At 70.5% G+C, this 112161-nt stretch carries 109 protein-coding genes and 3 pseudogenes (2 of these 112 cut by a window edge); 25 read left to right on the top strand and 87 right to left on the bottom strand.

The genetic code is table 11. From position 1 onward, the window contains the following. Positions 1 to 1414: the 5' portion of a glycerol-3-phosphate dehydrogenase/oxidase gene (locus tag GSY65_RS22885; RefSeq protein WP_159771845.1), read on the bottom strand. The gene continues 293 nt to the left of window position 1, outside the view; the window shows 1414 of its 1707 coding nt (coding positions 1–1414); the start codon lies at positions 1412 to 1414; its stop codon lies beyond the left edge, outside the window. 280 nt (positions 1415 to 1694) lie between these two features. Between GSY65_RS22885 and GSY65_RS22880 the strand changes: the two genes are divergently transcribed. Continuing rightward, positions 1695 to 2903, top strand: coding sequence for a nucleotide sugar dehydrogenase (locus GSY65_RS22880; RefSeq protein ID WP_159771842.1), 1209 nt, complete (start codon positions 1695 to 1697; stop codon positions 2901 to 2903). Between the two features lie 558 nt (positions 2904 to 3461). Here the strand turns inward: GSY65_RS22880 and GSY65_RS22875 are convergent. The 4 genes from GSY65_RS22875 to GSY65_RS22860 form a co-directional block, all read right to left on the bottom strand. Beyond that, the gene (locus tag GSY65_RS22875; RefSeq protein ID WP_159771839.1) at positions 3462 to 4586 is read right to left on the bottom strand and encodes a GuaB3 family IMP dehydrogenase-related protein; all 1125 of its coding nucleotides are present in this window, start codon (positions 4584 to 4586) and stop codon (positions 3462 to 3464) included. Positions 4587 to 4704: 118 nt separating this feature from the next. Then, complete coding sequence (guaB, locus tag GSY65_RS22870) at positions 4705 to 6210, bottom strand: IMP dehydrogenase (RefSeq protein ID WP_159771836.1); 1506 nt, start codon at positions 6208 to 6210, stop codon at positions 4705 to 4707. Positions 6211 to 6459: 249 nt separating this feature from the next. Continuing rightward, positions 6460 to 7035: a sigma-70 family RNA polymerase sigma factor gene (locus tag GSY65_RS22865; RefSeq protein ID WP_005481141.1), complete on the bottom strand. Its 576-nt coding sequence runs from the start codon at positions 7033 to 7035 to the stop codon at positions 6460 to 6462. A gap of 257 nt (positions 7036 to 7292) precedes the next feature. After that, the gene (locus GSY65_RS22860) at positions 7293 to 7904 is read right to left on the bottom strand and encodes a response regulator transcription factor (RefSeq protein WP_003948568.1); all 612 of its coding nucleotides are present in this window, start codon (positions 7902 to 7904) and stop codon (positions 7293 to 7295) included. 391 nt (positions 7905 to 8295) lie between these two features. Here GSY65_RS22860 and GSY65_RS22855 point away from each other — a divergent pair, with 391 nt between their 5' ends. Next, complete coding sequence (locus GSY65_RS22855) at positions 8296 to 8625, top strand: WhiB family transcriptional regulator (protein ID WP_159771834.1); 330 nt, start codon at positions 8296 to 8298, stop codon at positions 8623 to 8625. Between the two features lie 268 nt (positions 8626 to 8893). On the opposite strand, the gene GSY65_RS22850 is transcribed toward GSY65_RS22855, so the two are convergent. The 7 genes from GSY65_RS22850 to GSY65_RS22820 form a co-directional block, all read right to left on the bottom strand. Beyond that, positions 8894 to 10144: an MFS transporter gene (locus tag GSY65_RS22850; RefSeq protein ID WP_159771832.1), complete on the bottom strand. Its 1251-nt coding sequence runs from the start codon at positions 10142 to 10144 to the stop codon at positions 8894 to 8896. Continuing rightward, complete coding sequence (locus GSY65_RS22845) at positions 10141 to 12033, bottom strand: outer membrane protein assembly factor BamB family protein (RefSeq protein WP_159771830.1); 1893 nt, start codon at positions 12031 to 12033, stop codon at positions 10141 to 10143. The genes GSY65_RS22850 and GSY65_RS22845 overlap by 4 nt, the downstream gene beginning before the upstream one ends. 46 nt (positions 12034 to 12079) lie before the next feature. After that, positions 12080 to 12898, bottom strand: a complete 819-nt coding sequence (locus tag GSY65_RS34340; protein WP_159771828.1) for a flavin reductase family protein — start codon at positions 12896 to 12898, stop codon at positions 12080 to 12082. Continuing rightward, on the bottom strand, positions 12888 to 13916 hold the full coding sequence (locus GSY65_RS22835; protein ID WP_159771826.1) for a formylglycine-generating enzyme family protein: 1029 nt from the start codon (positions 13914 to 13916) through the stop codon (positions 12888 to 12890). Before GSY65_RS22835 ends, GSY65_RS34340 begins: the two co-directional genes overlap by 11 nt. Next, entirely contained in the window at positions 13913 to 15775 is a 1863-nt protein-coding gene (locus GSY65_RS22830) for a WD40 repeat domain-containing protein (protein ID WP_236579985.1), read from the bottom strand. Before GSY65_RS22830 ends, GSY65_RS22835 begins: the two co-directional genes overlap by 4 nt. 197 nt (positions 15776 to 15972) lie before the next feature. Further along, positions 15973 to 16677, bottom strand: coding sequence for a GTP cyclohydrolase II (locus GSY65_RS22825; RefSeq protein WP_236579984.1), 705 nt, complete (start codon positions 16675 to 16677; stop codon positions 15973 to 15975). Positions 16678 to 17298: 621 nt separating this feature from the next. Then, positions 17299 to 18219, bottom strand: coding sequence for a helix-turn-helix domain-containing protein (locus GSY65_RS22820; RefSeq protein ID WP_159771808.1), 921 nt, complete (start codon positions 18217 to 18219; stop codon positions 17299 to 17301). A gap of 243 nt (positions 18220 to 18462) precedes the next feature. Between GSY65_RS22820 and GSY65_RS22815 the strand changes: the two genes are divergently transcribed. Next, positions 18463 to 18753: a hypothetical protein gene (locus tag GSY65_RS22815; protein WP_236579983.1), complete on the top strand. Its 291-nt coding sequence runs from the start codon at positions 18463 to 18465 to the stop codon at positions 18751 to 18753. A gap of 74 nt (positions 18754 to 18827) precedes the next feature. On the opposite strand, the gene GSY65_RS22810 is transcribed toward GSY65_RS22815, so the two are convergent. Both GSY65_RS22810 and GSY65_RS22805 read right to left on the bottom strand, forming a co-directional pair. Continuing rightward, on the bottom strand, positions 18828 to 20192 hold the full coding sequence (locus GSY65_RS22810) for a family 43 glycosylhydrolase (protein ID WP_159771806.1): 1365 nt from the start codon (positions 20190 to 20192) through the stop codon (positions 18828 to 18830). A 149-nt stretch (positions 20193 to 20341) separates the two neighbouring features. Then, positions 20342 to 21241, bottom strand: a complete 900-nt coding sequence (locus GSY65_RS22805; protein WP_159771804.1) for a LysR family transcriptional regulator — start codon at positions 21239 to 21241, stop codon at positions 20342 to 20344. Between the two features lie 79 nt (positions 21242 to 21320). Here GSY65_RS22805 and GSY65_RS22800 point away from each other — a divergent pair, with 79 nt between their 5' ends. From GSY65_RS22800 to GSY65_RS22790, 3 genes are all read left to right on the top strand, one after another. After that, positions 21321 to 22007: an MOSC domain-containing protein gene (locus tag GSY65_RS22800; RefSeq protein WP_159771802.1), complete on the top strand. Its 687-nt coding sequence runs from the start codon at positions 21321 to 21323 to the stop codon at positions 22005 to 22007. Positions 22008 to 22119: 112 nt separating this feature from the next. Continuing rightward, positions 22120 to 22893 carry an SDR family NAD(P)-dependent oxidoreductase gene (locus GSY65_RS22795; RefSeq protein WP_159771800.1) on the top strand — a complete coding sequence of 258 codons (774 nt, stop codon included), beginning with the start codon at positions 22120 to 22122 and terminating at the stop codon, positions 22891 to 22893. A gap of 104 nt (positions 22894 to 22997) precedes the next feature. Continuing rightward, complete coding sequence (locus GSY65_RS22790; protein WP_159771798.1) at positions 22998 to 23705, top strand: ester cyclase; 708 nt, start codon at positions 22998 to 23000, stop codon at positions 23703 to 23705. A gap of 198 nt (positions 23706 to 23903) precedes the next feature. On the opposite strand, the gene groL is transcribed toward GSY65_RS22790, so the two are convergent. The 3 genes and pseudogenes from groL to GSY65_RS22775 form a co-directional block, all read right to left on the bottom strand. Continuing rightward, a complete protein-coding gene (groL, locus tag GSY65_RS22785; RefSeq protein WP_159771796.1) occupies positions 23904 to 25532 on the bottom strand; it encodes a chaperonin GroEL in 1629 nt (542 codons plus the stop codon). A gap of 158 nt (positions 25533 to 25690) precedes the next feature. After that, positions 25691 to 25999 carry a co-chaperone GroES gene (groES, locus tag GSY65_RS22780; RefSeq protein WP_159771794.1) on the bottom strand — a complete coding sequence of 103 codons (309 nt, stop codon included), beginning with the start codon at positions 25997 to 25999 and terminating at the stop codon, positions 25691 to 25693. A gap of 239 nt (positions 26000 to 26238) precedes the next feature. After that, a pseudogene (locus GSY65_RS22775) lies at positions 26239 to 26946 on the bottom strand (polysaccharide deacetylase family protein); the annotation flags it as partial. A gap of 525 nt (positions 26947 to 27471) precedes the next feature. On the opposite strand from GSY65_RS22775, the gene GSY65_RS22770 reads away from it, so the two are divergent. Next, a complete protein-coding gene (locus tag GSY65_RS22770) occupies positions 27472 to 28800 on the top strand; it encodes a class I SAM-dependent methyltransferase (RefSeq protein ID WP_159776278.1) in 1329 nt (442 codons plus the stop codon). Between the two features lie 54 nt (positions 28801 to 28854). Here GSY65_RS22770 and GSY65_RS22765 read toward each other — a convergent pair whose 3' ends face one another. From GSY65_RS22765 to GSY65_RS22745, 5 genes are all read right to left on the bottom strand, one after another. Further along, positions 28855 to 30171, bottom strand: coding sequence for a sigma-70 family RNA polymerase sigma factor (locus GSY65_RS22765; protein ID WP_159771790.1), 1317 nt, complete (start codon positions 30169 to 30171; stop codon positions 28855 to 28857). 43 nt (positions 30172 to 30214) lie between these two features. Further along, positions 30215 to 30571 (bottom strand): YciI family protein, encoded by a 357-nt coding sequence (locus tag GSY65_RS22760; protein WP_159771787.1) that lies wholly within the window; start codon positions 30569 to 30571, stop codon positions 30215 to 30217. 157 nt (positions 30572 to 30728) lie between these two features. Then, positions 30729 to 31781, bottom strand: coding sequence for an LCP family protein (locus GSY65_RS22755; protein WP_201452632.1), 1053 nt, complete (start codon positions 31779 to 31781; stop codon positions 30729 to 30731). Between the two features lie 97 nt (positions 31782 to 31878). Continuing rightward, positions 31879 to 33195 (bottom strand): endo-1,4-beta-xylanase, encoded by a 1317-nt coding sequence (locus GSY65_RS22750; RefSeq protein ID WP_236579981.1) that lies wholly within the window; start codon positions 33193 to 33195, stop codon positions 31879 to 31881. 238 nt (positions 33196 to 33433) lie between these two features. Further along, entirely contained in the window at positions 33434 to 34495 is a 1062-nt protein-coding gene (locus GSY65_RS22745) for a LacI family DNA-binding transcriptional regulator (protein WP_159771781.1), read from the bottom strand. Positions 34496 to 34707: 212 nt separating this feature from the next. On the opposite strand from GSY65_RS22745, the gene GSY65_RS22740 reads away from it, so the two are divergent. The 4 genes from GSY65_RS22740 to GSY65_RS22725 all read left to right on the top strand — a co-directional run bounded on the left by GSY65_RS22740 (position 34708) and on the right by GSY65_RS22725 (position 40274). Continuing rightward, positions 34708 to 36042, top strand: coding sequence for an ABC transporter substrate-binding protein (locus GSY65_RS22740; RefSeq protein ID WP_159771778.1), 1335 nt, complete (start codon positions 34708 to 34710; stop codon positions 36040 to 36042). Then, a complete protein-coding gene (locus GSY65_RS22735; protein ID WP_159771775.1) occupies positions 36039 to 36941 on the top strand; it encodes a carbohydrate ABC transporter permease in 903 nt (300 codons plus the stop codon). Before GSY65_RS22740 ends, GSY65_RS22735 begins: the two co-directional genes overlap by 4 nt. 4 nt (positions 36942 to 36945) lie before the next feature. Beyond that, positions 36946 to 37851, top strand: a complete 906-nt coding sequence (locus GSY65_RS22730; protein WP_159771772.1) for a carbohydrate ABC transporter permease — start codon at positions 36946 to 36948, stop codon at positions 37849 to 37851. A 101-nt stretch (positions 37852 to 37952) separates the two neighbouring features. Then, complete coding sequence (locus tag GSY65_RS22725; RefSeq protein WP_159771769.1) at positions 37953 to 40274, top strand: glycoside hydrolase family 3 N-terminal domain-containing protein; 2322 nt, start codon at positions 37953 to 37955, stop codon at positions 40272 to 40274. Between the two features lie 7 nt (positions 40275 to 40281). Here the strand turns inward: GSY65_RS22725 and GSY65_RS22720 are convergent, their stop codons facing one another. The 3 genes from GSY65_RS22720 to GSY65_RS22710 form a co-directional block, all read right to left on the bottom strand. Further along, positions 40282 to 40533, bottom strand: coding sequence for a DUF397 domain-containing protein (locus GSY65_RS22720; protein WP_159771767.1), 252 nt, complete (start codon positions 40531 to 40533; stop codon positions 40282 to 40284). Then, the gene (locus tag GSY65_RS22715) at positions 40530 to 41378 is read right to left on the bottom strand and encodes a helix-turn-helix domain-containing protein (protein WP_159771765.1); all 849 of its coding nucleotides are present in this window, start codon (positions 41376 to 41378) and stop codon (positions 40530 to 40532) included. Before GSY65_RS22715 ends, GSY65_RS22720 begins: the two co-directional genes overlap by 4 nt. Positions 41379 to 41454: 76 nt before the next feature. Continuing rightward, a complete protein-coding gene (locus GSY65_RS22710) occupies positions 41455 to 41745 on the bottom strand; it encodes a hypothetical protein (RefSeq protein WP_236579979.1) in 291 nt (96 codons plus the stop codon). 236 nt (positions 41746 to 41981) lie between these two features. Between GSY65_RS22710 and GSY65_RS22705 the strand changes: the two genes are divergently transcribed. Further along, entirely contained in the window at positions 41982 to 42818 is an 837-nt protein-coding gene (locus tag GSY65_RS22705; protein ID WP_201452820.1) for an alpha/beta hydrolase, read from the top strand. Between the two features lie 78 nt (positions 42819 to 42896). Here the strand turns inward: GSY65_RS22705 and GSY65_RS22700 are convergent, their stop codons facing one another. From GSY65_RS22700 to tsaB, 4 genes are read right to left on the bottom strand one after another with little or no spacing between them, the layout of a single operon-like run. Further along, positions 42897 to 43151 carry a hypothetical protein gene (locus GSY65_RS22700; protein WP_159771762.1) on the bottom strand — a complete coding sequence of 85 codons (255 nt, stop codon included), beginning with the start codon at positions 43149 to 43151 and terminating at the stop codon, positions 42897 to 42899. After that, complete coding sequence (tsaD, locus tag GSY65_RS22695) at positions 43148 to 44245, bottom strand: tRNA (adenosine(37)-N6)-threonylcarbamoyltransferase complex transferase subunit TsaD (protein WP_159771759.1); 1098 nt, start codon at positions 44243 to 44245, stop codon at positions 43148 to 43150. Before tsaD ends, GSY65_RS22700 begins: the two co-directional genes overlap by 4 nt. Further along, positions 44238 to 44717, bottom strand: coding sequence for a ribosomal protein S18-alanine N-acetyltransferase (gene rimI / locus GSY65_RS22690; protein ID WP_185093908.1), 480 nt, complete (start codon positions 44715 to 44717; stop codon positions 44238 to 44240). The genes tsaD and rimI overlap by 8 nt, the downstream gene beginning before the upstream one ends. Before the next feature lie 20 nt (positions 44718 to 44737). After that, positions 44738 to 45391: a tRNA (adenosine(37)-N6)-threonylcarbamoyltransferase complex dimerization subunit type 1 TsaB gene (tsaB, locus tag GSY65_RS22685; RefSeq protein WP_159771756.1), complete on the bottom strand. Its 654-nt coding sequence runs from the start codon at positions 45389 to 45391 to the stop codon at positions 44738 to 44740. A gap of 124 nt (positions 45392 to 45515) precedes the next feature. On the opposite strand from tsaB, the gene GSY65_RS22680 reads away from it, so the two are divergent. Beyond that, positions 45516 to 46076, top strand: coding sequence for a hypothetical protein (locus GSY65_RS22680; RefSeq protein ID WP_201452631.1), 561 nt, complete (start codon positions 45516 to 45518; stop codon positions 46074 to 46076). A 108-nt stretch (positions 46077 to 46184) separates the two neighbouring features. Here GSY65_RS22680 and GSY65_RS34755 read toward each other — a convergent pair whose 3' ends face one another. The 5 genes from GSY65_RS34755 to GSY65_RS22660 all read right to left on the bottom strand — a co-directional run bounded on the left by GSY65_RS34755 (position 46185) and on the right by GSY65_RS22660 (position 50663). After that, the gene (locus tag GSY65_RS34755; protein WP_380966996.1) at positions 46185 to 46379 is read right to left on the bottom strand and encodes a hypothetical protein; all 195 of its coding nucleotides are present in this window, start codon (positions 46377 to 46379) and stop codon (positions 46185 to 46187) included. 198 nt (positions 46380 to 46577) lie between these two features. Further along, positions 46578 to 47168, bottom strand: a complete 591-nt coding sequence (gene tsaE, locus GSY65_RS22675) for a tRNA (adenosine(37)-N6)-threonylcarbamoyltransferase complex ATPase subunit type 1 TsaE (protein ID WP_201452630.1) — start codon at positions 47166 to 47168, stop codon at positions 46578 to 46580. Beyond that, positions 47134 to 48375 (bottom strand): alpha/beta fold hydrolase, encoded by a 1242-nt coding sequence (locus GSY65_RS22670; RefSeq protein ID WP_159771748.1) that lies wholly within the window; start codon positions 48373 to 48375, stop codon positions 47134 to 47136. Before GSY65_RS22670 ends, tsaE begins: the two co-directional genes overlap by 35 nt. Before the next feature lie 199 nt (positions 48376 to 48574). Further along, the gene (alr, locus tag GSY65_RS22665) at positions 48575 to 49741 is read right to left on the bottom strand and encodes an alanine racemase (protein ID WP_159771745.1); all 1167 of its coding nucleotides are present in this window, start codon (positions 49739 to 49741) and stop codon (positions 48575 to 48577) included. A 58-nt stretch (positions 49742 to 49799) separates the two neighbouring features. Continuing rightward, on the bottom strand, positions 49800 to 50663 hold the full coding sequence (locus GSY65_RS22660) for a L,D-transpeptidase (RefSeq protein WP_443043303.1): 864 nt from the start codon (positions 50661 to 50663) through the stop codon (positions 49800 to 49802). Between the two features lie 273 nt (positions 50664 to 50936). On the opposite strand from GSY65_RS22660, the gene glmS reads away from it, so the two are divergent. The 3 genes from glmS (at position 50937) to GSY65_RS22645 (ending at position 56013) form a co-directional block, all read left to right on the top strand. Continuing rightward, positions 50937 to 52784, top strand: a complete 1848-nt coding sequence (glmS, locus tag GSY65_RS22655; protein WP_159771739.1) for a glutamine--fructose-6-phosphate transaminase (isomerizing) — start codon at positions 50937 to 50939, stop codon at positions 52782 to 52784. 99 nt (positions 52785 to 52883) lie between these two features. Next, positions 52884 to 53255, top strand: a complete 372-nt coding sequence (locus GSY65_RS22650) for a holo-ACP synthase (protein ID WP_159771736.1) — start codon at positions 52884 to 52886, stop codon at positions 53253 to 53255. A gap of 1318 nt (positions 53256 to 54573) precedes the next feature. Further along, entirely contained in the window at positions 54574 to 56013 is a 1440-nt protein-coding gene (locus GSY65_RS22645; protein ID WP_201452629.1) for an NAD(P)H-hydrate dehydratase, read from the top strand. Positions 56014 to 56073: 60 nt separating this feature from the next. On the opposite strand, the gene GSY65_RS22640 is transcribed toward GSY65_RS22645, so the two are convergent. Next, positions 56074 to 56283 (bottom strand): hypothetical protein, encoded by a 210-nt coding sequence (locus GSY65_RS22640; RefSeq protein ID WP_159771733.1) that lies wholly within the window; start codon positions 56281 to 56283, stop codon positions 56074 to 56076. Between the two features lie 190 nt (positions 56284 to 56473). On the opposite strand from GSY65_RS22640, the gene coaA reads away from it, so the two are divergent. Together coaA and GSY65_RS22630 are read left to right on the top strand one after the other, a co-directional pair. Continuing rightward, positions 56474 to 57463, top strand: coding sequence for a type I pantothenate kinase (gene coaA / locus GSY65_RS22635; RefSeq protein WP_159771730.1), 990 nt, complete (start codon positions 56474 to 56476; stop codon positions 57461 to 57463). A 64-nt stretch (positions 57464 to 57527) separates the two neighbouring features. Then, complete coding sequence (locus GSY65_RS22630) at positions 57528 to 58469, top strand: DUF389 domain-containing protein (protein WP_159771727.1); 942 nt, start codon at positions 57528 to 57530, stop codon at positions 58467 to 58469. 159 nt (positions 58470 to 58628) lie between these two features. Here GSY65_RS22630 and glmM read toward each other — a convergent pair whose 3' ends face one another. The 3 genes from glmM to rplM form a co-directional block, all read right to left on the bottom strand. Further along, positions 58629 to 59987: a phosphoglucosamine mutase gene (gene glmM / locus GSY65_RS22625; RefSeq protein WP_159771724.1), complete on the bottom strand. Its 1359-nt coding sequence runs from the start codon at positions 59985 to 59987 to the stop codon at positions 58629 to 58631. A gap of 259 nt (positions 59988 to 60246) precedes the next feature. Beyond that, positions 60247 to 60759 (bottom strand): 30S ribosomal protein S9, encoded by a 513-nt coding sequence (rpsI, locus tag GSY65_RS22620; protein ID WP_055517251.1) that lies wholly within the window; start codon positions 60757 to 60759, stop codon positions 60247 to 60249. Positions 60760 to 60801: 42 nt separating this feature from the next. After that, complete coding sequence (gene rplM / locus GSY65_RS22615; RefSeq protein WP_099969698.1) at positions 60802 to 61245, bottom strand: 50S ribosomal protein L13; 444 nt, start codon at positions 61243 to 61245, stop codon at positions 60802 to 60804. 366 nt (positions 61246 to 61611) lie between these two features. On the opposite strand from rplM, the gene GSY65_RS22610 reads away from it, so the two are divergent. Next, positions 61612 to 62499 carry a hypothetical protein gene (locus GSY65_RS22610; RefSeq protein ID WP_159771721.1) on the top strand — a complete coding sequence of 296 codons (888 nt, stop codon included), beginning with the start codon at positions 61612 to 61614 and terminating at the stop codon, positions 62497 to 62499. Between the two features lie 27 nt (positions 62500 to 62526). Here the strand turns inward: GSY65_RS22610 and truA are convergent, their stop codons facing one another. The 31 genes from truA to rpsJ form a co-directional block, all read right to left on the bottom strand. Further along, positions 62527 to 63390, bottom strand: coding sequence for a tRNA pseudouridine(38-40) synthase TruA (gene truA / locus GSY65_RS22605; RefSeq protein WP_159771719.1), 864 nt, complete (start codon positions 63388 to 63390; stop codon positions 62527 to 62529). A gap of 148 nt (positions 63391 to 63538) precedes the next feature. Then, entirely contained in the window at positions 63539 to 64045 is a 507-nt protein-coding gene (rplQ, locus tag GSY65_RS22600) for a 50S ribosomal protein L17 (protein ID WP_159771716.1), read from the bottom strand. A gap of 96 nt (positions 64046 to 64141) precedes the next feature. Beyond that, complete coding sequence (locus GSY65_RS22595; protein ID WP_003966937.1) at positions 64142 to 65164, bottom strand: DNA-directed RNA polymerase subunit alpha; 1023 nt, start codon at positions 65162 to 65164, stop codon at positions 64142 to 64144. A gap of 149 nt (positions 65165 to 65313) precedes the next feature. Continuing rightward, entirely contained in the window at positions 65314 to 65718 is a 405-nt protein-coding gene (gene rpsK, locus GSY65_RS22590; RefSeq protein WP_003956432.1) for a 30S ribosomal protein S11, read from the bottom strand. A gap of 66 nt (positions 65719 to 65784) precedes the next feature. Next, positions 65785 to 66165, bottom strand: a complete 381-nt coding sequence (rpsM, locus tag GSY65_RS22585) for a 30S ribosomal protein S13 (RefSeq protein ID WP_030571236.1) — start codon at positions 66163 to 66165, stop codon at positions 65785 to 65787. 196 nt (positions 66166 to 66361) lie between these two features. Further along, positions 66362 to 66475 carry a 50S ribosomal protein L36 gene (gene rpmJ, locus GSY65_RS22580; protein ID WP_003998809.1) on the bottom strand — a complete coding sequence of 38 codons (114 nt, stop codon included), beginning with the start codon at positions 66473 to 66475 and terminating at the stop codon, positions 66362 to 66364. A 70-nt stretch (positions 66476 to 66545) separates the two neighbouring features. Then, positions 66546 to 66767, bottom strand: coding sequence for a translation initiation factor IF-1 (gene infA, locus GSY65_RS22575; RefSeq protein WP_003948620.1), 222 nt, complete (start codon positions 66765 to 66767; stop codon positions 66546 to 66548). Between the two features lie 324 nt (positions 66768 to 67091). Further along, complete coding sequence (map, locus tag GSY65_RS22570) at positions 67092 to 67928, bottom strand: type I methionyl aminopeptidase (protein ID WP_159771713.1); 837 nt, start codon at positions 67926 to 67928, stop codon at positions 67092 to 67094. A gap of 163 nt (positions 67929 to 68091) precedes the next feature. Then, positions 68092 to 68754, bottom strand: coding sequence for an adenylate kinase (locus GSY65_RS22565; protein WP_159771710.1), 663 nt, complete (start codon positions 68752 to 68754; stop codon positions 68092 to 68094). Next, positions 68754 to 70067 (bottom strand): preprotein translocase subunit SecY, encoded by a 1314-nt coding sequence (secY, locus tag GSY65_RS22560; RefSeq protein WP_159771708.1) that lies wholly within the window; start codon positions 70065 to 70067, stop codon positions 68754 to 68756. Before secY ends, GSY65_RS22565 begins: the two co-directional genes overlap by 1 nt. A gap of 527 nt (positions 70068 to 70594) precedes the next feature. Continuing rightward, a complete protein-coding gene (gene rplO, locus GSY65_RS22555) occupies positions 70595 to 71050 on the bottom strand; it encodes a 50S ribosomal protein L15 (RefSeq protein ID WP_159771706.1) in 456 nt (151 codons plus the stop codon). Positions 71051 to 71052: 2 nt separating this feature from the next. Next, entirely contained in the window at positions 71053 to 71235 is a 183-nt protein-coding gene (rpmD, locus tag GSY65_RS22550; RefSeq protein WP_003974250.1) for a 50S ribosomal protein L30, read from the bottom strand. 2 nt (positions 71236 to 71237) lie between these two features. Continuing rightward, positions 71238 to 71843, bottom strand: coding sequence for a 30S ribosomal protein S5 (gene rpsE / locus GSY65_RS22545; RefSeq protein ID WP_004984517.1), 606 nt, complete (start codon positions 71841 to 71843; stop codon positions 71238 to 71240). A 39-nt stretch (positions 71844 to 71882) separates the two neighbouring features. Next, entirely contained in the window at positions 71883 to 72266 is a 384-nt protein-coding gene (gene rplR / locus GSY65_RS22540; RefSeq protein ID WP_159771704.1) for a 50S ribosomal protein L18, read from the bottom strand. Between the two features lie 3 nt (positions 72267 to 72269). Further along, a complete protein-coding gene (rplF, locus tag GSY65_RS22535) occupies positions 72270 to 72809 on the bottom strand; it encodes a 50S ribosomal protein L6 (RefSeq protein ID WP_159771701.1) in 540 nt (179 codons plus the stop codon). 24 nt (positions 72810 to 72833) lie between these two features. Continuing rightward, positions 72834 to 73232: a 30S ribosomal protein S8 gene (gene rpsH, locus GSY65_RS22530; protein ID WP_007384075.1), complete on the bottom strand. Its 399-nt coding sequence runs from the start codon at positions 73230 to 73232 to the stop codon at positions 72834 to 72836. 214 nt (positions 73233 to 73446) lie between these two features. After that, positions 73447 to 73632: a type Z 30S ribosomal protein S14 gene (locus GSY65_RS22520; protein WP_049567381.1), complete on the bottom strand. Its 186-nt coding sequence runs from the start codon at positions 73630 to 73632 to the stop codon at positions 73447 to 73449. A 5-nt stretch (positions 73633 to 73637) separates the two neighbouring features. Beyond that, the gene (gene rplE / locus GSY65_RS22515; RefSeq protein WP_007494758.1) at positions 73638 to 74195 is read right to left on the bottom strand and encodes a 50S ribosomal protein L5; all 558 of its coding nucleotides are present in this window, start codon (positions 74193 to 74195) and stop codon (positions 73638 to 73640) included. Further along, entirely contained in the window at positions 74195 to 74518 is a 324-nt protein-coding gene (gene rplX, locus GSY65_RS22510; RefSeq protein ID WP_010036713.1) for a 50S ribosomal protein L24, read from the bottom strand. The genes rplE and rplX overlap by 1 nt, the downstream gene beginning before the upstream one ends. 2 nt (positions 74519 to 74520) lie before the next feature. Further along, complete coding sequence (rplN, locus tag GSY65_RS22505) at positions 74521 to 74889, bottom strand: 50S ribosomal protein L14 (RefSeq protein ID WP_003998823.1); 369 nt, start codon at positions 74887 to 74889, stop codon at positions 74521 to 74523. Positions 74890 to 75217: 328 nt separating this feature from the next. Continuing rightward, entirely contained in the window at positions 75218 to 75505 is a 288-nt protein-coding gene (rpsQ, locus tag GSY65_RS22500) for a 30S ribosomal protein S17 (protein WP_006130775.1), read from the bottom strand. After that, entirely contained in the window at positions 75505 to 75729 is a 225-nt protein-coding gene (gene rpmC / locus GSY65_RS22495; RefSeq protein ID WP_007494763.1) for a 50S ribosomal protein L29, read from the bottom strand. The genes rpsQ and rpmC overlap by 1 nt, the downstream gene beginning before the upstream one ends. Further along, positions 75729 to 76148: a 50S ribosomal protein L16 gene (rplP, locus tag GSY65_RS22490; RefSeq protein WP_055536777.1), complete on the bottom strand. Its 420-nt coding sequence runs from the start codon at positions 76146 to 76148 to the stop codon at positions 75729 to 75731. Before rplP ends, rpmC begins: the two co-directional genes overlap by 1 nt. Before the next feature lie 5 nt (positions 76149 to 76153). Next, positions 76154 to 76972, bottom strand: coding sequence for a 30S ribosomal protein S3 (gene rpsC, locus GSY65_RS22485; protein WP_055536778.1), 819 nt, complete (start codon positions 76970 to 76972; stop codon positions 76154 to 76156). After that, complete coding sequence (gene rplV / locus GSY65_RS22480) at positions 76972 to 77319, bottom strand: 50S ribosomal protein L22 (protein ID WP_009327087.1); 348 nt, start codon at positions 77317 to 77319, stop codon at positions 76972 to 76974. The genes rpsC and rplV overlap by 1 nt, the downstream gene beginning before the upstream one ends. A gap of 43 nt (positions 77320 to 77362) precedes the next feature. After that, positions 77363 to 77644, bottom strand: coding sequence for a 30S ribosomal protein S19 (gene rpsS, locus GSY65_RS22475; protein WP_004984529.1), 282 nt, complete (start codon positions 77642 to 77644; stop codon positions 77363 to 77365). Between the two features lie 12 nt (positions 77645 to 77656). Next, complete coding sequence (gene rplB / locus GSY65_RS22470; protein ID WP_055517283.1) at positions 77657 to 78493, bottom strand: 50S ribosomal protein L2; 837 nt, start codon at positions 78491 to 78493, stop codon at positions 77657 to 77659. A gap of 38 nt (positions 78494 to 78531) precedes the next feature. Continuing rightward, positions 78532 to 78951, bottom strand: a complete 420-nt coding sequence (rplW, locus tag GSY65_RS22465) for a 50S ribosomal protein L23 (RefSeq protein ID WP_055517285.1) — start codon at positions 78949 to 78951, stop codon at positions 78532 to 78534. Continuing rightward, entirely contained in the window at positions 78951 to 79607 is a 657-nt protein-coding gene (rplD, locus tag GSY65_RS22460; RefSeq protein ID WP_159771698.1) for a 50S ribosomal protein L4, read from the bottom strand. The genes rplW and rplD overlap by 1 nt, the downstream gene beginning before the upstream one ends. 7 nt (positions 79608 to 79614) lie before the next feature. Next, positions 79615 to 80259, bottom strand: coding sequence for a 50S ribosomal protein L3 (gene rplC / locus GSY65_RS22455; protein WP_014674369.1), 645 nt, complete (start codon positions 80257 to 80259; stop codon positions 79615 to 79617). A 16-nt stretch (positions 80260 to 80275) separates the two neighbouring features. Beyond that, the gene (rpsJ, locus tag GSY65_RS22450; protein WP_003948644.1) at positions 80276 to 80584 is read right to left on the bottom strand and encodes a 30S ribosomal protein S10; all 309 of its coding nucleotides are present in this window, start codon (positions 80582 to 80584) and stop codon (positions 80276 to 80278) included. A gap of 607 nt (positions 80585 to 81191) precedes the next feature. Between rpsJ and GSY65_RS33965 the strand changes: the two are divergent. Then, positions 81192 to 81728 (top strand): annotated as a pseudogene (locus GSY65_RS33965) (RNA ligase family protein); the annotation flags it as partial. Next, a pseudogene (locus GSY65_RS22440) lies at positions 81727 to 84185 on the top strand (poly(A) polymerase); the annotation flags it as partial. The pseudogenes GSY65_RS33965 and GSY65_RS22440, both read left to right, overlap by 2 nt. 53 nt (positions 84186 to 84238) lie before the next feature. On the opposite strand, the gene GSY65_RS22435 reads toward GSY65_RS22440, so the two are convergent. Continuing rightward, a complete protein-coding gene (locus GSY65_RS22435; protein WP_159771695.1) occupies positions 84239 to 85066 on the bottom strand; it encodes a hypothetical protein in 828 nt (275 codons plus the stop codon). A gap of 54 nt (positions 85067 to 85120) precedes the next feature. Between GSY65_RS22435 and GSY65_RS22430 the strand changes: the two genes are divergently transcribed. After that, the gene (locus GSY65_RS22430; protein WP_236580238.1) at positions 85121 to 85651 is read left to right on the top strand and encodes a PIN domain-containing protein; all 531 of its coding nucleotides are present in this window, start codon (positions 85121 to 85123) and stop codon (positions 85649 to 85651) included. Positions 85652 to 85665: 14 nt separating this feature from the next. Here the strand turns inward: GSY65_RS22430 and GSY65_RS22425 are convergent, their stop codons facing one another. Next, positions 85666 to 85875, bottom strand: coding sequence for a DUF397 domain-containing protein (locus GSY65_RS22425; RefSeq protein ID WP_159771689.1), 210 nt, complete (start codon positions 85873 to 85875; stop codon positions 85666 to 85668). Further along, positions 85872 to 86747, bottom strand: coding sequence for a helix-turn-helix domain-containing protein (locus tag GSY65_RS22420; protein ID WP_159776267.1), 876 nt, complete (start codon positions 86745 to 86747; stop codon positions 85872 to 85874). The genes GSY65_RS22425 and GSY65_RS22420 overlap by 4 nt, the downstream gene beginning before the upstream one ends. A 154-nt stretch (positions 86748 to 86901) precedes the next feature. On the opposite strand from GSY65_RS22420, the gene GSY65_RS22415 reads away from it, so the two are divergent. The 3 genes from GSY65_RS22415 (at position 86902) to GSY65_RS22405 (ending at position 89176) form a co-directional block, all read left to right on the top strand. Then, entirely contained in the window at positions 86902 to 87411 is a 510-nt protein-coding gene (locus GSY65_RS22415) for an ATP-binding protein (RefSeq protein WP_159771686.1), read from the top strand. A gap of 210 nt (positions 87412 to 87621) precedes the next feature. Further along, positions 87622 to 88518, top strand: a complete 897-nt coding sequence (locus tag GSY65_RS22410) for a helix-turn-helix domain-containing protein (RefSeq protein ID WP_159771684.1) — start codon at positions 87622 to 87624, stop codon at positions 88516 to 88518. Positions 88519 to 88570: 52 nt separating this feature from the next. Further along, a complete protein-coding gene (locus tag GSY65_RS22405) occupies positions 88571 to 89176 on the top strand; it encodes a Uma2 family endonuclease (protein ID WP_159771681.1) in 606 nt (201 codons plus the stop codon). Positions 89177 to 89188: 12 nt separating this feature from the next. On the opposite strand, the gene GSY65_RS22400 is transcribed toward GSY65_RS22405, so the two are convergent. From GSY65_RS22400 to nusG, 15 genes are all read right to left on the bottom strand, one after another. Then, on the bottom strand, positions 89189 to 90268 hold the full coding sequence (locus GSY65_RS22400) for an endo-1,4-beta-xylanase (RefSeq protein ID WP_159771678.1): 1080 nt from the start codon (positions 90266 to 90268) through the stop codon (positions 89189 to 89191). 88 nt (positions 90269 to 90356) lie between these two features. Next, positions 90357 to 93515: a glycosyl hydrolase 115 family protein gene (locus tag GSY65_RS22395; protein WP_201452627.1), complete on the bottom strand. Its 3159-nt coding sequence runs from the start codon at positions 93513 to 93515 to the stop codon at positions 90357 to 90359. Between the two features lie 305 nt (positions 93516 to 93820). Then, the gene (gene tuf, locus GSY65_RS22390) at positions 93821 to 95014 is read right to left on the bottom strand and encodes an elongation factor Tu (protein WP_055537301.1); all 1194 of its coding nucleotides are present in this window, start codon (positions 95012 to 95014) and stop codon (positions 93821 to 93823) included. 156 nt (positions 95015 to 95170) lie between these two features. Continuing rightward, positions 95171 to 97297, bottom strand: a complete 2127-nt coding sequence (gene fusA / locus GSY65_RS22385; protein ID WP_159771675.1) for an elongation factor G — start codon at positions 97295 to 97297, stop codon at positions 95171 to 95173. 39 nt (positions 97298 to 97336) lie between these two features. After that, positions 97337 to 97807 carry a 30S ribosomal protein S7 gene (gene rpsG, locus GSY65_RS22380; RefSeq protein ID WP_003992340.1) on the bottom strand — a complete coding sequence of 157 codons (471 nt, stop codon included), beginning with the start codon at positions 97805 to 97807 and terminating at the stop codon, positions 97337 to 97339. A 2-nt stretch (positions 97808 to 97809) separates the two neighbouring features. Then, positions 97810 to 98181, bottom strand: a complete 372-nt coding sequence (gene rpsL, locus GSY65_RS22375; RefSeq protein ID WP_003948652.1) for a 30S ribosomal protein S12 — start codon at positions 98179 to 98181, stop codon at positions 97810 to 97812. Positions 98182 to 98729: 548 nt separating this feature from the next. Continuing rightward, positions 98730 to 99281 (bottom strand): DUF1707 and DUF4190 domain-containing protein, encoded by a 552-nt coding sequence (locus GSY65_RS22370; RefSeq protein ID WP_380967030.1) that lies wholly within the window; start codon positions 99279 to 99281, stop codon positions 98730 to 98732. 178 nt (positions 99282 to 99459) lie between these two features. Further along, positions 99460 to 103359 (bottom strand): DNA-directed RNA polymerase subunit beta', encoded by a 3900-nt coding sequence (locus tag GSY65_RS22365; protein WP_159771672.1) that lies wholly within the window; start codon positions 103357 to 103359, stop codon positions 99460 to 99462. A gap of 93 nt (positions 103360 to 103452) precedes the next feature. Further along, complete coding sequence (rpoB, locus tag GSY65_RS22360) at positions 103453 to 106938, bottom strand: DNA-directed RNA polymerase subunit beta (protein ID WP_159771669.1); 3486 nt, start codon at positions 106936 to 106938, stop codon at positions 103453 to 103455. Positions 106939 to 107585: 647 nt separating this feature from the next. Beyond that, positions 107586 to 107975 (bottom strand): 50S ribosomal protein L7/L12, encoded by a 390-nt coding sequence (rplL, locus tag GSY65_RS22355; RefSeq protein ID WP_159776262.1) that lies wholly within the window; start codon positions 107973 to 107975, stop codon positions 107586 to 107588. A 145-nt stretch (positions 107976 to 108120) separates the two neighbouring features. Continuing rightward, positions 108121 to 108651, bottom strand: coding sequence for a 50S ribosomal protein L10 (gene rplJ / locus GSY65_RS22350; RefSeq protein ID WP_159771666.1), 531 nt, complete (start codon positions 108649 to 108651; stop codon positions 108121 to 108123). Positions 108652 to 108945: 294 nt separating this feature from the next. Beyond that, a complete protein-coding gene (locus tag GSY65_RS22345; protein ID WP_236579978.1) occupies positions 108946 to 109854 on the bottom strand; it encodes a hypothetical protein in 909 nt (302 codons plus the stop codon). 203 nt (positions 109855 to 110057) lie between these two features. Next, positions 110058 to 110783 (bottom strand): 50S ribosomal protein L1, encoded by a 726-nt coding sequence (gene rplA / locus GSY65_RS22340; protein WP_159771663.1) that lies wholly within the window; start codon positions 110781 to 110783, stop codon positions 110058 to 110060. 104 nt (positions 110784 to 110887) lie between these two features. Further along, positions 110888 to 111322: a 50S ribosomal protein L11 gene (gene rplK / locus GSY65_RS22335; RefSeq protein ID WP_037858373.1), complete on the bottom strand. Its 435-nt coding sequence runs from the start codon at positions 111320 to 111322 to the stop codon at positions 110888 to 110890. Between the two features lie 176 nt (positions 111323 to 111498). Then, a protein-coding gene (gene nusG, locus GSY65_RS22330; protein WP_159771660.1) for a transcription termination/antitermination protein NusG crosses the window boundary here: on the bottom strand, positions 111499 to 112161 show its 3' portion. 153 nt of this gene lie beyond the right edge of the window; 663 of the gene's 816 nt are visible here — the last part of the coding sequence; its start codon lies off the right edge, out of view — the gene reads right to left on this strand; its stop codon occupies positions 111499 to 111501.

Below are 112161 nucleotides of genomic sequence, written 5' to 3'. Positions count from 1 at the left end.
AGTCGTCGGCGGCCTGGAGCGGCTCGGCCAGCGCGGGGTCCTCGGCGATGAGGTCGAGGACCTCCTCGGTCGCGGACCCGTAGCGGTTCAACAGGTGCTCCACGCGCACCACATGGAGTCCCGTGCCGGCCGCGATCCGCGCCCGCGCGTTCCACAGGGCCCGGTACCCCTCGGCGCCCAGCAGCGGCACGTCCTCGGTGACGCAGTCGGCGACCCGCTGGTCGAGTCCGTGCACGGCGGCGTCCACCGCGTCCTTCGCCATGACCCGGTACGTCGTGTACTTGCCGCCGGCCACGACCACCAGCCCCGGCACGGGGTGGGCGACGGTGTGTTCGCGCGAGAGCTTGCTGGTGGCTTCCGACTCACCGGCGAGCAGCGGCCGGAGCCCGGCGTACACACCCTGCACGTCGTCGCGGGTGAGCGGCACCGCGAGGACGGAGTTCACCTGCTCCAGCAGGTAGTCGATGTCCGCGCTGGACGCCGCCGGGTGGGCCTTGTCCAGGTCCCAGTCGGTGTCGGTGGTGCCCACGATCCAGTGCCGGCCCCAGGGGATGACGAACAGGACGGACTTCTCGGTCCGCAGGATCAGCCCGGTCGTGGAGTGGATCCGGTCCTTGGGTACGACCAGATGGATGCCCTTGGACGCCCGCACGTGGAACTGGCCGCGTTCCCCGACCATGGCCTGGGTGTCGTCGGTCCACACCCCGGTGGCGTTCACGACCTGCCGGGCGCGGATCTCGTACTCCCCGCCCCCTTCGACGTCCCGCACCCGGGCGCCGACGACCCGCTCGCCCTCGCGCAGGAACCCCGTCACGCGCGCGCGGTTGGCGGTCTTCGCGCCGTAGGAGGCGGCCGTGCGCACCAGGGTGGCCACGTAGCGGGCGTCGTCCATCTGGGCGTCGTAGTACTGGAGGGCTCCGACCAGCGCGTCCTTCTTGAGGCAGGGCGCGACGCGCAGGGCCCGGCGGCGGCTCAGATGGCGGTGCAGGGGCAGGCCCCGGCCGTGGCTGCGGGCCATCGACATCCCGTCGTACAGGGCGACGCCGGATCCCGCGTAGAACCGCTCCCAGCCCTTGTGCTGCAAGGGGTAGAGGAACGGTACGGGCTTCACCAGATGGGGTGCGAGGCGCTCCAGAAGGAGCCCGCGCTCCTTCAGTGCCTCCCGGACGAGGGCGAAGTCGAGCATCTCCAGATAGCGCAGGCCGCCGTGGATGAGCTTGCTCGACCTGCTCGACGTGCCCGACGCCCAGTCACGTGCCTCGACGAGGCCCGTGGACAGGCCGCGTGTCACGGCGTCCAGGGCCGTGCCCGCACCGACCACGCCACCACCCACGACCAGCACGTCCAGCTCACGCTCGGCCATACCCGCCAGTGACTCGGCGCGCTGTGCCGGTCCCAGTGCCGCTGTCCTCACCGCTGCCTCCCGCTGTTTGTCGCGCCGGTCCCACCTGTCGACGCCCGTCAGGCAAGACCCTGCTCACATCCCCCTGCCCAGAATTCTGACCGTGTTGCCCGACATCGGCCACCACCCGCCCCCAGCCTGTGGACAACCCTCCGGAACGTGCGGCGACATACCCCACCCAATCCAGCATATCGGTCATATTTACTCCTAGTCTGACATTGCGCTCGCTCATCCAGTCCACAGGGCTTGCGCGTCTGTCCCGCTTCGGTTACTGGGAAGGACGGCTCACGCCATGCCCGCAGATCTCGCCGTCATCGGACTCGGCCAGCTCGGCCTGCCGCTGGCACAGGCCGCCGTCGCCGCCGGCATCCCCACGCTCGGTTACCGCACCGGCCCCGAACGCGGCTCCCTCACCCCCGCGGAACTGCGCCGCATGCTCGCCCGCGGCTTCAAGCCCGGCACCAGCCCCGCGGAACTCGGCCGGGTCCGGACGGCGGTCATCTGCGTCCCCGTGCCCATGGGCGCCGACGGAGCGCCGGACCTCACCCAGGTGGAGGAGGCCGCCCGGGTCCTGGCCGCCCGGCTGCGCCCGCACACCACGGTCATCCTGGAGTCACCGGTCCACCCGGGCACGACCGAGCAGTTCCTGCGCCCGCTCCTCGAAGAGGGCTCGGGCCTGCGCGCGGGCCGCGACTTCCACCTCGCCTACTCGCCCGCCCGCGTCGACCCGGGCAACCGCGACTTCGGCCCCGCGAACATCCCCAAGGTGATCGGCGGCGTCACCCCCGCCTGCACCGAGTCGGCAGCCGCCTTCTACGGCCGGCTCACCGACAAGGTGGTACGCGCGCGGGGACCGCGCGAGGCCGAGACCGTGCAGCTGCTGGAGACCAACTACCGGCACGTGAACATCGCCCTCGTCAACGAGATGGCCGTCCTCTGCCACGACCTGGGCGTCGACCTGTGGGACGTCATCCGCTGCGCCGAGACCAAACCCTTCGGCTTCCAGGCGTTCCGCCCGGGCCCCGGCGTGGGCGGCCACGCCCTCGCGCAGGACCTGTCGGGCCGGACCCCGCACTCCCTGCGCATGGTCGAGCTGGCCCAGCGGGTCAACCACCGCATGCCGCAGTACGTCGTCCAGCGCGCCGCCACCCTCCTCAACGAGCACGGCAAGTCGGCCCGCGGCGCCCGTGTCCTCCTCCTCGGCGTCACGTACAAGCCCGACGTCCCGGACCTGCAGGGCACCCCCGCGGAGGAGATCGCCCGCCGGCTCGTCCAGCTCGGCGCGCACGTCAGCTACCACGACCCGCACGTCCCCACGTGGAGCGTCCTCGACCGCCCGGTCCCCCGCGCCGACTGCCTCTACGAGGCCACCGCCGACGCCGACCTGACGATCCTCCTCCAGCACCACCGCACCTACGACCTCCAGGGCCTGTCGGTGAAGGCCCAGCTCCTGCTGGACACCCGCGGAGCCACACCCACCGGGGCAGCGCACAGGTTGTGAACGGGGCGCACGCCTCCGCCCGACGCTCCGGGGCCAGTGGCAGCCGGGTCCCCACGCGGGTACCGTACGGACCCAGGTGGAGCCCACCGCAGCGGCTACTGCGGCAGGCTCCTGGATGGTTCACGGAGTGTCCGCCCCTAGTCCTTTTGGGGGCGGCCGCTCACCATCCGAATAGCCGCAAGATCCACCTCCTCCGGCACTGCACCATCCGAAGACGGAGTCGGTCCCAGCGGGTGGGCTTGCGGTGACGTCCCACGGGCGCCCCCTTCCACGACACCGCCCAGTAGCCCGGTGGACGGTTCGTCGGAATCGGGCCGGGCCCCGAGGGCGGGGTCCGGACCATGTCCTTGGAAGGGGGCCCCAGAAGAACTGGGGCGCCGATCACGAACGCTATCGACCCACTTCGCCCGTTCGGCCCACATTCGCCCCGAACGCAACCGTGCGCCCCCGCCCGCAACTCACGCCCCCACCAGCCCCTTTGGGCACACGAAGAGGGGCCCGGTCGCCCCCGTGGGTGACCGGGCCCCTCTCTCCGCTCAGGTCGAGCGCGGTGTCAGTTCACCGCTTGTGCTGCGAGTCCGCGATCGTGACCTCGACGCGCTGGAACTCCTTCAGCTCGCTGTACCCGGTGGTGGCCATGGCCCTGCGCAGCGCGCCGAAGAGGTTCATCGAGCCGTCGGGCGTGTGCGAGGGGCCGGTCAGGACCTCCTCGATCGTGCCGACGGTGCCGAGGTCGACCTTCTTGCCGCGCGGCAGCTCCTCGTTCACCGCCTCCATGCCCCAGTGGTGCCCCTTGCCGGGCGCGTCCGTGGCGCGGGCCAGCGGGGAGCCCATCATCACCGCGTCGGCGCCGCAGGCGATCGCCTTGGGGAGGTCGCCGGACCAGCCGACACCGCCGTCGGCGATGACGTGTACGTACCGGCCGCCGGACTCGTCCATGTAGTCCCGGCGGGCCGCGGCCACGTCGGCCACCGCCGTCGCCATCGGGACCTGGATGCCCAGCACGTTCCGCGTGGTGTGGGCGGCGCCGCCGCCGAAGCCGACGAGGACGCCTGCCGCGCCGGTCCGCATCAGGTGCAGGGCCGCCGTGTACGTGGCGCAGCCGCCGACGATCACCGGGACGTCCAGCTCGTAGATGAACTGCTTCAGGTTCAGCGGCTCGTGCGAGCCGGAGACGTGTTCCGCCGACACGGTCGTACCGCGGATGACGAAGATGTCGACGCCCGCGTCCACGACGGCCTTGGAGAACTGGGCCGTGCGCTGCGGGGAGAGCGCCGCCGCGGTGACCACTCCGGAGTCGCGCACCTCCTTGAGGCGCTGCCCGATCAGCTCCTCCTTGATGGGAGCCGCGTAGATCTCCTGGAGGCGGCGCGTCGCGGCCTCGTCGGGCAGGCCGGTGATCTCGTCCAGCAGCGGCTGCGGGTCCTCGTACCGCGTCCACAGACCTTCGAGGTTCAGTACGCCGAGGCCGCCCATCTCGCCGATGCGGATCGCGGTGGCCGGGGAGACGACCGAGTCCATGGGGGCGGCCAGGAAGGGCAGCTCGAAGCGGTAGGCGTCGATCTGCCAGGCGATCGAGACCTCCTTCGGGTCGCGCGTACGACGGCTGGGGACGACGGCGATGTCGTCGAAGGCGTACGCCCGGCGGCCGCGCTTGCCGCGCCCGATCTCGATCTCAGTCACGTGTGTGGCCTTTCCCTGAAGCGTTCAGCGTCTTCCAGTATCGCCGACGGGCACGACGAAGGCGGCCCCGGATGCACCGGGACCGCCCTCACCAGGTCCGTCGCCCGCCCGGGGCTGTCTACTTGCGGCTGTAGTTGGGTGCCTCGACGGTCATCTGGATGTCGTGCGGGTGGCTCTCCTTCAGACCGGCGGAGGTGATCCGCACGAAGCGTCCGCCCGCCTGGAGCTCCGGGACCGTCCGGCCGCCGACGTAGAACATCGACTGGCGCAGGCCGCCGACCAGCTGGTGGACGACCGAGGAGAGCGGGCCGCGGTAGGGAACCTGGCCCTCGATGCCCTCGGGGACGAGCTGCTCGTCGGAGGCGACGCCCTCCTGGAAGTAGCGGTCCTTGGAGAACGACTTGCGGTCGCCGCGGGACTGCATGGCGCCGAGGGAGCCCATGCCGCGGTACGACTTGAACTGCTTGCCGTTGATGAACATCAGCTCGCCCGGGGACTCCTCGCAGCCCGCGAGGAGCGAGCCGAGCATCACCGTGTCGGCACCCGCGACCAGGGCCTTGGCGATGTCGCCGGAGTACTGCAGGCCGCCGTCGCCGATGACCGGGATGCCGGCCTCCTTGGCGGCGAGGGACGCCTCGTAGATCGCGGTGACCTGCGGGACGCCGATGCCGGCGACGACACGGGTCGTGCAGATGGAGCCGGGGCCGACGCCGACCTTGATGCCGTCCACGCCGGAGTCGATGAGGGCCTGGGCGCCGTCCCTGGTGGCGATGTTGCCGCCGATGACGTCGACGCCGGCCGAGTTCGACTTGATCTTGGCGACCATGTCGCCGACCAGGCGGGAGTGGCCGTGCGCGGTGTCGACGACGATGAAGTCGACGCCCGCCTCGATGAGGGCCTGGGCGCGCTCGAAGGCGTCACCGGCGACACCGACGGCGGCACCGACGAGGAGGCGGCCCTCGCCGTCCTTGGCGGCGTTCGGGTACTTCTCGGCCTTGACGAAGTCCTTGACCGTGATGAGGCCCTTGAGGATGCCGGAGTCGTCGACCAGCGGCAGCTTCTCGATCTTGTGCTTGCGCAGCAGCTCCATGGCCTCGACGCCGGAGATACCGACCTTGCCGGTGACCAGCGGCATCGGCGTCATGACCTCGCGGACCTGGCGCGTGCGGTCGGTCTCGAAGGCCATGTCGCGGTTGGTGACGATGCCCAGCAGCTTCTTGTTGCCGTCGGTCACCGGGACGCCGCTGATGCGGAACTTGGCGCACAGCGCGTCGGCCTCGGCGAGCGTGGCGTCCGGGTGCACGGTGATCGGGTCGGCGACCATGCCGGACTCGGAGCGCTTCACCAGGTCGACCTGGTTGGCCTGGTCCTCGATGGACAGGTTGCGGTGCAGGACACCCACGCCGCCCTGGCGGGCCATGGCGATGGCCATGCGGGACTCGGTGACCTTGTCCATCGCGGCCGACAGCAGCGGGATGTTCACCCGCACGTTCTTGGAGACGTACGAGGCGGTGTCGATCTCGTCGGGAGCCATGTCCGACGGGCCCGGCAGCAGCAGCACGTCGTCGTAGGTCAGCCCGAGCGTCGCGAATTTCTCGGGCACTCCGTCGACGTTGGCAGTCATGACACCTTCCCCAAATGGCCTTGATCGGTGCGGATGTCCATGCTAACGGGAAGCGCGGAGCACACATTCCACGGTACGAAGTCTTCTCGGGCTTCGTATGTTCGTACGGACTCCATACGGAAAAGGCACCCCGCCTGTTCATACGGAGTGCCTGACCAGCAGAGTGCCGTGACAGCGGAGTGCGGTACGAGCGGAGTGCCTCGCGAGCCGGCCCCGGACGCCGGTCCTCGTGCCCGACCGGCGTGGTCCCTACTGTTCGGCCAGGGCCCTGAGCCTGCTCAGCGCCCGGTGCTGCGCCACGCGGACCGCGCCGGGCGACATGCCGAGCATCTGTCCCGTCTCCTCGGCCGTGAGTCCCACGGCGATCCTCAGCAGCAGCAGCTCCCGCTGGTTCTCGGGCAGGTTGGCGAGGAGTTTCTTGGCCCACTCGGCGTCGCTGCTGAGCAGGGCGCGTTCCTCCGGGCCGAGGGAGTCGTCGGGGCGCTCGGGCATCTCGTCCGAGGGGACGGCCGTCGAGCCGGGGTGGCGCATCGCGGCGCGCTGGAGGTCGGCGACCTTGTGGCCGGCGATGGCGAAGACAAAGGCTTCGAACGGTCGTCCGGTGTCCTTGTAGCGCGGAAGCGCCAGGAGGACGGCGACGCAGACCTCCTGCGCGAGGTCCTCCACGAAGTGCCGCGCGTCACCGGGCAGCCGGGACAGACGGGTGCGGCAGTAGCGCAGGGCCAGAGGGTGGACATGGGCGAGCAGATCATGGGTCGCCTGCTCGTCCCCGTCGACGGCGCGATGCACGAGCGCACCGATCACCGTCGTCTCGTCGTCGCGCATCGGTCCATGGTGCCTTGCGGCCGTCCGGTCCGTGGCGCCACGTCCATGGTTGTGCACCGAAGCGTTATGAGCAGGCGCGCCGGAAGTCATCTCCTGCGCCCTCCCCTCCCGCTCGTTCGACTGCTCCCCGAGGAACTCCACACCTCAAGGATGCGGCATCCGCGGCGAAACGAGCAGCGGGCATCCGGTGGACCGCTCGGCCACCCCCGCCCACCTGGTGGTGAGCGGGGATCCTCCTACCCCCGTCACGGCTCAACTCAGCGGACCAGACCCCAGCGGAAGCCGAGTGCGACGGCGTGCGCACGGTCCGAGGCGCCGAGCTTCTTGAACAGCCGCCGCGCGTGGGTCTTCACGGTGTCCTCGGAGAGGAACAGCTCGCGTCCGATCTCCGCGTTGGAACGGCCGTGGCTCATGCCCTCCAGCACCTGGATCTCGCGCGCGGTGAGCGTCGGAGCGGCACCCATCTCGGCGGACCGCAGCCGACGCGGGGCGAGCCGCCACGTCGGGTCGGCGAGCGCCTGTGTCACGGTGGCGCGCAGCTCCGCGCGGGAGGCGTCCTTGTGCAGATAACCCCGGGCGCCGGCGGCGACGGCGAGCGCCACACCGTCCAGGTCCTCGGCGACGGTGAGCATGATGATGCGCGCACCGGGGTCGGCGGACAGCAGCCGCCGCACCGTCTCGACGCCGCCCAGACCGGGCATGCGTACGTCCATCAGAATCAGGTCCGAGCGGTCGGCCCCCCAGCGGCGGAGGACTTCCTCGCCGTTGGCCGCCGTGGTCACGCGCTCGACGCCGGGCACGGTCGCCACCGCACGGCGCAGCGCCTCTCGGGCAAGCGGGGAGTCGTCGCAGACGAGAACGGATGTCATGGCCGTCCTCCGCAGCTGATGCGCGTCACCTTGAGCCTCCAGGCTGGTACGAAATCGTCACCTGTGCGGTCGACACTCACGAGCGGACACGAACGCCTGCCCGAGCGCTTAATCCTTCAACCGCCTCCGACCTCTCAACGACGGTCACTCGAAAGAGTTACGGGATGGCTGGCCGCCTTCGGCACTCTACGTGAGGGCACGGACACGGTGCAGACATGCGCAACAGACCCTCAATGTTTCATCACAACCTATGCCCCGTTCGGCCGTTTTTGTTTCTCTTTGCTGGTGTCTAGAGCTAGATTCGCAATGAGTCATATTTTCATCTCCTTAGATAGTCCATGTACGGTCATGGACACCATCTCCTTTCAGAACGGCATCAAGGGGACACGTAATGGCAGATTTCTCCCGCCTTCCCGGACCGAACGCTGATCTGTGGGACTGGCAGCTCCTCGCAGCCTGCCGTGGAGTGGACAGCTCGCTGTTCTTCCATCCCGAGGGAGAGCGCGGTGCGGCGCGGAGCGCTCGTGAGAACTCGGCCAAGGAGGTCTGCATGCGCTGCCCGGTACGCGCCCAGTGCGCGGCCCACGCCCTCGCGGTCCGTGAGCCGTACGGCGTGTGGGGCGGGCTGACCGAGGACGAGCGCGAGGAGCTCATGGGGCGCGCCCGGCACCGCCTGGTGTCGGCGTCCGCGTCCACCGGCGACAGCGGTTCGAACAACTGAAGGAACGTTTCGCCAGGCGCCGCACCGCGCGGACGCCGCGAGACGACAGCGCGTACGGCCGCTCCACGACCCGGGTGGTCGCTCGAAGGGGGCACCCGGCTCCGGGGAGGGGCGGGGGGACCATGCCACCGGCCACGCCGCGTGGGCACCGCATACACATGCACTCACGTACACATGCACTCGCACTCGCACTCGCACGATCGTCCCGTTCAGCAGGGGGGCGGAGCCCGGCCGGGGCACGGCCCGGCGCCCGTGGAGAGCGCGGCCCTCACCAGGCGTGGTGGAACGTGAGCCGCCGCAGACGAGCGACGGACAGCAGCCCGGCGAGGCCCAGGAGGAGGATCGCCGGGAAGGGGCCGATCAGGGCCACCAGCAGCGGAACGCACAGTTGGCCGGCCAGCACCGACGCGCTGGTCAGTGCGGCGACCATGCCGTTGACGCGCCCCAGCGCCCGGGCCGGCAGACAGGCGTAGGCGGTCATCTGGGCCACCAGGCCCAGGACGGTGGAGGCGAGAGTGAACCCGGCCCATGCCGTCACGAACACCGGCAGTACCGGCACGCTCATGGCGAGGACGCTCGCCACGACGCCCGTCACGCTCACCGCGGTCATCACACGGAGCCGCAGCACCCGTCGCTGGGACACGGCGAGTGAGCCCACGACAGCGCCGGCTCGGGCCACGGTCATCAGGGTGGCGACGTCCTGGGGCGCGAGCCGCCAGTGGTCCTGGAGAAGGAAGGCAGCCAGGGACCCCAGGGCGGTGGAGAACAGCAGCGGCATCCGGATCAGGGTCAGGTCGAGGACCGCCGGGGCGGCCCGCAGGACGCGCCAGCCCTCGGCCAGGCCCCAGCCCTTGTCCCCGACGGGTTCCTTGCGGGGCGCCGGCTCCGTGAGGGGGGCCGGGCGGATCCCGCACCACCACACCGCCATGGGGGCCAGCATGGTCGCCGCGTTGAACCAGAGCAGTCCGACGGCGCCCACCCAGGGCACGGCAGCGGCCACGACGAGCGCCCCGCCCGCCTGGGTGGCGAGGAAGAGTCCGCCCAGGGCGCCCCGCGCACGGGCCGGACTGCGCGGGAACATGGTGGTCAGGCCGGTCATCCAGCCGGTCTGGTAGAAACCGCCCGCCAGTTGACCGACAGCCGCCAGGCAGAACAGCGCCCACAGGGGCGTGGGGGCGAGGAGCAGGACAGCGATGAGCGCGAGCGCCGCGGCCAGTTGCGCGGTGAGACCGGGCATGACCAGGCGTCCGGGGCCGATCCGGTCGGCGAGGGCGCCGCGCCACGGCGCCAGCAACCAGGTGGCCGGGGAGAACGCGATGAGCAGGGACATCAGCGCGAGGCTGTGGGTGCGGTCGTAGACCACCAGGGGAAGGACCACCGTGTAGGCGCCCTCCCCCAGGTTGTTGACGGTGTTGCCCGCGGCGAAGGCCACGAAGCGGCGGTCCGCCCAGACCGAGGGCTCCGTGACCTCTCCGGCCGCCGGCCGGCCCGCCCGGTCCCCGGACGGGGCGGCGCTCATCGGGTGTCCCGGGTGGCACCGCGCGGGAGGAAGGTGCGCCGCACGCGGGCGAGGGCGCCCTTCGGGGAGCGGGCACGGAGGCGGTACAGATCCAGGTAACCGCCGCGTCCCCCCACGACCAGGAACGTCTCGTCGTCGACGCGGATGACCGCAACCCCCTTGGGTTCACCGGGAAGATCCTCCACCAGGCCGGTCAGTTCGCCCGTGTGCCGGTCGTAGGCGGCGATCTGGCAGCCGTAGGAGACCGCGCAGACCGTGCCTGCGTGCACCGCCCCGTTCTCCACGGTGTTGTCGAGGAGTTCGACGTACCGGCGTTCGATTCTGGCGCCGTGGTGCGGGATCTGCTTCAGCCCGTCGGAGCCGGTCACGTAGAGGTGGTGGGCGTCCGACCAGAGGCGTTTGACGTACTCGCCCAGGCGCAGGCGCAGACGCCACGTGACCGTCGTGTCGTGCGCGCCGAAGGCGCGGAGCTCTCCGGTGCGGGTGCCGACGACACGCTCGCCGGTGGGCAGGTAGGTGGTGGCCCACACAGGCAGGCCGTCGACGTCGAGGAGGCCGACGGTGCGGCCGGTGGCCGTGTCCAGTTCGACGGCGCCGGCGTTGGTGGCCACCAGGGCGCGCCGCCCGTCCGGGGAGACGGCGACCGTGTGGGAGAGGGCCGGCATGGCGCTGGTCCACAGGAGACCGCCGTCGCGGCCGGCCCGGACCACCTTGCCGTCCCAGGTGACGCCGATCCAGCCGTCCGGCACCGGCTGGATCCGGCGGGTAAAGCCCAGCCCGGTGACGTGGTGCGCGGTCACGGAGAGCAGGGGCGCCGCCGCCGTACCGCCGGCTCGCACCACGGCGACGCCGTCGTCCGTGGCGGCGTACAGGGTCCGCGGGTCGGCCGGGTCGGCCTGGAGGTCCCATACGCACTGGGGGCGGAAGGGGGCCCGGGCGGTCACCGTGGCGCGGGCCGGGTCGGTGCGGACCAGGTGTCCGTCCTGGGTGAGGACGACGAGGGCGTCGTCCTCGGTGACGGCGCAGTCGGACACCTGATGGCTGAAGCCGTCGAGGGTGCGGGTGATGCGTGGCTCGGGGCGGGTGTTGTCCAGTACGTGGATCACGCCGTCGAACCCGCCGACGTAGGCGCGGGTGTGGTCGCGGGAGAAGGCCAGGGCCTCCACGTCGTTGCGGGCGAAGGGCAGCTGGTGCACGACCTGCCCGTCCGGTGTCAGGACGACCAGGCCGTGCCGGACGTAGCGGTCGTCGCCGGTGCCGATGTCCTGGGTGGCCCAGAACAGGTCGTGCAGCCGGTCATGGACGAGCCGGTGGATGTTGCCGTGGTCGACCCGGACGACCGTGGGGAAGGTCAGGTCCTCCAGTGAGCCGAGGTGGACGCGCCCGGCACGGTCGCCGACCGCGTGGATCCCGGGCCGGTCGGTGCACACGGACTCCAGGGCCACATCCCCCGTGAAGGAGGGCACGATCCGTTCCACGGCGAAGGAGCCGAGGTCGATCACGGCCAGCTGCCGGAAGCCGTTGTTGACGTAGACGCGGCCTTTCCACACGGCGATGCCCCGACTGATCTCCGGTGAGGGTTCCTCGTCCTCGACAAGGTGGTCGTGGTCGGCGGTCGCCTTCGCGTCGAGGACGTCGACCGGGTCGAGCGTGTCCAGCGACCACTTGGTGATCGTGCCGTACTTGTCCTTGGTGACCACCCAGGGGCCGGCGACGGCGACCGTGTACACGGGCCGGCCGCAGGGCGGGACGGCGGTGGCCGGTACCGGTGCGGAGCGCAGCAGCCGGAGGCGGTCGTCGAGCAGGTGGATCCGGCCGGCCACGTCGGCGGCAAGGAGGCCGACGCCGTCGACGGGCAGGATTCGGGTGATGCGGTCGGTCAGTTCCATCGGTCTCCTAGTGCTGTGACCACCGGCTTCGGCCGGTGGGGAGCAGTCACGGCTCGCGCTGTCCCTGGGCGGGTGCGGGCGCGGGCGTTCGCGGTCCGCGGTGCGGAGCGAGGCGGGCGAATCCCGGGTGGGCACCGTCCCGTTCGACCCGCACCCGGGCGTCGTCGAGCGACACGGAAGGGGGCAGGTGGATGCGGACCTGGAGGTCGCCGTACGCGGTGGAGGGGTGGGACCCCAGCGGGATCTCGCCGGCCGTGTCGGGCAGCAGCGTGACGTGCCACGGGCCGCCGGTGCCGGGCGGCCCGGTGGCGGCGACGGTCAGGACGCCAGCCGGGTCCCGGCGGACCCCCACGACGACCCGGCCGGCCCGCAGGGCCGGGCCGAGGCCGTGCATGGGGCCGTGCTTCACCAGAGGCCGCGCGGGCGTGGTGGGCAGATGGGCCGCGACCACCTCGGCGACGAACAGCCGGTGCACCGGCAGCGCGAGAACGTGCCTCAGCTCGCACTCCAGGGCCACCACCCCGCCGCGCACCCAGGGGGTGTCCGTCACCGCCGGAGCGCCGAGGTCGAGGAGCTCGCTGGTGGTCTTGTCGACGTCCGCCAGGGAGAAGCTGCCCACGAAGTCGGCCAGTTCCGCCTGGTCCTGGGCGCACAGGGTCAGCGAGTAGCCGCCCGCCTGTGCGATCAGGTCACGGGTCACCGCCTGGGGGCCGAGGGCGACCGCCGCGTACAGCGGTGTCCTGTTGACGAAGTACGCCCATTCCGCCGCCATGACGTTGACCAGTTCCGCGTCGCGGCGGGCGACGACCAGGCCGACGGTGCCGGTGAGCCTCTTCCACAGGTCGGCGGGCAGGTCAGCGCCCATCGTCCGCCGCCTTCCGCTCGTGGCCGGCCGCAGAGGTCGCGTCGGTCACCTCGTCACAGGCGACACGGAACCCGATGGGGTACAGGGGCCCCGGATACGCGCCGTGGCGTCGCCGGGTGCGGGCGAGGTCACCGTGGCGGGTGAAGCTGCCGCCGCGGGTCACCCGATAGGAGCCCAGGGTCCTGCTCAGGTCGTCGGTGACGGGCTCGGCCCCGGGGTAGGGGGCGTAGCGGTCGGCCGTGAACTCCTCGACGTTGCCGCCCATGTCCCAGTGACCGAAGGGGGCCCGGCCCTGGGGGTAGATGCCGACCGGTGTGGTGGTGTGGACACCGGACTCGCGGGTGTTGGCCGCGTCGGCGCGGAAGGTGTCGCCCCACGGGAACTCCCGTCCCTCGAAACCCTTGGCGGCGTGCTCCCACTCGGCTTCGGTCGGCAGGCGGAAGGGGCGTCCCCCGGACGCCTGCCGCAGCCAGGCCAGGTACGCGTCCACGTCCTGCGGGGTCAGCCCGCACACGGGATGGTTGGCCGACTGCCACGGGTACGCCCCCAGCTGCCAGGTACCGGGCCGGTGCGGATACCCCGTCTCCCTCAGGAAGGCGAGGTACTGGTGGTTCGTCACGGGATAGGCGCCCAGCGCGAAGTCCCGCAGCACCACCGGGTGTTCCGGCGTCTCCTTGCGGATCCAGTCGTCCCGCACCCCGACATGGGCCCATGCCCGTGTCACGGTCGGCACGTCGTTCGGGTCCAGGCCGATCGCCGTACGTGCTCCGGGCACCGCCAGGACGACGGGGACGGCAGGGGTGCGGGGATCGCCCACCAGCCCCAGCAGCGCGCCCGCCGCGAGGCGTTCGGGCAGGGCGGCCCGCGTGTTCTCCACGGTGCGCAGCAGGCGGTCCACCCGTACCTCGTCGCCCAGCGCGGAGGTGTCGGCCAGTTCCGCGCACAGCGTGCTCAGCGGTGCTTCCCGCGCGAAGTGGGAGCGTCGCCCGTCCGTGTGCTCCTGGTGCGCCGCGCTCATGCCGGTGCCCCCAGGTCCGCGAGGGACTCGATGTCCAGTCGTGCGATCACCCGGTTCCGGTTGTGCTCCGCCCGCACCAGCAGCAGCCGACCGTCCCATCCGGCGACGGCCGCGGTGGTGCGGTCGATCCGGCAGACGCAGGAGACGGCCTGGTCGAACTCCGCGAGGATCTCGCCGTCGGTCAGGCTGTTGCCGTGCGGCCCCGGGCTCCAGGCGCGCAGCGTGAAGTCGTACGAGCCCGCCAGTACGGTGGGCGCGTCCGCGTGCCCGAGCAGTCCGACGGCCTTGACCGACTCGTCAGCGCCGAGGAGGGTCCACTCCCGCCCGACCCGCCATGCCCCGGAGCGGTGTTCGACGCGTCCGACCCGGACCGTGTGGTCACGCGAGGCGGTCGCGACCAGTTGCGCGTCCAGGGTCGCCACGGCGTTCACCAGGTTGCCGTGCCGCCACAGGTCGTCACGCCGACCGACCACGCCGGCCGTCAGCCGCTGGTCGGTGGCGGCCGAGACGAACGCGGTGGCGTCCAACGCGGCCAGCGCCTTGATCGATCCCCGGTGGGCGTGCGGCTGCCGCTCGACGGCCGTGGCGGAGCGGTCGATGCAGACGAGTTCACCACCGTAGGTACCCGCGACCGCGCCGCCGCCGTGGGCGGTCAGTGAGGTCACGGGCGCGTCCAGGGCGAGCACCCCGGTCCGGTCGGGCCGCCGCACGATCACGTCGCCGGCGTAGGTGCCGGCGTACAAATCGCGGCCGTGGGCCGCCAGGGAGAGCACCGGGCCCTGGGCGATCCGCGTGGCGCGGGCGCGCGGATCGCTGCTCGTCGCCGAGGCGAGGTCCAGTTCGAGCAGCAGTCCCGAGTCGCAGCCGAGGGCGAGGCGGTCCTCGAAGACGGTCATGGCGTTGACCCCGTGGGTGGCTGCCGGGGCAGCGCCGATCCTGCCGCCGTGCGCGGCGTCGAGGAGGAGGGGTGAGCCGCCGAACGAGCCGACCGCGACCGCGGAGGGTCCCGCGGCCACCGAGCGGGGCCAGGCGCGAGCGTCCTCGTAGCGGGTGACGCGGGTGCCGTCCAGCGCCCGCAGGAAGTGCACATGGCCGTCGTAGGCGCCCACCAGCAGCATCGAGTCGTCGCTGCTCCAGGCCACGCTGCGGGTCGCGGCGTGGCCGACCCACGCGGACAGCACGACCGAGAGGTCCTGGTCGAGGACGTCCACGAAACCGTCGTCCCGGGCGACCGCCAGCAGCCTTCCGGAGCGGGACCAGGCGCACCCCTCCACCGACGTGGCGTACCGTCTGCGGGCTCCCGCGGACGTCCCGGTGGCGTCCGGTGCCACCACACAGACCAGTCCGTCCTCCCCGGCCGTCGCCACCAGTCCGTCGGAGTTCACGTCCACCGCCATGCAGTGCGCCGTGTGCGAGACGAGCGTGCCCAGCAGCGTTCCGTCGCCGGTGTGCCACAGCGTGGCCGAGCCGTCCTGCGACACACAGACCAGGCGCTCGCCGTCCGGGAGCCAGGCCACCGAGTTGACGTCGTCGGTGTGCCGGGCGAGCACGCGCCAGGGTGCAGCGCCGTCGTCCGTGAGGTCCCAGACTGCGACGGTCTTGTCAGCGGACGCGGTGGCCAGCACATCGTGCCGGACCGGGTTCCAGGCCGTGCAGTTGACGAGCCGCCGGTGCCTGAGCCGCCGGGTCGGACGAAGGGCTCCGTCCGTCACCTCCCAGACCGCGGCCGTTCCGTCGTACGACGCCGTCGCCAGCCAGGGCCTGGTGCGGTGCCACGCCACGTGGGTGACGGGCGCCGCGTGCCCGGTCGTGCGCACGGGGAGGTTGATGCTGCGCATGTCCTTGTTCCGCCTCTCCATGGTGTCTCCCGCGCCGCGCGCCGATGTCGGGGGCGGGGTGGGGGCCGGGAGGGCCCGGAGCGTGGCCCCGGACCCTTCCGGCGTCGGGTACCTACAGCGGGTTCGAGATGTCGGCGCGCACATGGCGGCGAACGGGCTTGACGAACACAGGGATCACCTCCTTCCACCGGTGCGGTGGTACGACCGGGGACGGGCTGTCACTCGGCCGGGCTGTTGGGCCCCGTGTCCGCCGGGCCGCGGGGCCCGGGGTCCACCGGGGCGAGGAGCGCGGACCGGAAGCGGTGCCCTCCGATGTCCCGCTTGGCCTTCAGGTACGAGACGTTGTCGTTCGTGACGTGGGTCAGCGTCGGCACCCGTTCGGCGACCGTGACGCCGTGGGCGACGAGCCGGCGGACCTTGGCGGGGTTGTTGGTGAGCAGCCGGACACGCTGCACGTCGAGCGCGGCGAGCATCTGTGCCGCGGCCCGGTAGTCCCGCTCGTCCGCCTGACGGCCGATCATGAGATTGGCCTGGTAGGTGTCGACGTGCTGGTCCTGGAGGAGGTAGGCGTCCAGCTTGTTGTAGAGCCCGATGCCGCGTCCCTCCTGACGCAGGTACAGCAGGACGCCGCCCTCACCGCTGATCCGCCGGAGCGCCTCGTCCAGTTGCGGTCCGCAGTCACAGCGTGTCGAGCCGAGGACGTCGCCGGTGAAGCACTCGCTGTGCACGCGCACCAGCGGCGCCTCCGGCAGCGGGCCCGCCACGTACGCGATGTGCTCACGTCCGTCCGACAGCCCCCGGAAGCTGACCAGTTCGCTGTGACGGCTCTCCGCCCGCCGTCCGCCCCGGGGAGCGGACCGCGCCGCCGCCCGGGCACCGGGCTGGGTGGCGCGCTGCGACGTCAGGGGGACACGGGCGCGCACGGTGGCGGCACCCGGTCCGTGACGCGCCGGGCCGCTCCGGCTGGGATCGGCTGCTGGACCGGCCGGCGATCGGTGGACGTGTGGTGTCGTCATGGGGATGTCCTTGCTGGTGCGTCGGTGCCGGAGGCTGCGGCCGTCGGCACGGCTGGGGGGGTGGGGGTGGCCTCGGGACGGGCCCGCTCGGCCGGCGGGTGCCCGTGAAGCGGCGCGACTGACGGCTCGGGTCCGGTCGTCCGGCTCGGGTCCGGTCGTCCGGCTCAGATCAGGCTCGACCGCGTCGACACGGCCGCCGTGCCGACCGTGTCTCCGCGTCGGCGGCGGCGTCAGGAGCGGTGGAACCGAGTGATCCGACTGTGCGGGTGTCGCGGCGACCGCCGCAACCATGTCCCGCACGCTTCCCTGAGGACGGGACACCCAGGGCGCTGACCTGCGGGGACGCCGCCGTCCCGGGAGGAGGCGGGGCATACGGGCACGGGCGCGGGCACGCTCGGCTGGCAGCCTGACTGAGCTGAGGGGTACGCGATCGCCCCGGCCGGCGAGGTGCGTCGAACCGTGAGTCGGGCGGGCTCACCTCGGCCGGGGATCACCGCGCGCGGAGAACGCGCGCGCCGAGTACGGCGATCAGGCCCACTTCTGACGGGACGAACTCCGGCAGGGCACAGACCGCAGCTCCGCGCGGCCGTCGTCCAGGCACCGCTCGCTGGTCCCGTTCCGCAGGGCGACCGCCTCGTCCTCGCCCGGAACGAACGTCCACCGCTGTGCGGCGGAGTTCCCGCAGGGCCGGGTGCGCAGCTCCGCGCCGTCGCCGTCCAGGCACTTGCCCGTGGCGTGGTTGCGGAGCCTGCGGGTGCCGTCGGCGTAGGCGTGGATCGTCCACCACTGGTAGGACATGCCGTTGCACTGGTAGGTACGCAGGCCGAATTCGAGGCTGTCGTCCAGGCATCTGCCCGTGGTCCGGTTGACGAAGATGCGTGCCAGGCCGACCGGCTTCGGCGTGCCGGCGCGGGTACCGGGGCCACCAGGGGCTTCCCGCCGCGCCTCGGACGGGGCCCCGCCGGCGGAGGACGGTGTGCCGGAGGAGCCCGGCAGCGCCCAGGGCAGCAACAGACCGGCGGCCAGGCCGACGACGGCGCCCACGATCAGGTAGGCCCAGCGGCCGGTCGGCCAGGCACGGCGCGGGCGAGGTTCGCCGGTGCGCGGGGTGCTCTGGACGGGGGCCTCGGCCTGGGCTTCGGCGGGGAGGGGGGCTGTGGGGGGCTCGGCTCGGGCGGGGGGCTCGGGGTGCCCCTGGTAGGCCGCTTCCCACAGGGAACGGTAGGCGGTGGGGTCGGCGCCCAGCGCCCTGCACAGGTCCCGCACCACCGACCAGGGCGGCACGGTGTCGCCGCGGAAGTAGCGGGAGAGTGAGGAGTCGCTGATGCGGACCTGCTCCTCCAGGGCCCGCAGGGTCCGGCCCGACCGCTGCTGGAGCGCGCGGAGCGCGCTGCCGAGTTGCCGGGCCGGTGTGACCGCCCGGACGGGCTGCCTGGTCCCTTCGTTCATCGCGGACGCCCCCTGATCGGCCCCGGAAACGGTGCCCTGTCGGCTGCTTCGCATCCCGGGACATGTGCATCCCAGCAGGTCAGGAATGTAGTGATCCCGATATACCCGAAGCAAGCGGGATCTGGTTGCGATAGGACCTGAATTCATCTCAAGCTCTGCATACCGGGCAGCGAATCACTCCCGTAGGTGATGGCTGGTCAGCCGAGCCCGGTCCATCTCATCCGCATACGAAGGGACAACGTCATGACTCGCGCAGGCTCCATGTTCGTCACCGTGACGGCCGCGGCCGTCACCGCCCTCGGCCTGGCCTCCGCCGCCCCGGCGACGGCCGCCTCTGCCACCGCTCACACGGTCGCGGGACAGGTGACGGCCGTCGACCGGGCGGGCGCCGCCGCCCTCGACGTCTACCGGGGCAGGTACGTGACGCAGGGCGGCTGTGAGACGGCCGGCAGGCAGGGGGTCGAGCGGGGCCACTGGGACCAGTACCAGTGCGCGGAGGGCCGACTCTTCAGGCATCTGTGGACCAACCGCTGACCCTCCGTCCCCCCGGCCACCGACCGCCGCGGTGGCCGGGGGGCCCGCGCCGCCGTGGCGGGCGGAGCGCGGTGTCAGCCCACCTCCACAGCGTCCAGTTCGGCGAAGTACTCGCCCTTGCCGAGGCGGATGGTGTTCCAGCCGTCCCGCAGGGTGACGGTGGTCCGCTCCTCCCGCCAGTGGTCCCAGCCGGTGTGCGGGTAGCGGACGGCGCCCACGTCGGCGCCGTTGACCAACAGGCGGTGCGAGGCGGTCACCGCGTTCCCCGCCGGATCCAGGGAACCGTTGCCGAACCACACGGACAGCTGGTGCTCGCCCGCCGAGGCGGCGAAGACCGTGAACTCGACGTGGCTGTCGGCGTGATCGATCCTCCCGACGGCCTTGCCGCCGGAGGCGCTGGGGGCCTCACGTACGACGGCGTTCCGCACCCGCGCGTGCTCGGCCTGGTGGACGACCTTGCTGCCGCGTACGACGGGATAGCCGTCGGCGTAGCCCAGATCGGCGATGTACATGGGTCGGCTCCGGTGGTCGGCGCTCCAGCCGTGGAAGACGACGCGGTCCCGGCCGTCGGGGCCGGTGACCACGTCCTGGCCGCCGGGGCCGCGCACCGCGCCGGAGAAGGTCTGCGTCGTCATCAGCGGATTCGCCGCTTTGGTGTACGGGCCGGTCAGGTCGCGCGCCACCGCGTAGCTCGTCTTGTACCCGTCGCCGGCGTAGAAGTCGGCCGAGTAGAACAGGAGGTAGTGGCCGTGCCTCTTCACGAGGGTGGGCGCCTCGATCAGGGGGCCCTCCCACTCCCGGTCCTGCTTGATCAGGCGGACGGGTTCCCCGAGGGTGCGGGTGCCGTCCCACGAGACGGGCTGCAGGTGCAGCCAGGTGTCCTTGCGCAGGTCGCAGCAGTTGCCGTCGTTCTTCCACAGCACGTAGCGCCGCCCGGCCTCGGCGTAGCTGGAGGCGTCGATGGCACCACCCTCGGCCGCCGGGCAGATCAGCGGCCCCGCGCCGACCGGCCGGAACGGGCCGCCGGGTGTGGCGGACCGGGCGACACCGATGCACTGCCGGCCGCTCGCCCGGTCATGGGCCGTGTAGTGCATGGTGTAGCCGCCGCCGTGGCGGAACACCTCCGGCGCCCACACCCTCCTGGGATTCGGCACCGCCCACGCGCCGAGTTCGGGCAGGACGTCGCCTTCGTCGACGGTCCAGTGCCTCAGGTCGCGCGAGGTCGCGTGCTGGATGTTCTTGACGGAGTCGTTGGTGGCGTACGCGTGATACGTCCCGCCTGTCTCCACGATGTCAGGGTCCGGGAAGTCCCGGTCGATGACGGGAGCCTTGGCCGGGGGGTCGGCCGCGCCCGCGGAGGGGCCCGCGGCCACGCCGGCGACGGCGCCCAACAGAGCGAGTCCGCACACGAACCGGCGAACGATGTGATCGAGAGTCATGAGGCTTCCTGGCGCCCGCGTTCCGGCCACGCACCCGGCAGCAGGAACGCCCGCGCGGTTGAGGGGTGGACAGTCGCAGGGGTCAACGCCCGACCGCTCCCCCGGGTTGCGGGCCTCCCGCCGCCCCCTCTCTCGCCACAGCCGGACGGCTACGCGCGGGTCGCCGCCTTCGTCAGGTGGTCCAGGGTCGCGGCGACCGTGGGGACGCGGGCGAGGTCCGGGAGGGTGAGTGCGACGATCTCGCGGCGCACCACCGGCTCCACCGTGATCATCCGTACACCCTTGGGCCGCACGGACTCGATGGCCAGCTCCGGCAGGACCGCGACGCCGAGTCCCGCTCCCACCAGGCCCACCACCGCCGGGTAGTCGTCGGTGGCGAAGTCGATGCGCGGGGTGAAGCCCGCGCTCTCGCAGACCCGCACCAGCTGGCCCCGGCAGCGGGGACAGCCGGCGATCCAGGGCTCCCCCGCGAGTTCCCCGATGCCGATGGACCGCGTCCGGGCCAGCCGGTGCCCCTGGGGGACGAGGCCGACGAGACGGTCGGTGAGCAGGGGGCGCACCACCAGGTCCTCCCACTCCTCGGCGCCCGCCGCGCCCTCGTAGCGGAAGGCGAGCGCGATGTCGCAGTCGCCCTCGCGGAGCAGTTCGACGGAGCGGGGCGGTTCGGCCTCCTCCAGGGAGACCCGGGTGCCGGGGTGGGCGGCGCGGAGGGCGGCGAGGGCGGTGGGGACGAGGGTGGAGCTGCCGCTGGGGAAGGAGACCAGCCGGACCCGGCCGGCGCGCAGCCCCGCGATCGCGGCGACCTCCTCCTCGGCGGCCGTGAGACCGGCGAGGATTCCGGCCGCGTGCCGCACGAGCGCCTCGCCCGCCTGCGTCAGCCGCATCTCACGGCCGCCGCGGACCAGCAGGGGCGTGCCGACGGACGATTCGAGCGCCTTCATCTGCTGGCTCACGGCGGGCTGGGTGCAGCCGAGTTCACGGCCGGCCGCCGAGAAGGAGCCGGTGGCGGCGACGGCGCGCAGGACGCGGAGATGACGGGCCTCGATCACGGGTCGAGCATAAGGGCGGCTTGGACGCGGCAACGAATATTGCGTCGACGCTTTGATGACGCTCGCCTAGCGTGCCGGTATGAAGCTGTTGTCACTGAACCTCGGGCGGGCCACGGCGGTCGACGTCCCCGAGGAGTCGAAGAGCGCGACAGGGATCGACAAGCGGCCGGTGGCCGGGCCGGTGCGGGTGGCCGCGCCCGGTCCGAAGGGGGTGGGCGGCAGCGGGCTGGCCGGGGACGCGGTGTGCAACAGGCGGCATCACGGCGGGAACGACCAGGCGGTCTACGCGTTCGCCCGCGAGGACCTCGACGCGTGGGAGCACGAACTCGGCCGGGCCCTGCCCAACGGGTCCTTCGGGGAGAACCTGACGACCGAGGGCCTCGACATCTCCGGCGCGCTCATCGGGGAGCGCTGGCGGATCGGTGCGGAGGTCGTCCTGGAGATCACCGCAGCTCGCGTCCCCTGTCTCACTTTCCAGCGGCACCTCGGTGAGCGCGGCTGGGTCAGGCGCTTCACGGAGAAGGCCGAGCCGGGGGCGTATCTGCGGGTGGTGCGGCCGGGCGAGATCCGGGCGGGCGACCCGATCGAGATCGTCCACCGGCCGCACCACGACGTGACCGTCGCCCTCGCCTTCCGCGCCACGATGAACGAGCGCGAGCTGCTGCCGCGCCTGCTGGCCGCGGGCGAGGCACTCCACTCGGAACTCCTTCAGTCGGCCCGGACGTACGCGGCCCAGCAGGACGGAGGCACCGACTCCGCGACGTGACGGCGACGGTGGCGGCGACGCCGACCATGGGGACGAGGGGCGGGGACGACCGGGGAGGATCCGCAGCCGTGGGCAAGCGGATCAGCGCAGTCCGGGTCACTACCCTTGCGCCATGACAACGGCTCTGATTACGGGATCGACAGCGGGCATCGGCGCAGCCTTCGCGCGACGGCTGGCGGCGGACGGGCATGCCCTGGTGCTGGTGGCGCGTGACACGAAGCGGCTGCGGGAGCAGGCCACGGAGTTGCACGACCGGCATGGCATCGAGGCGGAGGTCCTGACGGCGGACCTGGCGGCGGACGACGGCATCGAGTCGGTGGCGCGGCGGCTGTCCGATCGCAAGAACCCGGTCGACCTGCTGGTCAACAACGCGGGATTCGGCAACAAGGGCCGCTTTCTCGACGTCTCGATGGCGGACGAGCTGAAGATGCTCAAGGTGCACTGCGAGGCGGTGCTCCGGCTGACCTCGGCGGCGGCCGAGGCCATGCGGGAGCGCGGCCGGGGCGGTGTCGTGAACGTGGCGTCGGTGGCGGCGTTCGTGCCGCGGGGGACGTACGGCGCGTCGAAGGCGTGGGTGGTGCAGTTCACGCAGGGCGCGGCGCGGGACCTGGCCGGCAGCGGGGTCCGGCTGATGGCGCTGTGCCCGGGTTTCGTCCGCACGGAGTTCCACGAGCGGGCGGGCATGGGCACGGACAACATCCCGGACTGGATGTGGCTCGACGCCGACAAGCTGGTCACGGCGGCCCTGGCCGACCTCGCGCGCGGCAAGACGGTCTCGGTCCCCGACCCGCGCTACAAGGCCCTGATGGGTGTGGTGAAGGTGATGCCGCGGGGGCTGCTGGGCGGGGTCAGCTCCCGGACCGGGCGGAAGTACGGCCCCCAGTAGCCGGGCGGGCCGGGGCTGCTGCCTCGCCCAGCGGGTGAGCGGGAGGCGGCGCGGGGCGAGAATGGAGCTGTCCGACCGGACCCAGGGGGGCCGGAGGTGGTCTTGTGACGTTTGTACAGCTCATCGACTGCAGGACGAGCCGGTTCGACGAGATGGACCGGCTGATGGACCGGTGGGTCGAGCAGACCAGGGGCAAACGGACGGCGACGCACAGCATGATCGGGAAGGACCGGTCCGACGAGGGGCACTTCGTCGAGATCGTGGAGTTCCCGTCGTACGAGGAGGCCGTGCGGAACTCCCGGCTGCCGGAGACGGACCGGATCTTCAACGAGATGGTGGCGCTCTGCGACGAGGTGCCGACCTTCACGGATCTGGACGTGGTGCGGGACGAGCAGCTGAACGCGGACACCGCGCGGAGGTTCTTCGAGACGCTGGGCACGCCGGGGGAGCTGCCGCCGCTGAACGATCTGCTGGTGGAGGACTATCACGACCACGACCCGTCGAACCCGCAGGACGTGATCGGCATGGACGCGGCCCGGCGTGAGTTCGCGATGTGGCGGTCGGGCTTCGACTTCTCGTTCACCGTCGAGGACCAGCTGGCCGAGGGCGACCGGGTGTGCACGCGGTGGACGTGGAACGGCACGCACACGGGCGAGTTCCTCGGTATCGCGCCCACCGGGCGGAAGGTCTCCATGACCGGGATGAGCATCCACCGCTGCTCGGCGGACGGGAAGCTCGCCGAGGGGTGGTGGCAGTACGACCGGCTCGCGCTGATGGGGCAACTGGGTGCCCTGGAGGGACTGGAGCGCTGAGGGCTGTCGCCGGGCCGGGCGGCGAGGGCGGGTCTCCGGGAAGACCGCCAGGGCCGCCGGGGCAGGCGCGCCGTGCAGGGAGAAGCCCCCGTTCCGGCGCGCGGAACGGGGGCTTCTCTCAGGCGTACGCCTCGGGGGGCGGTGTCCGCCCCGAGGAACTGTGCCTCAGGAAGCGGCGCCCCGAAGGGTGGTGCTGCCTCAGTGGGCGTGGCCGTGACCGTGGCCGTGGCCCGCCTCGGCCGGCTCCTCTTCCTTCTTCTCGACGACCAGGGTCTCGGTCGTGAGGAGGAGGGAGGCGATGGAGGCGGCGTTCTCCAGGGCGGAGCGGGTGACCTTGACCGGGTCGATGACGCCGGCCTTGACCAGGTCGCCGTACTCGCCGGTGGCGGCGTTGTAGCCGCTGCCCTTCTCCAGCTCGGCGACCTTGGAGACGATGACGTAGCCCTCCAGGCCGGCGTTCTCGGCGATCCAGCGCAGCGGCTCGACGGCGGCCTTGCGGACGACGGAGACACCGGTGGCCTCGTCGCCGTCCTTGCCGAGGTTGCCCTCGAGGACCTTCACGGCGTGGACGAGCGCGGAGCCACCACCGGAGACGATGCCCTCCTCGACCGCGGCGCGGGTCGCGGAGATGGCGTCCTCCAGACGGTGCTTCTTCTCCTTCAGCTCCACCTCGGTGGCGGCGCCGACCTTGATCACGCACACGCCGCCGGCCAGCTTCGCGAGGCGCTCCTGGAGCTTCTCGCGGTCCCAGTCGGAGTCGGTGTTCTCGATCTCGGACTTGATCTGGGCGACGCGGCCCTGGACGTCCTCGGAGTTGCCGGCGCCGTCGACGATCGTGGTGTCGTCCTTGGTGACGGTGACGCGGCGGGCGGTGCCGAGCACGTCGAGGCCGACCTGGTCGAGCTTGAGGCCGACCTCCTCGGAGATGACGGTGGCGCCGGTGAGGACGGCCATGTCCTGGAGCATCGCCTTGCGGCGGTCGCCGAAGCCGGGGGCCTTGACGGCCACGGCGTTGAACGTGCCGCGGATCTTGTTGACCACGAGGGTGGAGAGGGCCTCGCCCTCGACGTCCTCGGCGATGATCAGCAGCGGCTTGGAGGCGTTGGCCTGGATGATCTTCTCCAGCAGGGGCAGCAGGTCGGCGATGGCGCCGATCTTGCCCTGGTGGATGAGGATGTAGGGCTCGTCGAGGACGGCCTCCATACGCTCCTGGTCCGTGACGAAGTACGGCGACAGGTAGCCCTTGTCGAAGGCCATGCCCTCGGTGAAGTCCAGCTCCAGACCGAAGGTGTTGGACTCCTCGACGGTGATGACACCGTCCTTGCCGACCTTGTCCATCGCCTCGGCGATCAGCTCGCCGACCTGCTGGTCCTGGGCGGACAGCGCGGCGACGGCGGCGATGTCGGACTTCTCATCGATCGGGCGGGCCGAGGCGAGCAGGTCCTCGGAGACGGCCTTGACGGCGGCGTCGATGCCCTTCTTCAGGGCGGCCGGGGAGGCGCCCGCGGCGACGTTCTTCAGGCCCTCGCGCACCAGCGCCTGGGCGAGCACGGTGGCGGTGGTGGTGCCGTCACCAGCGATGTCGTTGGTCTTGGTCGCCACCTCCTTCACCAGCTGCGCGCCGAGGTTCTCGTACGGGTCCTCGATCTCGACCTCGCGGGCGATGGTCACACCGTCGTTGGTGATGGTGGGGGCGCCGAACTTCTTGTCGATGACGACGTTGCGGCCCTTGGGGCCGATCGTCACCTTCACCGTGTCGGCAAGCTTGTTGACGCCGCGCTCGAGGGCGCGACGGGCGTCCTCGTCGAACTTCAGGATCTTCGCCATGGCAGCGGGAGCCCTCTCGGAAATCTCGGGTGAATGCAGGCTGCGCCCCGGGCGCCCGGCTTTTTAGTGGTCGCGGGGGCCAGGGGCGCAGCTCGAAGCAAGATGTTTCGCGAAGTGACGCGCCGCTGTGGGCGGCGGGCTGCCTCGCGAGAGGCGAACTACTTGTCGATGATCGCGAGGACGTCGCGAGCCGACAGGACGAGGTACTCCTCGCCGTTGTACTTCACCTCGGTGCCGCCGTACTTGCTGTACAGCACGATGTCGCCGGTCTTGACGTCGAGCGGCAGGCGCTCGCCGTTCTCGAAGCGGCCCGGACCGACGGCCAGGACGACGCCCTCCTGGGGCTTCTCCTTGGCGGTGTCCGGAATGACCAGGCCAGAGGCGGTGGTCTGCTCGGCGTCGAGCGGCTGGACCACGATGCGGTCCTCGAGCGGCTTGATGGCAACCTTGGAGCTGGTGGTCGTCACGATCCGACCTCCCCCTTCGGAGATCTCACGGGGTTAACTGTCTGAGGTGGCGACCAGGTGGATCCGTCGTCGCGGGTGCCGGACCTGCCCGTCGCGTAGTTGGCACTCTCCAGGGGGGAGTGCCAGAACTGAGACTATGACCGTGGTTAGCACTCGGTCAAGCGGACTGCTAATTGCGACCGCGTGGCGTGGTGCGGGACCCCGGGTTGCCGCGAGGTTCCGCCCCCCGGAGCAGACCCTCAGAGGTAGTCCTCCAGACGACCCACCGTCAGGCCCTGCTCCTGGATGCGGCGCAGGAGGTCGACCGTCACGCGGGTGAGGGTGGCGCCGTCCAGCCGCCCCGCGCCCCGGCCCCCGACATGGGCGTGGACGATGTCACCGGGCCGGAGCCGGGCGCCGCCGGTGCCGCCGTCGGCGGTCAGGGACACGCGCCACAGGACGACGGCGACGATGCCGCAGTCGGCGGCGGCGCGCAGCGTGGTGGTGTCGTAGACGCCGTACGGCGGGCGGAACAGGGTGGGGCGCACACCGAAGCGCTGCCTCAGCTTGTCCTGCTGGCCGCAGATCTCGGCCCGCTGGCCGGCGTACGGCAGGCCGCGCAGGGCGATGTGGTCGAGGGTGTGGTTCTGCACGGTGGCGCCGACCTCGCGGAGCCGGGCGAAGTGGCCGTAGCCGGGCCCGACGACGCTGTCCGTGAGGAACACGCTGACCGGCAGCCGCAACTCCCGCACCATCCGCGTGAACCGCGGGTCCTTCTCCGCGCCGTCGTCGAAGGTCAGGAACACCACCTTGTCGCGCGTCGCGACGCGGTCGACGACGGGGGCCGGGCCGGGGCGCACGGCTCGGGGCGCGGGCGGCCGGTCGGGCTTCCCGGGCGCCGGGAGGAGGGGGCCGGCGAGCCCCCACCGACGGTACGCGGGGGCGCGGGCCGGAGCGCGGGGCGGACCGGCGTGACGACGGGGCGGGTCCTTGCGGCGGCCGGACGGGGCAGCCGGGCGGCCCGGCGCGTCGGCCCGGCCGCCCGGCGCTCCGGCGTGATGCCCCGGCGCGTCAGCCGGGCGTCCTGACGCGTCGAGCGGGCTGTCCGGCGGGGCGGGGCGCCGGTCCGGCGCCCCGGACCGGCGCCCGGGTACCTCCGTCCGGCGCCCCGGCGGCGGGACCTCGTGCCCGTGAGCCGGGGCGGTCGCCCGCCGCCCCCTCTCCGCGGACCTCGTCACGGGGACGGAGTCCCCCGAGGCGGCGCCCCCGGCGTCCCCGGCGCTCCCCGAGGCGGCGCCCCCGACGGCACTCCCAGCGCTCCCGGCACTCCCGGTACTCCCCGCGCTCCCGGCGCACCCGGACGCCACGAGCGCCACGACCACCACGAGCGCGGCGATCGCCGCGGTGAGCATCCGCACGAGCGGGGCGCATGCGCCGCGGGGGCCGCCGCCCCACCCCCGGTAACTCGTCCGCTTCGCCCTCGTTTCGTCATGTTGTCGCACGAGTCGCATGGCGCCGCATCCTCGCAGGCCCCGCCCGGCCCTCCGGCCCGACACCGCCACCGCCCGCGCGCCGTCCACCGGGTGGCCCACAATGGCCCGGTGAACGACCTCGCCCCCGGCTCCCCCCACTCCCCCGGCTCCGCCCTCGCTCCCCTGCTGACCCCCGAGGGCCGCGCCCTCCTCGACGAGGTGCGCGGTGTGGAACCGGCGCGGGAGCTGGCCGTGGCGACCCGCCTGCGCCGCTCGCACGCGGCGGAGCTCGTCTCGGCGGCCCTCGCCCAGGCGCGGCTGCGGCAGCGGGCCGTGGCGAAGTTCGGGGCCGAGGACGCGGCGCGGATGTTCTTCACACCGAACGGGGTCGAGCAGTCGACGCGGACGAGTGTCGCGACGTACCGAGCGGAGTGCTTCCGGGCGCTCGGCGTGCGGTCGGTCGCCGACCTGTGCTGCGGGATCGGCGGGGACGCGATCGCGTTCGCTCGGGCCGGCATCCGCGTACTGGCCGTCGACCGCGACCCGCTGACCGCGGCGGCGGCCCGCGCCAACGCGGACGCCCTCGGGCTCGCCGGTCTGATCGAGGTGCGCGAGGCGGACGTGACGGAGGTGGACACGACCGGGTACGACGCCGTGTTCGTCGACCCGGCCCGGCGCTCCTCCCAGCGCGGCCGGATCTTCGACCCCGAGGCCTACTCACCGCCCCTGTCGTGGGCCGTGTCGGCCGCGCTGAAGGCGCCGCTCGGCGCGCTCAAGATCGCGCCGGGCATCCCGCACGAGGCGATTCCGCCGGAGGCCGAGGCCGAGTGGATCTCGGACGGCGGGGACGTGAAGGAGGCCGTGCTGTGGTTCCGCGCGAGCGGGACGCCGGGGGCGCGGCGGGCGGTCCTGCTCCCCTCGGGGGCCGCGATCCGCGCCACCCCCGACACGATGCTGCCCGACCCGCCGGTCCGGCCGGTCGGGCGGTACCTGTACGAGCCGGACGGCGCCGTCATCCGCGCCCATCTGGTCGCCCAGGTGGCCGAGGACGTGGACGGCGGGCTGATCGACCCGACGATCGCGTACGTCACCGCCGACGAGCGCCACCTCACCCCGTACGCGACCGCGTACGAGATCACCGACGTGCTGCCCTTCAACGTCAAGAAGCTCAGGGCGCTGCTGCGGGAACGCGGGATCGGCGTCCTGACCGTGAAGAAGCGCGGGTCGGCCGTCGAGCCGGAGGAACTGCGCCGCAAGGCCCTGCCGAAGCCGCACGGCACCGCCTCGGCGACGGTTTTCCTCACCCGGGTCGCGGGCGCCCCCGGCATGCTGATCGGCCACCCGGCCTGAGCGCACCGGGCCTGAGCGCGCCGGGCCGGGAGCGCGCCGGGCCGGGAGCACCGCTCAGGCGACGCCGTCCTCCCCCGCCCGCCGCGCACGGGCCAGCAGCAGTGCGCGTTCGCGTTCGTTGCGGGCGAGGGCGGCGGCTCGTTCGAACTCCGCGCGGGCCTCGTCCGGGCGGTCCAGGCGGGCGAGCAGGTCGCCTCGTACGCTCGGCAGCAGGTGGTAGTCGCGCAGGGCCGGTGCGGTGGCCAGGCCGTCGACGATCTCCAGGGCCGCGGCCGGGCCGTCGGCCATCGAGACGGCGACCGCCCGGTTCAGCTCGACGACCGGGGACGGCGAACGGGCCGCCAGGAGGGCGTACAGGGTCGCGATGCGCGGCCAGTCGGTCTCCTCGTAGGTGTACGCCTGGGCGTGGCACGCGGCGATGGCGGCCTGGAGCGCGTACGGGCCGGGGCCGCCGCGGGCGGTGGCGGTGGCGCGGCCCAGGGCGGTGAAGCCGCGGGCGACGAGGAGGCGGTTCCAGCGGCGGCGGTCCTGGTCCCTGAGGAGCACCGGCTCACCCGTGGGGCCGGTGCGGGCGGCGGCCCGTGACTCCTGGAGCTCCAGCAGCGCCACCAGCCCGTGCACCTCGGGTTCCCTGGGCATCAGCTCCGCGAGGACGCGGGCGAGCCGCAGCGCGTCCTCGCACAGCGCGGGGCGCAGCAGGTCGTCGCCCGCGGTGGCGGCGTACCCCTCGTTGAAGACGAGGTAGATGACCTCCAGGACGGAGGCGAGGCGGGTCTCGCGGTCGGGGCCGTACGGCACCTCGAAGGGGACGCCCTTCTTCGCGAGGGTCCGTTTGGCGCGGACGATGCGCTGGGCGACGGTGGCCTCCGGGGAGAGGAAGGCACGCGCGATCTCCGCGGTGGTGAGGCCGCCGAGGAGGCGGAGGGTGAGGGCGATGCGGGCCTCGGCGGAGAGCACGGGATGGCAGGCCGTGAAGACGAGGCGCAGGAGGTCGTCGTCGATGTCGTCGGGGTCGGACGGCGTGTCCAGGTACTGTCCCGCCGGGCTCGCCGTCTCCAGGTCCCGGCCGACCTCGGCCAGCTTGCGCGCGTAGCGTTCCCGGCGGCGTACCAGGTCGATGGCGCGGTGCTTGGCGGTGGTCATGAGCCAGGCGCCCGGGTTGTCGGGCACGCCGTCGCGCGGCCACTGCTCCAGCGCGGCGACCAGGGCGTCCTGCGCCAGCTCCTCCGCGATCCCGACGTCGCGCACGATCCGGGCGACCCCGGCGATGACGCGGGGCGCCTCGATGCGGAAGACGGTCTCGATGGCCTTCCTGGGGTCCGCCGGGGCGCGCCCCGCCCGGTCGGCGTCGGTGGTGGGCTGTGCTGTCACAACCCACCATCAGACACCCGCGGGGCATCCCGGCCAAACGGGCTCAGCCCTCCGTGATCTCCCGCACCTCGCAGGTCACCGTCCAGTGCTCCTCGTGGACCTTCAGGAACCGGGTGGTCCACTCGACGGCCTCGTCCATGTCCTTGCACTGCATGAGGGCGTAGCCGCCGACGACCTCCTTGGTCTCGGTGAACGGGCCGTCGGTGACGGACAGCTCGCCGCCCTCCCAGCGGACCCGCTTGCCCCGGGCGCTCGGCAGCAGCCCGGCGGTGTCGAGCATGACGCCGGCCTTGGTCATCTCCTCCAGCAGGTCGCCCATCCGCTGCATCAGCTCGGGGCTCGGGCCCTCGGCGGGGGCGGTGGACTCGTCGATCCGGACCATCGACAGGTAGCGCGGCATGGTGGCTCCTCCGGTAGGGGCGGCGGGGTCCGTCCCCGCCTCTCACCCCTTGCGTCGAACGAGGGGAGACCGGATCGACACGGGTGCCGGATTTTCTTCGAAGAGTTCTTCCCGGTGCCCTCGGGCGCCCCTCGGATGTCCTTCTCTCCAGGTCACCTCACCTCAGCGACTCCCACAGCTCCTTCGCCTCCGGTTCGTCGGCCACCACGCGGTTGGGGTCGTAGGGGGCGGGGACGACCGGCATCATCACCGTCCTCGTCGCGTCGGACGAGAGCCCTTTCAGGCTCTGGCCCAGCTGGACCAGTTCGCTCAGGGAGCCGAGGCCGGTGTCGGTGGTGAGGCTGCCGGTGACGGCGTCGGCGGCCCGGTACAGCTCGGCGGGGTCGGTCAGGAGGCTGGTGGCGGCGATCTGGTCGAGCAGGGCCTTCACGAGCTTCTGCTGGAGCCCGATGCGGCCGAGGTCGCTGCCGTCGCCGATGCCGTGGCGGGTGCGGGCGAGGGCCAGGGCCTGCTCGCCGTCGAGGTGGTGGGTGCCCGCCGTCAGCTTCAGATGGCTGTCCTCGTCGTCGATGTCCTCGTCGGTGGTGACGGTGACGCCGCCGAGCGCGTCGACCAGTTCGGCGAAGCCGGCGAAGTCGATCTCGATGTAGTGGTCCATGCGGACGTCCGTCAGGGACTCGACGGTCTTCACGGCGCAGACGGGGCCGCCGACCGCGTACGCGCTGTTGAACATGACGTTGTACGCGACCGCCGTCGAACCGCCTGACTCCAGTGGGCAGGACGGCCGGGTGACCAGGGTGTCGCGGGGGATGCTGACGACCGTCGCCGCGGTGCGGCCCTCGTCGATGTGGACGACCATCGCCGTGTCGGAGCGGGCGCCGGAGGTCTCGCCGCCGCCTCCCAGCTCGGCGTTCTCCTTGCCGCTGCGGGAGTCGGAGCCGAGGACCAGGATGTTGAGGGCGCCGCTGGGCAGGGGTTCGGCGACGGCGGACGCCGAAGGGCCCGTGCTCGACAGGGTCCTGGGCGGGCGGTCGTCGCCGAGCGCGCTGTTGATGTCGACGCTCGTGATGTTGTCGTTGAGCCGCCAGAACGCCCAGCCCGCCCCGCAGGCACCGAGTACGAGGACGCAGGCGAGCGCGCCCCCGGCCATCCTCAGCCAACGCGGCCGTCTGCCCGCGCCCTCGTACTCCTCGTCTTCTTCACCCGTCACACACAGGAACGTACGTCCGAATTATGACGAGCGTGAACTCCCGAGCCCGTTCCTTCGTAAATTCTCATACTTTTCGAGGCGCCCCTCGTGCCAGCGCTCAGCCCAGTGTCACCGTGGGAGCCGGATTGCTGCCGCTCCAGGACGCGTTGAAGCCGAACGTCACCGAACCGCCGCTCGGCACGCTCCCGTTCCACGACGCGTTCGCGCAACTGACCGCAGCCTGGGTCTGGGTGCAGGTCGCGTTCCACGCCTGACTGATGCGCTGACCCGCCCCGAACGTCCAGGTCGCCCGCCAGGAGGAGAGCGAGGACCCGGCGGCACAACTGATCGTCACCTGGCCCGTGAAGCCGGTGTTCCACTGGCTCTGGACGCTGTACGCGGCCGAGCAGCCGGTCGGCGGCGGGGGCTCGGTGACCGTGCCGCCGAGCGCGGTCACGATGCCGTAGTACGCCGGTTTCGGCTGGTAGTTGGCGTCGTACGGGGTCGCCGCGCCCTCGCCGGGGAAGGTGTCCGGGATCCAGGAGTCGGAGTCGGTGAAGCCCCACACGGTCACGCCGGTGCAGCGGGACACGGCGACGCACGCCTTGAACACGGCCTCGTACTCGGTGCGCTGCTGCGCCAGCTTGGCGTCGGTGGCGGGCGTCTGCATCCGGATGTCGAGCTCCGTGACGGCGACGTCCAGGCCCAGGTCGGCGAAGCGCTGGATGTTCTGCTGGAAGGTCGCCGGGACCTGGCCGAGGATCAGATGGGCCTGGAGGCCGACCCCGTCGATCGGGACGCCGCGCGCCTTGAGGTCCTTGACCAGGTTGTAGAGGGCCGTGGACTTCGCGTTGACGCCCTCGACGTTGTAGTCGTTGATGTAGAGCTTCGCGGCCGGGTCGGCGGCGCGGGCGGCGGTCAGGGCCTGGGCGATGTAGTCGGCGCCGAGGCCGTTGTACCAGAGGGTCTGACGGAACGTGCCGTCCTCGTTGAACGGCTCGTTCACCACGTCCCAGGCGGCCAGCCGGCCCTTGTAGCGGCCCACTTCGAGCGCGATGTGGTCGGTCATCAGCTGGCGGAGCTGGGCGGGCGTCCAGGTGCCGTTGGCCAGCCAGTCGGGGTTCTGGCTGTGCCAGACGAGGGTGTGGCCGCGTACGTCCTGGTCGTGGGCCTCGGCGAAGTCGACGATCCGGTCCGCCTCGGTCCAGTCGAAGGTGCCGCGGCTGGGCTCGACGGAGGCCCACTTCATGGCGTTGCCGGGGGTGAGCCAGTTGAACTCCCGGCCGGCGATGTCGCCGTAGGTGCCGGTGAGCTTGGAGCCGGTCACGGCGGTGCCGATCGCCTTGCCCCGGGCGGCGGCGAGGTCGCGCAGCGGGGTGTCGGCGGCGGCCTGGGCGGCGGGCGCGGCGACGAGCAGGGCGGCGACCGCGGACACACCGGTGAACAGGGCGGCGAGGCGGGCCCCTGAAGACGGGCGCCGGGTGGTGGGGGATGTTCTCGGGGAGCTTCTCAGGGAGGTTCTCAAGGAGGTTCTCATTGCGGGTGCCTCCGAAAGTTTCGGTCGTGCATCCGATTGACTGCCGTGCAGTGTGGGGGCGCCCGGAACCCACGTCAATACGCACGGAACACGCGGAACACCCGTCCATGCGGCACCCGGAGGCGACCGGCGCCCCCTACGCCTCCGGCGGTGCCGCCGTACTGCTGCGCACGACCAGGCTCGTGGCCAGCTCCACCCGGGTCGCCGACGAGACGCCGTCCTGCCGCCCGAGGTCCAGCACCAGCCGGGCCGCCGCCTCCGCCATCTCCATCAGCGGCTGCCGCACGGTCGTCAGCGGCGGCCCCACCCAGCGGGCCACCGGCAGGTCGTCGAACCCGACCACGCTCAGGTCCTCCGGGATGCGCAGCCCCAGCTCGCGGGCGGCCTCGTACAGGCCGAGCGCCTGGAGGTCGTTCCCGGCGAAGACGGCGGTGGGCCGGTCGGGGCGGCGCAGCAGCTCCAGGCCCAGCCGGTAGCCCGTCTCGTGGTGGAAGTCCCCGGCCCGGATCAGCCCCGGGTCGACGGGCAGCTCGGCGGTCTCCAGCGCGGCCCGGTAGCCGTCCACGCGGGCCCGGCTGCAGATCATCCGGGAGGGCCCGGTGATCGCGCCGATCCGGCGGTGGCCCAGCTCGACGAGGTGGCGGGTGGCGGCCAGTCCGCCCTGCCAGTTGGTGGCGCCGATCGACGGCACGTCGGCGCCGGGGTCACCCGCCGGGTCCATCACCACGAACGGGATGGAGCGGCTGGTCAGCAGGGCGCGCTGGGACTCGTCGAGACCGGACAGGACGAGGACGACGCCGTGCGGGCGGCGGGCGGCGACCTGGTCGGCCCAGGTCCGGCCGGGGGTGAGCCGGCCCGCGCTCTCGGAGAGCACGACGCTCAGGCCCTCCTCGCGGGCGACGTTCTCGACGCCCCGGATGACCTCCATGGCCCAGGCGCTCTCCAGCTCGTGGAAGACGAGGTCGATGAGCGGGGACCGGGTCGCCTCGGCCCGCCGACGCCGGTAGCCGTACTCGCGCAGGAGTCCCTCGACCCGGGTGCGGGTGGCGGGGGCGACATCCGCACGGCCGTTGAGCACCTTCGAAACAGTCGGAGCGGAGACGCCGGCCTGACGGGCGATCTCGGCGAGCGTCGCGGTCTGCGTGGACTGCGACACGCGCGCTCTTGTCTGGGTTTCCTCTGGCTTCGCGGAGTTCATGGGCCGGATCGTATCCCTGCGCGACCTCTTGACGAACCCTTTCGACGGCCATACGTTCCCGGAACATTCGAAGCGACACACGAAACATTCGCACTGCTGCACTGCCGCATCACCGCGCACCACCGACGCGCGACGCAAGCGCACCATCGCGCACCACCCCCGCACAACCGCACGGCCGATACATCCGAAACGTTCGTGAGAGGTGCTTGTCCATGGAGTCGAACAGAGGGCGGACGTTCAGCAGGCGCTGGTTCCTCGGCGCCGGTACCGCCTCCCTGGCCACCGCGGGACTCGGCGCGGGCCTCACGGCCTGCGGCTCCGGCAGCTCCGGGGCCGGCGACGGCAAGACGGTCACCGCGTTCGTGTACGGCGACGACGCGGTGAAGGTCCAGCAGGCCGCCGTCGACCGCTACAACAAGTCGGCCGCCGCCAAGAAGGCCGGCGGCACGATCAAGCTCCAGAAGGTCCCCGGCTCCGACTACTCCCCCAAGCTCCGCACGGCCATGGGCTCCCCGAGCGCCCCCGACGTGTTCTTCAACTGGGGCGGCGGCTCCATCAGGACGTACGAGGAGGCCGGCAAGCTCGTCGACCTCACCGACATCATCGCGGACGACCCGGTCCTCAAGAGCGGCTTCCTGCCGTCCGTGCTGGCCGCGGGCGACCTCAAGGGCCGCCACTACGGCATCCCGATGCGCGGCATGCAGCCGGTGATCCTCTTCTACAACAAGTCCGTCTTCACCGAGCACAAGCTCCAGCCGCCCACCACCTGGGACCAGCTCCTCGACATCAACGCCAAGCTGAAGAAGGCGAAGATCACCCCGTTCGCGCTGGGCGGCTCCGACCTCTGGCCCAACCTGATGTGGCTGGAGTACCTCGTCGACCGCATCGGCGGCCCCGAGGTCTTCAAGCGCATCCAGGACGGCGACTCCGAGGGCTGGGGCGACCCGGCCGTCCTCAAGGCCGCCGAACTGGTCAGGCAGCTCGTGGACGACGGTGCCTTCGGCTCCAAGTTCACCTCGGTGTCGTACGTCAACGGCGGCGCCCCGGCGGTCTTCGCCAAGGGCAAGGCGGCCATGCACCTGATGGGTTCCTGGGAGTACTCCACGCAGCTCGGCAAGTTCCCGGACTTCGCCAAGAGCAACCTGGGCTGGGCCGCTTTCCCGACCGTCGAGGGCGGCACGGGCGACGTCCGCAACGTCGTCGGCAACCCCACCAACTACTGGTCGATCAACGCCCGTACGAAGAACAAGGACCTGGCGATCGGCTTCCTGAAGGAGTGCGCGTCGGAGGCGTACGCCAGGGACCTGGTCGCCAACGGTGACGTCCCGACCACCTCGAACGCGAAGAAGCTGCTGGCGTCCGCGCCGAACCCCGAGTACGCCGCGTTCCAGTACGACCTGGTGGAGAAGGCGCCCGCGTTCACGCTCTCCTGGGACCAGGCGCTCGGTGACGCGCTGGGCACCAAGATGCACACGGAGATAGGCAAGCTGTTCGCGGGGAAGTCGTCGCCGAGCGAGTTCGTGACGGCCTGCAAGGGGCTGAAGTGACCTCGACGGTCCAGAAGACCCGCACGGTCGGGCGGGGGTCCCGGAAGGCGTCGCGGGTGGGGCGCCCGCACGCCGTCTGGGCCCTGCCCGCCGTGCTCTTCTTCACCTTCTTCGCCGTCGTGCCGATGGGGCTCGCGCTCTATCTGTCCTTCACCAGCTGGGACGGCCTGGGCGACCCCCGGCCGGTGGGCCTCGACAACTGGACGAAGCTGCTCGACGACCCCCGCCTCACCCAGTCGCTGACGCTGACGGTCGTGCTGACCGCGGCCAGCTGGGCGTTCCAGACGGTCGTGGCCCTGCTGCTCGGGGTGTGGGCGGCGGGCCGCCAGCGCAACCGGGCGGTGCTGTCCGCGATCTTCTTCGTGCCGTTCCTGCTGTCGTCCACGGCCATCGCGATCCTGTTCTACGCGCTGCTCGACCCGAACTTCGGCATCATCCAGGCGGACACCCTGGGCTCGCAGAGCGGCGCGTTCCTCGCGATCGTCTTCGTCGGCGGCTGGCAGTTCATGCCGTTCCACACGCTGATCTACCAGGGCGGGGCCCGGCAGATCCCCGAGGTCCTCTACCAGGCGGCCGCGATCGACGGCGCGGGCCGCTACCGGCAGTTCTTCTCGATCACGCTGCCGCAGCTGCGGCACACGATCACCACGTCCACGGTCCTGATCGTCGTCGGTTCGCTCACGTACTTCGAGACGGTCCTGATCCTCACCAAGGGCGGTCCGGGCACGGACACCGCGATCCTGCCGTACCTGATGTACGAGGCGGGCTTCAAGCAGTACGACTTCGGCTACGCGAGCGCCATCGCGACGTTCCTGGTCGTCGCCGCGACGGGCCTGTCGCTGGTCCTCGTGCGGCTGACCGGGTTCGGCTCCATGCGCAGCACCCGCGAAGGGATGTGACGCCATGTCACACGACACGTTGGCGCGCCCCGCGGGGACCCGGCGGCCGGACGGCGGGCAGCCGCCGGCGGCGCCCCGCCTGCGGCGCCACTGGACGCGGCGGGCCAACCCGGTCGCGGGCCTCGGCGCCTTCCTCTGGCTGATCGTCGTCCTCGTCCCGATCTACGCGATGGTGTCGGCCTCCCTCACGAGCGCGGACAAGGCACTGACGGGCAACCCGCTCAAACCGCCCACGGACCCGACGCTCGACAACTACAACACCGTCCTGAACAGCGGCTTCGGTCATCTGCTGACCAACACGGTGATCGTCGCCGTGGCGGTCGTCGGCATCGTCCTCGCCCTGTCCGTCCCGCTCGCGTACGTGGCCGTCCGCACCCGCGACCGCTGGTCGAACGCCGCGTTCCGGCTGTTCCTGCTCGGTGTGGCGATCCCGGCCCAGGCGGTCGTCGTCCCGCTGTACCTGCTGATCGCGAAGCTCGACCTGTACGACACCCTCCTCGCGGTGATCCTCCCGACGGCGGCCTTCGCGATGCCGGTGTCCGTGCTCGTGCTGGTCGGCAGCCTGCGGGACGTCTCGGAGGACCTGTACGAGGCGATGGCCCTGGACGGCGCCTCACCCGCGCGGATGCTCTTCCAGCTGACGATCCCGCTGGCCAAGGGCGGTATCAGCACGGTGGTGATCTACTCTGCGCTCCAGGCGTGGAACGGCTTCCTGTTCCCGCTGATCTTCACCCAGTCCGACGGGCCGCGGGTCCTGACCCTCGGTCTCTTCAACTTCGTCAGCCAGTTCGGCGTCAACATCCCCGCCGTGCTCGCCTCGGTCGTCCTCTCCGGCATCCCGATCTTCGCCGTCTACCTGGTGGCGCGACGGGCCCTGGTGGGCGGACTGATGGGCGTGGGCGGCAAGTGAGCGCGCCCACCAGCCCCGAGCCCCTTCCGCGTCCGTGAGCGCTCCCGCTCCCCCGGACCCTTTCCGCACCCCTGAAACTCACCACCACCGACAGGAGTTTCATGACCACCCCTTGGCGTGACCGCGCCCTGCCCGCCGCCGAGCGGGTCGAGGACCTGCTGTCCCGGATGACTCTCGAAGAGAAGACCGCGCAGTTGTACAGCGTCTGGGTGAAGAACGACTCGAACGGCGAGGACATCGCCCCCGACGAGGCGGGCATGACGGAGGCGTTCGACTTCGACGAGCTGATCACCCGAGGTCTCGGCCAGCTCACCCGGGTCTTCGGCACGGCCCCCCTCGACCCCGAGGAGGGCGCCCGGGTCCTGGCCCGCTTCCAGCGGCGCATCATGGCCGCGAACCGTTTCGGCATCCCGGCCGTCGCCCACGAGGAGTGCCTGGCCGGCTTCACGAGCTGGCGCGCGACCGCCTACCCGGTGCCCCTCGCCTGGGGCGCGACCTTCGACCCGTCCCTGGTCGAGGAGATGGCCCGGTGCATCGGCCGGGACATGGCGTCGGTCGGCGTCCACCAGGGCCTGTCGCCCGTCCTCGACGTCGTCCGCGACCCGCGCTGGGGGCGGGTGGAGGAGACCGTGGGCGAGGACCCGTACCTGGTGGGCACGATCGGCTCGGCATACGTCCGGGGCCTCGAGTCCACCGGGATCGTCGCCACGCTGAAGCACTTCGCCGGGTACGCGGCGTCCGTGGGCGCCCGCAACCACGCGCCCGTACGCGCGGGCGTCCGCGAGTTCGCGGACGTGGTCCTGCCGCCGTTCGAGATGGCGCTGCGGGAGGGCGGCGCCCGCTCGGTGATGGCGGCGTACACGGAGACCGACGGCATTCCCGTGTCGGCCGACCGGGCCCTGCTCACGGACCTCCTCCGCGGCGACTGGGGCTTCACCGGCACGGTCGTCTCCGACTACTTCGGCATCGGCTTCCTGGAGACCAACCACCGGGTGGCGGGCAGCCGCGCGGAGGCCGCGCACGCCGCGCTGGCCGCCGGGATCGACGTGGAGCTGCCGAGCCTGCGCTGCTACGGCGAGCCCCTGGTCGAGGCCGTGAAGGCGGGCGAGATCCCCGAGTCCCTGGTGGACCTGGCCGCCCGCCGGGTCCTGCTCCAGAAGTGCGAACTGGGCCTGCTGGACGAGGACTGGTCCCCCGAGCCCGCCACCGCGTCGGTCGACCTCGACCCGCCCCGCAACCGCGACCTGGCGCGCCGCCTGGCCGAGGAGTCGGTGGTGCTGCTGGACAACCGCGACGCCGTCCTGCCGCTCGCCCCGGACCTCAGGATCGCCGTCGTCGGCCCCCGCGCCGACGACCCCCTGGCCATGCTGGGCTGCTACTCCTTCCCCTCCCACGTCCTGCCCGCCCACCCCGACACCGCCCTCGGCATCGAGATCCCGACCGTCCTGGAGTCCCTGCGCACGGAACTCCCCGACACGAAGATCACGTACGCCGCGGGCAGCGCGGTCGACGGCGACGACACGGACGGGTTCCCGGAGGCGGTCGCCCGCGCGTCCGAGGCCGACGTCTGTGTGGCGGTCCTCGGCGACCGCGCGGGACTGTTCGGCCGGGGCACCTCCGGCGAGGGCTGCGACGCGGAGGACCTCCGGCTGCCCGGCGTCCAGGCGAAGCTGCTGGACGCGCTGGTCTCCACGGGCACGCCGGTCGTGCTCGTCCTCCTCACCGGCCGCCCCTACGCGCTGGGCCGCTGGCACGGCGGGCTCGCGGCCGCCGTCCAGGCGTTCTTCCCCGGGGAGGAGGGCGGCCCGTCGGTGGCGGGAGTGCTGTCGGGCCGCGTCGCCCCCTCCGGCCGTCTCCCGGTGAGCGTCCCGAACCGCCCCGGCGGCCAGCCGTGGACGTATCTCCAGCCGCCGATGGGCCTGTTCGGCGGGGCGAGCAACATCGACCCGACCCCGCTGTACCCGTTCGGGCACGGCCTCTCGTACACGACGTTCGAGTGGACCGACTTCGAGGGCGGGGGTGAGGGCGACGCGGTCCCGGAGATCGGCACGGACGGCGAGCACGACGTCGCGGTGACCGTCCGCAACACCGGGGACCGCGCGGGCGCGGAGGTCGTGCAGCTCTACCTCCACGACCCGGTGGCCACGGTGACCCGCCCCGACATCCGCCTGATCGCCTACCAGCGCGTCGAGTTGGCGCCCGGCGAGGCCCGTCGGGTGCGGTTCCGCTTCCACGCCGACGTGTCGTGCTTCGCCGACCGCACGGGACGCCGCGTGGTGGAACCGGGTGCGCTGGAACTCCGTCTGGCCGCGTCCAGCACGGACGTACGCCACGGGGTGCGCGTCGAACTGACGGGCCCCGTGCGCGAGGTGGGCCCGGACCGCCGCCTGCACTGCGAGACGGAGGTCCGGACGGTGGACTGACGCACGCTCAGCCGGCCTGGGCCGCCGCGAACGGAACGAAGGCGGCCCAGGCGGAGGGGTGGAGGCCGAGGGGGGTGAGGGTGGTGTCCTTGGAGTCACGGACGTGGATGGTGCTGGGGGATGCGGCGACCTCTATGCAGTTGTCGCCCTGAGTGCCGCTGTACGTGGACTTGCGCCAGGCCAGGCCGACTTCAACGCAGCTGTCACCTTGATCCGTGCTGTGGCTGGACTTGAACCACGCCGGTTCGGTGATGCTCATAACGCTCCTCTGATCCGCTCCAACAGGCCCACGGATTCCAGCGGATTGAGGGCCTGTGCGCGGAGTGTCGCATACCGGCGGTGCAGAACGGCGGCCTCTTTTCCGTCGGCAATGAGACGTCCGGTCTCCTGCCCCTCCGCGTAGGCGAGATGCCGCCCATCCGGGGTCTCCAGCAGCGCCAGCGGACCGTCCAACCCCGCGTGCGCCTGGCATTCGAGGGGCATGACCTGGATCTCCACGTTCCGGAGTTGGGCGCACGCGAGCATGTGGTCCAGAAGTCCCCGCGAAACCCCGCTGTCGCCCAGCCGCCGCCGGAGGATGTGCTCGTCCACGACGAAGCTGAACGAGGTGTTGGGCCGCTCTCGCAGCATGCTCTGTCGCCCCAGCCGCGCAGCGACCTGAGCTTCCAACTGCTCGTCCGAGAGCGGCGGAATGCTGTTGCTGAACACCGCCCGTGCGTACCCCTCCGACTGCAACATCCCCGGCACCAAGCGGCACTCATACGTCGCGAGGTACACCGCCTCCCGCTCCAGCCTCGCCCACGTCCTGAACCAAGCCGCCAACCCCGGCTGTCGGCTCATGTGCCGGAACGCCCCCCGAACCGCCCCCGTCGTCCCCGTCGCCCCCTCCGCCAGCTCCACGAACCGCTGGTCCGCCAACCGGCGCCCCAACTCAATGGAGGCGACCGAGTGCTTGGACAGATGGACGCGCGCCCCGAACTCCTCCCGGCTCAACCCGGCGTGCTCCCGCAGCGCCTGCACCACCGCACCGAACGCCTTCATACTGTCCGACGACTCGGGCTCACCACCCGGCCCCGGTGACGCCCACTCAACACCGTGCACCATCAACCCAGAGTGACCGGACGCTCACCGTACTGTCCATCGAACGCCACGTACTCTCCTCTCCGTACGCGGGCGGCCTTCAGTCCTCGTCCTCCTCGGGCAGCTCGAACACGAAGTACACGCTCAGGCACAGCGGCTCGTCCTCGCCGTGGAGGTGGTCCCACGAGACGTCGATGACGCGAACGTCGTGCTCGCCGACCCAGGTCTGCGCCCGGGAGAAGACCTGCGCGGCGCTCGTCCCGAGGAAGAGTTTCCTGGCCATCGGGTGCACCTGGCTGTCCTCCTCCGAGTCGTCGAAGCCCTTCGGGACGTCCAGACAGAGGGAGGGGTCGAGCATCACGGCACCGTCCTTGACGATCGAGGTGGCCACACGCCCGGGGGGATCTCCCTGAGCGTGCCACTGGGAAGGACGCCGTGCGGCGAGGAAGGTTGACTGCCCGCGCGCAGGGTCGCGGCAATCCGCTCGCGCTCCCCTCTTGCGTGCGCGACCGACGAGCCCTCATCATCAGGAATCCTGATGGTTTAACTTTGCAGTGATGGGGACTCGCCGTGCCACTCAAGTCACAGATGCAGGCCAGAGGCGTCCAGTTGCTCTTCGGCCGGATGATGAGCCGCGTGCACGAGGACCTGCGCTTCACCGACATCCCGAAGCGCACGGAGACCATCGAGGTGGAGACCGGCGCCGGGACGGTGATCTGCACCGTCTACCGCCCGCCCGCGGCGACCCCCCAACCCGCCCCGGTGTACGTGAACTTCCACGGCGGCGGTTTCGTGGTCGCCCGCCCCGAGCAGGACGACCACCTGTGCCGCTACATAGCCGCCACGGCGGGCTGCGTGGTGATCAACGTGGACTACGGCGTCGCACCGCAGCACCCCTACCCCGCACCCGTCGTCCAGGCGTACGACGTCACCGCCTGGGTGGCCGGGAACGGCGCCGCCCACGACTGGGACGGCTCGCGGCTCGCCGTGGGCGGGCACAGCGCCGGGGGCAACCTGACCGCCGCGGTCTGTCGCACGGCCCGCGACCGCGGCACCTTCACGCCCCGCCTGCAGATCATCGACTCGGCGCCGCTCGACCAGCTCGCCGACCCGGCCACCAAGCGGTCACCCATCGACAAGCCCCTGCTCGCTCCGGGGCTCATGCGGATCTTCACCGCCGCCTACGTCCCGGACCCCGCCGACCTGACGCATCCGCTGGTGTCGCCCGGCCTGGCCGACGACCTGGCCGGGCTGCCGCCCGCGCTGGTCATCACCGCGGAGCACGACCGCCTGCGCGACGAGGGCGACGCCTACGCCAAGGCCCTGGAAGCCGCGGGCGTCCCGGTCACCCACCGCTGCTTCGAGGGCGTCGACCACTACTTCACGCACACCGGCCCGGTGGAGGCCGGGAAGGAGGCCATCGACCTGATGGCCACCACCCTGCGCACGGCCCTCAGCGCCTGACCCGGCTGATCGAGCCGCTGGACCGAGCCGCTGAGCCGCTGGACCGAGCCACGTCACCCGGCCCGGTCACTCGCCCGGTCACTCGCCCAGCGACTCGAACCGCCAGCGGTGCACCGCCCGGCTGACCAGCTCGGCCCCGGGCTCAGGCAGTTCCGGCAGCTCGGCGTCGTAGTCCGCGTCCCACCAGGTGATGACGAGCACCCGGTCCTGCGGCGCCCGGAGGGTCTCGCGCCGCAGCGGCCGTACGGGGAGCCGCTGGTCCCGGGCCCAGGCGAGGAGGTCCTCGCCCCGGCCGGGAACCGCACGGGCCTCCCACATCAGGGCGACGGTCACGAGTACAGGTTCTCCTTGCTGACCTCGTGGACGTGGTCGTGCGTGTGGGAGGCGCCCGGCACGTGCGGGTCGGTGACGGGGAGGGAGGAGTCGGCGGACAGGTCCCAGTCGGAGGCGGCGCGGTTGCGCGCGACCATCTCCGCGCCGAGCGCGGCCACCATCGCGCCGTTGTCCGTGCACAGCTTGGGGCGCGGCACCCGCAACCGGATACCGGCCGCCTCGCAGCGCTCCTGGGCGAGCGCCCGCAGCCGGGAGTTGGCGGCGACACCCCCGCCGATCATCAGATGGTCGACGCCCTCGTCCTTGCAGGCGCGTACGGCCTTGCGGGTGAGGACGTCCACGACCGCCTCCTGGAAGGAGGCCGCCACGTCCCGCACCGGCACCTCCTCACCGGCCGCCCGCTTCGCCTCGATCCAGCGGGCCACGGCCGTCTTCAGACCGGAGAAGGAGAAGTCGTAGATGGGGTCGCGGGGCCCGGTGAGCCCGCGGGGGAAGGCGATCGCGTCCGGGTCGCCCTCCTTGGCGTAGCGGTCGATGACCGGCCCGCCCGGGAACCCGAGGTTCAGCACGCGGGCGATCTTGTCGAATGCCTCGCCGGCCGCGTCGTCGATGGTCGAGCCCATCGGCCGTACGTCCGCCGTGATGTCCGTCGACAGCAGCAGCGACGAGTGGCCGCCGCTGACGAGCAGCGCCATCGTCGGCTCGGGCAGCGCCCCGTGCTCGAGCTGGTCCACACAGATGTGGGACGCCAGGTGGTTGACGCCGTAGAGCGGCTTGCCGAGCGCGTACGCGTACGCCTTCGCCGCCGAGACGCCGACGAGCAACGCGCCCGCGAGTCCGGGACCGGCGGTGACGGCGATGCCGTCGAGGTCCCGGGCGCTGACGCCCGCCTCCTTCAGCGCGCGGTCGATGGTCGGGACCATCGCCTCCAGGTGGGCGCGGGAGGCCACCTCGGGCACGACGCCGCCGAAGCGGGCGTGCTCGTCGACACTCGACGCGATCGCGTCCGCGAGGAGGGTGTGGCCGCGGACGATGCCCACACCGGTCTCGTCGCAGGAGGTCTCGATCCCCAGGACGAGGGGTTCGTCAGCCATTGATCTCGGTTCCTTGTACGGATGTGGAGGGGTCGTTGAGGCGCATGACGAGGGCGTCGACGTTCCCCGGCTGGTAGTAGCCGCGGCGGAAGCCGATCGCCTCGAAGCCGAAGCGCTCGTACAGCTTCTGGGCGCGGACGTTGTCGACCCGGCATTCGAGCATCACCTGGGCGCACTCGAACGCGGTCGCGGCCCGCAGCAGCTCGGTGAGGAGCAGCGCGCCGAGGCCGGTGCCCCAGTGGTCGCGCGCGACGGCGATGGTCTGGACGTCGGCGACGTCACCGGCGGCCGCGAGGCCCCCGTACCCGACGATCCGCCCGTCCTCCGGGGACTCGGCCACGACGTACCGCCGGGTCGCCTCCGGCCCGCGCGCGTGGGCCAGGTCCGACCAGAACATGCCGCGGGACCAGGCGTCCTCGGGGAAGAGGTCCTTCTCCAGCTCCAGGACGGGCTCGATGTCCCACCAGCGCATCTCGCGCAGCACCGCGGTCGTCACTTGGGGGTGACCACCTTGTAGTTCTTGGGCACCTGGGCGTCCGGCCGGCGCAGGTACAGCGGCCGCGGTGCCTGGAGTTCCGCGCCCGCGGCCAGCCGCTCCGCCGCGAGGGACGCGAGCGCGGCCGCCGTCACGTGCTCGGGGGCGCGGACGTCGGGGAACGTGTCGGGGTAGAGCAGGGCGCCCGCGCCGACGGCCGGCAGTCCCGCCACGGCCTCGGCGATCTCGGCGGGCCGGTCGACGGCCGGGTCCGTCACGCGGGTGCGCGGGTCCGCGTACCGCGCCCAGTACACCTCCTTGCGCCGGGCGTCGGTGGCCACCACGAACGGTCCCTCGACGTCGGCCGCGTACGCGAGCGCGTCGAGGGTGCACAGGCCGTGGACGGGGACCCCGAGGGCGAGGCCGAAGGTGTCGGCGGTCATCAGGCCGACGCGGAGCCCGGTGTAGGGGCCGGGCCCGGTGCCCACGACGATCGCGGTGACGGCGTCGAGGCGGGTGCCCGCCTCGGCGAGGACCCGGTCGACGGCGGGCAGCAGCAGTTCCCCATGGCGACGGGCGTCCACCTGGCTCGACGCGGCGACGACATCCGTCCCGTCGTGCAGCGCGACGGTGACGGCGGGGGTGGCGGTATCCAGAGCGAGCAAGAGCACGCAAACAGCCTACGGCGCTTCGGCCCGGGCCACGGCCGACCCGGTGCACCGTCCCTCTGCTGCTACCGTCACAGCACAGACGTACATCAAGGGCGTACGTGCGTACGAGAGGTGGGCGCAGAAGGTGGCCAGCAGCAGCTCGGGATTCGTGGCCGGGCTCACGGCGGCGGCGATCGCCGCAGTCGGTTTCCTCACCTACCAGGCGTCGGCCAGCGTGCCGGACGACCTCGGCAAGCCGTCCGCCTCCGAGACGCCGACGGCCAAGAAGTCCAAGGCGCCGGCCGGTCAGGACAAGGAGAAGGACGACCTCGTCCCCGAGAACTCGGGCACCGGCGAGCGCGTCGTGTACTCCCTCGACGAGGACCGCGTCTGGCTGGTCGGCGCGAACGAGAAGGTCACCCGGACCTTCGAGGTCACGCCCAGCGCGGTGGACCCCTCCCCCGCCACCTACACGGTCACGTCCCGCTCCGCCGCCGTCACCGGCTCCGACGGCACCCCCATCGAGCACGTCGTGCGCTTCGCCTCGGTCGACGGCGTCGTGATCGGTTTCAGCGCGGCGGTGGACGGCTCCACCCCCCGGCCCGACCCCGCCGTCAAGACGGGCGGCATCCGCGAGTCCCGCAAGGACGGCAAGGCGATGTGGCAGTTCGCCGGCATCGGCACGAAGGTGGTCGTGGTCGAGTAGGGGCCTGCCGAGGCAAGGGGGCACCCACAAGGGGCGCGGGGAACTGCGCGACAAGCCCCCGCCCGCGGCCGCGACACGGCCCAGGACATCCCTCCCGGCGCGCGAGCTCTACGCAGCCCGAGGGTGCCGCCCCTCCACCGCCCGCCGTTGCTCCCCCCGAACCGGCGGAGCGGCCGGCGTGGACACCGCCTTCGCCGCCGCACAGCTTGCCAGCAGGTCCCGCATCGACACCCCGGCCGCCCCGGAGACCGCCCCGGAGGCCACTCCGGACGGCCGCCGATCCCGTCGCTCCGAACCCTGCATGGACGCCTCCCGGTGCCACCGGCGAACCAAGTTAGGTAGACCTAACCAAGGACTGGTTACCATGTGACCACGCGGGAAGCGTCAAAGCAACATTTTGCCGACACCTTGTCGGAACCGACGCGGGAAGCGGCCCACCGGCGGCGGAGCCGCCCACTCGGGCGCGGCCCGCCGCCGTACGGTCCCGCTCGGGCGGGGGCCTCAGGCCGACAGCACGCCCAGCTCGACGGAGGCCCACCGCTGCCCGAGCCCGGTGACGGTCACGTGCCGCACCTCGTCGGTGGTGTCACCGACCGCCCGGTGGATGACGACATGGAGCCGGTCGTCGGTCAGCTCCTCGACCTTGCCCTCGCCCCACTCCACCACGATCACCGAGTCCGGCAGCGAGACGTCGAGATCGAGGTCCTCCATCTCGTCGAGCCCGCCGGCCAGGCGGTACGCGTCGACGTGGACGAGCGGCGGCCCCTCCCCCAGCGAGGGATGCACGCGCGCGATGACGAACGTCGGCGAGGTGACGGCTCCGCGCACCCCGAGCCCTTCCCCGAGCCCCCGGGTCAGGGTCGTCTTCCCGGCGCCCAGCTCGCCGTTGAGCATGACGAGATCGCCCGGACGCAGCAGTTTGGCGAGCCGGCGGCCCAGCTCCAGCATCTGCTCGGGAGACTGCACGACCGCCTCGAAGGACGTCACGGCCGACGAGGACGACGAAGGTGAGGAGGTCGACGAGGACGACGAGGGCGACGAGGGGACGGCCCCGGGCTCACCCGGGGCGTACCGTGCTGCTGGCGCTTCCATAACCACTTACGGTAGCCCCCGTCGGCACGGCACCCGCCCGGGTGAGCAGGTCGGCGAGCCGGTCGGTGACCACCTCGGGGTGCTCCAGCATCACCAGGTGCCCGGCGTCCGGCACGAGCACCAGCTCCGCGTCCGGCAGCAGATCGGAGATCGCCTCGCTGTGCTCGCTCGGCGTGACGAGGTCCTTGACCCCGGCCAGCACGAGCACCGGCAGCTCGGCGAAGGCCGAGAGCGCCTCCGTCTTGTCGTGCTCGGTGAACGCCGGGTAGAACTCGGCGACCACGTCGATCGGCGTCCCCTCGATCATCCGTTCGGCGAACCGGGCGACCGCCGGGTCCACGTCCCGCGACGCGAACGAGTACCGCTTGATGATCCCGGCGAACAGGTCGGCGGTCGCCCGCCGCCCCCGTTCCACCAGCGCGGCCTGCTGCCCGAGCGCCCTGAGCACCCCCGGGAGCACCCGCCGCACCGCGTTGACGCCCGCGACGGGCAGCCCGAAGTTGACCTCGCCGAGCCGCCCCGACGACGTACCGACCAGGGCGACGGCGACGACCCGCTCGCGGATCAGCTCGGGGTAGTGGGCGGCGAGCGCCATGACGGTCATCCCGCCCATGGAGTGCCCGACGAGCACCACGGGCCCCTCGGGCACGGCCGCGTCGATCACGGCCTTGAGGTCCCGCCCCAGCTGGTCGATGGTGACCGGCTTGCCGTCGGGCGCCTGGCCCCGCCCGGAGCGGCCGTGGCTGCGCTGGTCCCAGTGCACGGTCCGTACGACACCGCGCAGCGCGGCCCGCTGGAAGTGCCAGGAGTCCTGGTTGAGGCAGTAGCCGTGGCTGAAGACCACGGTGACGGGGGCCGGTGACTTGCGGCCGAAGAGGCGGCGCCTGCGGGGCGCGAGACCGGCCTCGGGCTCGATGTCGTCGACCTCGTAGTACAGCTCGGTGCCGTCGTCCGCGTGCGCCTTGCCGGGGGTGCCGCGCAGTGTCCCGTACGGGCCCGTGGAGTCGAGCGCGAGCCGGGCCTTCCTGCGCATGCCGCGGCCCACGGTGAGCCGCTCTATGGCGACACCGGCGGCCGCGCCCGCGGCGACCACACCTATCGCCGCCCCCGCGACGCCCGCCCGGCGCCAGGTCCCGCCGGCGGCGGACGCGGCTGTGGCGGCCGCGCTCGCGACGGCCTCCACGGCCTCCGCGCTGCTCTCGCTCACTTCCCGCTCCTCTTCACCGGCCCTCGGGCCCCGGGGCCTTGCCGCTCCGCACACCCGTACGGAGTTTCCCGTCTCGTCCGACTTTCACCTGACAGCGGTGTACGCGCGCCTGCTCGTGGCGGACTCGCGCCGCCGACGCGGACGCGTTCACACTTGCCCGGCCGCCCATGTGCTCACCCGTTCGTGGGTACGGGATTCCTCACACCTGCTCACCCGTGTCGACGTAGACGCGCGGGACGCGGGTTCCGATGCGGGTCACGATCTCGTACGCGATGGTCCCGGCCGCCTTCGCCCAGTCCTCGGCGGTCGGTTCGCCGGCGTCGCCGGCACCGAACAGCACCACCTCGTCACCGGCGACGGGTTCGTCCCCGCCGAGGTCGACCACGAACTGGTCCATCGCGACCCGGCCCGCGACCGTCCGCCACTTCCCGCCGACGAGCACGGGCCCGGTGCCGGAGGCGTGCCGGGGGACGCCGTCCGCGTAGCCGACGGGGACGAGGCCGAGGGTCGTGGCGCCCGGGGTGACGTAGTGGTGCCCGTAGCTGACGCCGTGGCCCCCGGGCACGTGCTTGACCAGGGCGAGCGAGGCACTGAGCCGCATCACGGGACGCAGCCCGAGGTCGGCCGAACTGCCCAGCTCCGGGCTGGGCGAGATGCCGTAGACGGCGATGCCCGCCCGGACGAGGTCGAAGTGGCTCTCCGGGAGGGTGAGCGTGGCGGGCGAGTTGGCGATGTGCCGCACCTCGGGCCGCACGCCCCGGTCCTCCGCGTACGTCACCATCTCGCGGAAGAGGCCGAGCTGCGCGGCGACGGACGGGTGCCCCGGCTCGTCGGCGCACGCCAGGTGCGACCAGATCCCGGTGACGGCGACGAGCCCCTCGGCCTCGGCGGCCAGCGCCTCGGCTACCAGCTCCGCCCAGTCCTCCGGCTGGCAGCCGTTCCGCCCGAGCCCCGTGTCGGCCTTGAGCTGCACCCGCGCGCGTGCGCCCGCCGCGCGGGCGGCGTCGGTGACCTCCCGCAGCGCCCACAGCCCGCTGACCGACACGTCGAGGTCGGCCTCGATCGCCTCCCGCCACGGCCCGCCGGGCGCCCACAGCCAGCACATGATGCGGCCCGGCAGCCCCGCCGCGCGCAACGCCAGCGCCTCCTCGGGCGTGGCCGTACCCAGCCAGGCGGCCCCCGCCTCGACCGCCGCCCGCGCACACCGCACCGCCCCGTGGCCGTACGCGTCCGACTTGACGACGGCCATCAGGGCGGCACCCGGCGCCAGCGCGCGCAAGGTCCGCACGTTGGCCCGCAGGGCGTCCAGATCGATCTCGGCGCGGGCCCGCAGGGGCGCGGTCCGCGAAGGCACTGTCTCACTCATGTCAGCCCCAGTGTCTCAGAGCCCGGGGCCACCCCCACGGCACCCCGTGGACGGGGGCTCACTTGCCCGCCCGCCGCCCCCACACGAACACCCGGTCCTTGGTCTTCAGCACCCCCCACAGGGTCCGCGCGTCCGCCAGCCGCAGGTTCACACACCCCATGGAGCCGATCTCCGTGTAGATGGACCCGTACACGGCGTGGAACGCCTGCCCGCCGCTGAAGAACTGCGCGTACGGCATCGGTTGGTGATACAGCGTCGACCAGTGGTTCTTGTGCTTCCAGTACACCGTGTGCCAGCCCGCCCGGGTCGGGTACTGCCGCCGCCCGCTGCGCATCGGCACCGGTCCGAACACCACCTTCTTGCCCTTCTGCACCCAGGTCAGCTGCCGCGTCAGGTCCACGCACGCCACCCGGTACGTGCGCACCGGGCACTTCCCCGCCGCGTTGGGGTTCTTGCGGGCCGAGAGGTACTGCATCCGCGCCCAGGTCACCGGCCCGGCGAAGCCGATGGCCGGCTTGATGCCCTCCTTGATCTGGAACGCGCGGATGGCGAGACAGTCGGCCCTCGACTGCTTCGCGTTCGCGTTCTTCAGCTTGAGCCACCGCTCGACCTGCTTCTGGTACGGGCCCGTGGCCGTCGTGCAGGTGACCTTCGCGTCGGCGACCGCCTCGGCCTCGCTGAGCGGCACGTACTCGATGAGGTCGTACGTCCCGGCCGCGGCGCTGCGCGGCTCCACCGCCTCCTCCAGGGCGCTCGGCCGGTACACGCGCGGTGGCAGCACCTGGTCGGGTGTGTCGAGGTGCCAGGGCTGGTGGGGGCCGGGCGGCACGCCGGGGACGAGTTGCTCGTCGGCGGGCGCGGGTGGTGGCACCTCGGCCAGGGCGCTGTCCAGGGGCAGGACGCCCACCAGGGCGAGGAACACGGCGACACACCGAAGGGTCGTGCGCCGGTTCCCGCGCGCGCGGCGGGCGACGTGGTGGGGCGTGGTTTGTCCGCTCGTCATGTGGTCAGCCATACGTGCCGCTCACCAGCGCGGGAGTGCGCCGCGCGCGCCGGGTCACCCGAATATCGCGCGCCGGGTCACCCGATGTGAGGGCTCACCCCGAAGCCGATCGTCACGTACAGTCACAGACGGCACACATTATGTCGCGTTCGAGGGCACCACCGGACACCACCGGACACCACAGGGGTTGATATGTGCGGAATCGTGGGATACGTCGGATCACAGTCCGCGCTCGACGTGGTCCTGGCCGGACTGAAGCGGCTGGAGTACCGGGGGTACGACTCGGCGGGCGTGGCGGTGCCGGCCGACGGGGGCCTGGCCGCCGCCAAGAAGGCGGGGAAGCTGGTGAACCTGGAGAAGGAGCTGGTCGGCCGTCCGCTGCCCAGCGGCTCCACCTGCATCGGCCACACCCGCTGGGCCACCCACGGCGGCCCCACCGACGTCAACGCCCACCCGCACCTGGACAACGCGGGCCGGGTCGCCGTCGTCCACAACGGCATCATCGAGAACTTCGCGACCCTGCGCGCCGAACTGACCGAGCGGGGCCACGAGCTGGCGTCCGAGACGGACACCGAGGTCGTCGCCCATCTGCTCGCCGAGGAGTACTCGTCGTGCGACGACCTCGCGGAGTCGATGAGACTGGTCTGCCGCCGCCTGGAGGGCGCGTTCACCCTGGTCGCGGTGCACGCGGACGCGCCCGACGTGGTCGTGGGCGCCCGCCGCAACTCCCCGCTGGTGGTCGGTGTCGGCGAGGGCGAGGCGTTCCTCGCGTCGGACGTCGCCGCGTTCATCGAGCACACCCGGTCGGCGATCGAGCTGGGCCAGGACCAGGTGGTGGAGCTGCGCCGCGACGGCGTGACGGTGACGACGTTCGACGGCCGCCCCGCCGAGGTCCGCTCGTACCACGTCGACTGGGACGCGTCGGCCGCCGAGAAGGGCGGCTACGACTACTTCATGCTCAAGGAGATCGCCGAGCAGCCGAAGGCGGTCGCCGACACCCTGCTGGGCCGGATCGACACGGCGGGCTCCCTGACCCTGGACGAGGTCCGCATCTCCGACCAGGAACTGCGCGACCTGGAGAAGGTGGTCATCGTCGCGTGCGGTACGGCCTTCCACGCGGGCCTCATCGCCAAGTACGCCATCGAGCACTGGACGCGGGTGCCCTGCGAGGTGGAGCTGGCCAGCGAGTTCCGCTACCGGGACCCCATCCTCGACCACCGCACCCTCGTCGTCGCGATCTCCCAGTCCGGCGAGACCATGGACACGCTGATGGCCGTGCGCCACGCGCGCGAACAGGGCGCCCGGGTCCTCGCCATCTGCAACACCAACGGCTCGACGATCCCCCGCGAGTCGGACGCGGTCCTCTACACCCACGCGGGCCCCGAGGTCGCCGTCGCCTCCACGAAGGCGTTCCTGACCCAGCTGGTCGCCTGCTACCTGGTCGCCCTGTACCTGGGCCAGGTGCGCGGCACCCAGTGGGGCGACGAGATCCGGGCGGTGATCCGCGACCTCTCCCGCATCTCCCGCGCGGTCGAGCGGGTCCTCGAAACGATGGAACCGGTACGGGAGTTGGCGCGCACCCTCGCCGCGAAGGACACGGTGCTGTTCCTCGGCCGCCACGTGGGCTACCCGGTGGCCCTGGAAGGCGCCCTGAAACTGAAGGAACTGGCCTACATGCACGCGGAGGGCTTCGCGGCGGGCGAGCTGAAACACGGCCCGATCGCCCTGATCGAGGAGGACCTCCCGGTGGTCGTCGTGGTCCCCTCCCCCGCGGGCCGCTCCCTCCTCCACGACAAGATCGTCTCCAACATCCAGGAGATCCGCGCGCGGGGCGCCCGCACGATCGTCATCGCCGAGGAGGGCGACGAGACGGTCGCCCCCTACGCCGACCACCTCATCCGCGTCCCCGCGACCCCCACCCTCCTCCAGCCCCTGGTCTCCACGGTCCCCCTCCAGGTCTTCGCCTGCGAACTGGCCACGGCCCGCGGCAACGAGGTGGACCAGCCCCGCAACCTGGCGAAGTCGGTGACGGTGGAATGACCGGACCGGCGCCGCACGGCCGTCGGCGGCCCTGGTCCGATCCGGCCCTCTGCCGGTGTGACGCCCCCTGCCGGGGCGGCGCGCCGTAGGGTGCTGATCATGCCCATCATCGGAGTCGGCATCGACGTCGCCGAGATCGACCGTTTCCGCGCGGCCCTGGAACGGACCCCGTCCATGGCCGAACGCCTCTTCGTGCCCGACGAACTGCTCCTCCCGAGCGGCGAACGCCGGGGCATCGCCTCCCTCGCGGCCCGCTTCGCCGCGAAGGAGGCCCTCGCCAAGGCCCTCGGCGCGCCCTCCGGCCTCCACTGGACCGACGCCGAGGTCTGCGTCGAACCCTCCGGCCAACCCCGCCTCCGGGTGACCGGCACGGTGGCGGACCGCGCGGCCGAACTCGGCGTCAAGTCCTGGCACATCTCGCTCAGCCACGACGCGGGCGTGGCCTCGGCGGTGGTGATCGCCGAGGGCTGAGGCGAGGGCGCGCCATCGCTCGGGGGCGCGGTACGCCGACGGCCGCGGCTTCGTCGTGGTCGTTCGCGCAGTTCCCCGCACCCCTGAGGGACGAACCTGACGGCCCGCTTTCGCGGACGGCACCGCACAAAAGCACGAGCGCCACGGGCAGCACGGGCGGCACGGACGCACGGCTGGCACGGACGCACGGCTGGCAGGGACGCCACGGGCAGCACGAGCAGCACGGACGCACGGCTGGCACGGACGCCACGAGCGGCACGAGCAGCACGGACGCACGGCTGGCACGGACGCCACGAGCGGCACGAGCAGCACGGACGCACGGCTGGCACGGACGCCACGAGCGGCACGAGCAGCACGGACGCACGGCTGGCACGGACGCCACGAGCGGCACGAGCAGCACGGACGCACGGCTGGCACGGACGCCACGAGCGGCACGAGCAGCACGGACGCACGGCTGGCACGGACGCCACGAGCGGCACGAGCAGCACGGACGCACGGCTGGCACGGACGCCACGAGCGGCACGAGCAGCACGGACGCACGGCTGGCACGGACGCCACGAGCGGCACGAGCAGCACGGACGCACGGCTGGCACGGACGCCACGAGCGGCACGAGCAGCACGGACGCACGGCTGGCACGGACGCCACGAGCGGCACGAGCAGCACGGACGCACGGCTGGCACGGACGCCACGAGCGGCACGAGCAGCACGGACGCACGGCTGGCACGGACGCCACGAGCGGCACGAGCAGCACGGACGCACGGCTGGCACGGACGCCACGAGCGGCACGAGCAGCACGGACGCACGGCTGGCACGGACGCCACGAGCGGCACGAGCAGCACGGACGCACGGCTGGCACGGACGCCACGAGCGGCACGAGCAGCACGGACGCACGGCTGGCACGGACGCCACGAGCGGCACGAGCAGCACGGACGCACGGCTGGCACGGACGCCACGAGCGGCACGAGCAGCACGGACGCACGGCTGGCACGGACGCCACGAGCGGCACGAGCGCCACGGGCAGCGCGGACGCCACGGGCAGCGTGGACGCCACGGGCAGCGTGGACGCCACGGGCAGCGTGGACGCCACGGGCAGCGTGGACGCCACGGGCAGCGTGGGCGGGAAAAGCACGGGGCGTAGCCCCGGCCGCTTTTCAGGGGCGCGGGGAACTGCGCGAACAACCCCCACCCACCCGCACCCGCCGACACACCCCGCGGCCCCGAGCCACCAGGTGCCCACCCCCACCTCTCTCACCACGCACCGACCACCCCGAGGCTCACCCCTCCCCCCGGCCGAAAGAGAAGGGCACACTCGACCCCATGCGCTCAGCCCACCGCGTAGAAACCGTCCGCTCAGCCGAACGCACCCTCATGGCCCGACTCCCCGCCGGCGCCCTGATGCAGCGCGCCGCCGCCGGCCTCGCCGCCGCCTGCGCGGACGCCCTCGGCCGGGTCTACGGCAGCCGCGTCGTCCTCCTCACCGGCAGCGGGGACAACGGCGGCGACACCCTGTACGCCGGCGCCCGCCTCGCCAGGCGCGGCGCGGGCGTGACGGCCGTACTCCTCACCCCGGACCACACCCACCCGGACGCACTCAGGGCCCTCCTGCGCGCCGGCGGCACCACCACCACGGCGGACTCCGCCACGGACGCCATCGCCCGCGCCGACCTCGTCCTGGACGGCATCGTCGGCATCGGCGGCAAGGGCGGCCTGCGCCCCGAGGCCGCCCGCCTCGCCGGACTCGTCGCCGCCTCCCGCGCCACGGTCGTCGCCGTGGACCTCCCGAGCGGCATCGAACCGGACACCGGAGAGATCCACGGCACCGCCCTCCGCGCCGACCTCACCGTCACCTTCGGCACGCACAAGCCGGGCCTGCTCATCGACCCGGCCCGCGCGTACGCCGGCTCCGTGCGCCTCGTCGACATCGGGCTGGCGAGCACCCTCCCGGGCACCCCGGACCTGGAGTCCCTCCAGCACGCCGACCTGGCCGCGCTCCTCCCCCGCCCGGCCGCGGAGAGCGACAAGTACCGCCGGGGGGTCGTGGGCATCGCCGCCGGTTCGGCCCGCTACCCGGGGGCCGCGGTCCTCGCGGTCGCCGGCGCCCTGCGCTCCGGGGCCGGCGCCGTCCGCTACGTGGGCCCGGCCGCCGACGCCGTCCTCGCCCGCTTCCCGGAGACCCTCGTGTCGGACAGCGGCCCGAGGAAGGCCGGCCGGGTCCAGGCGTGGGTGACCGGCCCCGGCGCGGGCGACGACGCGGCCCCGGTCGCCGAGGCGCTCTCCACCGACGTCCCCGTCCTGCTGGACGCCGACGGCCTGCGCCTCGCGGACCCGGCCGCCGTACGGGCCCGTAGCGCCCCCACCGTCATGACCCCGCACGCGGGCGAGGCCGCGGCGCTGCTGGGCGTGGCCCGCGAGGAGGTCGAGTCGGCCCGGCTGACCGCCGTGCGCGAGCTGGCCCGCCGCTACGCCGCCACGGTGCTCCTGAAGGGCTCGACCACCCTGGTCGCCGGCCCCGACGACGCCACCCCGGTCCGGGTGAACCCCACCGGCACCCCGTGGCTGGCCACCGCCGGCAGCGGCGACGTCCTCTCCGGTCTCACCGGCTCCCTGCTGGCCGCGGGCCTCGCGCCCCTGGACGCGGCGAGCGCGGCGGCGTACCTCCACGGCCTGGCGGGCCGCTACGCCGCGAACGGCGCCCCCGCAGCCGCACAGGACGTCGCGGACGCCATCCCGGCGGCCTGGCGGGACATCAGGGGCTGACGGTCACCCCCGTCTCGCCGTCACCCCGTCCCACCGCGACCGACGGCGAGGCGGGGGCCGTCACTCCCCCTCCTCGATCCGGTCGAGGGCGTCCCGCACCATGCCCAGGTACTCGACCTCCTCGCACCGCGGCTTGCTCCCCATCCGGTACATGTCCATGGCGTCGTCGAGGCACTCGCCCAGATCCTCGTCCGGCAGGTCGTCCGCCAGCTCACTGCAGACCTGCCCGGCGAACTCCTGGTCAGCGCGCGTAGACCATACGGAAGCCACCCGATCGCCCCTCAGGTAAGTCGGGAGGCGGCTCCCTCCCGAGTGCCGGGGACGGTAGTCCCCCGCACACCCGGGGTCCATACCTTCACCACAGTTCACCCACAGTGAGGAACCGGTCCGCTACCGTGCCGCGGCCGAGGGTGACGGACCCCACCCCGCCGCCCCGTTCGAACTCCGTTAACAATGGACTGTGATCTCACCGGTCTCCTCGTTGCCGCGGAGCGCCCACCGGCCCAGGCCGGAGGCGACTCCCTACGTCGACCTCACCCGAACCGAGTGGAGCGCGCTGCGTGACAAGACGCCGCTGCCACTGACCGCCGAGGAGGTCGAGAAGCTGCGTGGCCTGGGCGACGTCATCGACCTCGACGAGGTACGGGACATCTACCTGCCGCTGTCCCGGCTCCTCAACCTCTACGTGGGCGCCACCGACGGCCTGCGCGGCGCCCTCAACACGTTCCTCGGCGAGCAGGGCTCCCAGTCGGGCACCCCGTTCGTCATAGGCGTCGCGGGCTCCGTGGCCGTCGGCAAGTCCACCGTCGCCCGTCTCCTCCAGGCCCTCCTCGCCCGCTGGCCGGAGCACCCGCGCGTGGAGCGGGTCACCACGGACGGCTTCCTGCTCCCGATGAAGGACCTCCGCGATCGCGGCCTGGTCTCCCGCAAGGGCTTCCCCGAGTCGTACGACCGCCGTACGCTCACCCGCTTCGTCGCCGACATCAAGGCCGGCAAGGACGAGGTGACGGCCCCGGTCTACTCCCACCTCATCTACGACATCGTCCCGGACCGGCGGCTCACGGTCCGCCGCCCCGACATCCTCATCGTCGAGGGCCTCAACGTCCTCCAGCCCGCACTCCCCGGCAAGGACGGGCGCACCCGCGTCGGTCTCGCGGACTACTTCGACTTCAGCGTGTACGTCGACGCCCACCCCGACGACGTCGAGCGCTGGTACCTCAACCGGTTCCGGAAGCTGCGGGAGACCGCGTTCCAGGACCCGTCCTCGTACTTCCGCACGTACACCCAGGTCTCCGAGGAGGAGGCCCTCGACTACGCCCGCACCCAGTGGCGCACCATCAACAAGCCCAACCTGATCGAGAACATCGCGCCCACCCGGGGCCGCGCCACCCTGATCATCCGCAAGGGCTCCGACCACAAGGTGAAGCGCCTCAGCCTCCGCAAGCTGTGAGAACCGGCGGCCCGCCCGCACCCTCGCGGGCGGGCCGTCCAACGGGTGCTGTTAGAAAGGCACCATGCTGCATCTGCGCCTGATCACCCCGGCCGAGCGGACCGACGAGGTGGTGCGCCTGATCGAGACGACGATCGGCACCACCCATCTCGTCGTGATGCCGGGCGCGGCCCTCAACCCCTCCGGCGACGTCGTCATGTGCGACGTCGCGCGCGAGGCGGGCGACGAACTGATCGGCGCGCTGCGCGAGCTGCACCTGGACAGGACCGGCTCGATCGCCGTCGAGAACATCGACCTGTCGCTCTCCCGGCGCGCCGACAAGGCCGAGAAAGAGGCACCGGGCGAGGGCGCCGACGCCGTGCTGTGGGAGCACCTGGCGGACGCGACCCACGAGGAGTCGACGCTCTCCATCACCTACGTCGCCTTCATCACCCTCGCCACGATGATCGCCGCGTGCGGTGTCGTCCTCGACAACGCGATCCTGATCGTCGGCGCGATGGCCGTCGGCCCCGAGTTCGGCCCCCTGGCCGGCCTGAGCACGGCCCTGGTGCAGCGGCGCCCGCGGCTGGCACTGCGCTCCCTGATCGCCCTGCTCGTGGGCTTCGCGGTGGCGATGGCGGTGACGGTCGGCTTCAGTCTCTTCATGGACGGGCTCGGCTACTTCTCCGAGGCCAAGCTGGAGGCGGACCGCCCCAGCACCGCCTTCGTCTACGCCCCCGACGCGTTCTCGTTCATCGTGGCCGTCCTCGCCGGGATCGCGGGCACGCTCTCCCTGACGTCGGCGAAGTCGGGCGCCCTGGTGGGCGTCGCCATCTCCGTCACCACGGTCCCGGCGGCCGCCAACGCGGCGGTGGCCCTGGCCTACGGCGACACGAGGCAGACGGTGGGCTCGACGAACCAGCTGCTGCTCAACCTCGCGGGCATCCTCCTGGCGGCCACGCTCACCCTGATCCTCCAGAAGTGGCTCTGGGCGAGGCAGCGCTCCGTGACGAAGGACGCCCGATGACTCCGGGCGGCTCCGGGGGCCACCGGTCGGGGGCGCGGGGCGGTGCAGGGATGCGGCTTTGCCGCGGGGGCGCGACAAGCCACGGCGACCCCGCGCCCGCCGACCGCAGAACCCGGGCCCAGGCCCCGGCCCCCGGGCCCTGTTCCCGGAACCGGCGCCCTACCCCAGCGCCGACTTCACCGCGTCAGCAAGCCGCCCGGCGACGGACCGCGCCTGCTCGATGTCGGCGGCCTCCACCATCACCCGCACCAGCGGCTCCGTGCCCGACGGGCGCAGCAGCACCCGCCCGGTCGACCCCAGCTCCCGCTCGGCGTCGGCGACGGCGGCGGTCAGCTCCGCGGAGGTCCCCACCCGCGTCCGGTCCACGTCCGGCACGTTGATGAGCACCTGCGGCAGCCGCTCCATGACCCCCGCGAGGTCCTTCAGCGTCCGCCCGGTCCGCGCGATCCGCGCCGCCAGCAGCAGCCCGGTCAGCGTGCCGTCCCCGGTGGTCGCGTGGTCGAGGACGATGACGTGCCCGGACTGCTCGCCACCGAGGGCGTAGCCGTGCTCCTTCATCTCCTCCAGCACGTAACGGTCGCCGACCGCGGTCTGGACGAGCCGCAGCCCCTCCCGCTCCAGCGCCAGCTTGAAGCCGAGGTTGGACATGACGGTGGCGACGACGGTGTCCGAGCGGAGTGCCCCCCGCTCCCGCATGTCCAGGGCGAGCACGGCGAGGATCTGGTCCCCGTCGACCTCGTTGCCCTCGTGGTCGACGGCCAGGCACCGGTCGGCGTCCCCGTCGTGCGCGATGCCGAGGTGCGCGCCGTGCTCGACGACGGCGGCACGCAGCTTCCCGAGGTGCGTGGACCCGCACCCGTCGTTGATGTTGAGCCCGTCCGGCTCGGCCCCGATCGTGACGACCTCGGCCCCGGCCCGGGTGAACGCCTCCGGGGAGACCCCGGCGGCCGCGCCGTGCGCCTCGTCGAGGACGATCCGCAGCCCGTCCAGCCGGTTCGGCAGCACGGCCAGCAGGTGTTCGACGTACCGCCCGAACCCTTCGTCGTACGAACGGACACGGCCGACACCGGCACCCGTCGGCCGGTCCCAGGGGGCCCCGGTGCGGTGCTCCTCGTACACGGCCTCGATCTTGTCCTCCAGCTCGTCGGCGAGCTTGTGCCCGCCGCGGGCGAAGAACTTGATGCCGTTGTCGGGCATGGCGTTGTGGCTGGCGGAGAGCATCACGCCGAGGTCGGCGCCCAGCTCGCCGGTGAGGAACGCCACCGCCGGGGTGGGCAGCACACCGACGCGCAGCACGTCGACGCCCGCGCTGGCGAGGCCGGCCACGACGGCCGCCTCCAGGAACTCCCCGGACGCTCGCGGATCCCGCCCGACCACCGCCACCGGCTTGTGGCCTTCGAACGTGCCCGCCTCGGCGAGTACGTGTGCCGCCGCCACGGAGAGTCCGAGCGCGAGCTCGGCCGTCAGATCCGCGTTGGCGACACCGCGCACGCCGTCCGTGCCGAAGAGTCGTCCCACTGTGGTGTCCTCCGAATTGCTCAGAATGTGCGGCTCGTACCAGGTGGTCCCGTACCGGGCGTCCCCCACCGGTTGTCCCCCGAGTGTCCCGGCACCCCCCGGGCCAAGTACATCCCCTGAGACTGTCCTCCCCCGTTCGGGGTTGTACCGGCAGTCTGCGCGGAGTCGTGCGGGAACAGAAGCGGCTCTGCTACGCAAACCGCCCCGGCGGCACAGGTACGTGCCACCGGGGCGTTGCGTGCGGTGCAGCGAGCGGTGTTTAGCGCTTGCTGTACTGCGGAGCCTTGCGGGCCTTCTTCAGACCGGCCTTCTTGCGCTCGACCGCGCGGTCGTCGCGGCGGAGGAAGCCGGCCTTCTTGAGGGCGCCACGGTTGTTGTCGACGTCGGCCTCGTTCAGGGCGCGGGCGACACCGAGACGGAGCGCACCGGCCTGGCCGGAGACGCCGCCACCGGCGATGCGGGCGATGACGTCGTAGCGGCCCTCGAGCTCGAGAACCTTGAACGGCTCGTTGACCTCCTGCTGGTGGACCTTGTTCGGGAAGTAGTCCTCGAGCGTGCGCCCGTTGATCTTCCACTTGCCCGTGCCCGGCACGATGCGGACGCGCGCGATGGCGTTCTTGCGGCGGCCCAGGCCGGCGGCCGGCTGGGGCTCGCCGAAGCGGGAGGCCATGGACTCGGTGGTGTACTCGCCCTCGACGGGGACGTCCGACTCCGTGGTGTAGCTGTCGATGTCAAGCTCTTCGAGCGGCTGCTCGGCAGTGGTCTCGGCCACGATTCTCCTCAGATTCTCTTCAGGCTTAGGGGGCGGCCGGACTTACTGCGCGACCTGGGTGATCTCGAACGGCACCGGCTGCTGGGCAGCGTGCGGGTGCTGGTCGCCCGAGTAGACCTTCAGCTTGGAGAGCATCTGACGGCCCAGGGAGTTCTTGGGAAGCATGCCCTTGACGGCCTTCTCGACGGCCTTCTCGGGGTTCTTCTCCAGCAGCTCGTCGTAACGGACGGAGCGCAGACCACCCGGGTAGCCGGAGTGGCGGTAGGCCATCTTCTGGGTCCGCTTGTTGCCGGACAGGTGCACCTTGTCCGCGTTGATGATGATGACGAAGTCACCAGTGTCGACGTGGGGCGCGTAGATCGGCTTGTGCTTGCCGCGGAGCAGGGTCGCGGCGGTGGTGGCGAGACGACCCAGGACAACGTCCTGAGCGTCGATGACGTGCCACTGACGCGTCACATCGCCGGGCTTGGGGCTGTACGTACGCACGGTTCGTAGCCTTCGCTTCTTCAGTGAGGTTCCTGACAAGGTCACCGAAGACGATCACGACAGCCCTGACCGCACAGCGGTGACGCAAACCGCGTGCTGGTCGCTGGTCATCGGCCCGGTGGACCGGTGTAAGGGCGTCTCACGTGAGAATGAGCAAGCCAATACACATAACGAACCCGAAGAATAGCCGTGCCGCCCCGGACGGGTCAAAACGGCCCCGGCACACGGCCCCACCGCGCCGCGCGGACGATCGTCCCGACCACCCATGGTTGGCGGCATTTGCCCCCGCCCGCCAGATCACGCTAGGGGCTCAACTCCCCCTGGACACTGACCATCACCCCCCTTCCCCCGTCTAAAATGCGCCCCATGAGCTTTGGGCAGGGGGGGTCCCAGTGGAGCCCCGGGGGTTCCCACAATCCGTGGGGCGATCAGTGGGGTTCCTCTAACCAGACCCCGGACTGGGCCGCGCTGGCCGAGCAGTCCGAAACACGCAACAGGCGCCGCAGACTGCTGATGATCGTCGGCGGCGCGATAGCCACCGTCGGGATCGGCGCCGCCGTGGCCGTCGCCGTCGTGAACGCCGACGGCGGAGGGGGCACGAACACCACGGCGAACCAGCCGGGCGATCTGCCGGGCACCGCGGACATCCCGAGCGCGAGCACGAAGACGGACCCGTCGTTCGAGCCCACGACCGCGCCGCCGCCGCTGGACCCGAAGGAGTTCATCTCCAGCTCGGGCAAGGACAAGGCGCCGATCAGCCCGGACATCCTGTTCCCGGGGTCCCAGCTGACCATGGGCGACAACGTCTACCGCAAGGGCCCGACCGCCGACACCAAGGACTGCGCCTCGGCCGTCCAGGGCACCCTCGACAAGGTCCTGAACGACAACGACTGCACCCGCTTCCTGCGTGTCACGTACTTCAAGGGCGAGGTCGCCGTCACGGCCGGCGTCGCCCTCTTCGACACCAAGGCCAAGGCCAGTGACGCCAAGGCGGACGCGGACAAGAAGAGCGTGATCACCTCGCTCTCCGGCGAAGGCGTGCCCGCCTTCTGCCGCACCACGATCTGCTACACGTCCACGAACTCCTACGGCCGCTACGCCTACTTCACCGTGGCCGGCTACACCGACGGCAGGGACGTGACGGAGAAGGACAAGGCCGTCTTCGCCGCCGGCGAGGACCTGGCCGAGTTCACCTTCCGCCAGATCCACCGCCGCGGCGAGGCCCAGGCGTCCGCCGCGGCCAACGGCCAGTAGGGGCCCGCCGCACACGGCCGCCCGGGGTCAGCAGCAGCCGCCCCCGGGCGCGCCCGGCAGGGTCCGCCGGTTCCGCGCCTCCTTGTTCCGCGCGGCCAGCAGCTCGTCGGCGGGGTACCCGACCTCCTCCAGGGTCAGCCCGTGCGGCCGTACGACGTGCACGGCGGAGTCCCGGACCCCGGCGGCCAGCACCTCGGCGGGCCAGTCGGCGCCGCGGTGCCCGTCCCCCACGAAGAGCAGCGCCCCGATGAGGGAGCGCACCATGTTGTGGCAGAACGCGTCGGCCCGCACGGTCGCCGTGATGATCCCGTCGTCGCCCCGCACCAGGCTCAGCTCCTGGAGGGTGCGGATGGTGGTCGCCCCCTCGCGCCGCTTGCAGTAGGCCGCGAAGTCGTGCTCGCCCAGCAGCCCCCGGGCCGCCGCGTTCATGGCGTCGACGTCGAGCGGCCAGTCGTGCCACAGCACGTGGTTGCGCAGCAGCGGATCGACGCCGCCGGGGTTGTCGGTGACGCGGTAGGCGTAGCGCCGCCACACGGCCGAGAACCGGGCGTTGAAGCCGCTCGGCGCCTCCCGGAGCGCCCACACCCGTACATCCCTCGGCAGCCGCCCCGCGAGCCGCTTGAGCAGCTTCCCGTGGTGCTCGTCCCACACCTTCCGCGGCAGGTCGACATGGGCCACCTGCCCCCGGGCGTGCACCCCGGCGTCGGTCCGGCCGGCCACGGTCAGCTCGTACGTCTCCGCCGACCGCGTCACGGTCCGCAGGGCGTCCTCGATCTCCCCCTGCACGGTCCGCCGCCCGCCGGCCTGCTTGGCCCACCCGGAGAACTCGGTCCCGTCGTAGGACAGGTCCAGCCGCACACGGACATGACCGGGCTGTACTTCGTCACTCACCCCTGGATCCTCTCAGGTACGGAAAAAGCGGGCCCGCTCCCGTAGGAACAGGCCCGCTCAAACGCGCCCCGTTTTTCAGGCGCGCGGGGAACCGCGCGAACAACCACGACGAACCGGCGGCCGCGGACGAGCAGCTCCCCGCAGACGCTTACGCGTCCTTCGACTCCTCGGCAGCCTCGTCGGCAGCGTCGTCGGCCTTGGTGGTGTCCACCGTGGCCTCGGCGGCCGGCGTCTCCGCGTCCTTGGCGGCGCGCTTGGTGGCGGCCTCGGCCTCACCGGTGGCCTGCTGCGCGACCGTCAGCGCCTCGACCAGCTCGATGACAGCCATGGGCGCGTTGTCGCCACGGCGGTTACCGATCTTGGTGATACGGGTGTAGCCACCCGGACGGTTCTCGTACCGCGGGCCGATCTCGGTGAAGAGCGTGTGCACGACGCCCTTGTCCGTGATGACCGAGAGCACCTGGCGGCGGTTGTGAAGGTCGCCCTTCTTCGCCTTGGTGATCAGACGCTCGGCGTACGGCCGCAGACGGCGGGCCTTCGCCTCGGTGGTGGTGATGCGGCCGTGCTCGAACAGCGACTTCGCGAGGTTCGCGAGGAGCAGCTTCTCGTGCGCGGCGCTGCCGCCCAGACGGGCACCCTTGGTGGGCTTCGGCATTGTTCTTCTCCTGTGTGTCTGCCCCGGCCGTGTCAGGTACCGGGGTCAGGAACCCGATGAGCGGACGCTCACCGGCATCAACCGATCAGGTACTGCTCAGTACTGCTCGGTCTCCACGAAACCCGCGTCCGCGTCGTCGTCGGCGCCGAAGGCGTCGGCGGCGGCCGTGGGGTCGAATCCGGGCGGGCTGTCCTTCAGGGCCAGGCCCATGCCGGCCAGCTTCGCCTTGACCTCGTCGATGGACTTCGCACCGAAGTTGCGGATGTCCAGGAGGTCGGCCTCGGAACGCGCCACGAGTTCACCCACGGAGTGGATGCCCTCACGCTTGAGGCAGTTGTAGGAGCGGACCGTGAGCTCCAGCTCCTCGATCGGCAGCGCCAGATCGGCGGCGAGGGCGGCGTCCGTGGGGGACGGACCCATGTCGATGCCCTCGGCGTCGATGTTCAGCTCGCGGGCGAGACCGAACAGCTCGACCAGGGTCTTTCCGGCGGAGGCCATGGCGTCACGGGGACGCATCGCCTGCTTGGTCTCGACGTCGACGATCAGCTTGTCGAAGTCGGTGCGCTGCTCGACACGGGTCGCCTCGACCTTGTAGGTGACCTTGAGAACCGGCGAGTAGATGGAGTCGACCGGGATACGGCCGATCTCCTGGCCCACCTGCTTGTTCTGCACGGCGGAGACGTAACCGCGGCCACGCTCGACCGTCAGCTCCATCTCCAGCTTGCCCTTGCCGTTGAGCGTGGCGAGGACCAAGTCGGGATTGTGCACCTCGACACCGGCGGGGGGCGCGATGTCGGCGGCGGTGACCAGACCCGGGCCCTGCTTGCGCAGGTACATCACGACCGGCTCGTCGTGCTCCGAGGAGACGACCAGCTGCTTGATGTTGAGGATCAGGTCGGTGACGTCCTCCTTGACGCCCGGCACGGTGGTGAACTCGTGCAGGACACCGTCGATGCGGATGGACGTGACCGCCGCACCCGGGATCGACGACAGGAGCGTACGGCGGAGGGAGTTGCCGAGGGTGTAGCCGAAGCCCGGCTCCAGCGGCTCGATCACGAACCGGGAGCGGAACTCGTCGACGACCTCTTCGGTCAACGAGGGACGCTGAGCAATCAGCATGTGGTGATCCTTCTGTCAGGGGCGCCCGCTATTTGACGCCCTGAGGCCACCAGGCGGAGCCTGATGGTGTTACGGCAAGGGTACGGGCGATACGACCCGAAAGAGCCGTACCGCCCGAAAACCTCAGACCAAGCAGCCTGCGTCGAAGATCAGACGCGGCGGCGCTTGGGCGGACGGCAGCCGTTGTGCGGGGTGGGCGTGACGTCCTGGATGGAGCCGACCTCGAGACCGGTCGCCTGCAGCGAACGGATGGCCGTCTCACGACCCGAGCCCGGGCCCTTGACGAACACGTCGACCTTGCGCATGCCGTGCTCCTGCGCGCGACGGGCGGCCGACTCGGCGGCCATCTGCGCGGCGAACGGCGTGGACTTCCGGGAGCCCTTGAAGCCGACGTGGCCGGCGGAGGCCCAGGAGATCACGTTGCCCGAGGGGTCCGTGATCGAGACGATCGTGTTGTTGAACGTGCTCTTGATGTGCGCGTGGCCGTGAGCGACGTTCTTCTTTTCCTTGCGGCGCACCTTCTTGGCAGCGCCCTGACGACCCTTGGGGGGCATCTGTACTCCTACGGGAGGTGGTCGGTCCTACAGCGAAGACCGCTGGACGGCGAAGTCCGCTGTGGACTACTTCTTGCCCGGCTTCTTCTTACCGGCGATGGCGCGACGCGGGCCCTTGCGGGTGCGAGCGTTGGTGCTGGTGCGCTGACCGCGGACAGGCAGACCGCGACGGTGACGGAGACCCTGGTAGCAGCCGATCTCCACCTTGCGGCGGATGTCGGCCTGGATCTCGCGACGGAGGTCACCCTCGGTCTTGATGTTGTTGTCGACGTACTCACGAATCGCGACGAGCTGCTCCTCGGAGAGGTCGCGAACGCGGGTGTTCGGGTCGATACCGGTCTCGGCCAGCGTCTGCTGGGAGAGGGTCCGGCCGATGCCGAACACGTAGGTGAGGGCGACCTCCACGCGCTTGTCGCGCGGGATGTCAACACCGGAAACGCGTGCCATTCAATGGCTCCTGGTGATCTTCGGAGGTCTTCCGCAGAACCGGCTCCCGGCCGCCGTACCAGGTACGAACCGGGTCCCCGGCCTCCGACCGGGGGTGTCAGGCACCTGGGGCGCCTGGGTCCTGCGTATGAACATATTCAGCTCGCGTCGCGCGAATCCCTGCGATATCGATGCAGAGGGAGCGGTCGAACGTGCGTCAGCCCTGGCGCTGCTTGTGGCGCGGGTTCTCGCAGATGACCATGACCCGACCGTGACGGCGGATCACCCTGCACTTGTCGCAGATCTTCTTGACGCTCGGCTTGACCTTCATGGGGTGAGGTTCTCCGGGTCAGTGCCATCACCCGCGTCCCGGCGAACCGGGGCACGGATGCGGGCAAGATCTACTTGTAGCGGTAGACGATCCGGCCACGCGTCAGGTCGTACGGAGACAGCTCCACCACGACCCGGTCGTCAGGGAGGATGCGGATGTAGTGCATGCGCATCTTGCCGCTGATGTGTGCCAGGACCTGGTGGCCGTTCTGGAGCTCGACCTTGAACATGGCGTTCGGCAGAGACTCGACGACAGTGCCCTCGATCTCGATGGCACCTTGCTTCTTGGCCACGCTTCGCCCTTCGAATCGACTACCTTGATCGACTCCTGCATTCCCGTCCCCTTGCCCCTTACGGGCGCATGCGGACATGCGGGTACACGAGAGCCGACGAGTCAGTCTACGTCAGCGCACCCGGAAAGACGAATTGGCTCCTGGCCGTCTGTGATGACGATGCCCCGCCCGAGGGCGCGCTAAGCGCGAGGGGCGGGGCAGGTCGGCTCGCCGGGAGTCCCGGCGGGCCGGTGTCAGGCCGGCAGGTGTCAGGCCGGCAGGTGTCAGGCCGGCAGTTGTCAGGGCGACGGGCGTAGAGGCCGGCAGGTGTCGGGCCGGCGGGTGTCAGGCCAGCGGGTCGGGAGCCGCCGTGATGCCGTGCTCCGCCAGCTTCGCCCGGCCGCCGTCGGGCGCCGTCAGCACCAGCGGCCCCTGCTCGGTCAGGGCCACCGAGTGCTCCCAGTGCGAGGACCAGGTGCCGTCGGTCGTCACCACGGTCCAGTCGTCCGACAGGACCTCCGTCCGCGGGGTGCCCAGGGACACCATCGGCTCGATCGCCAGGCAGAAGCCCGGCACCAGCTTCGGGCCCTTGCCGCGCCGCCGCTCGACGTAGTTCAGCAGGTGAGGGTCCATGTGCATCTCGGTGCCGATGCCGTGGCCGCCGTAGTCCTCGACGATGCCGTACTTGCCGCCGCCCGGCTTGGGCTGCCGGCGGATGTACGTCTCGATGGCGCGGGAGATGTCGACGAGCCGGTTGCCCAGCCTCATCGCGGCGATCCCGGCCCACATGGACTCCTCGGTGACCCGCGACAGCTCGATCAGCTCGGGGGCGTGTCCGGAGCCCACGAACGCCGTGTACGCGGCGTCCCCGTGCCAGCCGTCGACGATGGCCCCGCAGTCGACGGAGATGATGTCGCCGTCCTTCAGGACCACGTCGTCGCTCGGGATGCCGTGCACGACGACCTCGTTGACCGAGGTGCAGATGGTCGCGGGGAAGCCGCCGTAGCCGAGGAAGTTCGACTTGGCGCCGTGCTCCGCGAGCACCTTGCGGGCCACGTCGTCGAGGTCCTTCGTGGAGGCGCCCGGCACGGCCGCCTCACGGGTGGCCGCGTGGATGGCGGCGACGACCAGCCCCGCCTCGCGCATCTTGGCGATCTGCTCGGGGCTCTTGATCTGCACCATGGGGTCCTGCGCTCTCCGTCTTCTCCGCCTGCGGGCGTCCACTGTGCCGCCGGGCCCGTCCTGTGGCCCTCGGCTCGTCGTTCTCGGGGTTGCTCGGGTTGCCTACACAACAGTACGGCCGCGGCGCCCCAGACGGGCACCGCGGCCGACGTACCGCTGACGGCTACTGGCCGTCGTCCTCGCGCTTCAGCGCGTCCATCGCGCGCTGGGTGACCTCTTCCACCTTGCCGAGCGCCGAGATCGTCACCACGAGGCCCTGGGCCTTGTAGTAGTCGATGATCGGCTCGGTCTGGGTGTGGTAGACCTCCAGGCGCTTGCGGACGGTCTCCTCGGAGTCGTCGTCGCGCTGGTACAGCTCACCGCCGCAGACGTCGCACACGCCGTCCTGCTGGGGCTTCTTGTAGGTGACGTGGAAGACGTGCGCCGAGTCGTTGCGGCAGATACGCCGGCCCGCGATCCGCTTGACGACCTCGTCCTCCGGGACCTCCAGGTCCAGCACGGCGTCCAGGGTCATGGACTCGTCCTGGAGCGTCACGTCGAGGGCCTCGGCCTGCGAGACGTTGCGCGGGAAGCCGTCGAGCAGGAAGCCGCCCGCGGCGTCCGGCTGCTCCATGCGGTCCTTGGCCATGGCGATGGTGACCTCGTCCGGCACCAGTTCGCCCTTGTCCATGTAGGACTTCGCGAGTTTGCCGAGCTCCGTCTGCTTGCTGATGTTGGCCCGGAACAGGTCGCCCGTGGAGATGTGCGGGATGGACAGGTTGTTGGCCAGGAACGCTGCCTGCGTTCCCTTGCCCGCACCCGGCGGCCCGACGAGGACGATTCGCATCAGCGGAGGAACCCTTCGTAATTGCGCTGCTGGAGCTGGCTCTCGATCTGCTTCACCGTCTCCAGACCCACACCCACGATGATCAGGATGCTGGTACCGCCGAAGGGGAAGTTCTGGTTTGCCCCGAAACCAGCCAACGCCATTGTCGGGACGAGAGCGATCAGACCCAAGTACAGCGAACCCGGCCAGGTGATCCGGTTGAGCACGTAGGAGAGGTACTCAGCGGTCGGTCGGCCAGCCCGGATGCCCGGGATGAAGCCACCATACTTCTTCATGTTGTCCGCGACTTCCTCGGGGTTGAACGAGATGGCCACGTAGAAGAAGGCGAAGAAGACGATCAGGAAGAAGTAGATCGTGATGTGCACGGGGGCGTCCGGTTGCGCCAGGTTCTTGGTGACCCAGGCGGCCCAGCCGGCCGTCGATCCGGAGAACTGGACGATCAGCGCAGGGATGTAGAGCAGCGACGACGCGAAGATGACGGGGATCACACCCGCCTGGTTCACCTTCAGCGGGATGTACGTCGAGGTACCGCCGTAGGACCGGCGACCGATCATGCGCTTCGCGTACTGCACGGGGATGCGGCGCTGGGCCTGCTCCACGAAGACCACCAGCGCGACCATCACGAAGCCGACGGCGATCACGGTGGCGAACTCGATCCAGCCGTCCGCGAGGCTGCCCTGCTCTTTGATGGCCCACAGCGCGGCGGGGAAGGTGGCGGCGATCGAGATGAACATCAGGATCGACATGCCGTTGCCGATGCCGCGGTCGGTGATCAGCTCACCGAGCCACATGACGAGCGCCGTGCCGGCGGTCATCGTGATCACCATGACGATGGTGGTGAAGATCGACGGGTCCGGCACGACCTGCTGGGCCTGCGGGCAGTTCGGGAAGAGCGAACCGCTGCGGGCCGTGGCGACCAGGCCGGTGCCCTGCAGGATCGCCAGCGCCACGGTCAGGTACCGCGTGTACTGCGTGATCTTCGCCGTGCCGGCCTGCCCCTCTTTCTTGAGGGCTTCGAGGCGCGGGATCACCACGGTCAGCAGCTGCAGGATGATGCTCGCGGTGATGTACGGCATGATGCCGAGCGCGAAGATCGTGATCTGCAGCAGCGCGCCACCGCTGAACATGTTGACCAGACCGAAGAGGCCCGAGTTGGACTTCTGCGCATCGATACAGGCCTGGACCGCGGTGTAGTCGACACCGGGGATCGGCACGTGCGTGCCGATCCGGTAGAGCACGATGATGCCGAGCGTGAAGAGCAGCTTCTTGCGCAGGTCGGGCGTCTTGAACGCCCGGGCGAACGCGGTGAGCACGGTTCCTCCTGCGACCCCCGCGACGCGCGCGGTAGGGACTAGTCGATTCAACAGGGCCCGGTGGGCCGAACGATGTTTTCTACCACCCCGACACCGAACGGCATACCTCGCGCGGGCACAGGTGGACCTCACGGACTCTAACAGTGCCTGTGCAGCCAGGTGAAGTTCGCTTGCGCGCCGAGCAATTCACGGTCACCCGTCGTCCAGCGGATCCCGTCACACGTTCGATCTCCGCACACCGGACGGGATCTTTCGCCGAGCGTCTCCCCCTGTGACCGCCCGCGGCGACGAACCGGGGAAAACGGCGCAGACGACATGCCGGACCCCGGACGAGCCGCGCGGAAAGCTACCGCACAGTCACCACGGTGTACGACGAATCCCGGCCCGCCGGAGTTCCCCGCCGGGCGGCGCCGGGGGTGGCCGACGGCCCCCGTTTCGCGCCCGGTGAACGCCGAAGGCCGAGCGGCTCCCCCCGTGAGGGGAACCACCCGGCCTTCGTGCGTGCTGCGCGGCGCGGCCGCCCGGACTCAGATGAGCTCGGTGACGCTGCCGCCGGCGGCGGTGATCTTCTCCTTGGCGGAGCCGGAGACGGCGTCGACCGTCACCTGCAGCGCCACGGAGACCTCGCCCTGGCCAAGGACCTTGACGAGGCTGTTCTTGCGGACGGCACCCTTGGCGACCAGGTCGGCAACGGTGACCTCCCCACCCTCGGGGTAGAGGGCGGCGAGCTTGTCCAGGTTCACGACCTGGTACTCCGTCTTGAAGGGGTTCTTGAAGCCCTTCAGCTTCGGGAGGCGCATGTGGAGGGGCATCTGGCCACCCTCGAAGCGCTCCGGAACCTGGTAGCGGGCCTTCGTACCCTTGGTACCACGACCGGCCGTCTTACCCTTCGAGGCCTCACCACGACCGACACGGGTCTTGGCGGTCTTGGCACCCGGGGCGGGACGGAGGTTGTGGATCTTGAGCGGGTTGTTCTCCGCCATGATCAGTCGACCTCCTCGACCGTCACGAGGTGGCGGACGGTGTGCACCATGCCGCGGAACTCGGGGCGGTCCTCCTTGACGACCTGCGTGTTGATGCCCTTGAGACCAAGGGAGCGCAGGGTGTCACGGTGGTTCTGCTTGCTGCCGATGTAGGACTTGACCTGCGTGATCTTGAGCTGCGCCATGATCACACACCCGCCCCGGCACGCGCACGGAGCAGAGCCGCGGGGGCGACGTCCTCCAGGGGCAGACCACGGCGGGCCGCGATCTCCTCGGGACGCTGCAGACCCTTCAGGGCCTCCACGGTCGCGTGCACGATGTTGATCGCGTTGTCGGAGCCGAGCGACTTCGACAGCACGTCGTGGATACCGGCGCACTCGAGCACGGCACGCACCGGACCACCGGCGATCACACCGGTACCGGGGGACGCGGGCTTGAGCAGCACGACGCCGGCAGCCTTCTCACCCTGGATGGGGTGCGGGATGGTGCCCTGGATACGGGGGACCTTGAAGAAGTGCTTCTTGGCCTCCTCAACGCCCTTGGCGATGGCGGCCGGCACCTCCTTGGCCTTGCCGTAACCGACACCCACGGTGCCGTCACCGTCGCCCACCACGACCAGCGCGGTGAAGCTGAAGCGACGACCACCCTTCACAACCTTGGCGACGCGGTTGATCGCGACGACGCGCTCAACGTACGCGGTCTTCTCGGCGGCAGCAGCGCCGCCGTCACGGCCCTTCCGGTCCCGCCGCTCGCCGCCACCGGCACCGCCACCGCGGCGCTGGGGTCCAGCCATTGGATTTACCTCTCTCTTTCCGCTAGCTACGCAGCGAGCTCAGAACTTGAGCCCGGCCTCGCGGGCGGCGTCGGCCAGGGCCGCGATGCGACCCGCGTACCGGTTACCACCTCGGTCGAACACGACGGCCTCGACACCGGCGGCCTTGGCACGCTCGGCGACCAGGGCGCCGACCTTGCCGGCCTGCGCCGACTTGTCGTCGTCGCCGCCACGGATCGACGCGTCCAGGGTGGACGCCGACGCAAGGGTGTGACCCTTGAGGTCGTCGATCACCTGGGCCACGATGTGGCGGTTCGAGCGGGTCACGACCAGGCGGGGACGCTCAGCCGTACCGTTGACCTTCTTACGGATACGGATGTGGCGCCGCTTGATGGCAGCACGCTTGTAAGCGTCGCCCTTAGCGATCTTCGTGCCGTATGCCATGGCTTACTTACCCGCCTTTCCGACCTTGCGGCGGATGACTTCGCCCTCGTACTTGACGCCCTTGGCCTTGTACGGGTCGGGCTTGCGCAGCTTGCGGATGTTGGCCGCAACCTCGCCGACCTTCTGCTTGTCGATGCCCTCGACCTGGAACCGGGTCGGGGTCTCCACCTTGAAGGTGATTCCCTCGGGCGCCTCGACGGTGATCGGGTGGCTGTAGCCGAGCGCGAACTCGAGGTTCGAGCCCTTGGCGGTCACGCGGTAACCGACACCGCTGATCTCGAGCTTCTTCACGTAACCCTGGGTCACGCCGGTGATCATGTTCGCCACCAGCGTGCGGGACAGGCCGTGCAGGGCCTTGCTCTGACGCTCGTCGTTGGGGCGGGTGACGTTCAGAACGCCGTCCTCACCCTTGGCGATCTCGATCGGCGCCACGACGGTGTGGGTCAGCGTGCCCTTGGGGCCCTTGACCGAGACCGTCCGGCCGTCGATGGTGACGTCCACGCCGGCGGGAACCGTGATGGGGAGCTTGCCAATACGCGACATAGCTGTTTCCTCCGTTCCCTTCCGCTACCAGACGTAGGCGAGGACTTCCCCACCCACGCCCTTCTTGCCGGCCTGCTTGTCGGTGAGGAGCCCGTGGGACGTGGAGATGATCGCCACGCCGAGGCCGCCGAGCACCTTCGGCAGGTTGGTGGACTTCGCGTACACCCGGAGACCGGGCTTGGAGATCCGCTTGATGCCCGCGATGGAGCGCTCACGGTTGGGGCCGAACTTCAGCTCCAGGACGAGGTTCTTGCCGACCTCGGCGTCCTCGACCTTCCAGCCCGTGATGAAGCCCTCCTGCTGGAGGATCTCCGCGATGTGCGACTTGATCTTCGATGCCGGCATCGTCACGGAGTCGTGGTATGCCGAGTTCGCGTTCCGCAGACGCGTAAGCATGTCTGCGATCGGATCAGTCATGGTCATGAATTGGCCTTCGGCCTCTCTCGCCGGGGTTTCCTGTATGCGCCATCCCTCTCCCCACTCGATGGCGGGACGGGTGCGGTGCGGGGACCTACGGCGTAGTAAGTCGTACGGGCTACCGTCAGGCGCCCAACCCTCCAAGCCTAAGCCATGGACGGGTGGGCGCCTGACACGCCCAGTGCTTACCGAGAGCTTCGGGAATCCCTAGAAGACGGGATTACCAGGAGCTCTTGGTCACGCCCGGCAGCTCGCCACGGTGAGCCATCTCACGGAGGCACACGCGGCACAGGCCGAACTTGCGGTACACGGAGTGCGGACGGCCACACCGCTGGCAGCGGGTGTAGCCGCGCACGGCGAACTTCGGCTTGCGGGCAGCCTTCGCGATCAGTGCCTTCTTCGCCATCTCGCTCACGCCTCCTTGAAGGGGAAGCCGAGGTGACGAAGGAGCGCGCGGCCCTCAGCGTCGTTGGTCGCCGTGGTCACCACGGTGATGTCCATACCCCGGACGCGGTCGATCTTGTCCTGGTCGATCTCGTGGAACATGACCTGCTCGGTGAGACCGAAGGTGTAGTTGCCACGGCCGTCGAACTGCTTGGGGGACAGGCCGCGGAAGTCGCGGATGCGCGGGAGCGCGAGCGACAGGGTGCGGTCCAGGAACTCCCACATGCGGTCGCCACGGAGCGTGACGTGGGCACCGATCGGCTGACCCTCACGCAGCTTGAACTGCGCGATGGACTTGCGGGCCTTGGTGACGGCCGGCTTCTGACCGGTGATCGTGGTGAGGTCGCGGATGGCGCCCTCGATCAGCTTGGAGTCGCGGGCGGCGTCGCCCACACCCATGTTGACCACGATCTTGACGAGGCCGGGGATCTGCATGACGTTCTCGTACTTGAACTCGTCACGCAGCTTGCCCGCGATCTCCTCGCGGTACTTCGTCTTCAGACGCGGAGTGGTGGTGGTAGCCATCAGATGTCCTCACCCGTCCGCTTGGCAACGCGGATCTTGTTGCCCTCGTCGTCGAAGCGGTAACCGACGCGGGTCACGACCTTCTTGCCGTCCTTCTCCACGACCAGCTGGACGTTGGAGACGTGGATCGGCGCCTCGGTGGTGACGATGCCGCCGGCCTGCGAACCGCGAGCCGTCGGACCGGCCTTGGTGTGCTTCTTGACCCGGTTGACACCCTCGACCAGGACGCGGTCCTCGCGGGGGAAGGCCGCGATGACCTTGCCCTGCTTGCCCTTGTCCTTACCGGTGATGACCTGGACCAGGTCGCCCTTCTTGATCTTCATGCTTACAGCACCTCCGGCGCGAGCGAGATGATCTTCATGAACTTCTTCTCGCGCAGCTCACGGCCGACGGGGCCGAAGATACGGGTGCCGCGAGGGTCGCCGTCGTTCTTCAGAATGACGGCGGCGTTCTCGTCGAAGCGGATGTACGAGCCGTCCGGACGGCGGCGCTCCTTGACGGTGCGAACGATGACCGCCTTGACGACGTCACCCTTCTTCACGTTGCCACCGGGGATCGCGTCCTTGACGGTGGCGACGATGACGTCACCGATGCCCGCGTAGCGGCGACCGGAGCCACCGAGCACACGGATGCAAAGGATCTCCTTCGCACCAGTGTTGTCGGCGACACGCAGTCGCGACTCCTGCTGGATCACGTCTATCTCCTGATTGTCTGCCGGTTCCCTCCGGGATGAGCCGGAGAGCCTGGCGGAACTGTCCTGTCGGGTCTGCCCGGCAGGAATTACTTGCGCCTCGTAAGGCCCGAACCCGTACCGCCGGGGGCGTCTGCCGCCCCGGGGCCCGGGGCGCCGGCCCTCCGGCGAGGGCTCCGCGAGTCGCCTCGCGGGCCTGCCGTCGGGCCCGGCACCGGGTCCCGTGCCGGGGCTTGCGCCCGCCCGGTCTCAAGGACCGGGGAGCGAAGCCCCCAGCGGGTGCCGGGGCGGGGCCCCGGCGGGGGTCAGCGGGGGCGGCGCCCCCGCTTGGTTACTTCGCCTTCTCGAGGATCTCGACGACGCGCCAGTGCTTCGTGGCGGACAGCGGCCGGGTCTCCATCAGGAGGACGCGGTCACCGACGCCGGCGGCGTTCTGCTCGTCGTGCGCCTTGAGCTTGCTCGTGCTGCGGATGACCTTGCCGTACAGGGCGTGCTTCTTGCGGTCCTCGACGGCGACGACGACGGTCTTGTCCATCTTGTCGCTGACGACGATGCCCTCGCGGGTCTTGCGGAAGCCCCGCGCCTCAGTGTTCGTCTCAGTCACGTTGTTCTCGCTCATCAGGCGTTCTCCACCGTTTCGATGCCCAGCTCACGCTCGCGCATCAGGGTGTAGATCCGCGCGATGTCCTTGCGGACCGCCTTCAGACGGCCGTGGTTCTCGAGCTGTCCGGTCGCCGCCTGGAAGCGGAGGTTGAACAGCTCTTCCTTGGCCTCGCGGAGCTTCGCCAGAAGCTCCTCGTTGCCCAGCTCGCGCAGCTCGGACGCCTTGGTACCGGCCGACATCACGCTTCACCTGCCTCGCGCTTGACGATCCGGCACTTCATCGGCAGCTTGTGGGCGGCGCGAGTCAGGGCCTCACGGGCGATCTTCTCGTTGGGGTACGACAGCTCGAACATCACGCGTCCGGGCTTGACGTTGGCGATCCACCACTCCGGGGAACCCTTACCGGAACCCATGCGGGTCTCGGCGGGCTTCTTGGTGAGGGGACGGTCCGGGTAGATGTTGATCCAGACCTTGCCACCACGCTTGATGTGACGCGTCATGGCGATACGAGCGGCCTCGATCTGACGGTTCGTCACATACGCCGGGGTGAGCGCCTGGATGCCGTACTCGCCGAACGCAACCGTCGTGCCACCCTTGGCAGCGCCGTTGCGCTTCGGGTGGTGCTGCTTGCGGTGCTTGACCCTACGGGGGATCAGCATGTCGGTCAGGCCTCCGTTCCGGTGCTCTCAGCCGGAGCGGCGGGGGCCTCGGCCTTGGGGGCCTCGGCGCCGGCAGCCTGCTGCGGCTTGCGACCGCGCCGCTCGCCACCGCGGCCACCACGGGCCGGGCGGTCGGCACCACCGCGGGCCGGGCGGTTACCCGCACGGGCAGCGGCGTTCTCGGCGCGGACCTCGGCGATGTTCTTGACGTCGCCCTTGTAGATCCAGACCTTCACACCGATGCGGCCGAAGGTCGTCTTGGCCTCGAAGAAGCCGTAGTCCACGTTCGCGCGGAGCGTGTGCAGGGGCACACGGCCCTCGCGGTAGAACTCCGAGCGGGACATCTCGGCGCCGCCGAGGCGGCCACCGCACTGGATCTTGATGCCCTTGGCGCCGGCCTTCATGGCGGACTGCATGCTCTTGCGCATGGCCCGACGGAAGGAGACGCGGGAGGACAGCTGCTCGGCGACGGCCTGAGCAACCAGCTGAGCGTCCGTCTCGGGGTTCTTGACCTCGAGGATGTTCAGCTGGACCTGCTTGCCCGTCAGCTTCTCCAGCTGACCGCGGATCTTGTCGGCCTCCGCGCCGCGGCGGCCGATGACGATGCCCGGACGCGCGGTGTGGATGTCCACGCGGACACGGTCACGGGTGCGCTCGATCTCCACCTTCGAGATACCGGCGCGCTCCATGCCGGACGTCAGCATCCGACGGATGGCGACGTCTTCCTTGACGTAGTCCTTGTACAGCTTGTCGGCGTACCACCGGGACTTGAAGTCCGTGGTGACACCGAGCCGGAACCCATGCGGGTTAACCTTCTGGCCCATTACCGGGTTCCTTCCTTGCTGCTGACGACCACGGTGATGTGGCTGGTCCGCTTGCGGATCCGGTAGGCACGGCCCTGGGCACGCGGACGGAACCGCTTCAGGGTCGGACCCTCGTCGACGTACGCCTCGCTGATGAACAGCGAAGAGGCGTCCGTGTGGTCGTAGTTGTGCGCGGCGTTGGCAATGGCGCTGTCGAGCACCTTGCCGACGGGCACGGAGGCGGCCTGCGGAGCGAATCGCAGGACCGCCTGAGCCTCCGTGGCGTCCATGCCACGGATAAGGTCCACCACGCGGCGGGCCTTCATGGGCGTGACGCGGATGTACCGCGCCTGGGCCCTGGCTTCCATGGTTGTCCCTTCAGTTACTTACGTGTCTGAATGCGATCCGCTACTAGCGGCGCTTCGACTTCCGGTCTTCCTTGACGTGACCCCGGAAGGTGCGCGTCGGCGAGAACTCGCCGAGCTTGTGGCCGACCATCGACTCGGTGACGAACACCGGGATGTGGGTCTTGCCGTTGTGCACCGCGATCGTGTGGCCGAGCATGGCCGGGACGATCATCGAGCGACGGGACCAGGTCTTGATGACGTTCTTGGTGCCGGCTTCGTTCTGGGCGTCCACCTTCTTGATCAGGTGGTCGTCGACGAAGGGCCCCTTCTTGAGACTGCGCGGCATCTAAACCCGCTCCTAGCGCTTCTTGTTCGTCTTGCGGCGGCGGACGATGTACTTGTTCGACGCCTTCTTGGGCGAACGAGTACGACCTTCCTTCTGACCCCAGGGGCTGACCGGGTGGCGACCACCGGAGGTCTTGCCCTCACCACCACCGTGGGGGTGGTCAACCGGGTTCATCGCCACACCGCGGACGGTCGGGCGGACGCCCAGCCAGCGCTTGCGGCCGGCCTTGCCCCAGTTGATGTTGCTCTGCTCGGCGTTGCCGACCTCGCCGACGGTGGCGCGGCAGCGCACGTCGACCAGGCGGATCTCACCGGAGGGCATGCGGAGGTGGGCGTAGGCGCCCTCCTTCGCGAGCAGCTGCACGGAGGCACCGGCGGAGCGGGCGAACTTGGCACCGCCACCGGGACGGAGCTCGATCGCGTGGATCGTGGTACCGACCGGGATGTTGCGCAGCGCCAGGTTGTTGCCCGGCTTGATGTCGGCCCCGGGACCGTTCTCGACGCGGTCACCCTGCTGCAGGTTGCGCGGGGCGAGGATGTAGCGCTTCTCGCCGTCGGCGTAGTGCAGCAGCGCGATGCGCGCGGTGCGGTTGGGGTCGTACTCGATGTGCGCGACCTTCGCCGGCACGCCGTCCTTGTCGTGACGACGGAAGTCGATCACTCGGTAGGCGCGCTTGTGTCCGCCACCCTGGTGGCGAACGGTCACACGACCGGCGTTGTTACGGCCGCCCTTGCTGTGCAGGGGGCGGACCAGCGACTTCTCCGGCGTGGACCGCGTGATCTCGACGAAGTCGGCGACGCTGGAACCACGACGGCCCGGCGTAGTCGGCTTGTACTTGCGGATTCCCATTTCTCAGTCCTCGTCCGATATCGGACGATCCGACCCGCTTACGCGGTCGGACCGCCGAAGATGTCGATACGGTCGCCCTCGGCGAGGGTCACGATCGCGCGCTTGGTGGCGGAGCGCTGGCCGAAGCCCGTGCGGGTCCGCTTGCGCTTGCCCTGGCGGTTGATCGTGTTGACCCCGGTGACCTTGACCGAGAAGACCGACTGGACGGCCTGCTTGATCTGGGTCTTGTTGGCGCCGGGCGCGACGATGAACGTGTACTTGTTCTCGTCGAGGAGCGCGTAGCTCTTCTCCGACACGACCGGCTTGATCAGGACGTCACGGGGGTCCGTGTACGCCTTGCTCGCCGGGGTGACGACGGTGTTCTTGCCCTCGGTGGCGTGGCGACGCGCCTTGGCGACGCGCGCGGCCTTGGCGGCCTTGGCGGCCTTCGAGGCGATGGAGGGGTGACGGACGGCCATCAGACCTCAGTCCCTTCGGTGTCGTTGGCCTTCGGGCCGGCGACGAAGGACTCGAGAGCGGCCTGGGTGAAGACCACGTCGTCCGAGACGATCACGTCGTACGTGTTCAGCTGGCCCGGCTCCAGGATGTGCACCTGGGGCAGGTTACGGGCGGAGAGCCACGCGGCCTCGTCGGAGCGCTCGGCGACCAGGAGCAGGTTCTTGCGCTCCGAGATCTTGCCGAACAGGCTCTTGGCGGCCTTGGTGGAGGGGTTCTCGCCCTCGATCACGCCGGAGACGACGTGGATGCGGTTGTGACGGGCCCGGTCGGTGAGGGCGTGGCGCAGGGCCGCGGCCTTCATCTTCTTCGGGGTCCGCTGCGAGTAGTCACGCGGCACGGGGCCGTGGACGACGCCACCACCGGCGAACTGGGGCGCGCGGGTCGAGCCCTGACGGGCGCGGCCGGTGCCCTTCTGGCGGTACGGCTTCTTGCCGCCACCGCGGACCTCGCCACGGGTCTTGGTCTTGTGCGTGCCCTGACGGGCAGCCGCGTTCTGCGCGACGACGACCTGGTGGATCAGCGGGATGCTGACCTTCTCCACGCCGAAGATCTCCGCGGGGAGCTCGACGCTTCCGGTCTTCTCGCCGGCAGGCGAAAGGATGTCAACAGTGCTCATCGGTACCTCAGGCCCCCTTGGCCGCGGTGCGGACCAGGACGAGGCCGCCGTTCGGACCGGGAACCGCGCCCTTGATGAGCAGCAGACCCTTCTCCGCGTCAACGGCGTGGACGGTCAGGTTCTGGGTGGTGACCCGCTCGTTGCCCATGCGACCCGCCATGCGGAGGCCCTTGAACACACGGCCCGGGGTGGCGCAGCCACCGATGGAACCGGGAGAGCGGTGCTTGCGCTGGGTGCCGTGTCCGGCGCCGAGGCCACGGAAGTTGTGACGCTTCATGACACCGGCGAAGCCCTTGCCCTTGCTCTTGCCGGTGACGTCGACCTTCACGCCGGCCTCGAACACCTCAGCGGTGATCTCCTGGCCCAGCGTGTACTCGGAGGCGTCCGCGGTGCGGATCTCGACGAGGTGACGACGGGGGGTGACGTCGGCCTTGGCGAAGTGGCCCTTGAGGGGCTTGTTCACCTTGCGCGGGTCGATCTCGCCGAAGGCGATCTGGACCGACTCGTAGCCGTCGACGTCGTTGGTACGAACCTGGGTCACGACGTTGGGGCCGGCCTTGACGACGGTGACCGGAACAACACGGTTGTTCTCGTCCCACACCTGCGTCATGCCGAGCTTCTCGCCCAGGATGCCCTTGATCTGCTTAGCCATTCTCAGATCACCGCCCTCAGAGCTTGATCTCGATGTCGACACCGGCCGGGAGGTCGAGTCGCATCAGAGAGTCAACGGTCTTGGGGGTGGGGTCGAGAATGTCGATCAGGCGCTTGTGCGTGCGCATCTCGAAGTGCTCGCGCGAGTCCTTGTACTTGTGCGGCGACTTGATGACGCAGTACACGTTCTTCTCAGTGGGCAGCGGCACCGGGCCCGCGACCGACGCACCAGTGCGGGTCACCGTCTCGACGATCTTCTTCGCCGAGGAGTCGATGACCTCGTGGTCGTAGGCCTTGAGCCGGATGCGGATCTTCTGTCCCGCCATGGCTACTCAGTAGTCCTGTCTCTCTAACGCTCTGGAACCCGGTGTTCCCTTGCCCGTCCTCCGACCCACGCGGTCGGGCGTGTCGCGCTCTCGCTGACACAGATGCCCCTTGTCCGAGCATCCCTTGCGCGGGAACACGGCCCTACCGGAACCGCGGACCGGGGGCGGAGGCCCACCGGGTGCCTGGCCGGCGCCGCGCCACACTTCCCGGAAGATTCCCGTACGTCCGCCCCAGCGCTGCCGTGAGGCAGTTAGAGCGACGAGTACTGTGGGACTCGCTTCCGGTCCCCCCGGCGGGAGGCGTGCAGCATCAACACTCGACCGAGCAACTCGGACAGTCTGCCATATGGGGCAGGGCCTCCGCCAATCGAGCCGGAGAGATTACCCCGAGAGTGACCGAGGTCAAACCAGGTCCCCGAGCCCGCCGCCGCGCGGGCCCCCGACCGCGGCCGGACGGGGACCGTCGTCAACCGCGGGGCCGCGCTCAGTCGCGCGCCGAGGCGCGTTCCGTCCCGGCCGCCCAGCGGGCCGTGCCCACGCAGAGGGCGATCGCGGCGGGCAGCAGCAGGACGACCGCCGGGGCCGCCGTCCCGCCGAGTCGGACGACCTGCGGGTCACGGACCTGTCCGGGCTGCGCGGGCGGGAGGTCGTCGTCACCGAGAAGCTCGACGGCGAGAACACGACGCTGTACGCCGACGGTCTGCACGCCCGGTCGCTCGACTCCGCCCACCACCCCTCCCGTACCTGGGTCAAGGAGTGGGTGCGGGCCGGGCACGTCCGGACGGACACGCACTGGATGCACGCGGCGGTCGTCGAGAACGGGCTGGGCGCGCGGGCCGCCCTGTGGGACGCGCGCTCGGGGGCCGGTGTCGACGCGGCGGCGCTGGCGGAGGCGGTGGGGCTGCCCGGCGCCGGGGACGCGGCGGCGCTCGCGCGGTTCGAGACGGCCGGGTTCACCGGGGACGACCGGCTCGCCGGGGCCCTCGCCGCCCTGCTGCACACCCGGCACGGGCAGCGGGGACGGCTCGCGGCGCGGCTCGCCGGGGCCGTGGGCCTGCCGCTCGCGCGGCGGGTGGCGGATCTCGTGGGACTGCACCCCGCGCTGCACCGGCCGTATCCGGACGACGACCGGCGCACGGGCCTGGAACACCCTCTGGGACCGGTACGACGCCGACCGCGTCGACAGTGCCCGGCGGCGCCCGGCGCTGGTGCGGGCGCTGCGCGACGCCGACGCGGACGTGATCGCGTTGCAGGAGGTGGAGGCGGAACTGCTGGCCATGCTGCTGCGGGAGCCCTGGCTCCGGACGGGCTGGACGCTCGGCACGGACCCCGGCGGCCGTGACGTGGACGAGTGCGGTCTGCTGCTCCTGAGCAGGCTGCCGGCGCGTGAGGCGGCGCATCACGCGCTGGGCCCGCACAAGGCGGTGACCGCCGTGGTCGTGGAGACCGCCGCCGGTCCGCTGGCCGTGGCGGCGACCCACCTCAGCAGCGACCACTCCACCGACGGTGCCGGTCGCCGTACGGCCGAACTGGCCCGTATCGCGGAGGGGTTGGCCGGTCTGGACGCCGAGCTGGTCCTCCTGGGCGATTTCAACGACGGCGGTGACACGCCGCAGGTCACCCTCGGGATGCGGGACGCGTGGAGCGAGGCGCACGGCCCCGGGGACATGACCCCGACCTTCGATCCCGGCGCCAACCCCCTCGCCGCGATCTCCTCCCTGAGCGGCCGGGCCTCCCGGCTGGACCGGGTGCTGCTGCGCCCGGCGGGCGAGGGCCCGCGCGTGCGCCGGGCCGAGCTGTACGGCGACCTGCCCACGGCGGACGGCCTCCACATCTCCGACCACTACGGCGTACGGGTCGAGCTGGACCTGACGACGGACGCGTCCGCGTCCGGGGCGGCGGGCGATCCCGCCGGGGCCGCCGCAGGTGTCTGCGACGCCCCGGCGACGGCGCGCACGGCGCTGGCCTGGCTGCCGCCGCAGGAGCTGTGGCCACCGCTCCAGGACGTCCGCCGCGTGCACGACCCGCAGGTCCACCGCTGGCCCCCGCACGTCAACGTCCTCTTCGGCTTCGTACCGGAGCACGCGTTCGAGCAGGCGGCGGGTGTGCTGGCGGCGACGCCGACCGCCGCGTTCGACGTCCGGCTGGAGGGCGTGCACTGGTTCGGGCACCGGGAGGGCGCGACGGTCTGGCTGGACCCGGCGGCGGCCGGCGAGGAGCCGTGGGCCGAGTTGCACCGCGCCCTGGTGAGCCGGTTCCCGCGCTGCCGGGGCCGCCGCGACGGCTTCACCCCGCACCTCAGCCTGGGCCGCACCACCGACCCGAACACCCTGGCCGCCGACTGCGCCGACCGGCTCGCCCCGGTGCGGGCCCGCGTCGACGAGCTGGCGCTCCTGTCGCGGCGCGGCGACGAGCCGAGCGGGTACGGGGGTGGGTGAGGCTGGGCACGGGTGAGGTCCGCTGGGCGCGGGAGGAGTCCCCGCGCCAGGTGTCTCGGGTGGGAACGCCGGGTGCGGAGGAGGCGGCCGGCACCGCCGTGGCCGACCGCGTCGCCCGCCGCGTCTCGGCCGCCCTCCCCCACGGCGTCGTCCACGTCGTCGGTTCCCGGTGCCTGGGCTGCGCCCTGCCCGGCGCCGACCTGGACCTGGTCGCGGCCCTCCCCGGCACCGTCGAACTGGCCTCCCTGCGGGCCGAGTTGACGGCGGCGCTCCCGGACGCGACCGGGGTGCGGGAGGTGGTCGGAGCCCGGGTGCCGGGGCTGCGGCTGCGGCTCGACGGGGTGGACGTCGACCTGGTGGTCGTGGCCACGGGTGCGCTGGACCCCGCCGAGGCGGTGGACCGCCGGGCAGAGCTGGGCGAGGCGGCGGCGATCGCGCTGAGCGCGGTGAGCGACGCCGACGCGGTACTCGCCTCGGCGGGCCCCCACCGGCCGGCCTTCACCCGGCTGGCCACGCGGGTCAAGGCATGGGCGAAGGCGCGCGGGCTCGACTCGGCGCCGTTCGGTGGCGTACCGGGTCTGGCCTGGTCGGTCCTGGCGGCCCGCACGGCGAGGTCGGCCGGTGACCTGCCTCCGGCCGACCTCCTGCGGCACTTCTTCGCGACGTGGGCGGCGTGGGACTGGCGTGAGCCGGTGGGTGGGGCGGAGCGGTCCTCCCTCCCCCTCACCGTCACGACCCCCTCGGCGCCGGTCCGCCCCTGCACGGACCAGGTCACCCCCGGCATGCGCGACCTCATCACCCAGGAGCTGTTCCGCGCCTGGGAGTTGCTGGAGGAGGGCCGCCCCTGGTCCGACGTCCTCACCCCTCCCCCGCTCCACCGCCGCCACGCCGCCTGGGCGATCGTGGCGGTCGGCGGGGGCGCGGACGAGGGCCGGGTACGGGGCAGGATGCGGGCCCTGGTCGCCGACCTCGCCGAACCGGCCCCCGACTGCCACGCCTGGCCCCGCCCCTTCGGCACGGCCCCCGCCCGCTTCGCCATCGGCCTGGGTCCGACCCCGCCGACCGCCGACGCGCTGACCGCCGTGGCGGAACGCCGGCTACGCGGTCTGGCAGGGGTCACGCTCACCCGGGCCGCGGGGGGCGAGGTACCGACCCTCTACTGACCGGACCCTGTACTGACCCGACCCTGCACTGACCCGACCCTGTACTGAGGTGGTCAGAGCACGTCGACGTAGTCCGACGCGCTGGTCGCGGCGCCGGTCGTCGAGTTGCCGTAGTACACCCAGCGGAACGAACCGTCGGTGGTGGCGGTGACGCTGGCCTTGAGGCCGCCGGTGCTGCTGCTGGTGACCTTCTTGACCGTCTGGAAGGTGTCGGCTCCCTTGGCGCGGAACTGGAGGCTGACCGTACGGCCGCCGTAGGCGCCGTACGTCTTGGTGCTCCAGTTCGCCCGGGTCAGCTTGCCCGTGACGGTGATCGTCCTGCCCTTGGTGACCGGTTCCGGCGTGGCGTTGGCGGTCGCCCTGGCCGCGCGCTTGAGCTGGGCGGTCTTGGACCGTTTCTCCAGCTCCCCGGTCTTGAGACCGCCGTCGGCCTTCCACAGCCGGAGAGAGACGCCGACCTTCCACGTCGTGGCGTCGCTGTTGGAGTCGACGTGCTCCTGGCTCGGGTGCGGGTCGATGTAGAGCTCGCCCTCGCAGCGGGCGTGCTTGGAGTCGATCTCGAAGCAGGTGTAGCTGCTCGGGCTGATGAAGTTCTCGCCGGTGTCGGCCGCGGTCGCGATGGTGCCGCGGTAGAGGAAGGGGTACGCGCTGTAGCGGGAGGGGTCGGCCGTGCTGTACCCGGCCGGCAGAGCGATGTTGAAGGAGATGGGCGGCTCCACCACCTTCGACGTGCCGACCACGATCGGCTTGCCCTTGTTGATGACGACGTCCGACACGGTGATACCGGTGTCCGCCGCGCCGGCCGTCGGCGCGTTCAGCACGGAGAGCGCCAACGCTCCCGCGAGCGTGGCCACCGCGACGGACCGTCTGCCTGTGTGCATGCATACCTCTTCGAAGGAGAATTCGGGAGGCGGCACAGTACCAATGACGTGCGCATGCCTCCGCGGGCAGCATGCCTGTACCGAAGACCGGGCACGCGCACCGCACTGGCTCCAGGCGAACGCCGACGCGTTCCTCGATTTCGACGTCCTCAAAGCCAGGGAGCAGGACGGGCTGTGACCTACCTCGCCGACACCTCCGCCGTACGGCGTCTACTGCGCGGCCAACTCGGCGCGCCCTGGCCCGACCGAGTGACGCGCGGCCTTGTGGCCCTCTGCCCTCCGGTTGAGTCCGAACTGATGCCAGGACTCCGCGCCGACCGCGACTACGAGCCCTTCTTCACCATGCTCGGTCAGTCCTTCGGCCGGGTTCCCGCGATCGACGACCCATGGCCGAAGATCATCCAGGTGCAGCGGGACCTGGTGAAGATCGGTCACCATCGCGACCCGTCTCCGCTGGACATCCTGATCGCGCTCACGGCCGAACATCACGGGCTGACCCTGCTCCACGTCGACGACGACTTCGCCTCGATCGCGAAGGTCCGGCCGGACCTCTCCCTCGTCCGCGGACAGCAGCCGAGCCTCTGAACGAAGTCCGCGGGTCAGCTACCGGACGCGTACGTCACGAACTCCGCCCACGCGTCCCGCGTGAGCGCGAGCCGGGGCCCGGCGAGATCCTTGGAGTCGCGGACGTGGACCGCGCCGGGGGCCACGGCGATCTCGACGCAGGACTCGCCGTCGGTGCCGCTGCTGTAGCTGCTCTTGAACCACGCCAGTTCGGAGTCGTCCCCGACGGAAGGCTTGCGGATCATGTCTCTCCCAGCAGTTGCTTGATGAAGGTCAGCGACTCCCGTGGTGGGAGGGCCTGCGCTCGGATGGTGCCATACCGCAATTCCAGGATGCGGAGCTGCCTCGGGTCGGAGACGGGGCGCCCGTTGAACTTGCCGTCGGCTCGCCCCACTGCCGTACCGTCAGGAAACTTCAGCAACTCGATCTTGCCGTCCAAGCCCGGATGAGCATCGGTGTTCGTCGGCATGACCTGAAGCGTGACGTGATTCAACCGCGCTACCTCAAGCAGGCGTTCGAGCTGCCGTCGCCACACCATTGTGCCCCCTACCTGTCGGCGTAGCGGAGCCTCTTCCAGGACGAAGTGCACAGACGGAGCCGGGTCCCGTTCGAAGACCGCCTGCCGGGCCAGACGAGCGGCCACCATCCGTTCCACGTCGTCGGGCGAGTACGGCGGCTGAGCCGCCCCGATCACAGCCCGCGCATGCTCCGGGGTCTGCAAGAGTCCGTGGACGCTGTTGCACTCGTACAGTCCGATCTCGACCGCCTTGGCCTCCATCTGGCCCAGCGCCCGCACCTTCTTCGGGTACCGGACCTTCTTCACGTCCTCCCACGTCGCCGCGATGAGCCCGCCCGCGCCCAGCGCCTCGTCGGCCTTGTCCAGATACTCCTGCCGGGGAATCCGCTTCCCGCCCTCGATCTTGTAGACCAGGTCCTCGCCGTACCCGACCGTCCGCCCGAAGTCTGCGGCGCTCATGCCCACCGCCTCCCGCCGCAGCTTCAACTGCCGCCCGACGGTGGCGATGACCGCGACGCCCCACTCGTCGTCCGGGTCCACCTCCCAGCCCGGCTCGTCGGCCTCCGTCTTGAGCCGCCCCGCGTCGCCGTCCTCCAACATCGCGTACCTCTCGCCGTACCGTCGTGCCTCAACGCCCCCTACCCGTACGGCCCTTCCGGACAGGCCCGACACCACCGGACAACGCCCGGACAGTCACCGTACGTATCGGCGCAGTGACTGTTCACAGTAGGCGAGCGCCGCCACGCTGAGTGACGTGAATACGGAAACAGTCGGCCTCGACACCGAACACCCCAGCCCCATCCGCAACTTCAGCGTGCGGCTGTCCTCCACCCCACGCGGAGCCCGCCTCGCCCGGCTGCTCGCGACCGAGCACCTGCGCACCTGGGGTCTGCCGTCCGACCCGGCGGAGCACATCGTCGCGGAGCTGGCGGCCAACGCGGCGACACACGGACGGGTCCAGGGGCGCGACTTCGACCTGACGCTCTACGTCATCGGCGCCACCCTCCGTATCGAGGTGACCGACACCCGCGCCGAACGGCTTCCGTGCGCCCGGCTCCCCGCAGCCGACGACGAGTCCGGGCGCGGTCTGCTCCTGGTCGAGGCGCTCGCGGACCGCTGGGGAACCACGCCGGGGCGTCCCCCACGCAAGACCATCTGGGCGGAAGTCCGTCTCCGACCGGCATCCGCGACCGCACAGCCACCGGCACCCAACGGCCCGTGCTTCGGTGGCGCGGGCCGTCTCTTCCAAAGAACTCACAGGTGAAAGAACCCCCACCAAGCCCCACCCCTCCCGCCCGCCGGGCAAGCTCACCCGCGCGGGTGAACATCGCCAACTCGGCTGGCACCGGGACCGGTTGTGCGCCCTACTCTCAGCCCAACGCAACACGACACAACCGCAGACATGCGACGGCCCCCGCCGGGACGGCAATCCCAGTGCGAGGGCCTGACCACCGAGGAAGAAGAAGGCTTCCCGATGGATACGCAGAACCCTAGCGCGCCCGCGCGCGCCCAGTCCCGGCTTGCCGACAACAAGCACCCGAACCGGCAGAGCCGCTCCGGCTCCAACGTCGGCGGTCTGGTCCACGACCACACCCGCCACACCACCCGCTTCACAGTGATCGGCAACCACCTCGCGCAGCACCCGGAGCTGTCGCTCCTGGCGATCGGGCTGGCCACCCACATCCAGTCGCTGCCGCAGAGCGCCCGCGTCGACATCAAGAGCCTCGCGGCCCGGTTCAAGGAAGGCGCGACCCGTATCGCGGCGGCGCTGCGCGAGCTGGAGACCCACGGCTACCTGCGCCGCGAACGCGTCCGCACGTCGGCGGGCCGCATCATCACCCGCACGATCTCCTGCAACCAGCCCGGCCGCAGCCGCAGCCACGCGGGGGACGAGCCCGTACCCCCGGCGCACGCGCCCCGGAAGAAGAAGGCTCCCCGCAAGCCCCTCCCAGGCGTCCCCCGACCCTCCTACCCCTCCCCCGCCCTCCTCCAGACCGCGACCGACCTCCTCGCCGACCTGCGCCGCACGGACCCCCGCCTCCTCCTCTCGGCCTGCGACACCGACCACCTCGCCCCGGGCGTGGCCGCCTGGCTGGAGCGCGACCTCGGCCCCACGGCCGTACGCCACGCCCTGACCAGCGACCTCCCGTCGGAGCCGATCCACCGCCCGGCCGCCCTCCTGGCCCACCGCCTCACGGCCCAGCTGCCGCCCCCGCCCCCGTTCCGGGCGCCCGCAACGCCACCGGCCGTCCGGGTCCAGTACGCGATGACGAACTGCGACGGCTGCGACCGAGGCTTCCGAGGACCGAAGGGCAGCCGCTGCCGCGACTGCCGGGCCGAGCCCACTCCCGACCTCACGGAGGCCGCCTAGCATGAACGTGACGATCCTTGCCCCCGGGCACAGACGACGAGGAGCGAGCGCCATGACCATCGCCCCGGACGACGCACAGCACGGCTCCTCCCACGTCTACCAGGCCATGCGGGACTTCGTTCAGTCGATGGACGACACCCTCCCCGGGAAATTCGAGATCACCAAGGAAGGGATCGTCCACGACATGATGGCGCCCGTCGGACCGCACGAACTCACCGTGCTGCGCCTACGAAAGCGCCTGGAAAAGGCGATGCCGGAAGAGATCGTGGCCCATACGGGTGAGCCGGACGTGGAGGGCGAAGCCGAAGGCATCATGCGACGCCCCGACGTGATGGTGATCGCCGAAGCCGACATGGAGGTCGAGGGAGCCTTCGATCCCCTCACGATTCACGCCGCCGTAGAGGTCGTTTCCCGTTCCAACCCCGACAACGACTGGGTCACCAAGATGCGCGACTACCCGCTGCTCGGCATCCCCGTGTACGCGGTGTTCGACCCCCGCAGCGGCGAAGGCGCCGTCCTCACGGACATCCACTCCACCCCGGACGGCCCCCGCTACGCGACCCGCAAGGACTTCGTCTACGGCGAGGACGTCACCATCGCCGACTGGACCATCTCCACGGAGGACCTCCCCCGCTACCCGGACCCGGAGAAGGGCTGAGGGCGACGCCGGTCACCTCCCCGCCGCCAGCCCCTCCCGCAGCGCCTCGTACGCCGGCTTGCGGCCGTACGTCTCGTCCATCGGGGTCGCCGAGCCCTGGCCCTCGAAGACGCCCGGCACCCAGGAGTACTTGTCGGTGAAGCCCCACACGGTGAAGGACCTGCAGCTCCGGGCACCCAGGCAGGCGTCCAGCAGGCGGCGGTAGTAGCTCGCCTGGGTCGCCTGCTTCGTCTCGTCGACCGGCAGGATCATCCGCACGTCGACCTCGGTGAACGCGGTCTGCATCCCCAGCGCCCCGAAGCGGGCGAGGTTCTCGGCGACCTGTCCCGGGAAGCCGTACTGGATCGCGAGGTGGCCCTGGATGCCGAAGCCCTGGACGGGGACGCCCTCGGCACGCAGCCGCTTCGCCAGTTCGTAGTAGGCGGTGGACTTCGCGTTGACGCCCTCGACGTTGTAGTCGTTGAGGAACAGCTTCGCCTTCGGGTCGGCCGCGTGGGCCCAGCGGAACGCGTCCGCGATGTAGGAGGGGCCCAGCTCACGCAGCCAGATCGAGTTGCGCAGGCTGCCGTCCTCCTCGAAGACCTCGTTCACCACGTCCCACTGCTGGATCTTCCCCTTGTACCGCCTCACCTCGGCGGTGATGTGGTCGCGCAGGATGCCGCGCAGCTCCGCCGCGTCGATCGAGCCGTCCTCCACCCCGCTGGTCAGCCACGCCGGCAGCTGGCTGTGCCAGACCAGGGTGTGGCCGCGGACCACCTGGCCGTGCGCCCGCGCGAAGCGGACCAGGTCGTCCGCCGGCTTCCAGTTGTGGACGCCCCGCTCGGGCTCCACCGACTCCCACTTCATGACGTTCTCGGCCGTGACGGAGTTGTAGTCGCGGATCGTCGTCCCGCGGTACGTCCGGTCGTCCGCGAGCGCCGTCATGTCCACGGCTGTCCCGATGCGTACGCCCGCGCGATCGGCCAGCGCGCGCAGCGACGGTCCGTGCCCTCCCGCACTCGCCGACGCCGGCTGCACGGCCACCACCGTGGACAGCAGTGTCCCGGCGGCCAGCGCGAGCGCGGGCAGGCGGAAGCGGTTGATGTGCCTCATGCGTGGTTCCTCTCTCGGTTCCGGCTCTCTCAGCCCGGCGGTCGGATACGACGGCATCCGGGCCAGACGGTCAGCGGGACCACGGCCGTCAGACCCGTCGGCTCTCCAGCGGCCCCAGATACGTCGGCGTCAGCCCACCCGTGTCGATCACCAGACGCTGGAGGATCACCGTCGGGTCGACCATCCAGAACGTCAGGCGCCGCACACCGGGCCCGGCGACCGTGTGCCGGGTCGCCGTCACGTTCACGTTGTCGGAGGTGTGGCGCGCCCACTGCCTGTTCATGAGCCCGTCGTCGGCGCCGGTAACGGCGTGGATGTCGACGACCTGGGGTTCCGCGTCGTCGAAGGAGACCGCGTAGCGCAGGCCGCCCGTCGCCAGGGCGGGGTTCCGCGGTGAGACGTACGCCCACACCGTCACCTCGCCGCCCGCCGGCACCGACACCAGGCCCACCTCGTACTCCAGGCGCGGCCCGGCCCCACCCGGTGTCTGCCGCGCCGCCGTCACCGGCCACGGGGTCATCCCCGCGCCCGTACGGCCGATCCGCTCGACGCGCCGCCACCGCACCCGGCCGCCGGACGCGCCCACGGCCCGCACAGGGTGCTCCGCGTCGATCGCGACGTACCCGCCCGCCTCGACGAACCCCCGCAGCGCCCGCGCCTGCCGCGCCGGCGGCTTCTCGGCGACCGCCTTCACCGTCACAGACGCCCCGGCCCCGCTCACCGTCAGCGCCCCCTCCGCGCCGCCGGCCGGCACCCGCGCCCAGTCCACCCGCACGGCCACCCTGACCTGCTGGTCGACCCGGCCGCGCGCCCGGTCCACGACCAGCCACGGCACCGACGGTTCCACGCGGTACGAGAAGGGCGTACGGCCCCGGTTGAAGACCTCGACGTACTGCCGGGGCCGCGTCTGGTACGGGCTGAACACCGGCAGCACGGCCGCCGCGCCGGACGCGCCGCCCGGCCACCACAGCCCGCGATCGTCCGCCCCGTCCACGGAGACGCCCAGCTCCGCCGCCTCCGGCACCTCGATCCGCCGCACCTTGGGGAAGATCTCGTCCGGCAGCGCCTGGTGGTCCTTCTCCGGCTGCTGCCATCCGGCGTTGGGGCCGTAGCGTTCGACGTCCCCGTACCCGATGTGCGGCTGGGTCTGGAAGCCGCGCCACTTCCCGCCGGCGACCTCGGTGTTGAAGCGGTCGGCGAGGGCGAAGTCCCTGGCCAGTCCCGCCTCCGCGGCGGCCGCCCGGTCGTTCGTCGCCGCCCGCCCCTGCCGCGCGTACAGCAGGTTCTCGAACTCGTCCTGCCGTAACCCGTACAGGTTCGCCGTCGCCAGCACCGGGTAGCCGACCAGCTCGAACCACGCGTCCTGGACGCCGGCCGGCACCTTGCGGCCCAGCCGCTCCGTCCGCCGGGCCAGCGCGCGCCACTCCTCGGTGACGCGCTCCAGCTCGCGGTGGCCGAAGAAGAAGGGCGTCTCCTGGTCGTCGTAGACGATCGCCCGCTCGTCCTTCGTCGGGTCCTTCGACGGGTCGAGGGTGATCCGCCGGTTCAGCAGCTCGGGCTTGCGGCGGGCCTGCAGCTGCCCGTACGCGCTCAGCACCTCGGCGATCTCGGCGGCGAACCGCCCGCCGAAGTTCTGCCGGGCGAACCCCCGCTCCCACTCCTCCAGGTTCTCCAGACCCCAACGCCCCGGCCGCCAGGCGTAGTTCAGGAAGAACTCCGTGGGCAGCTCGTTGCCCTTCAGGTCGCCGACGTTCGCCACCCACAGGCCGTGGTTGCCGTAGGCGTCGGCCTCGTGGAGCTGCTCCCAGAGGTTGGCGAGGTTCGTGGTGTCGACCCACTTGTAGTTGCGGCCGACGCCCACGTAGTCGAAGTGGTAGTACAACCCGTAGCCCCCGGCACGGGGCTCCCGTGGGTCGGGGTGCTTACGGATGTTCCCCCAGTTGTCGTCCGTCAGGACGACCGTCACGTCGTCCGGCGCCCTGAGGCCCCGGTCCCAGTACCGCTGGACCTCCTTGTAGAGGGTCCACACCTGCGGGGTCTCGTCCGCCGGCCTGCCGGTCACCTCCTCGATGATCCGGCGCTGCGTCGCGATGATCTCCGTCATCAGCTCGATGCCGTCGCCGTCGGGCAGGCTCGTGTCACCGTTCCCGCGCATCCCCAGGGTGACGACGCCCTCGAAGTCCTCGTCGACCATGCGCCGGATGCCGTCGCGCCAGTAGGCCCGGACGGCCTCGGCGTTGCGCCGGTACGACCACTCCCCGGTGCCGCCGTAGGGGTCGCGGCCGGGGGTCACGATCGCCCCGGAGGAGTCCCTGACCGCGGGTACGGCGTGGCGGTTCCACTCCTCGATGCCCCGCATCATGGGCGCCTCGTGAGACGTGCCCATGACAATCCCGTATGCCTTGGCACGCGCGTGGTTCTCCGGGTCGTCCTCGGCGAACGCCCTCCCCCACACCGCCGGCCAGACGTAGTTCCCCTTCAGCCGGAGCAGCACCTCGAAGACCTTGGCCCAGAAGTCGGCGGTGAACCCGCCGGGGTACCCGGGCGCCTTGCCGGGACCGAAGAACGCCGGCGCCCAGGTCCCGAGCGCCGGGTTCTCGTCGTTGATGAAGACCCCCCGGTACTTCACCACCGGCGTGCCCTGGCTGTACCGGCCCGGCAGGACGTACACCTCGTCCCGGCGCGCCGGCGGCACGTCGTCCCACCAGTACCAGGGGGAGACCCCGATGCCGTACGACACGTCGTACACCCCGAAGATCGTGCCGCGCGGATCGCTGCCCGCGACCACGAACGCCCGCTCCACCCCGGGCATCGGCCGCTCCACGACCGTCTGCAACGAGGTCTCCCACTTCCCCCGCACCCCCCGGACGTCGAGTTTCCCCGACGCCACTAGCCCGTCGATCAACGGACTCCGCCCGATGGTCCCCACCAGGACCACCTCACGGCCCATCGAATCCCCCGGCCGCACCCCCGTGACCCGCTCGATGTCGTCCCGCAGATCCCCTGCCACCCGTACGACTCCGGGATGATCCTCGGGACTGACCACGACCGGCGCCCCGACCAGCGCGAACGCGCCGGGGGCCGGGGTGAAGGACAGATACGCCCCCGCGTCCGTCACCCGCAGCTCCCCGGCGCCGCCGCCGACCGCGGAACCGTCGTCCGCCGACGCGGCCCCCGGCAGCGCGGGGCCCACGGCGATCCCCGCACCCACTCCCAGAACGGTTCTACGGCTGACGTCCGCGGACATGCCACACTCCTCGACCGGTCGTCCCGAACCCGGGATTTGCTCAGCGACATGACAAATGGTGGAGGGAGTGAAGCGAGGGGACAACGGGTCGCGCGCGTCGAATAGTTTCGAGGGCGGGAAAGCGCCGCGCCCGGCCTCCCCGGCGCCACGGCCACGACGACGGCGGGGGCGCCGAGGACGCCGAGGACGCCGAGGACGAACGTGCCATCGGGCCGGCCCCGGCACAGCGAAAGGGCCCGTACGACCGAAGTCGTACGGGCCCTTCGTGGAGCTCGTGCTGGAGCTACCAGGTCAGATCAACGGACTCACTTGTTGATCTTGGTGACCTGGCCGGCGCCCACGGTCCGGCCACCCTCACGGATGGCGAACTTCAGGCCCTCTTCCATGGCGACGGGCTGGATGAGCTCGACCTTCATCTCCGTGTTGTCGCCCGGCATGACCATCTCCGTGCCCTCGGGGAGGGTCACAACACCGGTCACGTCAGTCGTACGGAAGTAGAACTGCGGACGGTAGTTGTTGAAGAACGGCGTGTGGCGGCCACCCTCGTCCTTGGACAGGATGTAGGCCTGGGCCTCGAACTCGGTGTGCGGGGTGACCGAACCCGGCTTGATGATGACCTGGCCGCGCTCGACGTCCTCGCGCTTGATGCCACGGAGGAGCAGACCGACGTTCTCACCGGCCTGGCCCTCGTCGAGCAGCTTGCGGAACATCTCGATGCCGGTGACCGTGGTGGTGGTCTTCTCGGTCTTGATGCCGATGATGTCGACGGTCTCGTTGACCTTGAGGACACCACGCTCGATACGGCCGGTGACGACCGTACCGCGACCGGTGATGGTGAAGACGTCCTCGATCGGCATCAGGAACGGCTTGTCGACGTCGCGCTCCGGCTCCGGGATGGCGGAGTCGACGGCGTCCATCAGGTCCAGGACCGACTGGCCCCACTCCTTGTCGCCCTCGAGCGCCTTGAGCGCCGAGACCTTGACGACCGGCAGGTCGTCGCCCGGGAACTCGTACTCGGAGAGGAGCTCACGCACCTCGAGCTCGACGAGCTCCAGGATCTCCTCGTCGTCCACCATGTCGGCCTTGTTCAGGGCGACGACGATGTACGGAACGCCGACCTGGCGGGCCAGGAGCACGTGCTCCTTGGTCTGCGGCATCGGGCCGTCAGTGGCGGCGACCACGAGGATGGCGCCGTCCATCTGGGCAGCACCGGTGATCATGTTCTTGATGTAGTCGGCGTGACCCGGGCAGTCGACGTGCGCGTAGTGACGCGACTCGGTCTGGTACTCGACGTGCGCGATGGAGATGGTGATACCGCGCTGGCGCTCCTCAGGAGCCTTGTCGATCTGGTCGAAGGCCGAGGCCTCGTTCAGGTCCGGGTACTTGTCGTGCAGCACCTTGGTAATGGCGGCCGTGAGGGTCGTCTTACCGTGGTCGATGTGACCGATGGTGCCGATGTTGACGTGGGGCTTAGTCCGCTCGAACTTCGCCTTCGCCACGGGGTCCTCCTGTGGAGTGGTTCTGAACGCCTTGCTTCATCGGCGCCAGGTGATCTTTGCTGGAAAGCCCGGGCCCCGGGGTCAAACATCCGCGTTCGCGGGGGTTTGACCCCGTAAGGCTCCGGAGTCAAGCCTAAGGGCTGGAACTCGGCTGAGTTACTCGCCCTTGGCCTTCGCGATGATCTCCTCGGCGACGTTCCGCGGAACCTCGGCGTAGGAGTCGAACTGCATGGAGTAGCTGGCGCGGCCGGACGTCTTGCTGCGCAGGTCGCCGACGTAGCCGAACATCTCCGAGAGGGGCACGAGGCCCTTCACGACACGGGCACCGGCCCGCTCCTCCATGGCCTGGATCTGGCCACGGCGGGAGTTGATGTCGCCGATGACCTCACCCATGTAGTCCTCGGGCGTGGTGACCTCGACGGCCATCATGGGCTCGAGCAGCACGGGGCTGGCCTTGCGCGCGGCCTCCTTGAAGGCCTGCGAACCGGCGATCTTGAACGCCAGCTCGGAGGAGTCGACCTCGTGGTAGCCACCGTCGATCAGGGTGACGCGCACGCCGGTCATCTCGTAACCGGCGAGGATGCCGAACTGCATGGCCTCCTGCGCACCGGCGTCCACCGAAGGGATGTACTCCTTCGGGATGCGGCCACCGGTCACCTTGTTCACGAACTCGTACGAGGCGTCGCCGCCCTCGATCGGCTCGATCGCGATCTGCACCTTGGCGAACTGGCCGGTACCACCAGTCTGCTTCTTGTGCGTGTAGTCGACGCGCTCGACGGCCTTGCGGATCGTCTCGCGGTAGGCGACCTGCGGCTTGCCGACGTTGGCCTCGACCTTGAACTCACGGCGCATACGGTCGACCAGCACCTCGAGGTGCAGCTCGCCCATGCCGCCGATGATGGTCTGGCCGGTCTCCTCGTCGGAGTGGACCTGGAAGGAGGGGTCCTCCTCGGCCAGGCGCTGGATCGCGACGCCGAGCTTCTCCTGGTCGCCCTTCGACTTGGGCTCGATGGCGACCTGGATGACCGGGGCCGGGAAGTCCATGGACTCCAGGATCACCGGCTGCTTGTCGTCGGCCAGCGTCTCACCGGTGGTGGTCTGCTTCAGGCCCATGACGGCGACGATGTCGCCGGCGCCCACCGAGTCGATCTCCTCACGCTTGTTCGCGTGCATGCGGTAGATCTTGCCGATGCGCTCCTTCTTGCCCTTGACGGAGTTCAGCACGGCGGTGCCGGACTCCAGGCGACCGGAGTAGATCCGGACGAAGGTGAGCTTGCCGAGGTGCGGGTCGCTCATGATCTTGAACGCCAGCGCGGACAGCGGCTCGTCGTCGGACGGCTTGCGCTTGATGACCTCTTCCGGGTCGTTGACGGCGTGGCCCTCGATGGCCTCGACGTCAAGCGGCGTCGGGAGGTAGCGCACGACCGCGTCGAGCAGGGGCTGGACGCCCTTGTTCTTGAACGCGGTGCCGCAGAACACCGGGGTGACCGTGGTGTCCTTGGACTTGCCGGAGGCGATGGTGATGCGACGGATCGCCGCGTACAGCTGCTCCTCGGAGGGCTCCTCGCCCTCCAGGTACAGCTCCATCAGCTCCTCGTCGTTCTCGGCGACGGCCTCGAGCAGCTTGCCGCGCCATTCCTCGGCGGCCTCGGTGTGCGTGGCCGGGATGTCGACGACGTCGTACATCTCGCCCTTGGCTGCCTCGGCGGACCACACGAGCGCCTTCATGCGGACCAGGTCCACGACGCCCTTGAAGTCGGCCTCAGCGCCGATGGGGAGCTGCATGACGAGCGGCTGGGCGCCCAGGCGGTCCGAGATCATGTCCACGCAGCGGTGGAACTCGGCGCCGGTGCGGTCCAGCTTGTTGACGAAGCAGATGCGGGGCACGCCGTAACGGTCGGCCTGACGCCACACCGTCTCGGACTGCGGCTCCACGCCGGCAACGCCGTCGAACACCGTCACGGCGCCGTCGAGGACGCGGAGCGAACGCTCCACCTCGACGGTGAAGTCGACGTGACCCGGGGTGTCGATGATGTTGATGGTGTGGTCGACGCCCTCAAGCGGCCAGTGACAGGTGGTGGCAGCAGAGGTGATCGTGATGCCACGCTCCTGCTCCTGCTCCATCCAGTCCATGGTGGCAGCGCCGTCGTGGACCTCACCGATCTTGTAGCTGACGCCGGTGTAGAAGAGGATCCGCTCGGTGGTGGTCGTCTTGCCCGCGTCGATGTGGGCCATGATCCCGATGTTGCGGACCCTGGCCAGGTCAAGTGAAGTGGTAGCCATAAGGCTTCGGTCTTCTCTCGGTCTCGATGGGGTCTGCGACTACCAGCGGTAGTGCGCGAAGGCCTTGTTGGACTCGGCCATCTTGTGGGTGTCCTCGCGCTTCTTCACAGCGGCACCGAGGCCGTTGGACGCGTCGAGAAGCTCGTTGAGCAGACGCTCGGTCATCGTCTTCTCGCGACGGGCGCGGGAGTAACCGACGAGCCAGCGCAGCGCGAGCGTGTTGGCACGACCGGGCTTGACCTCGATCGGGACCTGGTACGTCGCACCACCGACACGGCGGGACTTGACCTCGAGGGTCGGCTTGATGTTCTCCAGAGCGCGCTTCAGCGTGATGATCGGGTCGTTGCCCGTCTTCTCACGCAGGCCCTCCATGGCGCCGTAGACGATGCGCTCGGCGGTGGAGCGCTTGCCGTTCAGCAGCACCTTGTTGATGAGCGACGTGACAAGAGGAGAACCGTAGACCGGGTCGATGATGACCGGGCGCTTCGGGGCGGGGCCCTTACGAGGCATTCTTACTTCTCCTTCTTGGCGCCGTAGCGGCTGCGGGCCTGCTTGCGGTTCTTGACACCCTGGGTGTCGAGCGAACCGCGGATGATCTTGTAGCGAACACCCGGCAGGTCCTTCACACGGCCACCACGCACGAGCACGATGGAGTGCTCCTGCAGGTTGTGTCCCTCACCCGGAATGTAAGCGGTAACCTCGATCCCGCTGGTCAGACGCACACGCGCGACCTTACGCAGGGCCGAGTTCGGCTTCTTCGGGGTGGTCGTGAACACACGCGTGCAGACGCCGCGGCGCTGAGGGGAACCCTCGAGTGCGGGCGTCTTGTTCTTCTCGACCTTGTCCTGCCGGCCCTTGCGGACCAGCTGCTGGATCGTAGGCACTACTTCTCCGGTTTCTGTGTGCCGAATGGTGAAGCTAACCCGGAACATCTCCGACCCACGCGGTCGGGTGTGTCGAATACTGCGGGTTCCCGCCGCAAGGCAGAAGAGCGCAGATCACGGCGGCCGCTTACGGCTCCCACCTGTGCGGTTCAAAGGCACGCACGAGAGCCAGGGCACACCCCAGGCACAAGGTCTGAGCGTACCTATCGCATTCGCTACGGTCAAAACAAATGGGTACAGGCTGTGCGGGGCCGGCACGGGGGCCCTGGCGACGGGTGGCCGGCGGCCCGCCGGGCGCCTCAGCCGGGGCGGGGAGTCCCACCCGACAAGGCCCGGGGCGGGACGGCCGTTCGCCGTGCCACCCCAGGGGCAGTACGGCGGTGCGGCGGGGGCCGTCACCCGGCAGGTCCGCCCGGCGGGCCGCCAGGAGCCGCTCTCCCGCGCCGGGGAGGACCTTCCGCCGAGGGTAGGGCCGCGGGTTCGGCCGGGCAGCGACCCCGCGCCACCGGCGCTTCTCGGCCCCTCAGGAGCCCTCCACCCAGCCGTCCTCAGGCACCGCTCTCCGAGGCCACCCCGGCGATGATCATGATGGCGATGAAGAAGGCCCAGCCGGCCACCGAGAGCCAGCCGAGGATGAGGCCCGCCAGGGCGAAGCCCTCGCCGCCCTCACCGGTGCGCTTGATCTCGGAGCGGGCGGTGTGGCCGAGGATCACGGCCGGGATACCGGTGAGCCCCATGGTCATGGTGGTGAGCACGCCGCACACCATCGCGCCGACGGCCTTGCCGTTGGTGGGCGGGGGCAGGACGGGAGCGGGCATGAACGTACGCGGGACCATCGGCTGCATCACGGGCATGGCACTCGGCTGCATGGCCGAGGGCCCCTGCGGCAGGTCGGCGACCAGAAGCGCCAACTCGCCCACCGTACGCGCCGTGTAGGCCCGCTCGATGCGCTTCTCGTACTCGTCCTGCTGGAGGCGGCCCTCACTGAAACCGGCCCGCAGGACATCCACGGCACGCTCACGGTCGGCATGGGCGGCAAGCAGCGACGGACTACTGCCCTGCGCCTGCCACGGCATCGGCTGCCACGACGGGTTCGACACGAGAAACACTCCCCCGGACTGGTTGTGCCTCCAATGATGCTCCAACGCACGGCCCCCGGCACGGGTTCCCCGTCACCGGTTCTGTTTCGTTTCCGCTACCAGTGTCCCGGTTCGTCGACCGAACGCCGAGGGGCGCCCACCCCCGAACGGAGTGGGCGCCCCTCAGTGGACGTACGCCTTACTGGTTGTACGGACCGTAGTCGTAGTCCTCCAGCGGGACGGCCTGGCCGGAGCCCGTGCCGAACGGCGAGTAGTCGATGTCGTCGTAGCCGACGGCCGAGTACATCGCGGCCTTGGCCTCCTCGGTCGGCTCGACCCGGATGTTGCGGTAGCGGGACAGACCCGTACCGGCCGGGATGAGCTTACCGATGATGACGTTCTCCTTGAGGCCGATCAGCGAGTCGGACTTGGCGTTGATCGCCGCGTCCGTGAGGACTCGCGTCGTCTCCTGGAAGGACGCCGCCGACAGCCAGGACTCCGTGGCCAGCGAGGCCTTGGTGATACCCATGAGCTGCGGACGACCGGAGGCCGGGTGACCGCCCTCCTGGACCACACGACGGTTCTCGGTCTCGAACTTCGAGCGCTCGACCAGCTCGCCGGGCAGCAGCTCGGCGTCGCCGGACTCGATGATCGTCACGCGGCGGAGCATCTGCCGGATGATGATCTCGATGTGCTTGTCGTGGATCGACACACCCTGCGAGTTGTACACCTTCTGGACCTCGCCGACCAGGTGGACCTGGACGGCACGCTGACCCAGGATGCGCAGCACGTCGTGCGGGTTGGTGGCACCCACGGTGAGCTTCTGGCCCACCTCGACGTGCTCGCCCTCGCTGACCAGGAGTCGGGCGCGCTTCGAGATCGGGTAGGCCGTCTCGTCGCTGCCGTCGTCCGGCGTGATGACGATCTTCTTGGTCTTCTCGGTCTCCTCGATGCGGACGCGACCGGCCGCCTCGGAGATCGGGGCGACACCCTTCGGGGTACGGGCCTCGAAGAGCTCGACGACACGCGGCAGACCCTGCGTGATGTCGTCACCGGCCACACCACCGGTGTGGAAGGTACGCATCGTCAGCTGGGTACCGGGCTCACCGATGGACTGGGCGGCGATGATGCCGACCGCCTCACCGATGTCGACCAGCTTGCCGGTGGCCAGGGAGCGGCCGTAGCACATGGCGCACGTGCCGACCTTGGACTCACAGGTCAGGATCGAGCGGGTCTTGACCTCCTCGACACCGTGGTGCACGAGCTGGTCGATGAGCACGTCACCGAGGTCCACGTTGGCCGGCGCGATCACCTTGCCGTCGATGACGACGTCCTCGGCGAGCATGCGGGCGTAGACGCTGGTCTCGACGTCCTCGGCCTTGCGCAGGACACCGGTCTCGTCCTTCGAGGCGATCCGCAGCTTCAGACCGCGCTCGGTGCCGCAGTCCTCCTCGCGGATGATGACGTCCTGCGAGACGTCCACCAGACGACGGGTCAGGTAACCCGAGTCGGCGGTACGCAGGGCGGTGTCCGCCAGACCCTTACGGGCACCGTGCGTGGAGATGAAGTACTCCAGCACGGACAGGCCCTCACGGAACGAGGCCTTGATGGGACGCGGGATGGTCTCGTTCTTCGCGTTCGACACAAGACCACGCATACCGGCGATCTGACGCATCTGCATCATGTTGCCTCGTGCACCCGAGTTCACCATCATGAAGATCGGGTTGGTCTTCGGGAAGTTGTCGTTCATCGCCTCGGCGACCTCGTTGGTCGCCTTGGTCCAGATCGCGATGAGCTCCTGCGTGCGCTCGTCCTTGGTGATCAGACCGCGCTCGTACTGCTTCTGGACCTTCTCGTCCTGCGCCTCGTACCCGCGGACGATCTCCTTCTTCGCCTCGGGGACGACGACGTCGGAGATGGCCACGGTGACACCGGAACGGGTCGCCCAGTAGAAGCCGGCCGCCTTCAGGTTGTCGAGCGTCGCCGCCACGATGACCTTGGGGTAGCGCTCGGCGAGGTCGTTGACGATCTCGGAGAGCTGCTTCTTGCCGACCTCGTAGTCGACGAACGGGTAGTCCTCGGGCAGCAGCTCGTTGAAGAGCGCGCGGCCCAGCGTGGTCTTCAGGGTGAAGGTGTCACCCTGCTGCCACTCCGGCTCGCCCTCCTCGCGCGCCGGCGGGGTCCAGCCGCGCGGCGGGATGGTGCCCACCGGGAAGCGGATGTCCACGCGCGACTGCAGCGAGAGCTCGCCGGCGTCGAACGCCATGATCGCCTCGGCCACGGAGGAGAAGGAGCGGTCCTCGCCCTTCACGTTCCGCATCTCGCCGTCGGTGGTGAGGAAGAACAGACCGAGGACCATGTCCTGGGTCGGCATCGTCACCGGACGGCCGTCGGCCGGCTTGAGGATGTTGTTCGAGGACAGCATCAGGATGCGGGCCTCGGCCTGCGCCTCCGCGGACAGCGGCAGGTGCACGGCCATCTGGTCACCGTCGAAGTCCGCGTTGAACGCGGTGCAGACGAGCGGGTGGATCTGGATGGCCTTGCCCTCGACCAGCTGCGGCTCGAAGGCCTGGATGCCGAGGCGGTGCAGGGTGGGAGCACGGTTCAGCAGAACCGGGTGCTCGGCGATGACCTCTTCGAGGACGTCGTACACGACCGTACGGCCGCGCTCCACCATGCGCTTGGCGCTCTTGATGTTCTGCGCGTGGTTCAGGTCGACCAGGCGCTTCATCACGAACGGCTTGAACAGCTCCAGCGCCATCGCCTTCGGCAGACCGCACTGGTGCAGCTTCAGCTGCGGACCGACGACGATCACGGAACGCGCGGAGTAGTCCACACGCTTGCCGAGCAGGTTCTGGCGGAAACGGCCCTGCTTGCCCTTCAGCATGTCGCTGAGGGACTTCAGCGGGCGGTTGCCGGGACCGGTGACCGGGCGACCACGGCGACCGTTGTCGAAGAGAGCGTCAACGGCCTCCTGAAGCATGCGCTTCTCGTTGTTCACGATGATCTCGGGCGCGCCGAGGTCGAGAAGCCGCTTCAGTCGGTTGTTCCGGTTGATCACACGGCGGTACAGGTCGTTCAGGTCGGAGGTCGCGAAGCGGCCACCGTCCAGCTGCACCATCGGACGCAGGTCCGGCGGGATGACCGGCACGCAGTCGAGCACCATGCCCTTGGGGCTGTTGCTGGTCTGCAGGAACGCGGAGACGACCTTGAGGCGCTTGAGCGCGCGGGTCTTCTTCTGGCCCTTGCCGGTGCGGATGATCTCGCGGAGGCGCTCGGCCTCCTCGTCGAGGTCGAAGGACTCCAGGCGCTTCTGCAGCGCCGCGGCACCCATCGAACCGTCGAAGTACGTGCCGAAGCGGTCACGCAGCTCGCGGTAGAGGAGCTCGTCGCCCTCCAGGTCCTGGACCTTGAGGTTCTTGAACCGGGTCCACACCTCGTCGAGACGGTCGATCTCGCGCTGCGAACGGTCGCGCAGCTGCTTCATCTCACGCTCGGCGCCCTCGCGCACCTTGCGGCGCACGTCGGCCTTGGCGCCCTCGGCCTCCAGCTCGGCCAGGTCGGTCTCGAGCTTCTTGGCGCGGGCCTCCAGGTCGGCGTCCCGGCGGTTCTCGATCTGCTGCCGCTCGACGGAGACGTGCGCCTCCAGGGAGGGCAGGTCGCGGGTGCGGCGCTCCTCGTCGACGTACGTGATCATGTACGCCGCGAAGTAGATGACCTTCTCCAGGTCCTTCGGGGCGAGGTCGAGCAGGTAGCCCAGCCGCGACGGAACGCCCTTGAAGTACCAGATGTGGGTGACGGGAGCGGCCAGCTCGATGTGGCCCATCCGCTCGCGGCGCACCTTGGCGCGCGTGACCTCGACGCCACAACGCTCACAGATGATGCCCTTGAAGCGGACACGCTTGTACTTGCCGCAGTAGCACTCCCAGTCCCGGGTAGGACCGAAGATCTTCTCGCAGAAGAGTCCGTCCTTTTCGGGCTTCAGGGTGCGGTAGTTGATCGTCTCGGGCTTCTTGACCTCGCCGTGGCTCCACTGACGGATGTCGTCAGCGGTGGCCAGACCGATCCGGAGCTCGTCGAAGAAGTTGACGTCGAGCACTATGCGTCAATCCCTCTCAGGGTTGTAAGTCTTTGGTCTGATACGGGGGTCCTGGGGCCGGCCGGGCTCGTCACGAGCCCGGCCGAACTCCCGTCAGACCTCTTCGACGCTGCTCGGCTCGCGCCGGGACAGGTCGATGCCGAGCTCCTCCGCAGCGCGGAAGACGTCCTCGTCGGTGTCACGCATCTCGATGGACATACCGTCGCTGGACAGCACCTCCACGTTCAGGCAGAGAGACTGCATCTCCTTGATGAGCACCTTGAAGGACTCGGGGATGCCGGGCTCGGGGATGTTCTCGCCCTTGACGATGGCCTCGTAGACCTTCACGCGGCCGGTGACGTCGTCGGACTTGATGGTCAGCAGCTCCTGGAGGGCGTACGCGGCGCCGTACGCCTCCAGCGCCCACACCTCCATCTCACCGAAGCGCTGGCCACCGAACTGGGCCTTACCGCCCAGCGGCTGCTGGGTGATCATCGAGTACGGGCCGGTCGAGCGGGCGTGCAGCTTGTCGTCGACCAGGTGGTGCAGCTTGAGGATGTACATGTAGCCGACCGAGATCGGGTCCGGGAACGGCTCACCGCTACGGCCGTCGAACAGCCGCGCCTTGCCGGACGGGAGCACCATGCGCTCGCCGTCGCGGTTCGGGATGGTGTGCTGCAGCAGACCCGCCAGCTCGTCCTCACGGGCACCGTCGAAGACCGGGGTGGCGACGTTGGTGCCGGGAGCGACACTGTCGGCGCCGATGGCCTGCAGACGCTGGGCCCACTCGTCGGCGAGACCGGAGACGTCCCAGCCGCGGCTGGCGAGCCAGCCGAGGTGGATCTCCAGGACCTGTCCCGGGTTCATTCGGGACGGCACACCGAGCGGGTTGAGGATGATGTCGACCGGGGTGCCGTCCTCGAGGAAGGGCATGTCCTCGATCGGGAGGATCTTGGAGATGACACCCTTGTTGCCGTGACGGCCGGCGAGCTTGTCACCGTCGGTGATCTTGCGCTTCTGCGCGACGTAGACGCGCACCAGCTGGTTGACACCGGGGGGAAGCTCGTCGCCCTCCTCGCGGTCGAAGACGCGCACGCCGATGACCTTGCCGGTCTCGCCGTGCGGCACCTTCAGCGAGGTGTCACGGACCTCACGGGCCTTCTCACCGAAGATCGCGCGGAGCAGGCGCTCCTCGGGCGTCAGCTCGGTCTCACCCTTCGGGGTGACCTTGCCGACGAGGATGTCACCGGCGATGACCTCGGCGCCGATCCGGATGATGCCGCGCTCGTCGAGGTCGGCGAGGACCTCCTCGGAGACGTTCGGGATGTCCCGGGTGATCTCCTCGGGGCCGAGCTTGGTGTCACGGGCGTCGACCTCGTGCTCCTCGATGTGGATCGAGGAGAGGACGTCGTCCTGCACGAGGCGCTGCGACAGGATGATCGCGTCCTCGTAGTTGTGACCCTCCCACGGCATGAACGCCACGAGCAGGTTCTTGCCGAGCGCCATCTCACCGTTCTCGGTGGCGGGACCGTCGGCGAGGACCTGGCCCTCGATGATGCGGTCGCCCTCGTGGACGATGACCTTCTGGTTGACCGAGGTGCCCTGGTTGGAGCGGGCGAACTTGGCCAGGCGGTACGTGATGTACGTGCCGTCGTCGTTGGCGGTGGTGATGTAGTCCGCGGAGACCTCCTGGACCACACCGGCCTTCTCGGCCTTGACGACGTCGCCGGCGTCGACGGCGGAGCGGTACTCCATGCCGGTGCCGACGAGCGGGGCCTCCGCCTTGATGAGCGGAACGGCCTGGCGCATCATGTTCGCGCCCATGAGGGCACGGTTGGCGTCGTCGTGCTCGAGGAACGGGATCATGGCGGTCGCGACCGACACCATCTGGCGCGGCGAGACGTCCATGTAGTCCACGTCGTCACCGGCGACGTAGTCGACCTCGCCGCCACGACGGCGGACGAGCACGCGGTTCTCGGCGAAGCGCATGTCGTCGTTGAGCGTGGCGTTGGCCTGCGCGATGACGAAGCGGTCCTCCTCGTCGGCGGTCAGGTAGTCGACCTCGTCGGTGACCTGGCCCTCGACGACCTTGCGGTACGGCGTCTCCACGAAACCGAACGCGTTGACGCGGCCGTAGGAGGCGAGCGAACCGATCAGACCGATGTTCGGGCCTTCGGGGGTCTCGATCGGGCACATGCGGCCGTAGTGCGACGGGTGCACGTCACGGACCTCGAAGCCGGCCCGCTCACGCGACAGACCACCGGGACCCAGCGCCGAGAGACGACGCTTGTGCGTCAGCCCGGACAGCGGGTTGTTCTGGTCCATGAACTGCGAGAGCTGGCTGGTGCCGAAGAACTCCTTGATGGAGGCGACGACCGGCCGGATGTTGATCAGGGTCTGCGGCGTGATCGCCTCGACGTCCTGGGTGGTCATGCGCTCCCGGACGACGCGCTCCATACGCGCCAGACCCGTACGGACCTGGTTCTGGATGAGCTCGCCGACGCTGCGCAGACGACGGTTGCCGAAGTGGTCGATGTCGTCGGTCTCGACGACGATGTTCGTGCCGTTGTCCCCGGCGGTCTCGGTCTCGCCGGCGTGCAGCTTCACCAGGTACTTGATCGTCGAGATGATGTCCTCGACGGTCAGGATGCCCGCGTCCAGCGGGGCGTCCGCACCCAGCTTCTTGTTGACCTTGTAGCGGCCGACCTTCGCGAGGTCGTAGCGCTTGGGGTTGAAGTACAGGTTCTCCAGCAGCGTCTGCGCGGCCTCACGCGTGGGGGGCTCGCCCGGACGCAGCTTGCGGTAGATGTCGAGCAGCGCGTCGTCCTGGCCCTGGGTGTGGTCCTTCTCCAGGGTGGCGCGCATGGACTCGTACTCGCCGAACTCCTCCAGGATCTGCTCGGTGGTCCAACCGAGGGCCTTGAGGAGGACGGTCACGGACTGCTTGCGCTTGCGGTCGATGCGCACACCGACCATGTCGCGCTTGTCGATCTCCATCTCCAGCCAGGCGCCCCGGGACGGGATGATCTTGGCAGAGAAGATGTCCTTGTCGGACGTCTTGTCGATGGAGGAGTCGAAGTAGACACCGGGCGAACGGACGAGCTGCGACACCACGACACGCTCGGTGCCGTTGATGACGAAGGTGCCCTTGTTCGTCATGAGCGGGAAGTCGCCCATGAAGACCGTCTGGGACTTGATCTCGCCGGTCTCGTTGTTGGTGAACTCGGCCGTGACGAAGAGCGGGGCCGCGTACGTGAAGTCGCGCTCCTTGCACTCGTCGATGCTGTTCTTCGGCGGCTCGAAGCGGTGGTCGCGGAAGGTCAGCGACATCGACCCGGAGAAGTCCTCGATCGGGGAGATCTCCTCGAAGATCTCCTCCAGACCGGACTTGGTGGGGACGTCCTGTCCGTTCTCCAGAGCCTCCTCGACCCGACTCTGCCAAGCGGTGTTGCCGAGCAGCCAGTCGAAGCTCTCGGTCTGCAGCGCGAGCAGGTTGGGAACCTCGAGAGGCTCCTTGATCTTTGCAAAGGAGATGCGCAGCGGGGCGGTGCTGGCGCCGTTGTTCGTATTCGCGGTCGAGGCGTTGCGCGAGGCGGCCAAGAGGGGGTCCTTCCGAGGGCTCGGACTCACTACGCGCGTACCGGCCCCTCTCCTGCGCAAAGCGAACAGGCTGTTCCTGAACTGACAGATAAGGCCAGGTCAGGGATGGTCTCTTCGTCGATGCTCAAGTGAGGGCATGCCCCTGGTGACGGGCAGGGGACAGCTAACAGGCAGCGCAAAGGGTCAGTGTAGCCAGTTGGCACACTGATGTCCAGTGCGGGTTTTTCGAGACCCTCGTTGTTCTCGACACCTGCGCAAGCCCACGCCCTCAATGCACGTTGATACTGCCCTCTTCGCCGTCGATCCATGCCTCGGAGTTCGGATCGTTGTGACGACGCGTCCTGAGAATTGCGCGCTGCGTGCGGTTCGTCAAGGCCCCTCATGCCCGATCCGCCTGCCGCGATCGTCACTCGCGGCCCGTCACCCAGGGCGCTCGGAGGCACGACGAAGATCACCATACTCGCCGCCACCGACAGTGCAAGGCAGCCGTCGCTCGACGTCCCGGAACACCGAAGGGCGACCACCCAGTTGGGTGATCGCCCTTCAGTGTGCTCGCGTTACAGATTCGAACGAGTTTTTGCCACTCGTCTCAGATCCGTGTCGCACAGGCCCTCGCGGGCCCGGAAAGCTGGCGGACCAGCGAGGCCTTACTTGACCTCGACGGAGGCGCCGGCGCCCTCGAGGGACTCCTTGGCCTTGTCCGCGGCCTCCTTGTTGACCTTCTCCAGAACCGGCTTCGGCGCACCGTCGACCAGGTCCTTGGCCTCCTTCAGGCCGAGGGAGGTCAGCTCACGCACGACCTTGATGACCTGGATCTTCTTCTCGCCGGCGCCGGTGAGGATGACGTCGAACTCGTCCTTCTCCTCGACGGCCTCGGCACCACCGGCGGCACCGCCGGCAGCCGGGGCAGCGACGACGGCCGCGGCGGCGGCGGTGACGTCGAACTTCTCCTCGAACGCCTTCACGAACTCGGAAAGCTGGATGAGGGTCATGTTCTCGAACTCGGCGAGCAGTTCTTCCTGGGTGAGAGCCACGATGGCTTTCCTTCCACTAATTCGGCTGGTGCCGGATGTACATGTCTGGCGGGCGTGCGCCTTGCGGCGTTACTGCGTAGACGTTCGGCCCGCTACGGCCTGTGCCGGAGGCTCAGCGCCTCAGGCCGCGGCCATTTCGCGAGCCGAGTTACTCGGCACCGCCCTGCTCGTCCTGCTTGGCGCGAAGCGCGTCCACGGTGCGGACGAGCTTCGTCGGGAGCGCCTGGAGGAGCTGAGCAGTCTGCGTCTGCTTGCCCTTCAGAGCGCCCGCCAGCTTGGCGAGCAGAACCTCGCGGGACTCGAGGTCCGCAAGCTTCTTGATCTCGTCGGCGGACAGCGCCTTGCCGTCAAGGACACCGCCCTTGATGACGAGGTTCGGGTTGTCCTTGGCGAAGTCACGAAGACCCTTCGCCGACTCCACCGGGTCACCGGTGACGAAGGCGACCGCCGTCGGACCGTTGAACAGGTCGTCGAGCGTCGTGATCCCGGCCTCGTTGGCCGCAATCTTGGTCAGCGTGTTCTTCACCACGGCGTACTGGGCGTTCTCACCGAGCGAACGACGCAGCGTCTTGAGCTGCGCCACGGTGAGACCCCGGTACTCGGTCAGCACGGCGGCGCTTGAGCTACGGAACTGCTCCGTGAGCTCGGCCACCGCGGCAGCCTTGTCGGGCCTTGCCATAGAGCGTCGGCCTCCTTCCGGGTGATGAGGACCGCTCGGAAGGGGCTGCGTCAAAACGAAACGCCCCGGCGCAGGCGCACGGGGCGTAGCTCGACCGAATGAATTCCGTTGGAGACGGAACTGATCCAGGAGCAACTTCCACAGTCACCTGCGCGGGTCGTCCGCAGTCAGCGGATCCTTCGGCCACCGCGTCCTCTCGACGAGCACACGGCAACGACCAGCGGTCTTTGGCTTCCTCGGAAGAGTACGGGACCGTGTCGCCGTCAAGCAAATCCGCTCCCCGGGGGCCACGGTTCAGCCCGTGCGGCCCTGGTCCACCAGCGCGCCGATGTCCACCGTGTCGTCGGCCGCCGGGGGCTCGACGTCCACCGACGGGTCGGCCTCCAGGAAGGTGAACGTCAGGTCGAGCGGACCGGTGTCGACCTCGCGCCCCTTGCCGTCCAGCCCGCGGGTGTCGCCCCGCAGCCGGAAACGCTTGGCGCGGCCGTCCCCGTCGACCCACAGGTCCATGGCCAGCTCGCTCCCGGACCGCAGGCTCAGGCCCAGGAGCTGGTCGAGGCCGTTCATCCGGAGTTCCCTGGTCTTCTGGTCCCCGGCGGCCGCCTGGGCCTTCCTGAGCCCCTTGCTGGTGACCTCGCCGGCGTAGTGAGTGGTGCGGCTGCCGTCCACGGTCTCGGTGCCGGTCTCCCGCACCTTCGGGGCGCCCGCGAGGATCGTCGACTGCACGAGAGGGCTGCCCTCCAGCTGGCGCGGCAGCACGCCGTACGAGCGGTTGTCCGCGGTGCCGGAGCCCCACACCGCCGGCTCGGCCTTGGCCCAGTGCCTGCCGCGGGTGTCACCGAGGGCCTTCGTGTCCGCCCGGGTGTACAGGGCTCCGCCGACGAATCGGATCTCCACCGGCTTGTCCGCCACGTCACCGAGACCCGTGATTTTCATGCGCATGACAGACGGATCGACGCCCATGGACGCCTCGGCCCGGATCCGGCCGTGCTGGGGCACCGTGCCGGTGACCCGGTACCGCAGCGAGGTGAGGCCCGTCGTCGTCTCCGCCGCCCGGGAGACCGCCTGGGCGGGCGTCAGCTTCGGATCCGGTGCGGTGCCCGACTCGGAGCCGCAGGCGGTGGCGCCACCGAGCATCGCGACGGCGACGGCCGCGCCGGTGGCGCTGCGCCGCCGCGTGGAACCACCCGTGGAAAACCCCATCTGTCCCCCCATGCACTCACGCCCCACCCGTGTGGGGCCGTAGGGACACTAACGCGGCCGGAACCCGGCTGTCCTCGGGTTTCAGGGGTCGGCGGGGCGCTCCTCATCCCGTACGCGGGAAAGGAGCGAGCCCCGCACCTCGGAGGGTACGGGGCTCGTCCGCGCTACGCGTGCGCGACGCGGCTGCCTGGTGAGCGGTGGGCTCAGACGGCGGCCGGGTCCTCCTCGACGAGGAGGTTGCGGGTGCGGTTCGGGTCGATCGGGATGCCGGGGCCCATCGTGGTGCTGATGGCGGCCTTCTTGATGTAGCGACCCTTGGCGGCGGACGGCTTGAGACGCGTGATCTCCTCGAGGGCCGCCGCGTAGTTCTCCACCAGCTTGTCGTCCTCGAAGGACGTCTTGCCGATGATGAAGTGCAGGTTCGAGTGCTTGTCGACGCGGAACTCGATCTTGCCACCCTTGATCTCGGTGACAGCCTTCGCCACGTCCGGGGTCACGGTGCCGGTCTTGGGGTTCGGCATGAGACCACGGGGACCGAGCACGCGGCCGAGGCGGCCGACCTTGCCCATCAGGTCCGGGGTGGCGACGACGGAGTCGAAGTCCAGACGGCCCTTCGACACCTCGTCGATGAGCTCGTCGGCGCCGACGATGTCGGCGCCCGCGGCACGAGCGGCCTCGGCACGGTCACCGGTCGCGAAGACCAGGACCCGGGCGGTCTTACCGGTGCCGTGCGGGAGGTTCACGGTGCCACGGACCATCTGGTCGGCCTTACGAGGGTCGACGCCCAGACGGAAGGCGACCTCGACGGTGCCGTCGAACTTGGTCGTGGAGGTCTCCTTGGCGAGACGGACGGCCTCGAGCGGGGCGTACAGCTTCTCCCGGTCGACCTTGGCGTCCGCAGCGCGGAGAGCCTTGCTGCGCTTGCTCACAACTGCTCCTGTGTGTTCTGAAAGGAGTCGTGGTACGGGCCGAGCAGGCCCTGCCACGTGCGGCCGAGGCCGCATGGTTCAACGAGGGTGCCGCGGGGCTGGGATCAGCCCTCGACCGTGATGCCCATGGAGCGGGCGGTGCCGGCGATGATCTTCGACGCGGCGTCCAGGTCGTTGGCGTTCAGGTCGGGCAGCTTGGTCTGGGCGATCTCGCGGACCTGCGCCTCGGTGATCTTGGCGACCTTGGTCTTGTGGGGCTCGCCGGAGCCCTTCTCGACACCGGCGGCCTTGAGGATCATCTTCGCGGCCGGCGGGGTCTTGGTGACGAAGGTGAAGGAGCGGTCCTCGTAGACCGTGATCTCCACCGGGATCACCCAGCCACGCTGCGACTCGGTCGCCGCGTTGTAGGCCTTGCAGAACTCCATGATGTTGACGCCGTGCTGACCGAGCGCGGGGCCGACCGGCGGAGCCGGGTTCGCCGCACCGGCGTTGATCTGGAGCTTGATAAGCCCCGTGACCTTCTTCTTCTTGGGAGGCATAGCTCTCCGGGTCCTTTCGATTCGAGTGCGCCCTCATCCGGTTCGCGGCCAGATGAAGGCATACCGCACAACGATAACGGGTATGGATGCGCGGCCAAAAACGAGCAGGTCAGGAGGTCCGCACAGGGACCGACCTGACCTGCTGCTTTCGAGCTTCGCCAGTTCTTCGCGCTGCGTCAGTTCTTCTGGATCTGGTCGAAGGACAGCTCGACCGGGGTCTCGCGGCCGAAGATCTCCACCAGGCCCTTGACCTTCTTGGAGTCGGCGTTGATCTCGTTGATCGTCGCCTGCAGCGTGGCGAAGGGGCCGTCGGTGACGGTGACCGAGTCGCCGACCTCGAAGTCCAGCACCTGGACCTCGACCTTGCGCTGCGGGGCGGGCTTGCCCTCGGCCTCGGCGGCCTCGCGAGCGGCCTTCTCCTCGGCCTCCGGGGCGAGCATCTTGACGATCTCGTCCAGGGTCAGCGGGTACGGGTCGTAGGCGTTGCCCACGAAGCCGGTGACGCCGGGGGTGTTGCGGACGACGCCCCAGGACTCGTTCGTCAGGTCCATGCGCACCAGGACGTAGCCGGGGAGCTTGTTCTGACGGATGGTCTTGCGGTCGCCGTTCTTGATCTGGACGACCTCTTCCTGCGGCACCTCGGCCTGGAAGATGTAGTCCTCGACGTTCAGCGAGACGGCGCGCTGTTCCAGGTTGGTCTTCACGCGGTTCTCGTAACCGGCGTAGGTGTGGATGACGTACCACTCACCGGGCAGGGTCCGCAGTTCCTCGCGGAGGGCCTCGACCGGGTCGACCGGCTCGGCCTCTTCCTCTTCCTCGGCGGCCTCGGCCTCGTCGTC

This window comes from Streptomyces sp. HM190 (assembly GCF_009857135.1).
Lineage (GTDB): Bacteria > Actinomycetota > Actinomycetes > Streptomycetales > Streptomycetaceae > Streptomyces > Streptomyces heilongjiangensis.
The sequence above is the reverse complement of the archived record's forward strand: the minus strand, read 5'-3'. Positions and strand labels throughout refer to the sequence as shown.

What these genes read in the sequence shown, in the direction of transcription:
- GSY65_RS22880 (WP_159771842.1), top strand. Translation starts at nt 1,695, where the DNA reads ATGCCCGCAGATCTCGCCGTCATCGGACTCGGCCAGCTCGGCCTGCCG.
- guaB (WP_159771836.1), bottom strand. Translation starts at nt 6,210, where the DNA reads ATGACTGCCAACGTCGACGGAGTGCCCGAGAAATTCGCGACGCTCGGG.
- GSY65_RS22865 (WP_005481141.1), bottom strand. Translation starts at nt 7,035, where the DNA reads ATGCGCGACGACGAGACGACGGTGATCGGTGCGCTCGTGCATCGCGCC.
- GSY65_RS22860 (WP_003948568.1), bottom strand. Translation starts at nt 7,904, where the DNA reads ATGACATCCGTTCTCGTCTGCGACGACTCCCCGCTTGCCCGAGAGGCG.
- GSY65_RS22855 (WP_159771834.1), top strand. Translation starts at nt 8,296, where the DNA reads ATGGCAGATTTCTCCCGCCTTCCCGGACCGAACGCTGATCTGTGGGAC.
- GSY65_RS22850 (WP_159771832.1), bottom strand. Translation starts at nt 10,144, where the DNA reads ATGAGCGCCGCCCCGTCCGGGGACCGGGCGGGCCGGCCGGCGGCCGGA.
- GSY65_RS22845 (WP_159771830.1), bottom strand. Translation starts at nt 12,033, where the DNA reads ATGGAACTGACCGACCGCATCACCCGAATCCTGCCCGTCGACGGCGTC.
- GSY65_RS34340 (WP_159771828.1), bottom strand. Translation starts at nt 12,898, where the DNA reads ATGGGCGCTGACCTGCCCGCCGACCTGTGGAAGAGGCTCACCGGCACC.
- GSY65_RS22835 (WP_159771826.1), bottom strand. Translation starts at nt 13,916, where the DNA reads ATGAGCGCGGCGCACCAGGAGCACACGGACGGGCGACGCTCCCACTTC.
- GSY65_RS22830 (WP_236579985.1), bottom strand. Translation starts at nt 15,775, where the DNA reads ATGGAGAGGCGGAACAAGGACATGCGCAGCATCAACCTCCCCGTGCGC.
- GSY65_RS22820 (WP_159771808.1), bottom strand. Translation starts at nt 18,219, where the DNA reads ATGAACGAAGGGACCAGGCAGCCCGTCCGGGCGGTCACACCGGCCCGG.
- GSY65_RS22815 (WP_236579983.1), top strand. Translation starts at nt 18,463, where the DNA reads ATGACTCGCGCAGGCTCCATGTTCGTCACCGTGACGGCCGCGGCCGTC.
- GSY65_RS22810 (WP_159771806.1), bottom strand. Translation starts at nt 20,192, where the DNA reads ATGACTCTCGATCACATCGTTCGCCGGTTCGTGTGCGGACTCGCTCTG.
- GSY65_RS22800 (WP_159771802.1), top strand. Translation starts at nt 21,321, where the DNA reads ATGAAGCTGTTGTCACTGAACCTCGGGCGGGCCACGGCGGTCGACGTC.
- GSY65_RS22795 (WP_159771800.1), top strand. Translation starts at nt 22,120, where the DNA reads ATGACAACGGCTCTGATTACGGGATCGACAGCGGGCATCGGCGCAGCC.
- groL (WP_159771796.1), bottom strand. Translation starts at nt 25,532, where the DNA reads ATGGCGAAGATCCTGAAGTTCGACGAGGACGCCCGTCGCGCCCTCGAG.
- GSY65_RS22760 (WP_159771787.1), bottom strand. Translation starts at nt 30,571, where the DNA reads ATGCCGCGCTACCTGTCGATGGTCCGGATCGACGAGTCCACCGCCCCC.
- GSY65_RS22745 (WP_159771781.1), bottom strand. Translation starts at nt 34,495, where the DNA reads ATGAACTCCGCGAAGCCAGAGGAAACCCAGACAAGAGCGCGCGTGTCG.
- GSY65_RS22740 (WP_159771778.1), top strand. Translation starts at nt 34,708, where the DNA reads ATGGAGTCGAACAGAGGGCGGACGTTCAGCAGGCGCTGGTTCCTCGGC.
- GSY65_RS22730 (WP_159771772.1), top strand. Translation starts at nt 36,946, where the DNA reads ATGTCACACGACACGTTGGCGCGCCCCGCGGGGACCCGGCGGCCGGAC.
- GSY65_RS22725 (WP_159771769.1), top strand. Translation starts at nt 37,953, where the DNA reads ATGACCACCCCTTGGCGTGACCGCGCCCTGCCCGCCGCCGAGCGGGTC.
- GSY65_RS22720 (WP_159771767.1), bottom strand. Translation starts at nt 40,533, where the DNA reads ATGAGCATCACCGAACCGGCGTGGTTCAAGTCCAGCCACAGCACGGAT.
- GSY65_RS22715 (WP_159771765.1), bottom strand. Translation starts at nt 41,378, where the DNA reads ATGGTGCACGGTGTTGAGTGGGCGTCACCGGGGCCGGGTGGTGAGCCC.
- GSY65_RS22705 (WP_201452820.1), top strand. Translation starts at nt 41,982, where the DNA reads ATGAGCCGCGTGCACGAGGACCTGCGCTTCACCGACATCCCGAAGCGC.
- tsaD (WP_159771759.1), bottom strand. Translation starts at nt 44,245, where the DNA reads ATGGCTGACGAACCCCTCGTCCTGGGGATCGAGACCTCCTGCGACGAG.
- rimI (WP_185093908.1), bottom strand. Translation starts at nt 44,717, where the DNA reads ATGCGCTGGTGGGACATCGAGCCCGTCCTGGAGCTGGAGAAGGACCTC.
- GSY65_RS34755 (WP_380966996.1), bottom strand. Translation starts at nt 46,379, where the DNA reads ATGCAGGGTTCGGAGCGACGGGATCGGCGGCCGTCCGGAGTGGCCTCC.
- tsaE (WP_201452630.1), bottom strand. Translation starts at nt 47,168, where the DNA reads ATGGAAGCGCCAGCAGCACGGTACGCCCCGGGTGAGCCCGGGGCCGTC.
- alr (WP_159771745.1), bottom strand. Translation starts at nt 49,741, where the DNA reads ATGAGTGAGACAGTGCCTTCGCGGACCGCGCCCCTGCGGGCCCGCGCC.
- glmS (WP_159771739.1), top strand. Translation starts at nt 50,937, where the DNA reads ATGTGCGGAATCGTGGGATACGTCGGATCACAGTCCGCGCTCGACGTG.
- GSY65_RS22650 (WP_159771736.1), top strand. Translation starts at nt 52,884, where the DNA reads ATGCCCATCATCGGAGTCGGCATCGACGTCGCCGAGATCGACCGTTTC.
- GSY65_RS22645 (WP_201452629.1), top strand. Translation starts at nt 54,574, where the DNA reads ATGCGCTCAGCCCACCGCGTAGAAACCGTCCGCTCAGCCGAACGCACC.
- GSY65_RS22630 (WP_159771727.1), top strand. Translation starts at nt 57,528, where the DNA reads ATGCTGCATCTGCGCCTGATCACCCCGGCCGAGCGGACCGACGAGGTG.
- GSY65_RS22610 (WP_159771721.1), top strand. Translation starts at nt 61,612, where the DNA reads ATGAGCTTTGGGCAGGGGGGGTCCCAGTGGAGCCCCGGGGGTTCCCAC.
- rplQ (WP_159771716.1), bottom strand. Translation starts at nt 64,045, where the DNA reads ATGCCGAAGCCCACCAAGGGTGCCCGTCTGGGCGGCAGCGCCGCGCAC.
- GSY65_RS22595 (WP_003966937.1), bottom strand. Translation starts at nt 65,164, where the DNA reads ATGCTGATTGCTCAGCGTCCCTCGTTGACCGAAGAGGTCGTCGACGAG.
- rpsK (WP_003956432.1), bottom strand. Translation starts at nt 65,718, where the DNA reads ATGCCCCCCAAGGGTCGTCAGGGCGCTGCCAAGAAGGTGCGCCGCAAG.
- rpsM (WP_030571236.1), bottom strand. Translation starts at nt 66,165, where the DNA reads ATGGCACGCGTTTCCGGTGTTGACATCCCGCGCGACAAGCGCGTGGAG.
- rpmJ (WP_003998809.1), bottom strand. Translation starts at nt 66,475, where the DNA reads ATGAAGGTCAAGCCGAGCGTCAAGAAGATCTGCGACAAGTGCAGGGTG.
- map (WP_159771713.1), bottom strand. Translation starts at nt 67,928, where the DNA reads ATGGTGCAGATCAAGAGCCCCGAGCAGATCGCCAAGATGCGCGAGGCG.
- GSY65_RS22565 (WP_159771710.1), bottom strand. Translation starts at nt 68,754, where the DNA reads ATGCGAATCGTCCTCGTCGGGCCGCCGGGTGCGGGCAAGGGAACGCAG.
- rplO (WP_159771706.1), bottom strand. Translation starts at nt 71,050, where the DNA reads ATGGCGGAGAACAACCCGCTCAAGATCCACAACCTCCGTCCCGCCCCG.
- rpmD (WP_003974250.1), bottom strand. Translation starts at nt 71,235, where the DNA reads ATGGCGCAGCTCAAGATCACGCAGGTCAAGTCCTACATCGGCAGCAAG.
- rpsE (WP_004984517.1), bottom strand. Translation starts at nt 71,843, where the DNA reads ATGGCTGGACCCCAGCGCCGCGGTGGCGGTGCCGGTGGCGGCGAGCGG.
- rplR (WP_159771704.1), bottom strand. Translation starts at nt 72,266, where the DNA reads ATGGCATACGGCACGAAGATCGCTAAGGGCGACGCTTACAAGCGTGCT.
- rplF (WP_159771701.1), bottom strand. Translation starts at nt 72,809, where the DNA reads ATGTCGCGTATTGGCAAGCTCCCCATCACGGTTCCCGCCGGCGTGGAC.
- rpsH (WP_007384075.1), bottom strand. Translation starts at nt 73,232, where the DNA reads ATGACCATGACTGATCCGATCGCAGACATGCTTACGCGTCTGCGGAAC.
- GSY65_RS22520 (WP_049567381.1), bottom strand. Translation starts at nt 73,632, where the DNA reads ATGGCGAAGAAGGCACTGATCGCGAAGGCTGCCCGCAAGCCGAAGTTC.
- rplE (WP_007494758.1), bottom strand. Translation starts at nt 74,195, where the DNA reads ATGGCTACCACCACCACTCCGCGTCTGAAGACGAAGTACCGCGAGGAG.
- rplX (WP_010036713.1), bottom strand. Translation starts at nt 74,518, where the DNA reads ATGAAGATCAAGAAGGGCGACCTGGTCCAGGTCATCACCGGTAAGGAC.
- rpsQ (WP_006130775.1), bottom strand. Translation starts at nt 75,505, where the DNA reads ATGAGCGAGAACAACGTGACTGAGACGAACACTGAGGCGCGGGGCTTC.
- rpmC (WP_007494763.1), bottom strand. Translation starts at nt 75,729, where the DNA reads ATGTCGGCCGGTACCAAGGCGTCCGAGCTGCGCGAGCTGGGCAACGAG.
- rplP (WP_055536777.1), bottom strand. Translation starts at nt 76,148, where the DNA reads ATGCTGATCCCCCGTAGGGTCAAGCACCGCAAGCAGCACCACCCGAAG.
- rpsC (WP_055536778.1), bottom strand. Translation starts at nt 76,972, where the DNA reads ATGGGCCAGAAGGTTAACCCGCATGGGTTCCGGCTCGGTGTCACCACG.
- rplV (WP_009327087.1), bottom strand. Translation starts at nt 77,319, where the DNA reads ATGGAAGCCAGGGCCCAGGCGCGGTACATCCGCGTCACGCCCATGAAG.
- rpsS (WP_004984529.1), bottom strand. Translation starts at nt 77,644, where the DNA reads ATGCCGCGCAGTCTCAAGAAGGGGCCCTTCGTCGACGACCACCTGATC.
- rplB (WP_055517283.1), bottom strand. Translation starts at nt 78,493, where the DNA reads ATGGGAATCCGCAAGTACAAGCCGACTACGCCGGGCCGTCGTGGTTCC.
- rplW (WP_055517285.1), bottom strand. Translation starts at nt 78,951, where the DNA reads ATGGCCGTCCGTCACCCCTCCATCGCCTCGAAGGCCGCCAAGGCCGCC.
- rplD (WP_159771698.1), bottom strand. Translation starts at nt 79,607, where the DNA reads ATGAGCACTGTTGACATCCTTTCGCCTGCCGGCGAGAAGACCGGAAGC.
- rplC (WP_014674369.1), bottom strand. Translation starts at nt 80,259, where the DNA reads ATGGCTAAGCAGATCAAGGGCATCCTGGGCGAGAAGCTCGGCATGACG.
- rpsJ (WP_003948644.1), bottom strand. Translation starts at nt 80,584, where the DNA reads ATGGCGGGACAGAAGATCCGCATCCGGCTCAAGGCCTACGACCACGAG.
- GSY65_RS22435 (WP_159771695.1), bottom strand. Translation starts at nt 85,066, where the DNA reads ATGCACACAGGCAGACGGTCCGTCGCGGTGGCCACGCTCGCGGGAGCG.
- GSY65_RS22430 (WP_236580238.1), top strand. Translation starts at nt 85,121, where the DNA reads ATGCCTCCGCGGGCAGCATGCCTGTACCGAAGACCGGGCACGCGCACC.
- GSY65_RS22425 (WP_159771689.1), bottom strand. Translation starts at nt 85,875, where the DNA reads ATGATCCGCAAGCCTTCCGTCGGGGACGACTCCGAACTGGCGTGGTTC.
- GSY65_RS22420 (WP_159776267.1), bottom strand. Translation starts at nt 86,747, where the DNA reads ATGTTGGAGGACGGCGACGCGGGGCGGCTCAAGACGGAGGCCGACGAG.
- GSY65_RS22410 (WP_159771684.1), top strand. Translation starts at nt 87,622, where the DNA reads ATGGATACGCAGAACCCTAGCGCGCCCGCGCGCGCCCAGTCCCGGCTT.
- GSY65_RS22405 (WP_159771681.1), top strand. Translation starts at nt 88,571, where the DNA reads ATGACCATCGCCCCGGACGACGCACAGCACGGCTCCTCCCACGTCTAC.
- GSY65_RS22400 (WP_159771678.1), bottom strand. Translation starts at nt 90,268, where the DNA reads ATGAGGCACATCAACCGCTTCCGCCTGCCCGCGCTCGCGCTGGCCGCC.
- GSY65_RS22395 (WP_201452627.1), bottom strand. Translation starts at nt 93,515, where the DNA reads ATGTCCGCGGACGTCAGCCGTAGAACCGTTCTGGGAGTGGGTGCGGGG.
- fusA (WP_159771675.1), bottom strand. Translation starts at nt 97,297, where the DNA reads ATGGCTACCACTTCACTTGACCTGGCCAGGGTCCGCAACATCGGGATC.
- rpsG (WP_003992340.1), bottom strand. Translation starts at nt 97,807, where the DNA reads ATGCCTCGTAAGGGCCCCGCCCCGAAGCGCCCGGTCATCATCGACCCG.
- rplJ (WP_159771666.1), bottom strand. Translation starts at nt 108,651, where the DNA reads ATGGCAAGGCCCGACAAGGCTGCCGCGGTGGCCGAGCTCACGGAGCAG.
- GSY65_RS22345 (WP_236579978.1), bottom strand. Translation starts at nt 109,854, where the DNA reads ATGGGGTTTTCCACGGGTGGTTCCACGCGGCGGCGCAGCGCCACCGGC.
- rplK (WP_037858373.1), bottom strand. Translation starts at nt 111,322, where the DNA reads ATGCCTCCCAAGAAGAAGAAGGTCACGGGGCTTATCAAGCTCCAGATC.